At 55.7% G+C, this 110,954-nt stretch carries 119 protein-coding genes and 2 tRNA genes (2 of these 121 running past the window's edge); 58 read left to right on the forward strand and 63 right to left on the reverse strand.

Annotated elements, in window-relative coordinates; genetic code table 11:
* Positions 1–19, forward strand: the end of a protein-coding gene (locus ACXAGA_RS05695; RefSeq protein ID WP_475116552.1) for an outer membrane protein. Its footprint begins 656 nt before the window's first position; only the last 19 of its 675 coding nucleotides appear in the window; the start codon falls outside the window, past its left edge; the stop codon is at positions 17–19.
* Here ACXAGA_RS05695 and ACXAGA_RS05700 read toward each other — a convergent pair.
* From ACXAGA_RS05700 to dapF, 4 genes are read right to left on the reverse strand one after another with little or no spacing between them, the layout of a single operon-like run.
* Entirely contained in the window at positions 13–618 is a 606-nt protein-coding gene (locus ACXAGA_RS05700; protein ID WP_475116553.1) for a glutathione S-transferase, read from the reverse strand. The genes ACXAGA_RS05695 and ACXAGA_RS05700 overlap by 7 nt on opposite strands.
* A gap of 47 nt (positions 619–665) precedes the next feature.
* Positions 666–1,292 (reverse strand): glutathione S-transferase, encoded by a 627-nt coding sequence (locus ACXAGA_RS05705; protein WP_475116554.1) that lies wholly within the window; start codon positions 1,290–1,292, stop codon positions 666–668.
* Positions 1,289–2,542 (reverse strand): tRNA (N(6)-L-threonylcarbamoyladenosine(37)-C(2))-methylthiotransferase MtaB, encoded by a 1,254-nt coding sequence (gene mtaB, locus ACXAGA_RS05710; RefSeq protein ID WP_475116555.1) that lies wholly within the window; start codon positions 2,540–2,542, stop codon positions 1,289–1,291. Before mtaB ends, ACXAGA_RS05705 begins: the two co-directional genes overlap by 4 nt.
* Positions 2,539–3,351, reverse strand: coding sequence for a diaminopimelate epimerase (gene dapF / locus ACXAGA_RS05715; protein ID WP_475116556.1), 813 nt, complete (start codon positions 3,349–3,351; stop codon positions 2,539–2,541). The genes mtaB and dapF overlap by 4 nt, the downstream gene beginning before the upstream one ends.
* 99 nt (positions 3,352–3,450) lie before the next feature.
* Here dapF and ACXAGA_RS05720 point away from each other — a divergent pair.
* Positions 3,451–3,526: transfer RNA gene (locus ACXAGA_RS05720), tRNA-Lys, on the forward strand.
* Positions 3,527–3,578: 52 nt separating this feature from the next.
* Here the strand turns inward: ACXAGA_RS05720 and ACXAGA_RS05725 are convergent.
* The 5 genes from ACXAGA_RS05725 to ACXAGA_RS05745 all read right to left on the reverse strand — a co-directional run bounded on the left by ACXAGA_RS05725 (position 3,579) and on the right by ACXAGA_RS05745 (position 8,620).
* On the reverse strand, positions 3,579–4,310 hold the full coding sequence (locus ACXAGA_RS05725; protein WP_475116557.1) for a proteasome-type protease: 732 nt from the start codon (positions 4,308–4,310) through the stop codon (positions 3,579–3,581).
* An 11-nt stretch (positions 4,311–4,321) separates the two neighbouring features.
* Entirely contained in the window at positions 4,322–5,128 is an 807-nt protein-coding gene (locus tag ACXAGA_RS05730; protein ID WP_475116558.1) for a transglutaminase family protein, read from the reverse strand.
* Positions 5,125–6,069: an alpha-E domain-containing protein gene (locus ACXAGA_RS05735; RefSeq protein ID WP_475116559.1), complete on the reverse strand. Its 945-nt coding sequence runs from the start codon at positions 6,067–6,069 to the stop codon at positions 5,125–5,127. Before ACXAGA_RS05735 ends, ACXAGA_RS05730 begins: the two co-directional genes overlap by 4 nt.
* Positions 6,070–6,072: 3 nt before the next feature.
* The gene (locus ACXAGA_RS05740; RefSeq protein WP_475116560.1) at positions 6,073–7,500 is read right to left on the reverse strand and encodes a circularly permuted type 2 ATP-grasp protein; all 1,428 of its coding nucleotides are present in this window, start codon (positions 7,498–7,500) and stop codon (positions 6,073–6,075) included.
* A gap of 88 nt (positions 7,501–7,588) precedes the next feature.
* The gene (locus ACXAGA_RS05745) at positions 7,589–8,620 is read right to left on the reverse strand and encodes a LacI family DNA-binding transcriptional regulator (RefSeq protein ID WP_475116561.1); all 1,032 of its coding nucleotides are present in this window, start codon (positions 8,618–8,620) and stop codon (positions 7,589–7,591) included.
* A gap of 104 nt (positions 8,621–8,724) precedes the next feature.
* Between ACXAGA_RS05745 and ACXAGA_RS05750 the strand changes: the two genes are divergently transcribed.
* The 3 genes from ACXAGA_RS05750 to ACXAGA_RS05760 all read left to right on the forward strand — a co-directional run bounded on the left by ACXAGA_RS05750 (position 8,725) and on the right by ACXAGA_RS05760 (position 10,448).
* A tRNA-Arg gene (locus ACXAGA_RS05750) sits at positions 8,725–8,801 on the forward strand.
* Between the two features lie 182 nt (positions 8,802–8,983).
* Positions 8,984–10,204, forward strand: a complete 1,221-nt coding sequence (locus ACXAGA_RS05755; protein WP_475116562.1) for a tyrosine-type recombinase/integrase — start codon at positions 8,984–8,986, stop codon at positions 10,202–10,204.
* A gap of 67 nt (positions 10,205–10,271) precedes the next feature.
* On the forward strand, positions 10,272–10,448 hold the full coding sequence (locus tag ACXAGA_RS05760) for a helix-turn-helix transcriptional regulator (protein WP_475116563.1): 177 nt from the start codon (positions 10,272–10,274) through the stop codon (positions 10,446–10,448).
* 381 nt (positions 10,449–10,829) lie between these two features.
* Here ACXAGA_RS05760 and ACXAGA_RS05765 read toward each other — a convergent pair whose 3' ends face one another.
* Positions 10,830–11,324, reverse strand: coding sequence for a hypothetical protein (locus tag ACXAGA_RS05765; RefSeq protein WP_475116564.1), 495 nt, complete (start codon positions 11,322–11,324; stop codon positions 10,830–10,832).
* Between the two features lie 70 nt (positions 11,325–11,394).
* On the opposite strand from ACXAGA_RS05765, the gene ACXAGA_RS05770 reads away from it, so the two are divergent.
* Positions 11,395–11,646: a helix-turn-helix domain-containing protein gene (locus ACXAGA_RS05770; protein WP_475116565.1), complete on the forward strand. Its 252-nt coding sequence runs from the start codon at positions 11,395–11,397 to the stop codon at positions 11,644–11,646.
* On the opposite strand, the gene ACXAGA_RS05775 is transcribed toward ACXAGA_RS05770, so the two are convergent.
* The 4 genes from ACXAGA_RS05775 to ACXAGA_RS05790 all read right to left on the reverse strand — a co-directional run bounded on the left by ACXAGA_RS05775 (position 11,641) and on the right by ACXAGA_RS05790 (position 15,962).
* The gene (locus ACXAGA_RS05775; RefSeq protein WP_475116566.1) at positions 11,641–12,828 is read right to left on the reverse strand and encodes a relaxase/mobilization nuclease domain-containing protein; all 1,188 of its coding nucleotides are present in this window, start codon (positions 12,826–12,828) and stop codon (positions 11,641–11,643) included. The genes ACXAGA_RS05770 and ACXAGA_RS05775 overlap by 6 nt on opposite strands.
* A gap of 961 nt (positions 12,829–13,789) precedes the next feature.
* On the reverse strand, positions 13,790–14,191 hold the full coding sequence (locus ACXAGA_RS05780) for a c-type cytochrome (RefSeq protein WP_475116567.1): 402 nt from the start codon (positions 14,189–14,191) through the stop codon (positions 13,790–13,792).
* A 29-nt stretch (positions 14,192–14,220) separates the two neighbouring features.
* Positions 14,221–15,516 (reverse strand): multicopper oxidase family protein, encoded by a 1,296-nt coding sequence (locus tag ACXAGA_RS05785; protein WP_475116819.1) that lies wholly within the window; start codon positions 15,514–15,516, stop codon positions 14,221–14,223.
* Between the two features lie 8 nt (positions 15,517–15,524).
* On the reverse strand, positions 15,525–15,962 hold the full coding sequence (locus tag ACXAGA_RS05790) for a c-type cytochrome (protein ID WP_475116568.1): 438 nt from the start codon (positions 15,960–15,962) through the stop codon (positions 15,525–15,527).
* Between the two features lie 768 nt (positions 15,963–16,730).
* Between ACXAGA_RS05790 and ACXAGA_RS05795 the strand changes: the two genes are divergently transcribed.
* The 4 genes from ACXAGA_RS05795 to ACXAGA_RS05810 all read left to right on the forward strand — a co-directional run bounded on the left by ACXAGA_RS05795 (position 16,731) and on the right by ACXAGA_RS05810 (position 22,313).
* Positions 16,731–17,519 (forward strand): nuclease-related domain-containing protein, encoded by a 789-nt coding sequence (locus tag ACXAGA_RS05795; protein WP_475116569.1) that lies wholly within the window; start codon positions 16,731–16,733, stop codon positions 17,517–17,519.
* 627 nt (positions 17,520–18,146) lie between these two features.
* Entirely contained in the window at positions 18,147–18,809 is a 663-nt protein-coding gene (locus ACXAGA_RS05800; RefSeq protein ID WP_025054197.1) for a L,D-transpeptidase, read from the forward strand.
* 585 nt (positions 18,810–19,394) lie between these two features.
* On the forward strand, positions 19,395–21,737 hold the full coding sequence (locus ACXAGA_RS05805) for a heavy metal translocating P-type ATPase (RefSeq protein ID WP_025054195.1): 2,343 nt from the start codon (positions 19,395–19,397) through the stop codon (positions 21,735–21,737).
* Between the two features lie 66 nt (positions 21,738–21,803).
* On the forward strand, positions 21,804–22,313 hold the full coding sequence (locus ACXAGA_RS05810) for a L,D-transpeptidase family protein (RefSeq protein WP_037969026.1): 510 nt from the start codon (positions 21,804–21,806) through the stop codon (positions 22,311–22,313).
* Here ACXAGA_RS05810 and lspA (ACXAGA_RS05815) read toward each other — a convergent pair.
* The 9 genes from lspA (ACXAGA_RS05815) to ACXAGA_RS05855 all read right to left on the reverse strand — a co-directional run bounded on the left by lspA (ACXAGA_RS05815) (position 22,304) and on the right by ACXAGA_RS05855 (position 28,194).
* Positions 22,304–22,771 carry a signal peptidase II gene (gene lspA, locus ACXAGA_RS05815; protein ID WP_025054193.1) on the reverse strand — a complete coding sequence of 156 codons (468 nt, stop codon included), beginning with the start codon at positions 22,769–22,771 and terminating at the stop codon, positions 22,304–22,306. The genes ACXAGA_RS05810 and lspA (ACXAGA_RS05815) overlap by 10 nt on opposite strands.
* A 6-nt stretch (positions 22,772–22,777) precedes the next feature.
* Entirely contained in the window at positions 22,778–23,560 is a 783-nt protein-coding gene (locus tag ACXAGA_RS05820; protein ID WP_025054192.1) for a ZIP family metal transporter, read from the reverse strand.
* Positions 23,561–23,586: 26 nt separating this feature from the next.
* Entirely contained in the window at positions 23,587–24,036 is a 450-nt protein-coding gene (locus ACXAGA_RS05825) for a DUF411 domain-containing protein (protein WP_025054191.1), read from the reverse strand.
* A 3-nt stretch (positions 24,037–24,039) separates the two neighbouring features.
* Positions 24,040–25,155 carry a M23 family metallopeptidase gene (locus tag ACXAGA_RS05830; protein WP_231725199.1) on the reverse strand — a complete coding sequence of 372 codons (1,116 nt, stop codon included), beginning with the start codon at positions 25,153–25,155 and terminating at the stop codon, positions 24,040–24,042.
* 254 nt (positions 25,156–25,409) lie between these two features.
* Positions 25,410–26,033 carry an SCO family protein gene (locus ACXAGA_RS05835; RefSeq protein WP_025054189.1) on the reverse strand — a complete coding sequence of 208 codons (624 nt, stop codon included), beginning with the start codon at positions 26,031–26,033 and terminating at the stop codon, positions 25,410–25,412.
* Positions 26,033–26,494 (reverse strand): copper chaperone PCu(A)C, encoded by a 462-nt coding sequence (locus ACXAGA_RS05840; RefSeq protein WP_025054188.1) that lies wholly within the window; start codon positions 26,492–26,494, stop codon positions 26,033–26,035. The genes ACXAGA_RS05835 and ACXAGA_RS05840 overlap by 1 nt, the downstream gene beginning before the upstream one ends.
* A 25-nt stretch (positions 26,495–26,519) precedes the next feature.
* On the reverse strand, positions 26,520–27,179 hold the full coding sequence (locus ACXAGA_RS05845; RefSeq protein WP_025054187.1) for a DsbA family protein: 660 nt from the start codon (positions 27,177–27,179) through the stop codon (positions 26,520–26,522).
* Positions 27,176–27,601: a disulfide bond formation protein B gene (locus tag ACXAGA_RS05850; protein ID WP_025054186.1), complete on the reverse strand. Its 426-nt coding sequence runs from the start codon at positions 27,599–27,601 to the stop codon at positions 27,176–27,178. The genes ACXAGA_RS05845 and ACXAGA_RS05850 overlap by 4 nt, the downstream gene beginning before the upstream one ends.
* Before the next feature lie 2 nt (positions 27,602–27,603).
* Complete coding sequence (locus tag ACXAGA_RS05855; protein WP_037969025.1) at positions 27,604–28,194, reverse strand: SCO family protein; 591 nt, start codon at positions 28,192–28,194, stop codon at positions 27,604–27,606.
* A gap of 172 nt (positions 28,195–28,366) precedes the next feature.
* Here ACXAGA_RS05855 and ACXAGA_RS05860 point away from each other — a divergent pair, with 172 nt between their 5' ends.
* The 4 genes from ACXAGA_RS05860 (at position 28,367) to ACXAGA_RS05875 (ending at position 31,125) form a co-directional block, all read left to right on the forward strand.
* Positions 28,367–28,795, forward strand: a complete 429-nt coding sequence (locus tag ACXAGA_RS05860) for a MerR family transcriptional regulator (RefSeq protein WP_025054184.1) — start codon at positions 28,367–28,369, stop codon at positions 28,793–28,795.
* A 101-nt stretch (positions 28,796–28,896) separates the two neighbouring features.
* Positions 28,897–29,667 carry a transglutaminase-like domain-containing protein gene (locus ACXAGA_RS05865; protein ID WP_475116570.1) on the forward strand — a complete coding sequence of 257 codons (771 nt, stop codon included), beginning with the start codon at positions 28,897–28,899 and terminating at the stop codon, positions 29,665–29,667.
* Complete coding sequence (locus ACXAGA_RS05870; RefSeq protein ID WP_025054182.1) at positions 29,657–30,574, forward strand: cation diffusion facilitator family transporter; 918 nt, start codon at positions 29,657–29,659, stop codon at positions 30,572–30,574. The genes ACXAGA_RS05865 and ACXAGA_RS05870 overlap by 11 nt, the downstream gene beginning before the upstream one ends.
* A complete protein-coding gene (locus tag ACXAGA_RS05875) occupies positions 30,574–31,125 on the forward strand; it encodes a methyltransferase family protein (RefSeq protein ID WP_025054181.1) in 552 nt (183 codons plus the stop codon). The genes ACXAGA_RS05870 and ACXAGA_RS05875 overlap by 1 nt, the downstream gene beginning before the upstream one ends.
* A gap of 66 nt (positions 31,126–31,191) precedes the next feature.
* Here the strand turns inward: ACXAGA_RS05875 and ACXAGA_RS05880 are convergent, their stop codons facing one another.
* Entirely contained in the window at positions 31,192–31,416 is a 225-nt protein-coding gene (locus tag ACXAGA_RS05880; RefSeq protein WP_076400265.1) for a GDCCVxC domain-containing (seleno)protein, read from the reverse strand.
* Complete coding sequence (gene merF, locus ACXAGA_RS05885) at positions 31,392–31,733, reverse strand: mercury resistance system transport protein MerF (RefSeq protein ID WP_306345409.1); 342 nt, start codon at positions 31,731–31,733, stop codon at positions 31,392–31,394. Before merF ends, ACXAGA_RS05880 begins: the two co-directional genes overlap by 25 nt.
* Positions 31,734–32,026: 293 nt before the next feature.
* On the opposite strand from merF, the gene ACXAGA_RS05890 reads away from it, so the two are divergent.
* Positions 32,027–32,440: a MerR family transcriptional regulator gene (locus tag ACXAGA_RS05890; RefSeq protein WP_025054180.1), complete on the forward strand. Its 414-nt coding sequence runs from the start codon at positions 32,027–32,029 to the stop codon at positions 32,438–32,440.
* A 588-nt stretch (positions 32,441–33,028) separates the two neighbouring features.
* On the opposite strand, the gene ACXAGA_RS05895 is transcribed toward ACXAGA_RS05890, so the two are convergent.
* Positions 33,029–33,733, reverse strand: a complete 705-nt coding sequence (locus ACXAGA_RS05895) for a winged helix-turn-helix domain-containing protein (RefSeq protein WP_475116571.1) — start codon at positions 33,731–33,733, stop codon at positions 33,029–33,031.
* Positions 33,705–33,980, reverse strand: coding sequence for a hypothetical protein (locus ACXAGA_RS05900; RefSeq protein ID WP_475116572.1), 276 nt, complete (start codon positions 33,978–33,980; stop codon positions 33,705–33,707). The genes ACXAGA_RS05895 and ACXAGA_RS05900 overlap by 29 nt, the downstream gene beginning before the upstream one ends.
* A gap of 118 nt (positions 33,981–34,098) precedes the next feature.
* Here ACXAGA_RS05900 and ACXAGA_RS05905 point away from each other — a divergent pair, with 118 nt between their 5' ends.
* From ACXAGA_RS05905 to ACXAGA_RS05915, 3 genes are all read left to right on the forward strand, one after another.
* On the forward strand, positions 34,099–34,599 hold the full coding sequence (locus tag ACXAGA_RS05905; RefSeq protein WP_475116573.1) for a hypothetical protein: 501 nt from the start codon (positions 34,099–34,101) through the stop codon (positions 34,597–34,599).
* Between the two features lie 54 nt (positions 34,600–34,653).
* Positions 34,654–35,277 (forward strand): ribonuclease HII, encoded by a 624-nt coding sequence (locus ACXAGA_RS05910; protein ID WP_475116574.1) that lies wholly within the window; start codon positions 34,654–34,656, stop codon positions 35,275–35,277.
* A gap of 110 nt (positions 35,278–35,387) precedes the next feature.
* Positions 35,388–36,494, forward strand: coding sequence for a site-specific DNA-methyltransferase (locus tag ACXAGA_RS05915; RefSeq protein ID WP_205905959.1), 1,107 nt, complete (start codon positions 35,388–35,390; stop codon positions 36,492–36,494).
* A 94-nt stretch (positions 36,495–36,588) separates the two neighbouring features.
* Here ACXAGA_RS05915 and ACXAGA_RS05920 read toward each other — a convergent pair whose 3' ends face one another.
* Both ACXAGA_RS05920 and mutY read right to left on the reverse strand, forming a co-directional pair.
* Complete coding sequence (locus tag ACXAGA_RS05920; protein ID WP_475116575.1) at positions 36,589–37,722, reverse strand: alkane 1-monooxygenase; 1,134 nt, start codon at positions 37,720–37,722, stop codon at positions 36,589–36,591.
* A gap of 34 nt (positions 37,723–37,756) precedes the next feature.
* Positions 37,757–38,827 carry an A/G-specific adenine glycosylase gene (gene mutY / locus ACXAGA_RS05925; RefSeq protein WP_475116576.1) on the reverse strand — a complete coding sequence of 357 codons (1,071 nt, stop codon included), beginning with the start codon at positions 38,825–38,827 and terminating at the stop codon, positions 37,757–37,759.
* 67 nt (positions 38,828–38,894) lie between these two features.
* On the opposite strand from mutY, the gene ACXAGA_RS05930 reads away from it, so the two are divergent.
* The gene (locus ACXAGA_RS05930) at positions 38,895–39,407 is read left to right on the forward strand and encodes a DUF721 domain-containing protein (protein ID WP_475116577.1); all 513 of its coding nucleotides are present in this window, start codon (positions 38,895–38,897) and stop codon (positions 39,405–39,407) included.
* 9 nt (positions 39,408–39,416) lie between these two features.
* On the forward strand, positions 39,417–40,079 hold the full coding sequence (locus ACXAGA_RS05935; protein ID WP_475116578.1) for a DsbA family protein: 663 nt from the start codon (positions 39,417–39,419) through the stop codon (positions 40,077–40,079).
* Positions 40,080–40,110: 31 nt separating this feature from the next.
* Here the strand turns inward: ACXAGA_RS05935 and lpxK are convergent, their stop codons facing one another.
* From lpxK to ACXAGA_RS05950, 3 genes are read right to left on the reverse strand one after another with little or no spacing between them, the layout of a single operon-like run.
* Positions 40,111–41,088, reverse strand: coding sequence for a tetraacyldisaccharide 4'-kinase (gene lpxK / locus ACXAGA_RS05940; protein ID WP_475116579.1), 978 nt, complete (start codon positions 41,086–41,088; stop codon positions 40,111–40,113).
* An 11-nt stretch (positions 41,089–41,099) separates the two neighbouring features.
* Complete coding sequence (locus ACXAGA_RS05945) at positions 41,100–42,290, reverse strand: 3-deoxy-D-manno-octulosonic acid transferase (RefSeq protein WP_475116580.1); 1,191 nt, start codon at positions 42,288–42,290, stop codon at positions 41,100–41,102.
* A gap of 4 nt (positions 42,291–42,294) precedes the next feature.
* Positions 42,295–42,540, reverse strand: coding sequence for a DUF4170 domain-containing protein (locus ACXAGA_RS05950; protein ID WP_475116581.1), 246 nt, complete (start codon positions 42,538–42,540; stop codon positions 42,295–42,297).
* A 185-nt stretch (positions 42,541–42,725) separates the two neighbouring features.
* Between ACXAGA_RS05950 and ACXAGA_RS05955 the strand changes: the two genes are divergently transcribed.
* Positions 42,726–43,520: an HAD-IIB family hydrolase gene (locus ACXAGA_RS05955; RefSeq protein WP_475116582.1), complete on the forward strand. Its 795-nt coding sequence runs from the start codon at positions 42,726–42,728 to the stop codon at positions 43,518–43,520.
* Positions 43,521–43,522: 2 nt separating this feature from the next.
* A complete protein-coding gene (locus ACXAGA_RS05960) occupies positions 43,523–44,743 on the forward strand; it encodes a glycosyltransferase family protein (RefSeq protein ID WP_475116583.1) in 1,221 nt (406 codons plus the stop codon).
* Here the strand turns inward: ACXAGA_RS05960 and ACXAGA_RS05965 are convergent.
* The 3 genes from ACXAGA_RS05965 to ACXAGA_RS05975 all read right to left on the reverse strand — a co-directional run bounded on the left by ACXAGA_RS05965 (position 44,740) and on the right by ACXAGA_RS05975 (position 48,457).
* Positions 44,740–45,495, reverse strand: coding sequence for a 3'(2'),5'-bisphosphate nucleotidase CysQ (locus ACXAGA_RS05965; RefSeq protein ID WP_475116584.1), 756 nt, complete (start codon positions 45,493–45,495; stop codon positions 44,740–44,742). The genes ACXAGA_RS05960 and ACXAGA_RS05965 overlap by 4 nt on opposite strands.
* Entirely contained in the window at positions 45,488–46,834 is a 1,347-nt protein-coding gene (locus ACXAGA_RS05970) for a TldD/PmbA family protein (RefSeq protein WP_475116585.1), read from the reverse strand. The genes ACXAGA_RS05965 and ACXAGA_RS05970 overlap by 8 nt, the downstream gene beginning before the upstream one ends.
* Before the next feature lie 105 nt (positions 46,835–46,939).
* On the reverse strand, positions 46,940–48,457 hold the full coding sequence (locus ACXAGA_RS05975) for a DUF2125 domain-containing protein (protein WP_475116586.1): 1,518 nt from the start codon (positions 48,455–48,457) through the stop codon (positions 46,940–46,942).
* A 121-nt stretch (positions 48,458–48,578) separates the two neighbouring features.
* Here ACXAGA_RS05975 and ACXAGA_RS05980 point away from each other — a divergent pair, with 121 nt between their 5' ends.
* The 3 genes from ACXAGA_RS05980 to ACXAGA_RS05990 all read left to right on the forward strand — a co-directional run bounded on the left by ACXAGA_RS05980 (position 48,579) and on the right by ACXAGA_RS05990 (position 51,162).
* Positions 48,579–49,328, forward strand: coding sequence for an SDR family oxidoreductase (locus ACXAGA_RS05980; RefSeq protein ID WP_475116587.1), 750 nt, complete (start codon positions 48,579–48,581; stop codon positions 49,326–49,328).
* Positions 49,325–49,936 carry an enoyl-CoA hydratase/isomerase family protein gene (locus tag ACXAGA_RS05985; RefSeq protein WP_475116588.1) on the forward strand — a complete coding sequence of 204 codons (612 nt, stop codon included), beginning with the start codon at positions 49,325–49,327 and terminating at the stop codon, positions 49,934–49,936. The genes ACXAGA_RS05980 and ACXAGA_RS05985 overlap by 4 nt, the downstream gene beginning before the upstream one ends.
* Before the next feature lie 62 nt (positions 49,937–49,998).
* Positions 49,999–51,162 (forward strand): TIGR03862 family flavoprotein, encoded by a 1,164-nt coding sequence (locus tag ACXAGA_RS05990; RefSeq protein WP_475116589.1) that lies wholly within the window; start codon positions 49,999–50,001, stop codon positions 51,160–51,162.
* Here the strand turns inward: ACXAGA_RS05990 and ACXAGA_RS05995 are convergent.
* A complete protein-coding gene (locus tag ACXAGA_RS05995; RefSeq protein ID WP_475116590.1) occupies positions 51,135–51,785 on the reverse strand; it encodes a hypothetical protein in 651 nt (216 codons plus the stop codon). The genes ACXAGA_RS05990 and ACXAGA_RS05995 overlap by 28 nt on opposite strands.
* A 140-nt stretch (positions 51,786–51,925) precedes the next feature.
* On the opposite strand from ACXAGA_RS05995, the gene ACXAGA_RS06000 reads away from it, so the two are divergent.
* The 3 genes from ACXAGA_RS06000 to ACXAGA_RS06010 all read left to right on the forward strand — a co-directional run bounded on the left by ACXAGA_RS06000 (position 51,926) and on the right by ACXAGA_RS06010 (position 54,955).
* Positions 51,926–54,043 carry a YjbH domain-containing protein gene (locus ACXAGA_RS06000; protein WP_475116591.1) on the forward strand — a complete coding sequence of 706 codons (2,118 nt, stop codon included), beginning with the start codon at positions 51,926–51,928 and terminating at the stop codon, positions 54,041–54,043.
* Complete coding sequence (locus tag ACXAGA_RS06005) at positions 54,022–54,663, forward strand: YjbF family lipoprotein (RefSeq protein WP_475116592.1); 642 nt, start codon at positions 54,022–54,024, stop codon at positions 54,661–54,663. The genes ACXAGA_RS06000 and ACXAGA_RS06005 overlap by 22 nt, the downstream gene beginning before the upstream one ends.
* A gap of 91 nt (positions 54,664–54,754) precedes the next feature.
* Positions 54,755–54,955, forward strand: a complete 201-nt coding sequence (locus ACXAGA_RS06010; RefSeq protein WP_475116593.1) for a hypothetical protein — start codon at positions 54,755–54,757, stop codon at positions 54,953–54,955.
* Positions 54,956–55,014: 59 nt separating this feature from the next.
* Here ACXAGA_RS06010 and holA read toward each other — a convergent pair whose 3' ends face one another.
* The 5 genes from holA to ACXAGA_RS06035 form a co-directional block, all read right to left on the reverse strand.
* A complete protein-coding gene (gene holA, locus ACXAGA_RS06015) occupies positions 55,015–56,037 on the reverse strand; it encodes a DNA polymerase III subunit delta (protein WP_475116594.1) in 1,023 nt (340 codons plus the stop codon).
* A gap of 4 nt (positions 56,038–56,041) precedes the next feature.
* Positions 56,042–56,545, reverse strand: coding sequence for an LPS assembly lipoprotein LptE (lptE, locus tag ACXAGA_RS06020; protein ID WP_475116595.1), 504 nt, complete (start codon positions 56,543–56,545; stop codon positions 56,042–56,044).
* Positions 56,532–59,078, reverse strand: coding sequence for a leucine--tRNA ligase (leuS, locus tag ACXAGA_RS06025; protein WP_475116596.1), 2,547 nt, complete (start codon positions 59,076–59,078; stop codon positions 56,532–56,534). The genes lptE and leuS overlap by 14 nt, the downstream gene beginning before the upstream one ends.
* Positions 59,079–59,153: 75 nt before the next feature.
* The gene (locus ACXAGA_RS06030) at positions 59,154–59,591 is read right to left on the reverse strand and encodes a DUF3576 domain-containing protein (protein WP_475116597.1); all 438 of its coding nucleotides are present in this window, start codon (positions 59,589–59,591) and stop codon (positions 59,154–59,156) included.
* A 143-nt stretch (positions 59,592–59,734) separates the two neighbouring features.
* Positions 59,735–60,745, reverse strand: coding sequence for a porin (locus ACXAGA_RS06035; RefSeq protein ID WP_475116598.1), 1,011 nt, complete (start codon positions 60,743–60,745; stop codon positions 59,735–59,737).
* A 234-nt stretch (positions 60,746–60,979) separates the two neighbouring features.
* Between ACXAGA_RS06035 and ACXAGA_RS06040 the strand changes: the two genes are divergently transcribed.
* Positions 60,980–61,633, forward strand: a complete 654-nt coding sequence (locus tag ACXAGA_RS06040; RefSeq protein WP_475116820.1) for a YggS family pyridoxal phosphate-dependent enzyme — start codon at positions 60,980–60,982, stop codon at positions 61,631–61,633.
* On the opposite strand, the gene ACXAGA_RS06045 is transcribed toward ACXAGA_RS06040, so the two are convergent.
* Complete coding sequence (locus tag ACXAGA_RS06045; RefSeq protein WP_475116599.1) at positions 61,634–62,128, reverse strand: L,D-transpeptidase family protein; 495 nt, start codon at positions 62,126–62,128, stop codon at positions 61,634–61,636.
* Positions 62,128–63,201, reverse strand: coding sequence for a GTP cyclohydrolase II (gene ribA / locus ACXAGA_RS06050; RefSeq protein WP_475116600.1), 1,074 nt, complete (start codon positions 63,199–63,201; stop codon positions 62,128–62,130). Before ribA ends, ACXAGA_RS06045 begins: the two co-directional genes overlap by 1 nt.
* A gap of 162 nt (positions 63,202–63,363) precedes the next feature.
* On the opposite strand from ribA, the gene ACXAGA_RS06055 reads away from it, so the two are divergent.
* Positions 63,364–64,050 carry a response regulator transcription factor gene (locus tag ACXAGA_RS06055; protein WP_475116601.1) on the forward strand — a complete coding sequence of 229 codons (687 nt, stop codon included), beginning with the start codon at positions 63,364–63,366 and terminating at the stop codon, positions 64,048–64,050.
* Between the two features lie 122 nt (positions 64,051–64,172).
* On the opposite strand, the gene ACXAGA_RS06060 is transcribed toward ACXAGA_RS06055, so the two are convergent.
* Positions 64,173–65,096: a hypothetical protein gene (locus ACXAGA_RS06060; RefSeq protein WP_475116602.1), complete on the reverse strand. Its 924-nt coding sequence runs from the start codon at positions 65,094–65,096 to the stop codon at positions 64,173–64,175.
* A gap of 60 nt (positions 65,097–65,156) precedes the next feature.
* Between ACXAGA_RS06060 and xth the strand changes: the two genes are divergently transcribed.
* The 4 genes from xth (at position 65,157) to ACXAGA_RS06080 (ending at position 67,758) form a co-directional block, all read left to right on the forward strand.
* A complete protein-coding gene (gene xth, locus ACXAGA_RS06065; protein ID WP_475116603.1) occupies positions 65,157–65,945 on the forward strand; it encodes an exodeoxyribonuclease III in 789 nt (262 codons plus the stop codon).
* Positions 65,946–66,022: 77 nt separating this feature from the next.
* Positions 66,023–66,928, forward strand: a complete 906-nt coding sequence (trxA, locus tag ACXAGA_RS06070; RefSeq protein WP_475116604.1) for a thioredoxin — start codon at positions 66,023–66,025, stop codon at positions 66,926–66,928.
* Positions 66,929–66,955: 27 nt separating this feature from the next.
* A complete protein-coding gene (locus tag ACXAGA_RS06075; protein WP_475116605.1) occupies positions 66,956–67,582 on the forward strand; it encodes an LON peptidase substrate-binding domain-containing protein in 627 nt (208 codons plus the stop codon).
* Positions 67,579–67,758, forward strand: coding sequence for a Trm112 family protein (locus tag ACXAGA_RS06080; protein WP_086450887.1), 180 nt, complete (start codon positions 67,579–67,581; stop codon positions 67,756–67,758). Before ACXAGA_RS06075 ends, ACXAGA_RS06080 begins: the two co-directional genes overlap by 4 nt.
* A 1-nt stretch (position 67,759) precedes the next feature.
* Here the strand turns inward: ACXAGA_RS06080 and ACXAGA_RS06085 are convergent, their stop codons facing one another.
* Positions 67,760–69,016, reverse strand: coding sequence for a UbiH/UbiF/VisC/COQ6 family ubiquinone biosynthesis hydroxylase (locus ACXAGA_RS06085; RefSeq protein WP_475116606.1), 1,257 nt, complete (start codon positions 69,014–69,016; stop codon positions 67,760–67,762).
* Positions 69,017–69,056: 40 nt separating this feature from the next.
* Between ACXAGA_RS06085 and ACXAGA_RS06090 the strand changes: the two genes are divergently transcribed.
* The 4 genes from ACXAGA_RS06090 to ACXAGA_RS06105 all read left to right on the forward strand — a co-directional run bounded on the left by ACXAGA_RS06090 (position 69,057) and on the right by ACXAGA_RS06105 (position 75,356).
* Positions 69,057–70,382 carry an amidase gene (locus ACXAGA_RS06090; RefSeq protein ID WP_475116607.1) on the forward strand — a complete coding sequence of 442 codons (1,326 nt, stop codon included), beginning with the start codon at positions 69,057–69,059 and terminating at the stop codon, positions 70,380–70,382.
* Between the two features lie 121 nt (positions 70,383–70,503).
* Positions 70,504–71,682, forward strand: a complete 1,179-nt coding sequence (locus ACXAGA_RS06095) for an aminotransferase class I/II-fold pyridoxal phosphate-dependent enzyme (RefSeq protein WP_475116608.1) — start codon at positions 70,504–70,506, stop codon at positions 71,680–71,682.
* Between the two features lie 12 nt (positions 71,683–71,694).
* Positions 71,695–74,610 (forward strand): DNA translocase FtsK, encoded by a 2,916-nt coding sequence (locus ACXAGA_RS06100; RefSeq protein ID WP_475116609.1) that lies wholly within the window; start codon positions 71,695–71,697, stop codon positions 74,608–74,610.
* Between the two features lie 134 nt (positions 74,611–74,744).
* Positions 74,745–75,356, forward strand: a complete 612-nt coding sequence (locus tag ACXAGA_RS06105) for a LolA family protein (protein ID WP_475116610.1) — start codon at positions 74,745–74,747, stop codon at positions 75,354–75,356.
* A 38-nt stretch (positions 75,357–75,394) separates the two neighbouring features.
* On the opposite strand, the gene ACXAGA_RS06110 is transcribed toward ACXAGA_RS06105, so the two are convergent.
* A complete protein-coding gene (locus ACXAGA_RS06110; protein ID WP_475116611.1) occupies positions 75,395–75,988 on the reverse strand; it encodes a transglycosylase SLT domain-containing protein in 594 nt (197 codons plus the stop codon).
* A 190-nt stretch (positions 75,989–76,178) separates the two neighbouring features.
* Between ACXAGA_RS06110 and hspQ the strand changes: the two genes are divergently transcribed.
* The 3 genes from hspQ to ACXAGA_RS06125 all read left to right on the forward strand — a co-directional run bounded on the left by hspQ (position 76,179) and on the right by ACXAGA_RS06125 (position 77,829).
* On the forward strand, positions 76,179–76,505 hold the full coding sequence (gene hspQ / locus ACXAGA_RS06115; RefSeq protein WP_475116612.1) for a heat shock protein HspQ: 327 nt from the start codon (positions 76,179–76,181) through the stop codon (positions 76,503–76,505).
* Between the two features lie 184 nt (positions 76,506–76,689).
* Entirely contained in the window at positions 76,690–77,142 is a 453-nt protein-coding gene (locus ACXAGA_RS06120) for a GAF domain-containing protein (RefSeq protein WP_475116613.1), read from the forward strand.
* Between the two features lie 39 nt (positions 77,143–77,181).
* Complete coding sequence (locus tag ACXAGA_RS06125; RefSeq protein WP_475116614.1) at positions 77,182–77,829, forward strand: RluA family pseudouridine synthase; 648 nt, start codon at positions 77,182–77,184, stop codon at positions 77,827–77,829.
* Here ACXAGA_RS06125 and ACXAGA_RS06130 read toward each other — a convergent pair.
* Both ACXAGA_RS06130 and ACXAGA_RS06135 read right to left on the reverse strand, forming a co-directional pair.
* Positions 77,826–78,368, reverse strand: a complete 543-nt coding sequence (locus ACXAGA_RS06130) for a hypothetical protein (RefSeq protein WP_475116615.1) — start codon at positions 78,366–78,368, stop codon at positions 77,826–77,828. The genes ACXAGA_RS06125 and ACXAGA_RS06130 overlap by 4 nt on opposite strands.
* Positions 78,369–78,502: 134 nt before the next feature.
* Positions 78,503–79,936, reverse strand: a complete 1,434-nt coding sequence (locus tag ACXAGA_RS06135) for an aldehyde dehydrogenase family protein (protein ID WP_475116616.1) — start codon at positions 79,934–79,936, stop codon at positions 78,503–78,505.
* 135 nt (positions 79,937–80,071) lie between these two features.
* Here ACXAGA_RS06135 and ACXAGA_RS06140 point away from each other — a divergent pair, with 135 nt between their 5' ends.
* The 4 genes from ACXAGA_RS06140 to ACXAGA_RS06155 all read left to right on the forward strand — a co-directional run bounded on the left by ACXAGA_RS06140 (position 80,072) and on the right by ACXAGA_RS06155 (position 83,240).
* Entirely contained in the window at positions 80,072–80,725 is a 654-nt protein-coding gene (locus ACXAGA_RS06140; protein WP_475116617.1) for a peroxiredoxin, read from the forward strand.
* Between the two features lie 120 nt (positions 80,726–80,845).
* Complete coding sequence (locus ACXAGA_RS06145; RefSeq protein ID WP_086450876.1) at positions 80,846–81,295, forward strand: ATP-dependent zinc protease family protein; 450 nt, start codon at positions 80,846–80,848, stop codon at positions 81,293–81,295.
* Positions 81,292–82,197, forward strand: coding sequence for a 30S ribosomal protein S6--L-glutamate ligase (gene rimK, locus ACXAGA_RS06150; protein WP_475116618.1), 906 nt, complete (start codon positions 81,292–81,294; stop codon positions 82,195–82,197). The genes ACXAGA_RS06145 and rimK overlap by 4 nt, the downstream gene beginning before the upstream one ends.
* Entirely contained in the window at positions 82,197–83,240 is a 1,044-nt protein-coding gene (locus ACXAGA_RS06155) for a succinylglutamate desuccinylase/aspartoacylase family protein (RefSeq protein ID WP_475116619.1), read from the forward strand. Before rimK ends, ACXAGA_RS06155 begins: the two co-directional genes overlap by 1 nt.
* A gap of 2 nt (positions 83,241–83,242) precedes the next feature.
* Here the strand turns inward: ACXAGA_RS06155 and ACXAGA_RS06160 are convergent, their stop codons facing one another.
* From ACXAGA_RS06160 to ACXAGA_RS06200, 9 genes are all read right to left on the reverse strand, one after another.
* Complete coding sequence (locus tag ACXAGA_RS06160; protein WP_475116620.1) at positions 83,243–83,863, reverse strand: L,D-transpeptidase; 621 nt, start codon at positions 83,861–83,863, stop codon at positions 83,243–83,245.
* A gap of 96 nt (positions 83,864–83,959) precedes the next feature.
* Positions 83,960–85,117, reverse strand: a complete 1,158-nt coding sequence (locus ACXAGA_RS06165; protein WP_475116621.1) for a capsular polysaccharide export protein, LipB/KpsS family — start codon at positions 85,115–85,117, stop codon at positions 83,960–83,962.
* A gap of 5 nt (positions 85,118–85,122) precedes the next feature.
* Complete coding sequence (locus ACXAGA_RS06170) at positions 85,123–85,977, reverse strand: polysaccharide pyruvyl transferase family protein (RefSeq protein WP_475116622.1); 855 nt, start codon at positions 85,975–85,977, stop codon at positions 85,123–85,125.
* Positions 85,974–86,741 (reverse strand): glycosyltransferase family 25 protein, encoded by a 768-nt coding sequence (locus tag ACXAGA_RS06175; protein WP_475116623.1) that lies wholly within the window; start codon positions 86,739–86,741, stop codon positions 85,974–85,976. Before ACXAGA_RS06175 ends, ACXAGA_RS06170 begins: the two co-directional genes overlap by 4 nt.
* 70 nt (positions 86,742–86,811) lie before the next feature.
* Entirely contained in the window at positions 86,812–88,947 is a 2,136-nt protein-coding gene (gene pnp / locus ACXAGA_RS06180) for a polyribonucleotide nucleotidyltransferase (protein WP_475116624.1), read from the reverse strand.
* A 170-nt stretch (positions 88,948–89,117) separates the two neighbouring features.
* The gene (locus ACXAGA_RS06185; protein ID WP_475116625.1) at positions 89,118–90,707 is read right to left on the reverse strand and encodes a hypothetical protein; all 1,590 of its coding nucleotides are present in this window, start codon (positions 90,705–90,707) and stop codon (positions 89,118–89,120) included.
* Positions 90,708–90,867: 160 nt separating this feature from the next.
* The gene (gene rpsO, locus ACXAGA_RS06190) at positions 90,868–91,137 is read right to left on the reverse strand and encodes a 30S ribosomal protein S15 (protein ID WP_475116626.1); all 270 of its coding nucleotides are present in this window, start codon (positions 91,135–91,137) and stop codon (positions 90,868–90,870) included.
* 127 nt (positions 91,138–91,264) lie between these two features.
* The gene (locus ACXAGA_RS06195; RefSeq protein WP_475116627.1) at positions 91,265–92,017 is read right to left on the reverse strand and encodes a calcium-binding protein; all 753 of its coding nucleotides are present in this window, start codon (positions 92,015–92,017) and stop codon (positions 91,265–91,267) included.
* Between the two features lie 73 nt (positions 92,018–92,090).
* Positions 92,091–92,618, reverse strand: a complete 528-nt coding sequence (locus ACXAGA_RS06200; protein WP_475116628.1) for a DUF1643 domain-containing protein — start codon at positions 92,616–92,618, stop codon at positions 92,091–92,093.
* 95 nt (positions 92,619–92,713) lie between these two features.
* Between ACXAGA_RS06200 and ACXAGA_RS06205 the strand changes: the two genes are divergently transcribed.
* On the forward strand, positions 92,714–93,007 hold the full coding sequence (locus ACXAGA_RS06205) for a hypothetical protein (protein WP_475116629.1): 294 nt from the start codon (positions 92,714–92,716) through the stop codon (positions 93,005–93,007).
* Here the strand turns inward: ACXAGA_RS06205 and truB are convergent.
* The 3 genes from truB to rbfA are packed head-to-tail and all read right to left on the reverse strand — an operon-like array spanning position 92,988 to position 95,080.
* Complete coding sequence (truB, locus tag ACXAGA_RS06210; protein ID WP_475116630.1) at positions 92,988–93,902, reverse strand: tRNA pseudouridine(55) synthase TruB; 915 nt, start codon at positions 93,900–93,902, stop codon at positions 92,988–92,990. The two genes, ACXAGA_RS06205 and truB, sit on opposite strands and share 20 nt — an antisense overlap.
* A gap of 60 nt (positions 93,903–93,962) precedes the next feature.
* A complete protein-coding gene (locus tag ACXAGA_RS06215) occupies positions 93,963–94,670 on the reverse strand; it encodes a phosphodiester glycosidase family protein (RefSeq protein ID WP_475116821.1) in 708 nt (235 codons plus the stop codon).
* Positions 94,670–95,080 (reverse strand): 30S ribosome-binding factor RbfA, encoded by a 411-nt coding sequence (gene rbfA / locus ACXAGA_RS06220; protein WP_475116822.1) that lies wholly within the window; start codon positions 95,078–95,080, stop codon positions 94,670–94,672. The genes ACXAGA_RS06215 and rbfA overlap by 1 nt, the downstream gene beginning before the upstream one ends.
* A gap of 97 nt (positions 95,081–95,177) precedes the next feature.
* On the opposite strand from rbfA, the gene dapB reads away from it, so the two are divergent.
* A complete protein-coding gene (gene dapB, locus ACXAGA_RS06225) occupies positions 95,178–95,987 on the forward strand; it encodes a 4-hydroxy-tetrahydrodipicolinate reductase (protein ID WP_475116631.1) in 810 nt (269 codons plus the stop codon).
* 12 nt (positions 95,988–95,999) lie between these two features.
* Here dapB and ACXAGA_RS06230 read toward each other — a convergent pair whose 3' ends face one another.
* Complete coding sequence (locus ACXAGA_RS06230; protein WP_475116632.1) at positions 96,000–96,173, reverse strand: DUF1674 domain-containing protein; 174 nt, start codon at positions 96,171–96,173, stop codon at positions 96,000–96,002.
* 66 nt (positions 96,174–96,239) lie between these two features.
* On the opposite strand from ACXAGA_RS06230, the gene ACXAGA_RS06235 reads away from it, so the two are divergent.
* The 9 genes from ACXAGA_RS06235 to ACXAGA_RS06275 all read left to right on the forward strand — a co-directional run bounded on the left by ACXAGA_RS06235 (position 96,240) and on the right by ACXAGA_RS06275 (position 107,761).
* On the forward strand, positions 96,240–97,514 hold the full coding sequence (locus tag ACXAGA_RS06235; protein WP_475116633.1) for an RsmB/NOP family class I SAM-dependent RNA methyltransferase: 1,275 nt from the start codon (positions 96,240–96,242) through the stop codon (positions 97,512–97,514).
* 115 nt (positions 97,515–97,629) lie between these two features.
* Entirely contained in the window at positions 97,630–99,330 is a 1,701-nt protein-coding gene (locus tag ACXAGA_RS06240) for a heparinase II/III family protein (RefSeq protein WP_475116634.1), read from the forward strand.
* 21 nt (positions 99,331–99,351) lie between these two features.
* On the forward strand, positions 99,352–100,941 hold the full coding sequence (gene purH, locus ACXAGA_RS06245; RefSeq protein ID WP_475116635.1) for a bifunctional phosphoribosylaminoimidazolecarboxamide formyltransferase/IMP cyclohydrolase: 1,590 nt from the start codon (positions 99,352–99,354) through the stop codon (positions 100,939–100,941).
* A complete protein-coding gene (gene lspA / locus ACXAGA_RS06250; protein ID WP_475116636.1) occupies positions 100,941–101,447 on the forward strand; it encodes a signal peptidase II in 507 nt (168 codons plus the stop codon). Before purH ends, lspA (ACXAGA_RS06250) begins: the two co-directional genes overlap by 1 nt.
* A gap of 56 nt (positions 101,448–101,503) precedes the next feature.
* Positions 101,504–102,001, forward strand: a complete 498-nt coding sequence (locus tag ACXAGA_RS06255) for a DUF3035 domain-containing protein (RefSeq protein WP_475116637.1) — start codon at positions 101,504–101,506, stop codon at positions 101,999–102,001.
* Between the two features lie 77 nt (positions 102,002–102,078).
* Complete coding sequence (locus ACXAGA_RS06260; protein WP_475116638.1) at positions 102,079–103,407, forward strand: M16 family metallopeptidase; 1,329 nt, start codon at positions 102,079–102,081, stop codon at positions 103,405–103,407.
* Entirely contained in the window at positions 103,404–104,714 is a 1,311-nt protein-coding gene (locus ACXAGA_RS06265; RefSeq protein WP_475116639.1) for a M16 family metallopeptidase, read from the forward strand. The genes ACXAGA_RS06260 and ACXAGA_RS06265 overlap by 4 nt, the downstream gene beginning before the upstream one ends.
* A gap of 54 nt (positions 104,715–104,768) precedes the next feature.
* A complete protein-coding gene (gene mutL / locus ACXAGA_RS06270) occupies positions 104,769–106,619 on the forward strand; it encodes a DNA mismatch repair endonuclease MutL (protein ID WP_475116640.1) in 1,851 nt (616 codons plus the stop codon).
* Entirely contained in the window at positions 106,619–107,761 is a 1,143-nt protein-coding gene (locus tag ACXAGA_RS06275; protein ID WP_475116641.1) for a DNA recombination protein RmuC, read from the forward strand. The genes mutL and ACXAGA_RS06275 overlap by 1 nt, the downstream gene beginning before the upstream one ends.
* On the opposite strand, the gene ACXAGA_RS06280 is transcribed toward ACXAGA_RS06275, so the two are convergent.
* Positions 107,751–108,395 (reverse strand): ChrR family anti-sigma-E factor, encoded by a 645-nt coding sequence (locus ACXAGA_RS06280; protein ID WP_475116642.1) that lies wholly within the window; start codon positions 108,393–108,395, stop codon positions 107,751–107,753. The genes ACXAGA_RS06275 and ACXAGA_RS06280 overlap by 11 nt on opposite strands.
* A gap of 5 nt (positions 108,396–108,400) precedes the next feature.
* Positions 108,401–108,952 (reverse strand): sigma-70 family RNA polymerase sigma factor, encoded by a 552-nt coding sequence (locus ACXAGA_RS06285; protein ID WP_475116643.1) that lies wholly within the window; start codon positions 108,950–108,952, stop codon positions 108,401–108,403.
* 207 nt (positions 108,953–109,159) lie between these two features.
* Between ACXAGA_RS06285 and ACXAGA_RS06290 the strand changes: the two genes are divergently transcribed.
* Both ACXAGA_RS06290 and ACXAGA_RS06295 read left to right on the forward strand, forming a co-directional pair.
* On the forward strand, positions 109,160–110,458 hold the full coding sequence (locus ACXAGA_RS06290; RefSeq protein ID WP_475116644.1) for an NAD(P)/FAD-dependent oxidoreductase: 1,299 nt from the start codon (positions 109,160–109,162) through the stop codon (positions 110,456–110,458).
* Positions 110,455–110,954: the 5' portion of a DUF1365 domain-containing protein gene (locus ACXAGA_RS06295; RefSeq protein WP_475116645.1), read on the forward strand. 271 nt of this gene lie beyond the right edge of the window; 500 of the gene's 771 nt are visible here — the first part of the coding sequence; it begins with the start codon at positions 110,455–110,457; its stop codon lies off the right edge, out of view. Before ACXAGA_RS06290 ends, ACXAGA_RS06295 begins: the two co-directional genes overlap by 4 nt.

Raw genomic sequence — 110,954 nt, forward strand, 5'->3', positions numbered from 1 at the left:
TGTAACCTACTCTTACTGAGGCGGCACCGTATCGATCATCGACTGGCGCGCTGCGAATTTGGCGTGCCAGTCTGCCAATGCAGGGGCATTGGCGCGCCAGTCACGATCTGGCATCCGGAAATCCAGATAAGACAGCGCAACGCCCACGGCGATATGGCTCATGTCCAATGGGCCTGCCAGATGGGACATCCAGCGCGATTCGATATCCGCGACCGCGCGGTCGATTTTCTGGCGCTGCGCGTCGAACCACGTTTCATAGTGCAGTTCCTCTGGGCGCAGCTTTTGTTCGTAAACCACCGTCACGGCCGCATCCAGAATCGCATCGGCCTGCGATTCGAGCGTTTTGATTTCCCATTCGCGCGCCGCTGGGTACATGCCCAGATCCCAAGTTGCGTTCAGAAACTGAGTAATGACGCGGCTGTCATAGATCGCAGGGCCAGAATCGCGGACCAGCGCAGGGATTTTGCCGATCGGGTTCGCGGCAATGGCCTGCGAATCGGATGCCAATGGCGTGGTGGCCACCATTACCTGTTCGATAGCGTCGGTTTTGCCTGTTTCGTGCAGCAGTACGCGGACTTTGCGGACGAATGGCGACGTGGGTGATGCGATCAGTTTCATGGGGCCTCCCTAAGTTTAGAGGTACTATGGGCCGCCCACGTTTAGGTTCAAGGGAAATAGATCGGATCGTCGCCGTCGGCCCATGGCGCGTATTTCGTCATGATCGATTTGAACCGATCCGACGATTTGAACGCATCCAGCCAGCGGATCACATTCGGCAGGGGCTGCGCGTAAAACCATTCCTGATCCACATGCGCGAATTGGCGAACAAACGGCAGAATCGCGTAATCGGCCAATTTGGGCGCATCGCCAAACAGGAACGCGTGGTCACCGATGTGATCGTTCAGGCGGGTCAGAAAATCTATGGCTGTTTGTTTTTCGGCGTCCACGTCCACATCGTCGAACCGAATGGCGTATTTGTAGCGATCCAGCGCCTTTTTGAACGGACCGTCGCAGGTGGCGATCAGGTCATCGCCCACCGCGGGCATATCCAGCCAACCGTTTGGGTCGTTCTGCGCCAGCGCCCACCGCATCACGTCAAAGCTTTCGTCGATGACCTGCGTGCCTGTGTTCAGGCAAGGCACCGTCCCGCTGGGCGAGGTTTCCAAAAACGATTCGGGTTTGGCGCGCAGCACGATTTCACGCAGTTCAACGCGCACGCCCGATTCGGCGATGCCCAGACGGGCCCGCATGGCATAGGGGCAGCGGCGGAATGACCAAAGGATCGGGGTCATACCGTCAACTGCTGCCCGTTGATGCCGCGAATAACGGCGGTGACGATCTGCGATTCGGGTTGATCGGTGTCGAATGTGACTTCGGTAAATTGCGCGGTGCGGCCCATGCGCGGGTTTTCCATCAGGATGTGATGGGTTTTGCCGATTTGGGCAGATAGATGCGCGGCAACGGCCTCTTCTCCTTTGGCGCGCAGGCGGGCGGCGCGTTCTTTGATCGCTTTGCCGTTGACCTGCGGCATCCGCGCGGCGGGGGTGCCGGGGCGGACGGAGTAGGGGAACACGTGCAGCCACGTCAGGTGGCAATCATCGACCAGTTTTAGCGAATTTTCGAAATGCGCCTCGGTCTCAGTCGGGAAACCAGCGATGATATCCGCGCCGAATGTCATGTCGGGGCGCAGTTTGATCGCTTCCTCTGCAAAACGGATCGCATCGTCGCGCAGGTGGCGACGTTTCATGCGTTTCAGAATCAGGTCATCGCCGTGTTGCAGCGACAAATGCAGATGCGGCATCAATCGCGGTTCGGTCGCGATGGCCTGCATCAGGTTTTCATCCACCTCGATCGAATCGATGGAGCTGATCCGCAGGCGGGGCAGGTCGGGCACCAGTTTCAGGATGCGCATGACCAGATCGCCCAATTTCGGCTGTGCGGGCAGGTCCGCGCCCCATGATGTCAGGTCAACGCCTGTCAGGACGACTTCGTTATAGCCTTTGTCGACCAACCGTTTGATCTGATCTACCACAACGCCCGCAGGGACCGACCGCGAATTGCCGCGGCCAAAGGGGATGATGCAGAACGTGCAGCGGTGATCACAGCCGTTTTGTACCTGAACATAGGCGCGCGACCGTGTGCCGAACCCGTCAATCAGGTGTCCCGCCGTTTCGGTGACCGACATGATGTCATCAACTTGCACGGGTTCCGTGGTGCCGATCAGATTCGGCGCCATGCCCGCCCAAGTTTCCGGCTGCATTTTTTCGGTATTGCCGATGACCCGCGATACTTCGGGCATTGCGGCAAAGGTTTCTGGTTCGACCTGAGCGGCACAGCCCGTCACGATCAATGTCGCATCAGGGTTTTCGCGGCGCAGTTTGCGAATCTCTTGTTTCGCTTTGCGGACGGCCTCGGACGTGACGGCACAGGTGTTGACCACAACGGCGTTGTCGACGCCCGCTTGCGCGGCGAGCTCTTTCATCGCCTCGGTCTCGTACGCGTTCAGGCGGCAGCCAAGGGTGGAAAAGACAGGGGCCTTCATCGCCAGATTCCGTCAAATACGTGGGCCGTCGGGCCGGTCATCCAGACGCCATCGTCGCGCCAATCGATTTCCAGCGTGCCGCCGTCCAGATCAATGCGCACCTTGCGCCCCGTCAGACCGCGCCGCGCAGCCGCTACAGCCGTTGCACAGGATGACGACCCCGATGCCAGCGTTAGTCCCGCGCCGCGTTCCCAGACGCGCATACGCAGATGATCAGGCCCAATGACGGATGCGACCTGAACGTTGGTGCGTTCTGGGTACAGCGGGTGGTGTTCGATGGTCGGGCCAAAGGCGACGATATCGACGGCTTCGGCATCATCGACAAAGAACGTGCAATGCGGGTTGCCCATGCCGGTCGCCGTGGGCGCGCCATCAATCGGCAATTCCAGTGTATCCATTTCGGATGCCAGCGGAATTTCATCCCACTGCAGCTGCGGGTGACCCATATTGACCGACGTCAGGCCATTGCCCGCATCACGCGCGAACAATGTACCGCGTTCGGTGGTGATGGTCAGTTCGGTTTTGCCCGTGCGATCCATTTCCCAGCGGGCGATACAGCGCGTCGCGTTTCCGCAGGCGGCAGATTTCGACCCGTCCGAATTCCAGAAAATCAGATGCAGATCCGAATCTTTGCCCGTTTCGATGGTCGCCAATTGGTCATAACCGATTCCCATGTGGCGATCGGCCATAGCAATCGCCAAGCCATGATCGACAACCGATCCGGTCTCTCTTTCGTCGATAACGACGAAATCATTGCCTAACCCGTGCATTTTCATGAACGGCAGGCCGTTATCTGTGTGTGTACCCATACCCGCCATATAGGCCTCTGAAAAAAATTAATCCAGATATCGCATTTTGCGGTTGACCCCACCCGCAGGTATTCTTAGAAGCCGCCCCACAGACACAGTGGGCCGTTAGCTCAGTTGGTAGAGCAACTGACTTTTAATCAGTGGGTCGCAGGTTCGAATCCTGCACGGCTCACCACTGTCTGACTAAATAAGGGCGTCCTTCGGGACGCCCTTTTTGTTTGTTTTCCTTACAGTTCGATATCTGGCAGCTGATCAAAGGCCGATTTCAACGCATCGCCCCACCCGTCCGAGATCGCGCGATAGTGAACATTGTCCGCTTCGATCCGTTTTTTGATGCCTGATTCACAGGTATCGACGTCGTAGGTCATCAAATCCAGCGGCAGTCCGACCCCCAGATTCGCCTTGATCGTGGAATCAAAGCTGACCATCAGCAATTTTACGGCGGCTTCCCAGCTCATGTCGGGGTCATAGGCACGCACCAAAATCGGGCGGCCGTATTTTGTTTCACCGATTTGGAAAAACGGCGTGTCGTTGCTGGCTTCGATAAAGTTGCCTTCGGGATAGACCAAAAACAGGCGCGGTTCGCTGCCTTTGATCTGGCCGCCGACGATGATGGTCGCGTTGAAAGAGGAATCAGCGCGTTGTCCCGCATCGGCATTCAGCGCGATCACGCTGCGCAACGTGTCGCCAACGATGCGCGCGACCTGAAACATTGATGGCGCTTCTAGGATCGACGGGTTGCGATCGTCGGGCGCCTTGCTGCGTTCCTGCAGCATCGAAATCACCGCCTGAGTCGTCGCCAGATTTCCAGCGGTCATCAGCGTGATCATCCGTTCACCCGGAATTTCAAAGGTGAACATTTTATTGAACGTCGAAATATTATCGACGCCTGCGTTTGTCCGCGTGTCGGACATGAAAATCAGACCGCGGTTCAGCCGCATTCCCACACAATAGGTCATAGGATCGCCCGTTATTGTTGTACTTGCAATTGCACCGACAGTTCTTCGGACGCGGTGCCAAATCGAGTGCCTGATACAGGAGCCGCATCTGCATAGTCCATGCCAGTCGCAACGCGCACATAGCGCATGTCTGGCGAAATCCTGTTCGAGATGTCGAAACCGACCCAGCCCAGACCTTCGATGTGCGCCTCGGCCCAGGCGTGGGTGGCGTCCTGATGGGTGCGGTCGTCCATCATCAGATATCCTGACACATACCGCGCAGGCACGCCTGCATGGCGGCAGCAGGCGATGAACACATGCGCATGATCCTGACAGACGCCGTGACCGGCAGCGGCGGCATCTTCGGCGGTCCAGCCGACTTCGGATTTGCCGATTTCGTAGGTGATCGCGTTGTGAATGGACTGCGATAGGCTATGCGCCCAGTCAATCGTGCCAACGTCGCCCGTTGCGGACTTTGCGATTGCGCGGCATTTGGGGCCAGCGGTCGTTAGCGGCGTCACTTGTTCAAACAGCCACATGGGCGCAAACCCCGCATGAGGGCCGACTACGCCGTGCGTTTCGCTTAGGGCGACTTCGCCTTCGCAGGTGATCGTCAGTTGGGTGACATCTGTGTCAAAGCTGATCAATGCCACGTGGTTATGATGGTGATCGGTGTATTCGACTTCGGTTTTGCCGCCGTCGATTTTCACATCCCACCGCAGCACCCGCTGGCCCAAATTATCTTTGGGCCGCAGGCGCAGTTGCATCAGCCCATAGGGGACAGGTGCATCATAGGAATAGGTGGTTTGGTGATGGATATAGAGCTGCGAGGTATTCATTGGCTAAACCGATAGTCTGTCTGTACCTGCATGCTTAGGTCTGCATTGTCGCGCAGGAAATCCTGAATGAATTCATGCAAGCCGCTATCCAAAATGCCGTCGATATCACGCTGCATCGACCGCAGGGCCATCGCGTCCGCTATATCGTGGCAGGGCAGGCGGGTGCCGTAGTCCGACATCAGATACCCAAGGTTCGACCGAATTTTTTCGGTGCAGAACGCCAAACTGCGCGGCATGCGCCGATCCAGAATCAGGAATTGCGCGATTTCACGTGGGCGCGGGTCCTGACTATAGGCCATTTGAAACCCACCTTCGGCGGACACCGATTGCAGGATCGACTGCCACTGAACGTTGTCCAGATTGGTTCCGACCGACATCGCCGATGGCAAAAGGACGTAGTATTTCACGTCCAAAATCCGCGCCGTATTGTCAGCGCGTTCGCAGAACGTCCCGATGCGGGCAAAGTTGTAGATGTCATTGCGCAGCATCGTCCCGTGCAACGCGCCGCGCACATAGGCGCTGCGTTGGCGGATCAATTGCAAAATGAACGGCAGATCCTGATCGGCAACCTTGCGGGTAAGCGCCTGTTTCAGCGACATCCAGCATTCGTTCACGGCCTCCCACACCTCTCGGGTTAGGGCGGTGCGCACGGTTTTGGCGTTGTTACGCGCCGCTTCGATGACGGTCATGACGCTGGACGGGTTCTGCGGGTCGCGCAGCATCCAATCGATCGCGTTGTCGCGTGTCACGTCAGGGCCATAGGTGGCCACATAGCTGTCATAGACCGCAACCGTTTGCAGGACGCTAGCCCATTCTTCTTCGGTTGCGCTCGAACGGGTCAGAGCGATCCGCAGGCCAGCCTCGATTAGGCGGGCGGTGTTTTCGGATCGTTCAAGATAGCGGAACATCCAAAAGAGTCCGCCGGCAGTTTTTCCCAGCATGGCTTACTCCTCTAGAACCCAAGTGTCTTTGGTGCCGCCGCCTTGCGACGAATTCACGACGAGGCTGCCTTTTTTCAGGGCGACGCGGGTCAGGCCTCCGGGGGTGATGTCGATTTTGTCGGGGCTGACCAACACAAAGGGACGCAAATCCACGTGACGCGGCGCAAGGCCCGATTTCGTAAAGATTGGTACGGTCGACAGCGATAGCGTCGGCTGCGCGATGTAGTTCGACGGCTTGGCCATCAGTTTTTTGCGGAATGCGGCGATGTCTTTTTTCGTCGCGGTGGGCCCGATCAACATGCCGTAGCCGCCGGATCCGTGGACCTCTTTGACGACCAGATCATGCAGGTTATCCAACACATACTTCAGGCTTTCTGGATCGCTACAGCGCCACGTCGGCACGTTTTTCAGGATCGCCTTTTCGCCAGTGTAGAATTCAACGATATCAGGCATATAGCTGTAGATCGCTTTGTCATCGGCGATGCCTGTGCCGGGGGCGTTTGCGATGGTGATCCCGCCTGCCTTGTAGACGTCCATAATGCCCGGAACACCTAGCTGGCTATCTGGATTGAAATTCAGCGGATCAAGGAAATCATCGTCAACACGGCGGTACAGAACGTCGATGGGTTTGTACCCTTGGGTCGTGCGCATCGCGACGCGGCCATCCACCACGCGCAGATCGTGCCCTTCGACCAGTTCGACGCCCATTTTGTCGGCAAGGAAACTGTGTTCATAATAGGCCGAATTGTAAATACCGGGGGTCAAAACCGCGACTGTCGGTTTGTCGCCCACCATATTGGGCGCGCAAGCCGCCAGCGAACGGCGCAGCATTTTGGGATAGTTGGACACAGACTGAACGCGGTTCTGGGTGAACAGTTCGGGGAACATCCGCAACATGGTTTCGCGGTTTTCCAGCATGTAACTGACGCCCGAAGGGGTGCGTGCGTTATCCTCTAGCACGTAGAATTCATCTGGCCCTGTGCGGACCAAATCGATGCCCACGATATGCGTATACACCCCACCCGGAGGCGCCACCCCAACCATCTGCGGCAGGAACGCCGCGTTTTTGGCGATCATTTCGGCGGGCAGGCGGCCTGCCTTTACGATCTCTTGGCGGTGATAAATGTCGTATAGAAACGCGTTGATCGCGCGGACCCGTTGTTCGATCCCTTTGGCCAATCGCGTCCATTCGCGGCCTGAAATAATGCGGGGCACAATGTCAAAAGGAATGAGCCGTTCGGCCGCTTCGGCGCGGCCGTAAACGTTGAATGTAATGCCTGTCAGACGGAATAACTCTTCGGCTTCGCGTTGTTTTTTCCGTAGGCGGGCGGGGTTTTCAGATTGAAACCACTGGTCGAAATTCTGGTAGGGCTCGCGCAGCGTATCGCCCTGATGTCCATTCATTTCGTCAAAATAAAATGCGTCTTTCATAATGTGACTGTAGCAACGTCGTGCGAAGCTACAATCACAACCATCTATAATCGCGTAAAAACTGCACGGGTGCCCGAAAATTGGGCGTTTACTGGCGGTTCAACGTCTCGCCCGGTTGGAGTTTAGGGGTCAGTTCCACAACCAGACCTTCGTCGGTGTCCGGATTCGCAACGCGGTCGGCCAAAATTTGTGCAGCGCGCTGACCGATTTCGCGGCGGCACGCGTCCATGGACGCCAATTTGCGCGGCAGACCGTCCAGCAATTCCACACCGTTGAAACCAGCGATACCGATCTGACCAGGCACATCGTACCCCTTTTCCAACAGATACAGCAGGCCGCCCGCGCCGATCATGTCGTTCGAGTAATACAGGAAATCCAGATCAGGGGTACGTTCCAGCATTTTTTGGGTCAATTCGCGGCCTTTGGCCAATGCCGATCCGCCTGAATAAAATTCCTGATCCGCGATTTCGATGCCCGATTTCGCAAGTGTTTGGGTGAACCCTTCGAACCGTTTGCGGGCGCGGTGGTCCAGCGGCATTTTTGTGCCCAAGAACCCGATGCGACGATATCCGTTTTGCAGGATGGATTCCGCCATTTTGCGGCCCGCACGGCGGTGCGAAATACCCACGCAGGCGTCCACAGGTTCGCCATCAACGTCCATGATTTCAACGACGGGGCAACCCGCCTGACGCAGCATGGCACGCGACGCGTCCGAATGTTCCAGACCTGCGATGATGACACCAGACGGGCGCCAAGACAGCATTTCAAACAGAACTTTTTCTTCTTTTTCGGGCAGATAATCGGTCACGCCCACAACAGGCTGTAGGTCTGTGTTGGCCAATACCTCGGACACGCCGGACAGAACTTCGGGGAAAACCATGTTGCCCAAGCTGGGGATGATCACAGCCACCAGATTAACCCGCTGCGACGCCAAAGCGCCCGCGATTTTATTCGGAACATAGCCCAGCTGTTTCGCTGCATCCTGTACGCGTTTGCGGGTGGCTTCGCTGACATCGCCTTTGTTGCGCAAAACGCGGCTGACCGTCATTTCACTGACGCCGGACGCTTCGGATACATCACGCAAAGTCAGGGGGCGTTTGTTCGGCGTTCTCACGGGCATCGTCCTATAACTGTATCAATAGTATCATTTATCCACATATCGAGCCCGTGTCCAATCCGTTACAATTGACCACCCATAAAATCAAAGGCATGAACATGCACTGTGGCCCCGTGGCTCAACTGGATAGAGCAGCCCCCTCCTAAGGGGCAGGTTACAGGTTCGAATCCTGTCGGGGTCACCAAGAAAATTCTATAAAATTGCATATATTCAGTATATTAGGTTGCGACTTGAAAGATTGGGATGTTTCAATGTGTTTCGGGTTTGTGCCCTGATTTTCACTAAAATTGGGACCAAGTTTGGGACTAAATTTCTTGATGCAGAGATTCTGATTAGCTATCCTCGGTTGAAGATTGGGGAGTTAACATGTCAAAGTTCCGTGCTACGCAGATAAATTCATTGCCTCCGGGGAAACACCTTGATGGCGCGGGACTCTACATAAAAGTCGTTGAGGGAAAGAAGTCTACAACACGCACGTATTTCTTTAGATACATGCGAGGCGGTAAAGACACGATGATTAGCATTGGAAATGCTAAGTATATCGACCTAGCGTCCGCACGGCAGCAAGCGGCAAACTACAACGCGATGCTTGCTGCCGGAAAAGACCCGCGAGAAGAGCAAAAAGCAGAGAAAGCGGCTGAGCAGCGAACGATTAAAACCTTGCGTGACGCTGTCTACGATGCTGTGAAAGCGAAATCACTTGAGCTCAAGAATGACTACAGGGTGAAGCGGTGGACTAGCGAAATCGATAAGCATGCAGCTTCGATAATGGATACACCGATCGAAAAAATTACTCGTGAAGATTTACACGAAGTGTTGGCGGCCGTCTGGTACGACAAGCAAGAGACAGCAAAAAAGCTATTTAATAAGTTAAGATACGTCTTTGAAATTCAAGATGCAGCTGGCTTAAATGTCGATCCACTCGTTTTTATTCGGATTAAAAAGACCTTAGGAACGAACAAGAAACCTGCGGTTCATCACCCGTCATTAGAATATTCATTGGTTCCTGCGTTCTACAAACAAGTTCGATCTGACGTCGATGCAAATAAAAAGCGGCAAACTAGCACCTACTACGCGATCATGTTTACAATGTTGACAGGGCTTCGTGTTGGCTCAGTGCGTAACTTGCGTTTCGACATGATTAAGCGTCACGAAGATATCGATTACATTGAGATCCCCGTTGAACACGCAAAAGGCAGATTGGGTCAAACAAACGTAACTCGTCTTCCGTTAACGCGCCAAATGAAGTCACTGATTGATGAAATGCGTCATCATGAAAACAATAAACTTAATAAACTAAACCTCGTGTTTCCATCTCGCGTTTTTACCGTTTTAGATAGCGCTGCTTTAGCAAAAACGTTGTCCCGTAGCTATGCTGGAGACATAAAATTTACCAACCATGGCATGCGGACAAGTATGTCACTATACCTGGTTTATGAAGCAAAAGCACCTGATGCGCGTATCGTAAAGATGCTTCAACACGAACCGTATTCTCTATCTGATCGTGCATATCTTCGGAAGCATATAAATGAAATTAGAGAACAGCTTCCGTTTTATCAGAGTTGGAACGATTTTCTATCTGAATAGAGAGTCAATAAAATAATTGATTTTTAGAAAATATTATTTTATCATTTCTGTATTGAAAGTATTTATTATGACTAAATCAGAATTGGTAACTATTACTGAACTACTTGACCAACTAAAAATTTCAAGAACCACCCTTTGGCGGATGTCTAAAGATAAAAGGTTTCCGCGACCTGTTCGAATTAGAAGTTCTAAGAGATATAAGGTTGCAGAAATAGAGAATTTTCTAACAGAAACTCAAATGTGATACTAGGTTTCTAATTTTCATTTCTATATGAGCCGAGCTTTTTTACATAAATTCGGTGACTTGCAGACTTCCACATTCCCAGACGGACTTATCCTGCGTGTTCTGTGACAGTTACTCCAAAGGCGATTTGGCGGTTAAGCGCGGGGATAAGGACCTATCGTTTCGAGATTATTCCTCGTCGCTGAGCAAGTCTCGGGGCAAGCTGATCTTCATAGCAGATACCTGTAAGAGTCATATTGAGGCCGCCGCGTGATGTTCTTTTGTCAACATTGCCTAGAATAGTCAGTAGAGGTGAGGGCAAGGGGCCAAGACAGCGCCTTATGGGGCCCACACCTGCGACATGATCTAAGGACCGCAAATACGCGGCTTTGAGTGATCAGGCTAAGAACGCGCCTCGGCCATCTTTGAGTCCAAATGCTCAAGACGAGCAAATTTTGCAGCGATTACGCGCTCTAACTTTGATTTCCTCTGTTGCAGGCTAACGATACTCTTATCGCCTAGGATCTCGCTAACAGTTCTCGCACAGTCGTCCAGTATTTCTGCGGGTAAGTGCTCTGAAACGATGCGGCGCAAGTCTAGGACGTGGCCCTGAAGCATGGTGCGTTGCTCTTCTTGCTTGGCAAAATCGATGGTGAGTTGGAAAGCCTCTGCGATGCCCTTTTGACTTAGGATCTGTTCGGTACCGTTATCCTCAACAATGTAACCTAAGTCTGAATACATACGTTTTTGATCTTGAGTGAGGGTGACCGTAAAAGGCGATCCTTCCTCTAGCCGACATTGACCACTGGCGGGTTTCTGGATTTGCGTCCGTACTGAAGCGATCAGGGGTTCGATGTCCTCAAAAGACGTTAGCGATTGATGATTTTTGTAGTCCATAATTACTCCTGTTTTGGGAGTGTAATTGAATAGCTGTAAGCCCAAGTCTAGTCAAAAAATGAGGACTGACATGGCTGGCGCTTTGCACTTGGACGCGTATAGGCAGTTTGTTGAAGACCTCGTTAAAGCACGACACGAAGCTCAATTATCGCAAGCGAAACTTGCGACGATCTTGAGTAAACCTCCTTCATTCGTCGCAAAATACGAACTCTGCGAGCGCCGTCTTGATATGGTCGAAGCCCTGGTGATCCTTAAGGCACTCGATGTTGATGCGGATACTTTTGTGAAGCACATTCAAAAAAGTTTGCCGGCTCATCTATGAATTATCATTGGTGTCATCTGGGGGCTCTGGTTGCCAGAACCCAGTCCAATTGATGCTGTCGATCATAAGACGCTGTTTGGCGCGATAGAAACGTAGAAAAGACTGAGGATCGTCATTAGGGCTAAGATTCCGCATGCGGTCATGAGGCGCTTGCGGTCGCGTTTCAGTTTTTCCGCTTCGTGTTTCAACTCGCCGATTTCGTCTTTGTTTGTCTGGATTTTCTCCTTTGCGGCCCTGATGAATTTGTTCTTGCGGGCTATGACAGCCTGTTGATTTTCGGCTTGCTTTAACAGAGACTGCCGAAGCTGAATGTCGGCTTGGATCAACTTGCTGAGCCTCGCCATTTGCTGAGACAACGGCCTTTTCTTGGCTGAGAGCGGTTGCCTGCTTAAGTTTTTCAAGTTCTTTATCTTTGTCATATGTAATTCCTCTTTGAATGAAAGATTGCTTGGTGAATGCGTGACCGAGGGAGGATCCGCGAAAGACGTACCCCGCATACCTGAAGGAAAAACCGAGAATCTTGCCGGCCTTCCCAAAACGGGTTCGAGTTGCGATCCCCAGTTCAGCCAAAGCTTCGACAACATCTGAAATTGCCGTCGGGAGTGAGGTCAGTTCAGTCAGTGCGGTTTGGATGTAGCGCTTTGCGGACAGCTGCCCGCGCTCGGCCAGCGCGAGTTCGGCATGACTGGGCGCTGTGATATGCGACGCTTTTTCGCTCGGATCCAAGAGGTGTGAGGACGCGGTTCGCTTGAGTTTAAACCGCTTTTCGAGAGACCTAATGACGGCCTCGCTGCGGCGATAATCAAATTTATCAGACACTAAGCGGCGACTGATTAAAACACGGCTGGCAATGATATGGACATGAATCCCATGGCAGAATGCAGCAAAGCTTTCGTATCCCATCTTTTTGCACCACGCTCGAACGATCTTTCTCCAGATCTGATCGGGGATCGCGCGATCGTCAGGTGCTGCGGCAAGGACCACATGCGATAGCGGCTTTCGAATGTCTGGCCGCAACTGGGTAAGGGCGCGCAGGTGTCGGGCAATCTGACGGGGCGCTGTTCCAACGTTGCTTATGACGAGATCAGCTCTTGGACGAGGGGTGCCAGCCTTGTCGGTGTCCGCACTGAGATAGCTTACCAGCCTTTCAGGCGAAGTCGTTTTGTGAAGCGTACCGATCATGGTGCCGCCTGTCTGAGGAGGTCTATCCGTGCCTCCTCGAGAGCGGTCAAAACGCGACTTAAAGTGTCTAGGGTAGGGACCCAGCGAGGGTCGTTCTGGTTTGCGATTTTACGAATGAATACCGAAAGACTTTCGCAAAGGCTCCCCAATTCCTTCCATCGCTCCAGATTGGACGCGTTATTATTCGGGCGTTGACGTTCTTGAGCAGTAAAGGCGAGCGTCCTCAATGTCGTCGAAACTGGCCTGCCAGCAGCGCTTTGCGCAAGCGCCTTATATTCACGTTCAGTAAGCCGAACTGCAACCGTGCGCGTTTTATTATGTAACTGTTTTGGCCTGCCGCCTTTTGATTTTCTCATACCTTTTATTGCTCCCTTTCGGGAGCAAGTTGGTTGCAGAGGTTAAGAAAACGTTAAGCCTTAACAAAAATTATGGACCTGTTTTTGTTGAACAAAAACATTGCTTGCAGGGAGCGAATTTAAATCAAGGTTTCAGGCCAAGCGCGAAGAGATGTATCTTCAACAGGCCACCATAAAAGCGCCGACTAAGGAACCGCCAACTTTAACTCGAACAATCTTATTTACGCAGACAGCAATAACTTTGGGCCAGGGTGTATTGAGACATCCAAATTTGCCCAATTTGATGTGTCTGCGGTGGTCAGAGCGCTCGGGCGGACCGTGGTGAGTATGGGGGTCATAGGACGATCTACCGCTTCGCTACAGCAGCAACGTAGCTAGCAATTCAAATCTAAACGGCTGCTATGGAGGTCGATAGCCCCGTGCAGTAAGGGCGGTGAGCTGACATTCGCGGCACGTGCGAACATACCCTTGCCAGGATATGGAAGCGGACATTACCCAAGGATCCGCGAGCGGAACTGGCTTGACCTTTACAGAGGGCGTATTGCGGTCGTTCGCTGCACTCCGAACAAAGGTCTGCAATTAACCTCCCCTAGGCCCCATTAGGTTCACCTCCCCAAAGCATGCGTCCTTTGCGCTTGTGTTTGCTGCGCATGCTCTGGCCATGTCGATCGAATGTAGGCAATGATATCTAATATCTCTGGATTGCTGAGGGTTCCATCAAAGGCGGGCATCCCGCTCTTAAACCCCTCAATGCCACGAAGTGCTAAAGCCGCAGCGCCACCCAGTTTTGTGTATTCTAACAAAAGATTAGTATCGTGATGCCACGTATGCCCCGAAACATCATGAGGAGGTGCGGGAAAAACGCCGTCCACACCCGCTTGCCTCCAATCCGGCTGACCTTCCAGAGATGCCCCGTGGCAAGTCGCGCAATGCTGAATGTAAAGCGTATGTCCTGCTGCGATATTAGCTTCGTTGAACTCGTGATCAGCCCAAACAGGTCCAGCCATCAGAAGCCCATAGATCAATACCAATCCCCTCATGCGACATACACCCATGTTTTCATACCACCCACCGAGTGGCTCAGCATATGACAGTGCAGCATCCAACGACCTGGATTGTCGAACACACACAGAATGTCGCGCTGTTCACCAGCTTGGAGCAATGTCGTGTCACGAAGATCGCCCAGACTGCCATCGGGGTTTACTTCGTAGAAATGGTGACCATGCAAGTGAATGCCATGCGCAAAGCTGGTTTCGTTGACCAAGGTGATCTTCGCAGTTTCGCCGCGTTCAAAGCTGGCAAACGGCGCGGTCTGGAGGTCTGAAACGTCATTGAACGCCCAGATATTGTCACCCGCGTGACCGCGGCTCATTGCGCCCCCCTGCATAGTCAGAACCAATTCTCGGTTCACTTCATTAGGAGATGGGACGGCGTGCGGAGGTAAGGTCGGCACCTCAACCGTCCGTCGTGCAATTTCGCCTTCGGCAATCAATTCGCCCAAGACATAGTTATCAGGCTGCGAGGGCATGAAAATTTGAACGCGTCCTGTCACATCAGCGATGATGTCCGCACGCTGCGCAGGAGCCAAGATAAGGCCATCATAGGACCGCGGTGCCGCGAGCGGCATCCCGTCTAACGCTACGATCATCCCCTCCAGACCTGCGAAGCCGAGCGGGAAAATCCGATCGACGGAGGCGTTGATGAGCCTCAATCGCACGCGCTCCCCGATACGAAGGGCAACGTCAGGCAAGAAGGCTTTGGCGAAATTACCGAGCCGCCCAGCGTGGGCAACATCATGCATGTTTCCGTAATCGTCCATGAGCACACCATCTGGGTCAAAGCGCCAATCGCTGAGCATCGCGACGATATCATGGTCTACGTCGGGCCCGTCCATTTCGTCGATAACCAGCGGCCCCATTTGACCACGCGCAACCTGCTCATGAGAAAGGTAATGCGAGTGATACCAAAACGTGCCCGCATCCTTGGGGGTAAACTGGTAATCAAACGATGCGGCGGGATCGACGATCTCTTGGGTCAGAATTGGCACCCCATCCATAGCGTTTTCGAGACGCACGCCATGCCAATGAATGGCGGTGCCCTCTTCTAGATCGTTGACCAGTCGAACATTCACCGTATCCCCCAATCGGACCCTGATTTCAGGGCCAGGCACAAGGCCGTTAAAGCCTTGCAGTAAGCTTGTTGGATAGGTGTCGGCGGGTAGGATATTTGCTGCCACCTTTTGCGCTCGCAATTCGAACGGTCCAGCTGCAAAAGAGCGAAGAGGTAGGACAGCTGCGGCCGTTGTCGCCAAAAGGAACTCACGTCGTTTCATGGGAACCCTCAATTGATACCGTTGGCGCGCTGCAGTTCGCGGACATAGGCGACGATCGCATTCACATCGCTGGTCGTCACGCCCGCTTGTGGAGGCATGTTCCCGAACGGCCAATGATGCGCTTGGACCCCATTCTGAGCGGCCATCTGAAACGCCATATCGCCGTGATGATTGGGTTCATAAATGGGGTGGATCAACGGCGGCCCAAAGCCCATCTTGCCCGTCGCATTGCTGCCGTGACAGGTGGCACAAACCGCGTCATAGGCCGTTTTCCCGAGCTGCGCCTGTGATGACAATTGATCAGGTACCTCAATGTTGACAAGTGGTGCTCCCTCCAGAGGAAGCGCAGTTTCCGCTGTCGAGGGTGATGGCGGGTTGGGAATTGCTACATATGCAGCGACGGAAAGTGCTGCGATGGCAGCGCCTCCAATGAATAGTTTTTTCATGATGATGTCCTGAATTACCCTGCAGTGATGCAGGATTGAAAAGTCATGGAACCAGCTCGGTTCCGCTTAATTTCAGAAACTCACATACGTGGAGGTGGCAGGTCGGATATCAACCCTAAGCTTTGCCAAATCGGCGCTACCTGCGTTGGATGGGCAATTGCTATCGGCTCAGACGACCATGTCTCCACATTGGGAACCATCGCATTGAACGGGCCGCAGTGCCCTTTCGAACAGGCCATCCCGTGCTCCGCAGCGTCACCGATGTCATGCGAATGATCAGGACAGGCATCGCAATCACTCATCGCCATGCCATGCACTGAGTACGCCTGGGTCATGCTCGGCAAAACAAGCATAGCCGACGTCACGATCAGCAGAATGGGAAAGAAAAACCGCACAACCTGTCCTGTCAATTGGATCACCAAATAGGGCCACAATTATCAGACACGGTCAACGGGTCGTAGTATTGATCACAAAATTGGGAAATGTCACTAAACGTCCACGCACAGCTGTTCCATTGCAGACGCTGCGCGATGGACGAATGTCCGGTTTGGTGAAGCTGCCACGCGGAGGTCGGCCACGGGCTTAACGGCAGCTTTGGGCCGAACCTGATCGGGTGGTGAAGGTCGATCGATCATGGTGCCGCGAAGCTGAGGCCAGCCGGAAAGAGCCCAAGACGGACATGATTTGTCATACTTTGAACCAAGTTGTCGTGTAGAGTATAGGGCTGTGCTAGACGGTACCAATATTGAGGAAAGTCATGAGCTTGGGATGTTTAAATATTTGTTGAAATCTGCTGTTAGGTCGGCAATTCGCGCCGCCGAGCAGAGCTACAACACGCCTGAGCGAAAAGGCGCAAGAGGCGAGCGCCGCGTTCACAATGCGCTGTCCTCGGTTCTGAATGAAAGCGAGTATCGAGTTCTGTCAGATTTAATCCTGCCGCTCGCAGGCAGCACGACCCAACTTGATCATCTTGTGCTCTCGCGGTTTGGGATATTCGTGATCGAAACCAAGAACATGTCTGGTTGGATTTTTGGTAGTGCGGATCAACCGAAATGGACGCAAGTGCAGAAAGGTGGCAAACGCCGCAGCTTCCAAAATCCGCTACGGCAGAACCATGCTCACGTCAAAGCCGTCGAGAGCATCTTGGAAGTCGACCCAAAGTTCCTACACAACTTTGTTGTATTCACAGGTAGCGCCGAACCGAAATCCGACATGCCGCAAAACGTTGCTTGGGGGTTGCGTGACCTAGGCAAGCTGATCGGTGCGCGACGAAAGATCATCTTTTCGGACATCCAATTGAATGCTTTTGCCGCAAAGCTGCGAGGTCAGGCATTGGAGAACAATAGCGCTGTTCGCAGTCAGCACTTGCAGAACCTTGAGAAGAAATTAGCGGCGAAATCAATCAAACAATTTAACGGACCCTCCGCCCCCTTGAGCCAAGCCTCCTGCCCGAAATGTGGAGGTGAAATGGTAAAGCGCGCAAATCGAAAAACGGGTGATCCATTTTGGGGGTGTGTGAAGTTTCCAAAGTGTAGGGGCACACGAACCGTGGATTGATATCAAAGGGATTGCTTTTCACTGGTATCCAGCAGGCGGCAGGTTCATGCGACCAGCTGCTTTCCCATAATCACCGCCGATTGGAGTTGTGAATGAGGGTTTTGAAAACGGGCCATATGGCAGTATCGCGCCGTCGTCTGTTTCGGTCGGCACTTCGGACCATGGCTATCGCTAAATGCTGCGAGACGCATGGGCGACCACTTTGCTAGAGCTAAGTCCCTTCGATTACTAGCTTGGCCAATGCTAGTTTTGGGCCGTTCGTGTCGGTCGGATTGAGGCCGTTGGGCAGGATTGTGGTGACGCAGCGAAGGTCTGGATTGAGCCCAGAGTCCTAGATTCTGCACGCCACGCAAATGACCTGAATCCGCTGCACAAAGCTGTCGTTCGACCTTTTTCAGCCCCGATTTAAGGGGAAGCTCACGCCGCCGCCGAGTTTTCCCGAAAGCGGCCACTGCTTGCTGGCCTCCGTCGCGTGACAAAATGTTGTCAGTACGCAAATGCAAATACACGAATTTGTGTGAAGCGAAGATTCTTATTGAACCTCCAGTTGGTGTAGGTTGTACCTGTCTTATGGAGCATGCGGCACATAATACGCAAATTGACTATTAGGACGGAGACAAGTTCAACATGTTGACAAGACGCCATTTCATCGCAACCACGACTGCTCTTTTTTCAGCCCCGCTGGCGTCGCCCGCTTTCGCCAACACATGGCCATCTGCGTCGCAAAAGGCTACCTGGGACGCGCAAGTTACTCCAGAAAACTTCGTTCTTGAGACATCTAACCCATGGGATCTTGCACCGCGTTTCCTGCCGCAACGGGTCGAGGCGCGGGATGGGCTGGTGCCTGGCGATATCCACGTCGATGCTGTCGCAAGATACCTCTACCACATCGAAGAAGGTGGCACGGCGATGCGATACGGCGTCGCGATTGCGCGCGGCAATCTTTATGAACCGGGCACCTATACGGTGCGCCGTCTGGTTGAGTGGCCGCATTGGACACCCACCCAATCAATGATCGAGCGTGACCCTGTGAACGCCCAGTGGGCTGACGGCATGGAGCCAGGTCCGACAAATGCCCTCGGCTCCCGTGCGATTTACCTCTACGTGGGCCAGCGTGATACGTATCTACGTATTCATGGCACGCCTCACCCCAGATCGATTGGGGGCCGCGCGAGTTCAGGCTGTGTTCGGATGGTGATGGCGCATATCAATGCGCTTTATCCAAATGTCGAAATGGGTTCGACTGTATATCTTTACTCCGCTTCGGATAGCGTGCTCTCAACTAGCTGACAGTCAAAGCATCGTCGATCACAGCAAACGAATGAAAATGGCTCTGATGAATTTAGGGCCGTTTTCGTTGTTACGTCTCAGCGGGCTGTTGAATGCAAATGTGACGGCTATCAGAGGTCCTGAGTGGCAGAGGTGTTCTTTCAACCGGGCCATTGTGCATGTACCAAAAGCAATTGTCGTCGGGGCGCAGGAAGGCCGACATAATGTCCTGATTGGGCCCTGCAATTGCAATCACTTCCTCAGGTATAGAACGTGTCGGGCTTGCGGCTTCAGGCTCGGTCATGGTGACCGCGCAAGCGCTCACGAGCGGTATAAGTGTGAATACGGCTGCACTTCGCTTGATCATCTTTTGGCTCCATTTACCTGAATATTGTTGCTTCGCTGATATGATGAAAGCCATACGATATTCAAGCTTTCCCGCCGTCGGCCTCAAAACTTGCTCCGGCGCGATGTTCGAAGGTGACTATTTGAGGCAGGTTTTCGCGGTTCAAACGAAAATCGGACGCGTTGTCATTTTTCTTCTTGAAGCTCTAGTTGCTGTAGCTCGTATCCTAATCAAAATAGTCGCGAATCTGAGGATAACTCATGCCACACGATGCTGCTCATCATGATCACGATCATGCCGCTTCTTCGCCTGATACAGGCACAAGTTGCTACGGTGGTGATGCTGTTCCGCCAACGCAAGTCAGCGCCTCCGACGGGCGTAGTTTCCACGTCAGCGGTTTGGACTGCGCGGAAGAGGTCTCGATCCTCAACCGCGTCGTCGGACCAAAGGTCGGTGGAGCGGAGTACCTCGCCTTTGATGTTATCAACGCGCGCATGACGGTTCTGGATGGTGGGACGAACCCGTCGTCGAAACAGATTATTGATTTGGTTGCTTCAACAGGCATGACGGCTAAGCCGTGGGATGCCGAGGACGCCAGCGCCGATCAGGCTGCACATTTGAAGAAACAAAAGCAGTTTACGATGTTGAGCGGAGGCTTTTGGGCGGCGGGGTTCATTTACCACCTCGTTGAAACCGGGATTGGCGGGGCCATCGGCATCTTTGCCGGCCATGGGGAATCCGCGATGCCAATGGCGGAGGTTGCCTTGTTCGCTGGCGCAATTCTATTCGGTGTGTGGCTGGTGGCACCTAAAGCATGGTCGTCTGCGCGCCGGATCTCTCCTGATATGAACCTGTTGATGGTGGTTGCCGTTGCCGGTGCCATTGGGCTTGGAGAATTCTTTGAGGCCGCAACTGTTGCGTTTTTCTTCTCACTCTCGCTCTATCTTGAAAGCTGGAGCGTCGGGCGGGCACGCAATGCTGTCTCGGCGCTTCTCGACCTCGCGCCTGCGACGGCGCGGGTAATAAACGAGGATGGGTCTGAGACGGATATTCCCGCCGCGGCCGTCGCTGTCGGAACCAAGTTCATCGTGCGCGGTGGGGACCGCATTCCCCTGGACGGAGAAGTTGTCGGCGGGGCGGGAGCTGTCGATCAGGCGCCCATTACGGGTGAAAGCGCTTTGGTGCCAAAAGAGGCGGGCGACGATGTTTACGCGGGCACCATCAATGGTGAGGGCACGTTGACCGTACGGGCAACGATGGCCGCGTCTGACACGGTTCTGTCCAAGATCATTCGCATGGTTGGCGATGCACATTCGCGTCGCGCTGAGGTCGAACAATGGGTGACAAAGTTCGCCCGCATTTACACTCCAGTTGTGATGGTGTTTGCCATTTTCATTGCCTTAATCCCGCCACTTGTCGCGGGCGGCGACTGGGGCTTTTGGTTCTATAACGCGCTGGTTTTGCTGGTCATCGCCTGTCCATGTGCCTTGGTGATCTCGACCCCAGTGTCCATTGTTGCATCGCTTGCGGCATCCGCCCGAAATGGTGTGCTGATCAAAGGCGGGGCCTATGTCGAAGCCCCCGGGCGCACCACTGCGTTGGCAATGGACAAGACCGGTACGATCACCATGGGTGAGCCCGAGGTTGCGGCCATTTATCCGCTTGGTGGCACAACCGAAGCCGAATTGATGGCACGGGCCGTGGCCCTCGAAGCGCGTTCCTCACATCCTCTAGCACGGGCTATCCTTGGCCGTGCAGAGCGGGACGGAATAAAAATCGTCGCCGCCGAGGATACCCGAACCGTCCCTGGGCGCGGCCTTGAGGGTCAAATGGGCGGTCAGTCCATCTGGCTCGGCTCAGACCGGTTTGCCGAGGAAAAGGGTCTTGGCGGGAATATTCCGGCTGATCTGCGCAATCAGATCGAAGGCGCTGGAAGCACGCTTGTGGCGATCGGTGATGCAAACGGCGTCAACGGCGTTCTCGAACTGCGCGACCGGATCCGGCCAGATGCCAAGGGCATTGTCGCGCGTTTGCACGCACAAGGTGTCAAAAAGATCGTGATGCTGACCGGCGACAACGCGGCCACGGCAAGAGCAGTGGCTGCCGAGGTGGGCATAGATGAGGTGCGGGCCGAACTCCTTCCCGAGGATAAGGTCACGGCCATCGAAGAACTGGTGGCGCAATATACGACCGTCGCGATGATCGGGGACGGAGTGAACGACGCACCGGCAATGGCGCGTGCGCATTACGGCATAGCAATGGGCGCAGTTGGGTCGGATGCTGCGATTGAAACGGCAGACATTGCTTTGATGACGGACGATATTGGCAAACTTCCATGGCTGATCGGGCATTCGCGCAGGACCATGTCGATCATCAAACAGAACATCGGGCTGTCCCTTGCAACCAAGGCCGTCTTCGTCGTGGCGACTGCCTTCGGTATGGCATCCATGTGGGGCGCGATTGCGGCAGACGTCGGGGTCTCGCTTCTCGTTGTCGCCAACGCCTTGCGATTGATAGGAGCACGCGACGGCGACCAAGGACCGCGCAGCGGAGAGCAAGTTGGCGAGGAAATGGCAAAAGGCGCGCTGGCACACGGCCATTGATCGGTGAAAGGCAACGCTGTATCCGATAGGCACAACGAACCTCCAAAGAAGAGGCATAGGGCAGTGATGATAACAAGATTACCGAGACGGCTTTTCCTATCTGGTGCGGTGGCTACATTCTTGGCCGGATGCGCCAACAAATTCAGGTCGTACACTGGCCCTGATGTGACACGCCTGCGCCTCTACAAATCTCAACGACTGCTCGTTCTCGATGGCGCGCAGGGTGTGTTGCGCACTTTCCCGGTCGGGCTTGGTTTTGCCCCCGAAGGACACAAGCAATTCGAGGGCGACGGACGCACGCCCGAAGGAACCTACACCATCGATCGCCGAAATCCGGAGAGCCTGTTTCATCTCTCAATAGGCATTTCTTACCCCAATGCCGAAGACCGTGCTTTCGCGGCTGCTCAGAGCCGGTCTCCAGGGGGTGATATCTTTATCCACGGTGGCCCGAGGCGGGGCATTGATCCGACAAATAAGCAGGACTGGACCGCAGGATGTATTGCGGTCACCGATCGGCAGATTGAAGAGATTTATGCCATGGTGCGCGATGGAACGCCCATCGACATTTATGCCTGAAAACGTGCCCTCCGCAGCGGATACAACAAAAGTACCCCCACGCCACACACGACAAATACATCGGCAAGGTTGAAGGCCGGCCAATACAGGCCAGCGATGTGGAAGCTCAGAAAGTCGGTAACGGCTTGAAATCGGAAGCGATCTACGACGTTACCGAGTGCGCCGCCAATGATAGCACCAAGCGCGACAGCTTCGATGTGATTGTCGCTGCGAAAAAGCATCACGCCGAGAACAGTGCATATCACGAGCGCCAATGCCGACAGTCCCCACCAAGGCATGCCCCCGAACATCCCGAAGCTAACCCCATCATTTTGAACATACACAAGGTCGAAAATGGGTAAGATTTGAATGCCGGTGGCAAACGAGGATGCGTTGTCCATGACAAAGAACTTCGTGACTTGATCCACGAAAAGAGCGATCAACACTGTAGTCAGGCCGGGAAGGATGAATATCTTCATCGTTTTTTACCCGAGCCAGACGTCCAAAAACAGCATGATGACCAAGCCGATCGCAAGGCCGAGCGTGGCCTTGTTCTGATGACCGCTTCGGTGGGTTTCAGGAATGATCTCGTGACTGATAACGTAGAGCATCGCGCCTGCCGCAAACGCCAAACCCCAAGGGAGAAGCGGTTCCGAGATCGTGATGATCCCCGCACCCAAAAGTCCGCCAATGGGTTCAACCATGCCAGTTAATGCGGCGATCCCCCAAGCCCGGACTTTCGAATACCCTTCGCCGAGCAGTGACACCGCGACGGCCAGACCTTCGGGCGCATTCTGCAGCCCGATCCCGATGGCAAGCGGCATACCGCCTGACACACCGTCTGCGCCAAAGCCGACGCCCACCGCCAGCCCTTCGGGAAAGTTGTGGATCGTGATGGCGATGATGAACAACCACACCCTGCGGAGCGATGCTGCCTCAGGCCCTTCGCGACCTGTGCTGAAATGCTCATGCGGTAGTTTCTCGTTCATGAGTGCCACGGCACCCATCCCAAGAAGGATCGCAATACACACAATTGCGGCCGGTGCTGCCTCGTTCACATATCGCAATTCAGCCGCATCAAGAGCAGGAATAATCAGCGAAAAGAAGGATGCAGCAAGCATCACGCCCGCCGCGAAACCAAGTGACAGGTCTCGGGTAGCGCGAGACGGCACGCGACCAAAAAGCACGGGTATTGCGCCAATGGCCGTCATTGAGCCTGCGGCAAGACTACCCAGAAATCCGAGCATAATAGGGGAGAGAGTGTCCAAATTCAGATCTTTCGTTTCAAATGGCTTCAATCGCCAGAATAGCTTGAGAAGACTTCTGTCGACCCGTCGTTGTTGATGAGAAACACGTCGTAGGCCTCACGCCAGCGGCTCTGATCCATACCAGGTGAGCCAAGTGGCATGTCCGGCACCGCGAGGCCTATTGCGTCCGGCCTTTCGCTGAGTAACCTGCGAATATCATCTGCTGGCACGTGGCCCTCGATCACGTAGCCCTCTACCAGACCCGTGTGACAGGACACCATTCTTTGCGGAACGCCATTATCGAGTTTGAAGCGTACAAAAAGGCCCGCAAACATATCTTCACCTGTGGGTTCGAAGCCGTTTTCTTCGAGGTGTTTCATCCACGCTAGGCAGCAACCGCAACCATTCGTCTTAACGACTTCAATTGGGGTCGTTTGGGCAATCGATTGCCCAGCCAATGCGAGCGTGAGCAAGGCGGAGAGTGAGAGTTTTTTCATTATCTAAAGCCTTTCCGACATCGTTTGAGCGACATCCGAATCAAGTAATCCAGTAAACTGGGCCCGGCTCTCATGAAGACGTGCTACAATGTCTGGATTGGTTCCTTCTGCGTTTGCCGCTTCGGCAAGCCGTTCTTCCGACATTGGATCTGTGGGTCGGCCATCCACCCGCACTTCATAATGCAGATTTGGACCCGTCGCAGTTCCTGTCGCGCCAACGCGACCGATAGCCTCACCCGCTGTAACCCTATCTCCGACCGAAAGACCGTCGGGCACGAAACTCAGATGGGCATAGCGGGTCATAGTGTCCGAGCCATGCGCGATCTCGACCACGCGTCCATAGCCGCCGCGTCGGCCAACAAAGGAGATAGTTCCAGGTGCGGTGGCATAAACGGGCGTCCCATGCGGAGCTGCAAAATCGACCCCTGTATGCATGCGCACATCTCCATACACCGGATGTCTGCGGTTGCCATACACCGAACTCAACCGCGCTCCCTTCACAGGCTGCGCGAACACGCGCAACACTTCTCCATCGACAAAAATTGTCGCGTTTCCAGAGTTGTCGTCCGGCCACACGATCTCATAACGGGTTTCGTCGATGGTCAGCGCAGCGAAGGACAGGTGAGGTTGTCCGATAATTTGGTCGCTGAGCCTGGCTTCACGCCACATCAATTGCAACGGTTCGTCGCCTTTCAAATCACGCCGGAAGTCTACAGTCCCCCCCAACATCTCAGCCAAGTCTACGGCAAACCGAGCGGGAACATCTGCCGATGCAAGAGTTGCCGAAATCGAGTTTTGCACCGTCGTATCTGCCGCCCGCAGCACCAAATCAGGCTCAGGCAGTATTCTCCGAGTGGCGGTCTCATCTGTGAAAACCGCTTCGATTTGGACGCCTTCGTCAACAGACAATACGGCTCGTCTCAGCGATCCGGAAACGGAAGTTTCAATCTCGATGCCATATCCGGGTCTAAGCTTGCGCAGGTCATATTCTGCCGCCATGGCCAGAGCTACTTCGGCGCGATCACCAGCAGAAAGGCCCGCCGCAGACAGCAATGCATCTAAGGTTTCACCCGAGGACAAGGTGCCCGACCAGGATACCACTGGCGAGGCCGTTTCCAAAAATGCTCTGTCGTAAGCTAGGGGCTCCGGCGGTTCTGAGGACCAAATGACTTTGTCAGCTGCCGCAATCGTGCTCCAGGAGGGTGCCTCCGTTTGCAGCGACATAGATGGCTGTCGCAAGGGAACGGGCTGCCAATTCGACGCCACAGCAATTGCATCGGGTGCCCGGGACGTTCCCCAGTTGGTCTGGGATGCCAAGATTAGCGTTAGGACTAAAGTAGCGCCTAAGACACCAAAGGCAGGATACCTCAACTTCATGATGTTTCTTCTTCCATTGTCAGGACGCGGCGGATTTTTGGCACCGCGAATTCCCGTTGTTCATGGTAATCTATCGTGCCGGAAAACTGCCCCTCAGCATCAAAGAGAAAGACGCTTGCCGTATGGTTCATTGCATAGTCGCCGCCCTCCGTGGCGACTTTTTCATATCGTGCGCGGAAGCCCGCCGCTGCCCGTGCCGTCGTATCCAGCGTTCCGCTCCAGCCTTGGATGGCAGGGTGAAAATAGCTGATATAGTCGGCCATGGCGTCCACGGTATCGCGTTCTGGGTCTACCGTGATGAATACGACATTCAGGTCCGCAACCTCATCGCCAAGATCGTCGAGCCAACCAGAGATGTCCGACAATGTGGTGGGGCACACATCAGGGCAATATGTGAAGCCGAAAAACACCATTGATGGATTACCGATAAGTGACGCAGGTCCAACGGTTGCCCCGTCCTGGTTGGTCATCTGGAATTCCATTTGGGTAAGCGGCAAAGGTCGCTGAGCCACCGGCTCAGGCGCACCCGGCCCATCAACCTGCCACCAGCCGATGAACAGCGTTAGCGCAACAACGCCGCTCACGGCTGCGCCAAAAGTAAGGAGCGTGCGCCGGTTCATCAGCCCTCCGGCCCGCGGGCGGCAATGCCAAGAATAGGCACATCAACGTTCAGCGTCCCGCCATCAGCAAAGTTCAGTGTCAGCGGAAAGGTCTCCCCTTCGACCATCTTGGTTTGCAAGCGCATCAACATGGCATGCATGCCGCCCGGTTCCAGCGAAACACTTTCGCCCGGAAGAATGGTGATTTCACCGACAGGGCCCATGGAACTGACACCATTTAAATCAGTCGTGGTTTCGTGGATGTCCGGCATCATGGCCAATGGGGTTTCCAGCCCGACCAATGTCACCGGGTCAGAACCCGTGTTGCGCAGGATCATGTAAGCTGCGCCTGGGCGGTTGGTGCCGATAGAAGCGCGGGCCCATGCGTCTTCGACTACAATGTCGCCGGAATCCGCCACAGCAGAGGCGGGCAACCCAATTAAGAGGCTGAATGCGATGGCGATGTAGGCAGTTGATTTCATGGGTTTGTTCCTAATAGCCAATTGTTCAGGATTCATGCGCAGCGACTTCCGCAGCAACGAGGGCGCGCAACTCGTCGGCGCCGAAGGGATCAAGAGGTTTGCCGTTTACAAAGAAAGTGGGGGTGCCACGGATCTCCATCGTTTCAACGTCTGCGCGGTCCTGATTAAGGATTGCAACAGTTTGCGGCGCCCTCATTTGGTCTTGGGCCGCTTCAACGTCAAGGCCAGCCTGTTCCGCAATACTAAGGAGCAAACCCGGCGCAGGTTCACCGTGCGACGCCCAGCGTGGCTGTTGTTCTAGGATCGCTTCTTTGACCGGGATAAAGACACCCTGCATGCGTGCCGCTTCCATTACCCTGATCGCCTCTTCTGACGCCGGGCCATGAAACGGGGTGTATCGAAGAACGACGCGAACCTGATCGCCGTGCTCAGCCATGATGTCCTTTATGATCGGATAGAAAGCACGGCAGGCTTCGCAGGCGGGATCGAAAAATTCCACGATTGTGACGGGGGCGTCCTCGGGTCCCATGATGGGAGAATAGGGACGCATCAGCGCCTCTGTTTGCTCGGATTGAAGCGGTTCGACCACGGCAACTGGTGCAGTGCGGGATTGATTCCAGGCAGCGGCCGCAAATATTGCGAGACCTGCAGCTAATGCGACTAGAACGATTGATTTACTTTTCACGTGCGGGGCTCCTTCAGGGAGATTAACGAAAAGAGTGCGATCAGAGCGAAGGCTATGAGCGCCAAGAGCGGAATTGGGACGCCAAGGAATAACTGGTTATCGCCGGTACAAGACGGGCCAGTCTCGGTGCAGGGTTTGATGGGTTCCGGAAGGATGCCTGTGTAAAGTCCAAGATGCCAAAGCGCGATGGCGGCCCCGCCAATGGCGAGCGCAACGCCGTAGCGGCCGACCCGATGATCCTCCCACCAGAGACCGAGGCCAAGAACGATTACTAAGGGGAACATGAAAGCGCGCTGAAACCAGCACAGATTGCAAGGTGCCTGACCCAGAACCTCACCAATATAGAGCACTGCTAAGGAACTCCCCAAAGCCACGATCCAGGCGGCGGCAAGAGCCGAATCTTTTGCCATCACTCGGCTCATATCTACATCCTCGCCCTTAGATCGGAAACAATCTCTTCAGCTGATGTGCCATATGTCCAAGCCCCGACATATCCGCCTTGGGGATCAAATAGGAACAGCTGGGAGGAATGTCCCATCGTGTATCCATTGGGCGAAGCGGCTTCCTCGATCTTCTCAAAGTACACGCGGAAGGTTTCCGATGTTCGCTTGATCTGATCGGCCGTGCCGGTGAGGCCTACTATATCTGCCTCGAAAGCCGGAACGAACTCTGCCAGTTTTTCGGGCGTATCACGTTCGGGGTCAATCGAGATAAAGAGCGGCTGGACTTTGGCGGCATCGGAGCCGAGCGCATCCATGACAGCGGCAACCTCTGCCAAGGTCGTGGGGCACACATCGGGGCAATTCGCAAAGCCGAAGAAGACGAGCAACCAGCGCCCTGCGAAGTCTTCGTCCGTCTGCACTATGCCTCGGTGATCGGTCAGTTCGAAGTCAGCTTGGAACGCGGGCGCATCAGCGCGCTGTTCTTCTCTGATAGAAAACTGCAAAAAAATGGACCCAACAACCACGATCGCGGTAAGTCCCCAAAGCATTTTTTGTAACGTAGAAAATTTCATTGGTTGTATTGCGCCCGATTCCGCCCATTTTTAAAGCGGTCTAAATGTTCTAGTTGCTAGAGGTTCAAGTTGTTTTTCGGCATTGCGGCGGCGTGTCACGGATCTGTGATTAGGGTGCTGGCTTGCGGATGCCAATAGCTATAGCTACCAACGCTATAGATATGGAGGTCACATGCTGACAATTGGAAGTTTGGGAAAGAAGACCGGAACAAAAGTTCAGACTGTCCGGTATTACGAACAGATCGGCCTGATGCCCGAACCAGGTCGCACCGAAGGCGGGCAGCGGCGCTACGGGGATGCGGAAGTTGACCGCTTGTCCTTTATCCGGCACGCACGCCAGTTGGGGTTTCCCCTTGAAGCGATCCGCGAGCTTCTCGATCTCAGTGATAATCCCGACCGCTCTTGCCATGAGGCGGATTCCATCGCCCGGCGGCAACTCAAGCAGGTAGAACTAAAAATGGATCGGCTGAAAGCGCTGCGCACAGAATTAAAGCGCATGATCCACGAATGCAGCGGAGGCAATACAGCGGACTGCAAGGTTCTCGAGGTTTTGCGCGATCATTCTGAGTGCCTGACCGATCACAATGAAATAGGGGCTTAACCGTTTCCACGGCTCTCAAGCTACTAAAACGAAGAGAACACTTGAACCTAAAGTCACTGTAGCAATTACATCTATCTCAAAGGCGATTCGAGGAGATAAAAATGAGCGCTGGTGATCGGCTGTTGGCAGCAACCCCAATCCTAAACTTCAACCACCCGTCGATTACACAACTGATCGAGGACCGAGGGTGGAAAGCCCTTTCCCAACATGATCGGATCGGCGCCGTCTACGATTTTGTCCGCAATGAAATTGCCTTTGGGTACAACCGCGCAGACGATATCCCGGCGGCCGACGTCCTCGATGACGGTTTTGGTCAGTGCAATACCAAGGGCACGTTACTTATGGCCTTGTTGCGCGCGGTAGGTGTGCGGTGTCGCCTTCACGGGTTCACGATCCACAAAGAACTGCAACGGGGCGTTGTACCAGAGCTCGTTTATCCTCTTGCCCCCAATGAGATCGTCCACTCATGGGTTGAGGTGGAGACCGAGATGGGTTGGGCGAACCTCGAAGGGTTCATTCTGGATGAAGAGTTTCTATTGGCGCTCCAATCCGCAATTACCGATTCACCCAGCCTCTGCGGTTATGGGGCGGGAACCGATTGTCTGCAGGCTCCGCCGGTAGAATGGACAGGGGGCGATACCTACATCCAGGAGACAGGCATCGCTCAGGACTTTGGCACTTTCGACGCACCCGACGAGTTCTACGCCGCTCATCAGCAGTCGTTTAGCTTCGTAAAGGGCATATTGTATCGCCATATCATACGCCATTGGATGAATACCCGCGTGCGGCGGATCAGGTCCGGTAACGTGCCGCAAATACCTGGCTTGGCGTTGCCCAATCATAAGCACGAGGAGTCCCGTCATGCCTCATGATCACGGTCACGCGCATATTGATCCCGCTTCTGGCGACCGCCGTGTCTCTATCGCGATCTGGGCCAACGCGCTTCTGACGGTCGCGCAGATCGTCGGCGGGATCTTGTCGGGCAGCCTCGCGCTTATTGCAGATGCGCTCCACAATTTCTCAGACATGGCATCCTTGGTGATCGCTTTTGCAGCTCGGAAAATCGCAAGACGCCCTGCGGACGAGCGCATGACATTCGGCTATGGCCGGATCGAAGTTGTGGCTGCCTTGATCAACTACACCACCCTCATCCTCGTTGGCTTCTATCTCATCTACGAAGGCGGAATGCGTTTGATCGAACCGACCGAAGTGGCCGGTTGGACAGTAGTGATCCTTGGTTCGGTGGCGCTGGTCGTGGACACGTTGACAGCGCTGCTGACCTATTCGATGCAAAAGGGCAGCGTCAACATTCGGGCGCTCTTCCTGCATAACCTGTCTGACGCACTGGCTTCTGTTGCCGTAATTATCGGCGGCTCGCTCATCCTGCTCTATAACATGTGGTGGGTCGATCCGGCGATCACGATCGGCATCGCGCTCTACATCCTCTACCTTGCAGTTACCGAAATCGGTGGCCCTATTCGTATCCTGATGCTCGGAAGCCCACCCAACATCGACAATGATGCCGTTGTTGCTGCAATCAGCGACGTCGATGGTGTGCATGATGTCCACCATGTTCATCTGTGGCAGATGCAAGAGAATGAGGCGGCGCTAGATTGCCATGTCGTGACCGCTGATGGCGCATTCGGCGAAGGGATCAAAGCGGCAGTGAAAGCGCGCCTCGCCGAAGAGTTCGGCATCCGGCACTCCACTCTCGAATTGGAGGATCTGGGGAATGCACACGATGGAGCGCAGCTCTATGGGCATGAGGAGACCAGATAATGATAGAAGTCATCTTGATTTACTTAGGTCTGGGAATTGCTGCGCTGACACTTGCTTCGATCCTTTGGTCAATCGCTTTCCCCGAGCGTCGTATCTGGCCGCCCAAGCGCTACACGTCGATCACACCAATTCTGGTCTGGGTGCCAACGTTTTCGTTGTTTGGCATTCTGATCATGCTTGGCATCTTGGGCTGGGGTGATCTGGCGTTTCCCACCTGGCTGCGTTTCGGGGTCGGGATACCGCTCATTGTGTTCGGCAATGTTGTCGTCTGGTCTGAAGTCGCTCATTTCGGGGTTCCGCAAACGGGCGGCGCGAAAGGTACGCTGAGGACCGCTGGCATGTATCGTTACTCTCGCAATCCTCAGTACTTGGCCGATATCGCGATTGTTGGTGGATGGATGATACTTTCTGCAGCACCATCAACGCTCATTATTGGAACGGCTTCGATCTTGGTTTTGGTAGCTGCGCCATTCGCGGAAGAACCGTGGCTCAAGAAGCAATACGGGTCTGATTTTGAAGAGTATATGGCGTCAACCCGTCGTTTTATCTGAGCCGCCTCGCTAAGAGGCTTTTCGAAGGTTCGTTGACCCTTCAGCTGCGCGAGGCCTGAATCGCCCCTAGGCGCAGCAGGACTTACCTTCTTGAATCGGCGGACATGGAACAGTTGCGTAAGAACAATAGACGCAGCAATCCCCCTCGAGCGGTTTCAAGACTGACTGACATGACTTGCATTCATAGAACCATTGGCAAGCATCTGTCGGCATAGTCTCAGTTTCGACGTGTCCGCAATTTGGACAGGTGAGAGTAGATTGCAGCACTACTTTTGTTTCTTCTGTCGCCATAGCGCGTACCCCGTCAGAATTAGAAATCCTGCCAATATCGGCAGCAAAACGGCATCGTTGTAAACAACGCCAAGTAAGCCCGTCAGGCCAAGCGCTGTCAGTACGACCGGCAGTAACGGTGTGAAGCAACAGAGCGCGGCCAAGATCGTGCCACCCACTCCTAGGGCCAATAGTTTGTTCTTCATTGTGTCGATCTCCACAAATCCCACATAAAACGCTGTGCGGATGCTTCCCACATGGGCGAAGATAGCGCGACCAGAAAGGCGATGGACGCGACTGTAGTCCAGACGATTGTGGACCGCCTGCGCGTTGCACATGGCCTGCGCCGAAGCACCCGATACCATGCCCAAACGAGGGCAATCGCGACTCCGACAAGAATGAAGTCCCGGTAAGCGACGAATGGCCCAAGCATGGTGAGCCATGAACCACCTAGGCCCAGTATCGAAAGGCCGATAGGCAAAACACAGCACGACGCCGAAAACAGCGCCAGAAGTGCTGCGAAGGGCATCACAAGCCTGGAAGCAACGCCAGAGTTCGCCACCGGTTGTTGATTTGCATTCAAATCCATTTTGCTTTTCTACTTCCTGTAGTGACTACAGGAGCAAGCAGAATGTTCACCATCGGCAAAGCGTCGGAACAAAGCGGCGTGAACATCGAAACGATCCGCTACTATGAACGAGAGGGGATTGTTCCGAAGCCGGGGCGATCAGCAGGTGGACGTCGGCTGTACTCGTCCGCTGAGATTGCCAAACTCAGGTTCGTGCGCCGCTGTCGCGATTTGGGCTTTCCGATCTCAATCATACAGACTTTTCTATCGCTCACTGCACAAAAGGGCCGATCCTGTGGTGAAGCGAAGACCATGGCTGAGGACCATTTGGGTGAAATAAACGCGAAGATAGAGAACCTCACTCGCCTCAGAGAAGCGCTCTTGAGCCTTTCCAAGAATTGCGACGATGGAACCGCAGCCTGTCCAATGCTGGACGCTCTGATGAAGGATGGTTTTGGCGACGGGCTACGCGAGTAATGCAGCCGTAAGTTTTTGCTTCGCAAACCGCAACTCTGTCCTGCAACTCAATCATCTGAAGGTGAATTTCGCTAAAATTTGCTCGAACGGCTGCTCTTGCTAGTTTGACGCGATGCATACACCGGATCAATCTCAAACCGACTTCATCGGCGGGTGTCGCGATGCACCGAAACCGGCCGTCGATTCAAAATTACGCAAGGTCGGCTAGGTCCGCACTGCCGACCTTTGGCAAACAAAAATGCTGCACAATGTGTCGAAGGTCTGCTTCGGGGAAGCCGCATCGCAGCGCTTGGACATCTGGCCAACGGCGGCTTTGGGCCGCAAGGGAACGTTTAATTGAAAATGTCACTGGCGTATCCGTTGTGAAACGTCATCTCGACTATCGTTCCGATAGGCCAGCGCGTGGTTGATACTCATTCTCAAGTGTGTCTAATCACCATAGTGTGGGTCTATCTTATTATTGGGACCTATTATGTGACTAATTATGAAATGATTATATAAAAATTAATAAAATCAATAATATATAACTTAATGCCAGCCCCCTCCTAAGGGGCAGGTTGCAGGTTCGAATCCTGCCGGGGTCACCAATCACACCATTCGAATAACGTCTTTGTCGATCGCCAACATGTACCCGCGGCGAGCGATGTTTTTGACCAATAGTTCGCTGACCATCTGGTTGCCCAGCGTATCACGCAGGCGTTTGATGCGGGTGGCGCCGGCGGCTTCGTCGCAGTCGGACGCATCGCGGCCTGATATCATACCTTCGATTTCGGCGCCGGATAGGACCTCGTCGTCCATGCGGGCTTCGGCCAGGATCGACAGGGTTTCGGTCGCGGCGGCGGTCAGTTTGAATTCGAAATTGTTCAGGTAGACCGTGTTCTGGTCGCGCGAAATCAGCAGGCTGTTGACCTCAATCCCTTTGCGTTCGATTTGGCCCATGCGGCGGTTCATTTGCACCAGCATCACCAAAAACGCTACGGCGGCGATCAACATGGCGGTCGCGAAAATCAGCAGGACGTAGATCACGAACCGATAGCTTTCGAACGTATCAGAAAACGCGGTGCCCGACTGCGCCAGAATTTCCAGCAGCTTGATTTCGGCCTGATTGGTCAGGTCATCGTTTTCCACAAAGATCTGTTCGACGCGGGCATTGAACGCGTTTGCATCGGGCAGGTTGGCAAACAGAACGATCGCCGCAATTGCCAAAATCAGAACGATCGCGGCGATGCCAGCGACCACCACTTTGTTACCTGTCGCGCGCGTTTCAGAAGCGGAGATAGAATTCGCCTGCACTGTCCTGTTTATCCTCTAATCCGTTTTCGTCGAAAACGCTCATGACTGTCAGCAATACCCATCCGCCATTTTCAAGGCGGGTGGCAAGTTCGTTTTCGGCGTTTTCAGCGGTGCAGGCACCATTGATTTCGGCCACGCCATAGTGAAGGCGCAGGGGATCGTCCTGTTTCGCCTTGTAATCGGCGTAGCAGGCGGCATTGGCTGCCGATGCCCCAAGGGTGAAAAGTGCAAATGCGATGTGTTTCATGGTGCTATCAGATCATCACGAGGGGCGTCGTTATTCAATAACCGATGTCATGATATCGCGTGACGCGGCCGTTTCGATCAACGGTTGGGATAGTTTCATAAACGATAGGACCTAACCCATGTTCAAACATCTCACTCACCTTGGTTGCGCGGCGGCGATTGCATTGGCCGCGACCTCTACACCTGCCGTGGCGCAGGACCGCAATAACGAAGCCGTCGGAAATGCGATTATTGGCCTGACGTTTCTGGCGTTGGTTGGGGCGGCCATTGCGAACAGCGACGATGATCGCCCAACGGGTCAGTCAAATACGCAGCCCGATCAAAACAGGCCAAATCTGTGGGGGCAAGCGCGCGAAGGCGTTCAGACGCGCAACAATGGCAGGCTAGATCGCGGGTGGCACGCAGATCGTTTGGCCCCTTTGCCGGATGAATGCCTGTCTGCGCGCCTGATTAATCGGCAGGCACGGCTGGTGTACGGACAAACGTGCCTAAATAGGAATTACAGCGATGTCGCCCAGTTGCGCAATCAGTGCCGCGTGACATTCGATACGCAGCGCGGGCTGCGGCAGGGATATGACGCGGACTGTTTGGCCAATGATCCGCGCATTCGCCGCAATTGATGCGGTGTGGGGCAAAGGTTGGACATGGCCTTTGTCCCGTTCTAATGCTGGCACATGACCAAAACTGTTCCCGATTTTTCCTATGAACTGTCCGCGCAATCGCGCGGATTTACCCGTATCGCTGGCGTGGACGAGGTTGGCCGCGGCCCGCTATGCGGCCCCGTGACCGCCGCAGCCGTGATTCTGGACCCGACGAAAATTCCCGAAGGCCTGAACGATTCAAAACAGCTGACCGCGCGCAAACGGGCCGCATTGATGGAACAAATTCTGGACGCCGCCGAAATTTCCATCGCCCACGCCACGGTAGAAGAGATTGACGACATCAATATTTATCACGCATCGCATCTGGCCATGGTGCGCGCGGTGGCAGGTTTATCGATCCCGCCGGACTATGTTTTGATCGACGGAAATCGCGTTCCCAAAGACCTGACCATAGAATCGGAACCCGTGGTCAAAGGCGACGCCAAATCAGTGTCCATCGCGGCCGCATCTATCGCTGCGAAATTGTGTCGTGATGAGATAATGGTGGACTTAGCGCAACAGTATCCCGGCTATGGTTGGGAAAAGAATGCGGGCTATGGAACGGCGCAACACCTTGAAGCGCTTAAACTTTTGGGCGTTACCCCACATCATCGGCGGAGTTTTAAACCGATACACAACATCTTGTATCAAGAGTGAAATATAACCTTCTGATTCAAAAAACATTTTGACACTGGGGGCCTGCTGACTCATTTTAGGCATCAACCAATAGAGCGGAAAAATCCGCCGGTTACATGAGGCAGTAAAAAATGATCCGAGAGCAGGAGCAGGGCGCGAACGCGCTCCCCCTGAACAATATTCTCGCGGGTGATTGCATTGAAATTATGAACTCGTTGCCTGCGGGCAGCGTGGACCTGATTTTTGCAGACCCGCCGTATAATCTTCAGCTTCGTGGCGATTTGCATCGCCCCGACAATTCCAAAGTTGACGCCGTTGATAACGACTGGGACCAGTTTTCGTCGTTCAAGGCATATGACGATTTTACCCGCGAATGGATGGCTGCGGCCCGCCGTTTGCTAAAGCCGAATGGCGCAATCTGGGTGATCGGCAGTTACCACAACGTGTTCCGTATGGGCGCAGAATTGCAGAACCAAGGTTTCTGGATTCTGAACGATGTTGTGTGGCGCAAATCGAACCCGATGCCGAATTTCCGCGGTAAACGTCTGACGAATGCGCATGAAACGCTGATCTGGGCGTCCAAACAGGAAGCCAGCAAATACACCTTTAACTACGAGGCGCTAAAGGCGCTGAACGAAGGTGTGCAGATGCGTTCCGACTGGGTTCTGCCGATCTGTACCGGCCACGAACGTCTAAAAGATGAAGCCGGCGACAAAGCGCACCCAACCCAAAAACCTGAATCGCTGCTGCACCGTGTTTTGCTGGGCACCACCAACCCTGGTGATGTGATCCTTGATCCGTTCTTTGGTACGGGCACCACGGGCGCTGTTGCGAAAATGCTGGGCCGTGAATTCATCGGTATCGAACGCGAAGAGGCATACCGCAAGGTCGCCAAGAAACGCATCGACGCCGTGCGCAAATTCGACAAAGAGGCGCTGCAAGTGTCCCAGTCGAAACGCGCCGAACCACGTGTTGCATTCGGTGTTCTGGTCGAACGCGGATTGCTGCGCCCGGGCGAAGAGCTGGTCAGCATCAACGGTCGTCACACGGCCAAGGTACGTGCCGATGGGTCCATCGTTGGCCGCGACATGAAAGGATCGATCCATCAGGTCGGTGCTCACATGGAAGGCGCGCCAAGCTGTAATGGCTGGACCTACTGGCATTTCAAACGCGACGGGCAAACCGTTCCCATCGATCTGCTACGTCAGCAGATCCGTGCGGAAATGCGCGAACAATAAGCGGATATTTTCAGTTACCGCCAGAGCCTCCGACCTCTCTTCGGTCGAAGAAGGCTCATACCTCCCCGCCGTTCATTCGGCGGGGCTTTTTGATTCAGCGGGGCAGCGGATTGGTGCCGGCCTTATAGGCGGACCAGTCGGTGATATGCGGGTAATGTTGGCGACGCCACGCGCGGACCTTTGGGTTCATCCAGCGGCGCCATAAGGGCGGCACCATCGCGCCCATCGCCATCATTGGATACCCAAACGGCAATTGCGGCGCCTGCGTTTCATCGTAGGTTTGCAGCAGCGGGAAACGGCGGTCAGGTTTGTAATGGTGATCCGAATGGCGCTGTAGGTTGATCAGCAGCCAGTTGGTCGCCGTGTGCGATGCGTTCCACGAATGATGCGGTTTGACGTGTTCGTATTTCCCGTCCCCCAGATGTTCGCGGGTCAGGCCATAGTGTTCCACGTAATCGGTCAATTCCAGCGCCCAAACAGCAATCGCTGCCTGCACGATGAACAGCCCGATCCCCGCCCAACCGCCAATCGCAGCGGCAATCGCAAACATGATGATCGTCAGCGCAGCATAGCGCCAAAACGGGTTGGTTTTATGCCACCACGGCAATTTGCGGCGGGCCAGTAGTTTCTGTTCGGCCTTGAACGCAGAAATGGGGCAGTCGATCAGAACGCGGGCAAAGAACCGATAGAACCCTTCGTTATAGCGGGCGGTTACCGCGTCTTTGGGCGTGCCGACATAGATGTGGTGCACCAGTAAATGTTCCGTGCGGAAATGCGAATAGATCACCATGGATAGCAGCAGGTCGCCCAGCCACCGTTCAAAACGGTTCCTTTGGTGCAGCAATTCATGGGCATAAACGATGCCGATGGTGCCCGACAAAATGCCGACGTCCGCCATCACCCCGACCTTTTCCCAGCCCGACAGGTGTGTTGCGCGGGTGACGTAGAACAACAGGCCAAAGATCAGCACAAATTGAACTGGCACCCAAATCTGAGTGATCAGGCGATACCAAAACAACTGATCGGTCGGCGTTTCGGGATCAGGGTTGTCGGTATTCAGCCCCGCAATGCCATCAATAAACGTGAACGCATGCCACGCCAGCAGCGGCGTCAGCGCAATTGTCCAACCGCCGTAGATGGCGGCGATAATCGGCAGCGGAACCAAGGCCAAAGACAGCCAAAATGGCATCGCGTTGCGAAACAGTCCCATTGATTTTGTGTCAGTCATAGCGCGGCCTTTGGTGTTTTGCGTTAGGCTAGACCTATGACTGGTCGGGATCAATGTGGCGTAGTGGATCGGCCGCAAGGTCATACACTTTGCGCATCACGGTCGGCAGGGACGACGGGCTGAAATCGGCAGCAGGCACGAAGGATCCCGCGCTGGGCGCGGCATCCATCGGGACGCGGGCAATCAGAACTGTCAGCGTCAGGTGAAAATGCGTGAACGTATGCCGCGCGGTGGCGTTTAGGGTTTGCCAACCGGCGTCCAGCGGCGGGTTCGTAGCGGGCGCGTCGGACCAATCCGATCCCGGCCAGCCCAACATGCCGCCCAATAACCCTTTGTCTGGGCGGGTTTCCAATAGCCAAGCGCCATCATCGCGGCGGGCCACATAAGCGAATCCCATCCGTTCGGGTTTGGGTTTCTTTGGCGTTTTCTTTGGCAATTCGGGCGCAGTTCCTGCTGCGCGGGCCGCACAAGGGTCGCGCCATGGGCAAATACCGCAGGCAGGATTGCGCGGTGTGCAGATGGTTGCGCCTAGGTCCATGACGGCCTGAGCATAATCGCCGGGGCGGTCGTTGGGCGTCAGCGCACGGGCGTATTCCGTCAGAACGGGTTTCGCCGCAGGTAACGGTGTATGTTCGTCATAGAGGCGCGACATCACACGTTCGACGTTTCCGTCCACGACGACTTCGGGCAGGTTATAGGCGATCGATGACACGGCCCCCGCCGTATAGGGCCCAACGCCCGGTAATTTCAGTAGGCCAGCGTGGGTATCGGGAAAGGCTCCGCCGCATTCATCCACCACGAAACGCGCGCATTTCAATAGGTTACGTGCCCGCGCGTAGTATCCCAGCCCCGCCCATTCGGCCATGACATCGGCATCATCCGCCGTCGCCAGATCGGCGACCGTCGGCCAGCGTGCGGTGAATCGGTTGAAATAATCGCGCACGGCGGCAACGGTGGTTTGCTGCAGCATGATTTCCGACATCCATACGCGATATGGGTCGGGCTTTACCCCTGCTTTACGGTCGGCAGGCGATACACGCCATGGCATCACACGGGCATTGGCGTCATACCAATCCAGCAGATCGTTGATTAACCTGTCACGCAAACTTTAAGTCCTGTAATGTCGGTTTCACTGGCGCGGTCCGCACGGGTCATTACAATAGAGCATGATTATGAAACAGCCACGCCCAAAAGGATCCACTCGCGGTTTTTCACGCGCTTCGAACCTGATGCAGACCCGCATTCGTCAGGCCAGCGAAAGCCGTGGATTTGCGGTGTCGCGTCTGTTGACCCATTGGGAAGACGTCGTTGGCCAGCAGGTTGCCCAAACCGCGCGGCCTGTGAACGTGTCCTACGGGCGCGGCGGCATGGGCGCGACGCTGACGTTGCTGACCACAGGGTCCATGGCCCCCATTGTTGAAATGCAAAAAGAACAAATCCTGCAAAAGGTGAACGCCTGCTACGGATACCGCGCGATTTCGCGGGTCAAAGTTACGCAGACCGCCCCCACAGGTTTTGCCGAGGGCCAAGTGGCATTCAAAGCCGCCCCCAAAAAACAGAAACCCGAACCATCGCAGCAAGTCGTGGCACAGGCCCGCGCAGCCAGCGAAAACATCAAAGACGAAGGTTTGCGCCGCATGATCGAAATGATGGCGACAAACGTTCTGAATAAACCGAAAAGTTAAGAGGCTTTTATGAAACGACGTCTATTTCTGGGCACCGCGGGTGCGGCACTGATCTCCAGCGGCATGCTGAACGGCGCGCTGGCGCAGGACGCTACGGAAACCGAATCTGTTGTGGCAGATATGGTGCTGGGCGATGAAAACGCGCCAGTAACGATCATCGAATATGCGTCCTACACCTGCCCACACTGCGCGAATTTCCACGCGAACCAGTTCAAACAGATCAAAGCGAACTACATCGACACGGGCAAAGTGCGTTTCATCTACCGCGAGGTGTATTTCGACCGCTACGGTCTGTGGGCATCGATGATTGCCCGTTGTGGCGGTGATATGCGTTTCTTTGGCATCACGTCGATGTTCTATGAACGCCAAAGCGAATGGGCACAGGGCGAACCAGCACAGATCGCTGCGAACCTGCGCAACATCGGTAAAGTCGCTGGTATCGACGATGAATCGCTGGACGCCTGCATGCAAAACGGCGCTTTGGCCGAAGAGCTGATCGCGTGGTACGAAACCAACCGCGAAGAAGACAGCATCGAAGGCACGCCGTCGTTCATCATTCAGGGCGAAAAATATTCGAACATGTCTTATGACGATTTCGCCGCGGTTCTGGACGAAAAACTGGAAGAAGCCGGTTACGTCGAAGAAGCGCCAGCCGAAGAAACAGCACAATAATTCCAAAGGGGCGGTCCAATGGGCCGCCCTTTTACTTTGGTTCGATCCCTGCGTTCAGAAGCGCGGAGTTCAGAACATCAGGCTGGTCGATTTCCAGACGCACAGGCACGGTCAGCACCTTTGGCCTGAATGCGTCCGGCAGGCGCACCGCGTCTTTTTCCGTTGTCACCAATTGCGCGCCTTTCAATGCGGCTTCGGTTTCTAGGCGCAGCATCAGTTGCGGGGTCAGCGGCTGGTGATCCTCTAACGCTTCGCCGTGGATCAACACGGCCCCCATCGACCGCAAAGTGGCAAAGAATTTTTCGGGGTTCCCGATGCCCGCAAAGGCCAAAACGGGCATGCCCTCCCACGGCATACCTGTGGGCAGTGGGGCCAATCGGCCCGTGATTTGCGGAACGTCGCCTGTGTTCAGCGGCGCGCCACCATCCCCGATTTTCAAAACCAGATCGGCACGTTTCAGGCCAGCGGCCACGGTTTCGCGCAAAGGCCCAGCAGGCAGAACGCGTTCGTTGCCAAACCCGCGCATAGCATCCACGACGACGATATTCAGGTCCTTTTGCACAGACGGATTTTGAAACCCGTCGTCCAGCAGGATGATTGTTGCGCCTGCCTCTTGGGCGGATTGCACGCCAGCGGCGCGGTCTTTGGCGATCCATGTGGGGCAAAAGGCGGCCAACAACAGGGGTTCGTCGCCCACCTGATCGGCCTTGTGCACGCGTTCATTGACTTGGGTCGGGCCTGTCAGGCTGCCGCCGTATCCACGGCTCACAATGTGCGGCTGGTGGCCATTGGCGATCAAATACTGCGCCATGAAAATAGCCGTCGGCGTTTTGCCCGTGCCGCCGACGTTGATATTGCCGATACAGATGACCGGCACGTTCGCTTTGAACCCTGTCTTTTTGACCCGTGCTGCGGTCGCGGCCCCATATAACCACCCCAGCGGCGCAAGAAGCCGGGCCCTTAAACCGGGGCGATCAGGTGCGTTAAACCAAAAGGACGGGGCGGGCATGGCGCGGCTTTCTATTGTGTGATTTCGTCAATCAGATCGGCGACGCGGTTTGTAACCTCGGCGCCCGAAGATGTCACCGCCCAGGCCGCATGGGCAAATTTCGCGGCGCGGTCAGGGGAAAGCAGAGCCTCGATCGCGGTGGCAAGATCGTTGGGGTTGCGAATGGCGTAAGCGCCGCCCGCCGCGTCCAGTTTGTCATAGGAACGGCTGTAGGGGGCCGTCATGGGGCCGTGCACCACCACGGATCCCAGCGATGCTGCTTCGAATGGATGGCGGCTACTGCGCGTCAGCGTTCCGCCAAAATAGGTGATCGGGGCCACGCGATACCACATGCCCAATTCGCCGGACATATCCGCCACTATTGCGCGGGTTGTTTCGGTCGGATCAGTGTCGCTGCGCTGTATTGTTTCAATACCCGCCGCAGACAGGGTTTGCGCGATCGCGGGCGCGTCGGATTCATTGCGGGGCACAACAATTAACAGCAACCGATGCGATCGTTTGCAGGCGTTTTTATGTGCCGCGATCACCGTTTTGATTTCGGGTAAAACGGCATCCACCGCCATCCAAACAGGGCGCGTGTCTAAGGTGTCGATGACATCGCGATATTCGGCGTCGTTATATGGCAAAAGGGGGCTGTCTTCTTCGAAGGATCCGATGGTTTTCGATTCCGTTGCGCCCCATTTGGCAAATTTCGTCATACTGGCTACGTCTGTGGCGAAAACGGCATCAAATCTGGAAACCAACGCGCGGCGCATGCCCCAAAACCAACGTTTGTTAGGTGGTTCGATATCGTTGCTGTTTGCACATATCAAATAGCGTTTTGGGACCAATTTATCGGTCGCCGTTAGGATCAATGGATCAATTGCACCGCCGACCCAGATCAAGGCATTGGGCTGAAAATGGCGGGCAAAGGATTTGATATCCTGCGGGGTTCGACCCGGTCCGGATAATGTGATGATCGTGCCATCAGAATTGGTACTGTCGGGTTGGCCCGAACCTGTCAGGACGTAAGACACATCATCGCGGGTTTCATTCGATTGCCGAATGATCGCGCGCGCATTTTCATAGTCACCAATGTCGCGGCAATGAAACCAGATGACGGGGCCATCCGGCCGTTCGGGCCAACTTTTGGCATCAATAATGCCCGACCCGCCCGGACGGGTCGTGACATACAGTCCCAATGCCAATGAACGCCGTTTCAACGGTTTAGATGTCCAATGCGTCCGTGATGGATGCCTCTATGCCTTCTTCGCGTAGGCGATGCAGATGCGCGATAAAGTAACGGGTGTGGGCGTCATCAACAGTTTTTTGTGCTGCTGCTTTCCATGCGTCATAAGCGGCTTGGTAGTTTGGGAAAATACCAACGATATCGATGTTATCTACGTCTTTGAATTTGGTGGTGCTTGGGTCGATCAGCTCTCCGCCGAAAACCAGATGCAGACGATTGGCCATGGTAAAACTCCTATCAGCAATTGGCGCCACACTAGCCATCGCGGGGTGCGGGTCAACTGACATCTAATTGAAACATTTTGCACATAATTTAGGCATATGCTTTTGTGCTGTGCGAAAAATGCCGTGGTTGGCTTGCCTTCGCTGGCCAATATGCCAAATCTTGAGTCGAAGAAGAAAGGACCACCTTGCCACGCATCGTTGTGTTCACAGATCTAGACGGAACGCTTCTGGATCACGAAACGTACTCTTGGGCGCCAGCACAGCCGGCGCTGGATTTGGCGAAAGCAAACGACATACCTGTTGTTCTGGCCAGTTCCAAAACCGCTGCAGAGATTGCTGATATTCGCACGGCAATGGGATTTGATCATGTCCCCGCCATCGTTGAAAATGGCGCTGGGGTTTTGCCGCCCTTTGCTGCCGCAGGCGATGATCGCAGTGCCCACGACAAAATTATTGCGATCCTGAATGATCTTCCTGCCGATTTGCGGGACGGGTTTGAAGGGTTCACCGATTGGGGCGCAGGCGGGGTCGCGCGCGAAACAGGTTTACCGCTGGAACAGGCGATCAAAGCCCATGCGCGACAGTTTTCGGAACCCGGGTTGTGGCGCGGTCCTTCGGATCGCGAAGACGCATTTATTCAGGCATTGCTGACCCGCGGTGTTCATGCGCGGCGCGGCGGTCGGTATCTGACATTGTCATTCGGTGCGACCAAAGCCGATCGTGTTTCGGAGATTATCGACAGCTATGCGCCTTGTCGGTCAATCGCGCTGGGCGATGCGCCAAATGATGTTGAAATGCTGGAAACAGCCGATTTCGGTGTGATCATTTCGAATGCTCACGCCAAACCTTTGCCGCCTCTGCATGCCGAGGCGACGGGCAAAATTATTCGATCCACTCAAGATGGGCCAACAGGATGGAACCAAGCGGTCACGCAATTTGTTTCACAGTATAGCCCTGTACACACAAACAAGGAGGCCTAAGTTTGGCCGATTTTCACCAAAGCGGAAGCATCGCAACCTTGCACAACCTGCGCACCACCTCGACCGAGGCGATGACGCGAGAGTTAGAAATTTTTGGCGCGACCCGCAAAATCAATTTGATCCTACCGTCCTTGTTTTCTGAACTCGAAGGCGATGCGCTGCCCAATATTCTGACCGAACTGAACAAGGTGCCGTATCTGAACAAAATCGTCATCGGTTTGGATCGCGCCACCGAAGATGAATACAAATATGCCCGTGAATTTTTCAGTCGTTTGAATATCAATCACGATATTCTGTGGAACGATGGCCCGCGATTGATGGCGATTGATGAACGGCTAAAGGCGTTGAGCCTATCGCCGAATGAACCGGGCAAAGGCCGCAATGTTTGGTTCTGCATCGGTTACACCTTGGCCCAGGCCGAGGCCGCAGCCGTTGCCGTGCATGACTGTGATGTCGTCACCTATGACGCGGATATGTTGGCGCGTTTGGTCTACCCTGTTGCGAACCCTGCGTTCCCCTATCAGATGTCCAAAGGTTTCTACCCCCGTGTGGCGGACGGCAAACTGAACGGCCGTGTCAGCCGCCTGCTCGTATCGCCTTTGCTGTTGGCCCTGAAAAAGGTGGTCGGCGCCCGCGATTATTTGGAATTCCTATCGTCGTTCCGTTATCCGCTGGCGGGCGAATTTGCGATGCGCACAGGCATTTTGCCTGACATGCGCATCCCGTCTGATTGGGGTTTGGAAATCGGCCTTTTGTCCGAAGCATGGCGTAACCTATCCCCCCAAGCCGTCTGTCAGGTCGAAATTTCCGACCGCTATGACCACAAACATCAGGATCTATCGCCCGAGGATGCCTCTAAGGGTCTGAGCCGTATGTCCGTTGATATTTGCAAAGCGCTGTATCGCAAAATGGCCGCCGATGGTCAGGTCCTAAGCGAAGAGGTGTTCCGTTCGATCAAGGCGACATATTACCGAATGGCGCTGGATTTGATCGATACCTATTACAACGACGCGAAAATGAACGGCCTGTCCGTTGATCGCCACGCCGAAGAATCTGCCGTCGAACTGTTTGCCGCAAATATCATGCAAGCTGGGGCTGTCTTTTTGGAAAACCCGATGGAAACGCCGTTCATTCCAAACTGGAGCCGTGTCAACGCGGCCGATCCAACAATCCTGACGGATATGGTCAAAGCCGTGGCTGACGATAACGCGCAGTACGGTTAAATCAGTCGGTTCATGATGTCGGCGTGGGCCTTTGGGGTCGCGCCGATCACACCGTTTAGCTGCGGCATGGTGTTATTAAATGCCAGCGTCGTCCCTGTGCGGTCCGAAACGATTCCACCCGCACGTTCGATGATCAAACTACCAGCGGCGATATCCCATTCCCAACTGGGGCGTAGGGTCACCATTGCGTCATAGCGGCCTTCGGCGACCAAACACATGCGATAGGCCAACGATGACCTAAAATGTCGTTTTAGGTTCGGGGGTGTGTCAGCTTTCCAATGGACCTCATCCATCGTTGGGCGCGTGGCCAGAACTGTTTCGCTGGTCTGGCTGATAGCAATATCACGACCATTCAAAACAGCAGTCGTTTTGTGGGATGCCGCGTATAGGCTGTCGCGCATCGGCAAATAAATCGCCGCCGCCGATGGAACGCCGTTCGATACCACAGCGATGGAAATGGCCCAGTCTTTGGACCCTTCGATAAAGGCGCGTGTGCCGTCAATCGGGTCCACGACGAACTGGTGTGTCGTCTTTAACCGTGCATCAGTGTCGGCGGTTTCTTCGGATAGCCAGCCATAGTCGGGACGTGCAGTCCGCAACATGTCGTTGAGCATTTTATCAACGGCCAGATCGGCTTCGGTTACGGGGCCTTGCCCCGGCTTTTCCCAAACCATTGGATCAGCGTTGAAAAAGCGGGTGGCGATTGCCCCCGCTTTGCGTGCTGCATTGATGATGAGGTCTAGGTCAGTCACCGGCAAGGGTCAGACCCTCGACCAGCAAAGACGGAACAACGCGCGACAAATGCATGCGCGCATCATTCGCCGGCGTGATGTTCATCAGGATATCGATCAGATTCCCCGCGATGGTGACTTCGTTCACGGGATGGGTGATTTCGCCGTTTTCGACCCAAAATCCCGATGCCCCGCGCGAATAATCGCCTGTGTTCGGATTGATCGTGGATCCGATAAAGCCCGTGACCAATAGGCCCGTACCCATATCTTTGATCAGGTCGGCACGAGATTTGTCGCCTTGGGTTAGGGCCATGTTTGTGGCCGATGGCGACGGCGGGGACGATGTGCCGCGCGCAGCATGTGCGTTGCTGGTCAGTCCCAGTTTTCGGGCGGTCGCCAAATCCAGAATCCAATCGTTTAGAACGCCATTTTCGACAATGGCCTGTTCGCGTGTTGGCAGGCCTTCGGCATCAAACAGACGCGATCCCGCAGCACGCGGGCGATGCGGGTTTTCGATCAACGACAGGCCCGAAGGCATGATTTGCTTGCCCTTTAGGTCGCGCGCCCACGACGATCCACGCGCAATCGCGGCGCCGTTTATGGCCGACAGCAGATGCGCAATCAAAGACGATGAAATACGTTCATCTAACAGGATCGGATAGGCACCCGTTTTCGGGCGGCGCGGCGATAGTTTTTCAACGGCGCGTTCACCAGCGGTCCGACCGATGTCTTCGGCGCTGCGCATGTCGGACAGGAAAATACGACCATCAAAATCGTAATCGCGTTCCATTCCCGAACCAGAGCCCGCCAGTGCGCCGACAGAAATGCCGCGATCTGTGCGTTCATAGCCCGCCGAAAATCCGTTGGTTGCGGCAAAATGAACGCGGCGGTGGCCGTAACCGGCGGACGCAGAAATGACCTGTTCGACACCGTTGACCGCCAAGGCTGCAGCTTCGGCGCGGCACGCGTCGTCTTGTAACGATTCAGGGGTCGGTTCGTCCGATGGATCAAACAGTTCCAAACGGCGGCTGTCGATGTCCGTTGCCAATTGATCGGGATCGGCCAGGCCCGCATGGGGGTCTTCGGGGGCGACTGTTGCCATGGCCACGGCCCGTTCAGCGATCATATCCAATGCTTCGGGGCGGGTGTCGGATGATGAAATGCACGCCTGACGGTTGCCGACAAAAACGCGTAGACCGATATCGACGCCTTCGGACCGTTCGGCCTGTTCCAACGCGCCGCCGCGGACCTCGATATTGATCGAAGTACCGTCTACGGCAATGGCATCGGCACCGTCAGCGCCTGCACGTTTCGCAGCAGCAAGGATATCTTGGGTCAGGTCGTTCAGCGTCTTAGTCATGGTATGTCCTTTGGGATCCATAATGACGTAGACTGCGGGGGGCGGTCCTGCAAGAGCCGCATAGAAAAACGCCCGACGATCGTGTGATCATCGGGCGCTGATGTGTTAGCGAATACGCTGGCCGTTCAATAGGATTTGGGCATCGTCAGTGATTTCCAAGTTTGTTTCTACCTGATCATCGCCGGTTGCTTTGGTGAACATCCCCATCATCATACGGGCGCCCATAATCGCGTCCTGCACTGGCAAGCCCGACGATTCCAGATCAGACATCAGCGCGTTGATGCCGTTACCTTGGATCGTTGCGCTGCCCGTCGGGCGTGGCATGCCGTCAAATGTGATCATATCAGAGTTGTCAAAGGTAAACGCACCAGTCCCTGTTATCTGGGCACCGCCAAAGGCGATCAAAAGGTTATTGAGGTTCAGCGACAAAAGTTCGGCGAACGCGTCCATGTCGTTCATCTGCATCATGAATTCGTATTGATCTGGATCGATCGCATCGAAAAACAGATTCATTTGACCGCTTAGGTCCACCTGCAGTGTGATTGGATCATGCGGTATTGCATTGGCCGGATCGGCCATTGCCCAGATGGTGTCGCCAATTCGGATGTTTTCCAAGTTGAGACCCATTTCGTAATCTTGGGCTTCTTCGGAACGTGCCAGTGGCATCAACATATTGAACCCATAGGCGTCTGCTGTGACGGCAATGTCCATCGGCATCATATCCGTGACAACGCGCGTTTCATGGCCAGTGGTTTCCAGTGCGACATCGATCCGGGTTGCATCAACGGCAAAATCTGTAGCGCCAGATTGGCTGTTGGTCTTGACCGTTAGATTGGTGTCTGGGCTCTCGATTTGGATAAAGTTATCTGCGGCGCCCCATGATGCGCTAAAGGCGCTGGTCAGACCGTTTTGTAGGGCCAATTCCGCCGGACCTTCGATCGCGGCAGTCGGGGTGTAGGTGCTGCCTTTTGCGGACAAGTCGGTCATATTGCCCGCTAGACCAACCGTCCCGCCATCAGTCGGTTCAATGGACATGTTGTAATTTAGCGCACCCATGGTCAGATCATAATCCAATGACTGACCTTGATCATCATTGCTGCTGGTCGAGGTGCCTTCGACACCGACCAAGTTCATACGCAGCTTGAAAGATTCCGGCTGGTCGCCGTCTATAGCGAAATCCATGTCGATAAGGTATCGATCTACTAAAGCGTCATATGTGATCGTGTTTTCGTCGCCCGAAGCGGTGATATCTGCCCCAGTGAGCGTGAGATCGGCGGTGATGTCCATTGCATCTGCGTCCAGATCGCTGGTGATCGTGAACGACATTTTTTCTGGAACTGTGATATCAACCGTTCCATCAGCGTTTTCAGTAAAGACCACATCGCCTAGGTCGCTATTAATGTTCAACCCGTCCTGATTATTAACATAGGACAGCCCAGAAACAGTCAGAACACCATTGTCATAGGTTTCGCCTTGCGTCGCGATTTGGATTGTTGAACTGCGTTCGATCTGGGATTGCCAGTCCTGCCAAACCTGTTCGGCGGTCACATCCGCAAATGCTGCTGGCGCAGTCAAAATTGCTGTGGTGCAAACGGCACTTTTAAAAATTGCGGAACGTTGCATAGTCTTTCCTTTAAATAACCTAAACTTTGATTGCCGTTACGAAAGTGACGCGCGTGGTCGGCAGTGTCGCGTAAAAGGTAATCATGCAAACCAATTGTTCAAAGAGTTAAAAGGCAAAATCATGCAAATGGACGGGAAAACCATTCTGATCACGGGGGCAAGCCGCGGAATTGGGGCTGCTGCTGCGCGGGAATTTGCCAATCAGGGCGCAAACGTGGCTTTGATCGCGCGCAGCGAAGATGACATTGCCAAATTAGCAGGTGAAATTGGTCCCAACGCTTTGGCGATCCCATGTGATGTGGCCCGTTACTGGGAATTTGAACAGGCCGTTGCGGCGACTGTGTCGGCATTTGGCGGGTTGGATGTGTTGGTCAATAACGCAGGCATCATTGCCCCCATGGCAAAGATCGCCGACACGGACCCAGATGCATGGGGCCATGTGATCGATGTAAACCTAAAAGGCGTTTATAACGGCGTTCGCGCGGCATTGCCGATCATGTTGGAACGCGGTTCTGGATCGATTTTCAACATTTCGTCGGGTGCGGCCCATGATCCGTATGAACCTTGGTCCGCCTATTGTTCCTCCAAAGCGGGCGTTTACATGCTGACCCGACAGGTCGATTTGGAATACCGCGCCAAGGGCATTCGCTGCATGGGCCTGTCGCCTGGGACGGTCGCAACGCAAATGCAGCGCGACATTAAATCGTCTGGGTTGGGCCGTGTTGCACAATTGGAATGGACCGATCACATCCCACCCGAATGGCCCGCGCGCACTTTGGTCTGGATGTGCGGCGAAGAGGCCGATGGCCATTTGGGCGCGGATGTCCGACTAAGGGACGAAACAATCCGAAAGGCTGTGGGGTTAATATGATCCACGTAGACAAAAACGACGATGTTTGGACGGTGACGATCGATCGTGCGGACAAGGCAAACGCCTTGACCGAAGACATGTTGGAAGAACTGACCGACATCGCAATCGCTGCGCGGGATATCAAAGTGTTTATCCTGACGGGCGCGGGCCGCGTGTTTAGTGCGGGTGCTGATCTGGATCAGGCGGCCAAAGGGTTGGCTGTTTCAGACCAATGGGAAAAACTGTCCTCTGCCATTGCGGATATCAAAGGCCTGACCGTTGCCGCGTTGAACGGGACGGTCGCAGGTGGCGCATTTGGGATGGTGCTGGCCTGTGACGTGCGGTTGTCCGTTGGGGCCGCGAAATTCTTTTATCCCGTGATGCGTCTGGGGTTCTTGCCGCAACCATCTGATGTGCGGCGAATGGTTGGTTTGGTCGGTCCGTCACGGGCGAAATTGGTGCTGATGGGCGGTCAGAAAATTCTGGCGGACGAAGCGTTGTCAATCGGGCTAATCGATCGGATTGTCGAAGACGATGATGTGTTGGGCGCTGCGTTTTTGTTGGCCCAAGACGCGCAGTTGGCAAAGCAAAGCCACGTCGCCGCCATCAAAACGATGATCCATTCGTAACGCCATTGGAACCAGCGTTGTGGAATGATAGGTCTGCTGCCTAAACAACAGGTAGGGCCGACATGGCAAAAGCGATTGTAATCGGTGCGGGTCCGGCGGGGCTTATGGCGGCAGATGTTTTATCTGCTGCTGGTATCGACGTGACAATCGCCGATGCTATGCCATCGCCTGCCCGTAAATTTCTGATGGCTGGTAAATCGGGCCTGAATATCACCAAAGTGAAGCCCGATTTTATGGCGGCCTATGGATCGCCAGCGGACGCAATGAAAAACGCACTGGACGAATTCGGTCCAGAACAGGTGATCGACTGGGCCCAAGGTTTGGGACAGCAGACCTTTACCGGATCGACAGGTCGCGTTTTTCCAACCGTGATGAAAGCATCGCCGCTATTGCGCAACTGGTTGGGCCGATTGGATGATCGCGGCGTTGTGTTGCATCGGCGTTGGCGGTGGGTCGGGTGGGACCACGGCGCGGCCATGTTCGACACTCCGTCTGGGCGCGAAAGCCTGCAATACGATGTGGCGATTTTGGCGACAGGCGGGGCCAGCTGGTCACGCCTAGGGTCTGACGGGCAATGGGTGGAAACTATCTCTGCTCCTGTGGCGCCGTTCAAACCCGCTAATATGGGGTTCGACGTGCATTGGACCCAGCATATGCACAGCCATTTCGGCACCCCCGTCAAAGGCGTAGAACTGCATGCCGGCGAACACCGCACCCGAGGCGAATTTGTCGTGTCAAAGCGCGGTATCGAAGGCGGCGGTATTTATGAAATGTCCGCTTTTGTGCGCGATGGCGCGCCTTTGGTTGTGGATCTTGTGCCTGACCTGTCTGTTGCAGAGGTCCGCAATCGTTTGGCAAAGCGCGGTAAAAATTCCTTGGCGAATTTTTTGCGTAAATCGTTGCGGTTGGACCCGATCAAAATCGCATTGTTGCAAGAATTCGGGCGGCCATTTCCCGATGATCTCGCGGGTTTGATCAAGGCTCTGCCGATCCGCCACGCGGGGCCGCGCCCATTGGACGAAGCAATATCGGTTGCGGGTGGGGTGCGATTTGACGGTCTGAATGACCGTTTGATGCTGCGTGATCGGCCTGGCGTCTTTTGCGCCGGAGAAATGCTGGATTGGGAAGCGCCAACCGGCGGGTATTTGATCACTGGCTGTTTGGCGACAGGCAGATATGCCGCCAATGCCGCTATCGATTACGTCAGCGGATCGGGTGCTTTGTAGCAGTATGCGGAAATGTCATTGATGTAGCGGGTTGCGATCAGTTCAATGGTTTCCGCAGACATCGGGGCCATAGGTTCTGGTTCCCTAATCAGGCTGGGGATATCGGGCGGACAGGGTAGTTTTAATTGCGCCAAAACAGGGGGTAGGTCGGTTTCCAGACGCTCTGTTGGGATGACGTCCGTCGTCAGGTTCCCACACCACGTTTCACAAGGCATAGCAGCCATTTTGCGCCAGTGCTGAGATACTGTGCCGTCTTTTTGGCTGTGTTTCATGCTCAACTGATGCACCCATTCGTCAAAGCTGGGCGTTCTTAGGCCAAGAAACGTTTTCAACCGCCAGACAGGATCGTGCCGTTTGATGCGTGTGTGGAGCGCCGAAAGCCGAACATAAGGGTTCGACGTGCAGGTAATGCGCCGATAGCTGGAAAAATCCCATCCTAGGTTTTCAAAGGCTTTTTTTACCGCCGCAGGAGGCATGTGCCGATAAAACGGATGTTCAGGGGTGCGCCGATGGATTTGTTCAATCGGTTCTTCGTTCCAAGTTTCCAGATAGTTGTGCAAACTACCCGCATTGGTCAGGGGTTGATGAAAAAAGATAAACCGATGTCGGTGCGAAATGATCATACGTCTCTCGTTGTCGGTATGGGGCCAACCATGAATTGCATCAATGCCACTTAGGGTTGTTTTTTGCTAGTCCTAGTTTGTCATCTTTTGCTTTTATGTTGAACGATTGATAAATCGGTCCCGATCGCAAAGGGGCAAATATGCGAAAAAATTTCATCAAATCGGTTTGTGTGCCGGTCTCATTGGCTGCAATTGGTTTTGGCGCGCCGGTTCACGCGGACGACATCAGTTCGCGATATTCGTTGTTTGGCAATATTGGCCTGATCGAAATGCCGACGGCACAATCGGCGGCAGATGCTGATTTAGCTGTGAGCTATTCTGGCTTTTCGATGCAGCAGCGGACGTCAATCGCGTTTCAGATTACACCGCGTCTGTCTGGCACGTTCAGGTACACGCGGTTTCCGAATTACCGTGGCCCGAACACCGATGAAACATACGATCGGAGTTTCGATTTCCGGTACCGTATTCTAGACGAAGCCACTTGGCGTCCTTCGTTCGCAATCGGTTTGCGGGATTTCGCGGGCACAGGGTTGCTGACGTCGGAATATGTTGTTGCGACCAAATCGGTGACCGACAATCTGCGCGTAACTGCTGGTTTGGGCTGGGGGCGTTTGGGGTCGTATAACGGGTTCACTAACCCCTTGGGCGCATTGGACGAAGCGTTTGAAACGCGTCCCAAAAATGATGCTGGCAACGGTGGCCTGCCATCGGCAAACCAGTATTTCCGCGGCGATGCGGCATTTTTCGGGGGCGTCGAATGGCAAATCAATCCGCAATGGACCGCCGTCGCGGAATATTCGTCAGATGCCTACGCGCGCGAGGTTGCCAACGGCAGCTTTGACCACAAATCTCCGTTCAATTTTGGTGTGACGTATCAGCCGAACGTCAATTACCAGATCAGCGCCTATTCGCTGTACGGCGGGGAAATCGGTTTAGGGTTTACCAGCGTTCTAAATCCAACCCGCCCGCCTATTGCGGGCGGCGAAGATCGTGCGCCTGTGCCCGTCGCGGTCAGGGCTGCCGATGCTGCGGCTGCCGCGACTTGGGCACCGGATACTCAGACTCAGGCTGCGGTGGGGGCAGGGCTGTCTCAGGTTCTGGATGCCGAAGGTATTAGCCTGAATGGCATATCGGTTGATGGCGACACTGTCCGCTTGCGATATACCAACAACAGATATCGCAGCGAAGCGCAGGCGATGGGGCGCATCGCGCGTATCCTGACAAATGCGATGCCACCCTCGGTAGAGTTCTTCGCTCTTGAACCTATGCAGCGGGGCATCCCGCTGTCGCAGGTAACAGTGTCGCGTTCGGACGTTGAAACGTTGGAAAACCGCGTTGGTAGCGCGCAGGACATCTATAGCCGGGCGTCTTTCGATTACCCCGGCGACGATCTGATACCTGTTCCGGCGAATGATCCTGCGTTCGTCTGGGGCATTATGCCTTATGCAACGGTCGCGCTGTTCGATTCCAGCAACCCTGCCGCTTTTGACATCGGAGTCGAGGCCAGCATGCGGTACCGCATTCAGCCGAACATCGTTCTATCAGGATCGATGAGCAAATCACTGTATGATGATGACATCATTGAAGAGACAATTCGCGACTCTTCTCTTCCTCCTGTTCGCGGAAATGCTGCGTTGTATCGGACCGAAGGTGACGGGGGCATCGATCGGTTGACTTTGGCGTGGTACGGGCGTCCATCCGATCGGCTGTATTCACGTCTGACCTTTGGTTACATCGAAGAAATGCACGCAGGTCTGTCGACCGAATTGTTGTGGAAACCGATCGATAGCCGTTGGGCCTTTGGGGCAGAACTGAATTACACCGCGCAACGTGATTTCGACATGCTGTTTGGCGTGCAGGACTATGACGTTATGTCTGGTCACCTATCCGCCTATTGGCAAAGCCCTAGCGATTTCCACGTTCAAATTGATGCAGGTCGCTATTTGGCAGGGGACTGGGGTGCAACATTGTCTGTAAACCGTGAATTTTCAAATGGTTGGCGTATCGGTGCCTATGCGACGATGACAGATGTGCCGTTTGACGATTTCGGTGAAGGGTCGTTTGACAAAGGCATCATGCTGACCATCCCGACAGACTGGGCCATCGGCAAACCTAGTCGCAATACAGTGGACATGCGCCTGAATTCCCTGACCCGCGACGGTGGTGCGCGATTGAATGTGGATGGTCGTTTGTACGATTCCATCCGTAATGGGCACCTTGCGGATTATGACCAATCATGGGGACGTTTCTGGCGATGAAATACCAATATCTTTTCTTGGCGATTGCATTGGTCGCTTGTGGGCCAAAGGCCGAAAATACCGGCATTGCGCGCGCGATCGAACTGGCCTTGTCAGGCCGCGCTGCCGAACCAGAACAGGTGGATACCCAAGCCTGGCTGAACGGCTCCGAAGGCATATTGATGGCTCTGCCATCGACGGGTTGGGGCGGGTTGCTAAAACGTATCGGACAGAACGGTGACCGTGTGACATGGGCGGGTATGGATGAACGTTCCGTGACAACGCAGGCGGGTATCGTTGTGGCCACGCGCGGCATGGGATTCGATCTGTATGCGGCTGACGTGGATGGCACGGTTGCGGCTCTGGCCGGTGGACCAACGCAATACCAGCGTCGTTTCGAACTGCTCGAAGGGGATGATGATATCGCGCGCGCCGAATTGTCCTGTACATTCGAACGCGTAGGGCCGGAATCAGTCACTTTGGCGACTGGGCAGTATGATGCAATCCGCTACAAAGAGGTCTGTCTGAACGATTTGATCGGCTTTGAAAACGCGTATTGGTTGCAAGAAGGTGGGAAAATCATCCAATCACAGCAATGGATTTCGCCAAATTTGACACACCTGACTACGCAATCGTATTGATTGCAGTTGTCACAAAGAAGTTCTTGATAAACGTGCGGATATTAGCTACGCCCGTGCACAGACAAGCCTTCTATTTTTTTGGAGTAGTACCATGCGTAAAATCGTTCTAGCATCCGTAGTTGCAATCGCAGCAGCATCCGCAGCAAACGCTGGCGGCGTTGCCCCAGTTGTAACCACCCCAGCAGCACCAACCGTAGTTGCTCCAGCACCAGCTGGTTCGAACGGTGGCCTGTGGCTGGCTCTGGGCGCTCTGGCAGTTGTTGCAGCAGTTGCAGCTTCTTCCGACTCCTAAGTTTCACTAACTTAGTTCGAGATTTGCTAAAGGCGGGCCTAGGCCCGCCTTTAGTCATTTTAGCGCTTTGCCATCATTGCCAGTCGGACCAACGCACGTTCCATTAGCGCCTGCTGCGGCGCGCGCGATGTCGACCGCAACGTCAGGTCAGTGGTCAACAGTTCCGACAATGCCCGTTCCAATTTATCCCGCCCCCAAGCCGAAGCTTGGCGGACAATTGCATCGCGGCGAGGCCCAAAAACAGGCGGGCGCAACCGCCCCACACCAGCCGCTGGGCCGCCCGGATCGCTGGCTGCAGCGTGCAGCGTCCTAAAGTGACGGTTCGCCCCTATACACAGCGTCGTCGGGTTCACACCTTGGGCATATAGGCGGCGCAGCAGGGGCGCGATGCTTTGCGCTTGTCCATTCGCAACGACCTTTAACAGATCGTCTAGGCCTGCCTCTGCGGATTGCGGACGGCAGGCATCAACGTCTTCGACGGAAACTGGTGACGCGTCGTTCAGTTTGTACAGGCCCAGCTTTTCAATGGTCTGGCGAAAATCACCTGGGTCCAGCATCCGTGACAACCCAAGGATCGCCTCCATCGCGTCGCGGCTCACGTCCGATACGCCTGATTTGGCTAAAGTCGCTTCGATTTCGTCACGTCCGGGTGGGTCGTCATAGATGCCTACGCAATATGTGGCTGGGTGGCCTTCGAATAACTTGCGTAGTTTGGATTTGGCCGTCAGCTGGTTGGCTGTGACGATAATTTGCGCATCGCCGTCACGCCAATCAGATAGCGCGGCTTCGAAGGTGGCGAACAATCCATCGGTGGCATCTTCAACGAAGGCAACGCGCGGACCAGGGAAAAAACCCTGCGCTTTGATGGCATCGTTCAACAACGCGCCGTCTTTGCGTAATTCGCCGCCCGACATGCGCGTCAGCCGCATCTCTGCTTCGCCTTGGGGACCAACCAGCGCGTCAATCACCTCTTTTCGGCGAAGCGCAACGCGCATGGCGTCCGCGCCGAAAATCAGCAGACCAGCTTTGTGCGGGTCCGGTTTGCGAAAATAGGCGGCAGCATCACGTGCGTTTAACTTCATAGCGCTAGTTGCCCGCCGTTCGCGTCAAAATCTGGGCAACGATCAAATCCGCGAGGCTGTAAGATAGGCGTTCATAGGCGTCCTGCTGTGCGGCGTTAATCGCAACAACGCTGCCCAAGCTGGAATACCCTTCAAAGCTTTTGACGGATCCCGTCACGATGACCGCGCCCGCAGTGTCGACCAACGAATAGTCAGCAGCGCCGGTTACGGTTGCCCGCACGGTCGTATCATTTGACGCAATCGCCACTGGTTTTTCCGACGTCTCAATTCGGACCGTCAGTAGATTTGGGGCCTGAGTATCAGGTGTCCCCAAACGTTCCACCAATCGTTGGCGCAGGTGGTAACCTTCGGCGGATTGATCGACGTTATAGGAAACCGAACCAGTTAGGTCATTTGCCGATCCATGGGGGCCATAGACCGGCACAAATCCACAGCCCGTGATACCAACCAGACCCACAGTAAACACGATGTGGCGGGCAAAACGGGCTATTGGATTAGACGACGACATTGATGATACGGCCTGGAACAACGATCAGTTTCTTAGGCTGGCCACCGTCCAGCGCTTTGACCACAGCTTCGTGTGCAAGGGCGAGTTTTTCAACCTCTTCCTTGGACATATCGGCTGGTACGTTGATTTCTGCACGGCGTTTGCCGTTGATCTGGATCGGCAGAGTCACCTCGTCTTCGACCAGCATGGATTCATCAACCACAGGCCAAGCTGCGTTGATAATCAAGCCTTCGGCGCCCAGCAGAGTCCAGATTTCTTCGGACAGGTGCGGGGTCATTGGCGACATCAGTTGGGCCAGAACGCGGGCTGCTTCTTTTTTGGCTTTGCCGCCTGCTTTGGATTTTTGCAGGGTGCTGGTGAAACCATACAGTTTCGCAATCGCCGCGTTGAAACCAAAGCTGTCCACGCCGCCTGTTACGTCCTGAATGGCCTTGTGCATTGCTTTCAGCAGAGCTTTGTCTTCGTTGGTTTCGCCGTCGTCCATTTGCGCGATGTCAGCGCAGATGCGGTAAACGCGGGCCAGATGTTTGGCGGCCGCTTCGGCGCCCGATGCGGTCCATTCAACGTCACGTTCGGGCGGGCTGTCGGACAGAACGAACCAACGCGCGGTATCTGCGCCGAATGCCGAAATGATGTTCAGCGGGTCAACCACGTTGTTTTTCGATTTCGACATTTTGGCCGAAGGGATGATTTCCACCTCGGTGCCGTCTTTCAGGAACCCTTTGCCGTCGCGCAGGTCGACTTCCTCTGGGTAGTGATACACAGGGCGGCCGGTTTCTGGGTTTTTGGTCTGATAAATCGCGTGTGTGACCATGCCTTGGGTGAACAGGGCATTGAACGGTTCGCGCGCGGTATCAGGAAGGTGACCCGTGACGTTCATCGCGCGGGCAAAGAAACGTGAATACAACAGGTGCAAAATCGCGTGTTCGATGCCGCCGATGTATTGGTCGACGTTCATCCAGTAATCGGCATCCGCACGATTGGTTGGCGTGTCAGCACGGGGCGACGTAAAGCGCGCGTAGTACCACGACGAATCCACGAATGTGTCCATCGTATCGGTTTCGCGTTTCGCAGGCGCACCACATTTCGGACACGCGCAATCACGCCATGTCGGGTGGCGGTCCAGCGGGTTGCCAGGCACGTCAAATGTGACGTCATCAGGCAGCTGCACAGGCAGGTTTTCTTTTTTCTCTGGTACGACGCCGCAGTCTTCGCAGTGGACGACAGGGATCGGGCAGCCCCAGTAACGCTGACGGGACAGACCCCAGTCGCGCAGGCGGAATTTCGTGACGCCTTTGCCCCAGCCTTCGGATTCGGCTTTGTCGATGGCGGCATCAACGCCTGCATCGCCAGTCTGCACTGCGTCGCCCGAAAAACCGCGGACATAGCGGACTTTTTCGGATTTCAGCGGCACGTAAGCTTCGGTCAGGTCGGTCGTTTCCGCGTCTGGCGCCGTGAACACAGCGTTGATCGGCAGGTCGTATTTCGTTGCGAAATCGAAATCGCGCTGGTCGTGGGCAGGGCAGCCGAAAATCGCGCCGGTGCCGTAGTCCATCAGAATAAAGTTCGCGATCCAGACAGGCAGTTCCCACGACGGATCCAGCGGGTGTTTCACGCGGATGCCGGTATCCATGCCCAGCTTTTCGGCCTTTTCCAACGCCTCGGCTGTGGTGCCACCTTTGCGGCATTCGGCGATGAATTCGGCAGCGGCTGGGTTGTTCAGCTCCAGCTCTTTCGCGATGGGGTGGTCGGGGGAAATGCCCACGAACGACGCGCCCATCAGCGTATCAGGGCGGGTGGTGTAAACGGTGATCGGATCGGCGCCGTCACGTTCAAACCCGAATTCCAGACCACGCGATTTGCCGATCCAGTTCGACTGCATCAGTTTTACCTTGGCCGGCCAATCGTCCAGATTGTCGATGGATTCCAGCAGATCGTCGGCCATGTCCGAGATTTTAAAGAACCACTGGGTCAATTCGCGGCGTTCAACGTCCGCGCCCGACCGCCAGCCTTTGCCGTCGATAACCTGTTCGTTTGCCAGAACGGTCATATCGACAGGGTCCCAGTTCACGACCGCGTTTTTGCGGTACACCAGACCCGCGTCCAGCATGTCGATAAACAGCGACTGCTGCTGGCCATAGTATTCAGGATCACAGGTCGCGAATTCGCGGCTCCAGTCGATGGACAGGCCCAGAGGTTTCATCTGGCCGCGCATGTCCGCGATGTTTTTATAGGTCCAGTCTTTGGGGTGGCCGCCCGATGCCATCGCGGCGTTTTCCGCAGGCATACCAAAGGCGTCCCAGCCCATTGGGTGCAGCACGTTATGGCCTGTCGACATTTTATAGCGCGCAACCACGTCGCCCATGGTGTAGTTCCGCACGTGCCCCATGTGGATACGACCCGACGGATAGGGGAACATTTCCAGCACGTAGTATTTCGGTTTGGATTCGTCACGGGTGGCGGTGAAGACACCGGCCTTTTCCCATTCGGATTGCCATTTCTGTTCGATGTCAGCAGCAGAGTATTGGGACATGTTTTGGACCTTTGGGACATGGAAACGCCGGGCGACTGGGCCCGGCGTGGTCATAATGCGTTTTGCGGGCGGATTCTATAGGTCGCGGTCTTGAATCCGCAGCTGTCTGGCGCGGCCCAGAATGGAATCTTCGATTGCGGTCAGGGTTGCCGCACTGACGGGGCCAGCGGATGTGAACAGCGAAACGTTCAGCGAACGAGCATCCAGCGCTGGGTCAGATACATGCACGGTTCCGCGATACGCGCGTCCGCCACCGGGGGGCGTGCCGTAGCCAAAGACAATGACGCCTGTAAACGGGTCAACCGATTCAATCGGCAGGAACGACAGAACATCCAAGGATGCGTTCCAAAGGTAGCGGTTTACAGCAACGGATTCAGCGCCGGCGGCGCGGACGGGCTGCGTGACAGCATTTTCGGCGCTTCGGCCGCCGAACAGCGACCCAGAGCAGGCCGTAAGTGCGATCAAGGCGACACCAGCAATGGTCAAGCGGGTGGTTTTGATAAAGGCGTTCAAGTCATTACCCTTTCGGTCAGTGCCCTAGGGCCTGTTTCCCGAAATGTGTAAACAACGCAGGCATCTGTCACAAGAGGCAACACCGCCAAAAGCAAAGAGCGGCCCAAAAGGACCGCTCTCGCTTAATCAGATCTTAGATCAGATTAGAAGTCGAACGACAGTTCAACGGTAGCGCCTTCTTGGAAGTCGCCGTCACCGTATTCGTCGTCGTCGTTGACTGCGTCGGTGTCAACATAGGAAACCAGCAGTTCTGCGCCGCCGCCCAGGTCGTAGGTACCTGCAACGTAGGTGGTGTCGCCGCCGTCAACCAGACCAGCTGCCAGCTCGATGCCGTTGCCCAGGTCGTATTCAGCTTCCAGACCGTAGTCTTCGGATTCGTCGGTGTATACGGTCAGAGCCAGAGCGCCTTCAGCGTATGCAACTTCGATGTCCCAGTTGTCTTCGCCAGCGTCTTCCATGACGTAGGAAGCGGTCGCGGTTACTGGGCCGAATGGGTATGCAACTTCTACGCCGATCGACGAGTCGTCTGCGGTGTTGTCCATTGCGTAGCCGAATGCAACGTCTGCACCAGCGAACGAGGTAGCTGCCGAAATACCGAAGATTTCGTTGAAGGTGTCTTCTTCTTGGTAAGCAACCGACAGGTCAACCGAACCCAGAGTGGTGGTTGCGCCGATCGACAGATCGGTCAGTTCGTCGCGTGCTGCTGCGTCAACGATGTACGACACTGCTGCGTCTACGCCGCCGAATGCAACGGTTGCCTTCAGAACGGTTTCACCGTCTTGCTCTGCAAAGCCGTCGTCGTCCATGGAGCCTACGCCAGCCCATGCGTCAACTGCTGCGAATTCGGTGTCGCCGTATACCAGCGATGCGGTTTCCGAAGCGATGGTCAGGGTAACGCCACCGAAGTCACCGGAGTCTGCGTCCAGTTCATCGATGTCAGCCGAAGCCGAAACGGTCAGGCCGTTGTCCAGTTCTGCGGACAGAGCTACGTCTACTTCGATGTCTGCGTAGAAACCGTACTCGTTGTCGTCGGTTGCCAGAGTCTGGTCAGTGTCGTTGTAGCCCAGAGTAGCCGAGCCGGAGAAGGATACTTCAGCAGCTGCTGCGCCACCGAAAGCTACGATCGAAGCCGAAGCCAAAAGAATTTTTTTCATAGGATTACCCTCGTGTTTTGCATTCCCGAGAATGCCAGTGTGTCTAGCATTGATGGTGTATTTGCGCCCAAAGCCGCTGTCACTCAAGACAAATGGCGACAGGTTGGCGTCTCAATCAGAAAAATGATGCACGAAGGACACACCACGTTTTCGGGGGCTTTGTAGATGACACAGGTGGTCGAGTGGCCTATTTCTGCGCAGAACCCCAATTTTCAAAGATGAATGGAGCAGATCATGGGCCTGTCCGAGATCAAAGCGAAGGTCGCAAAAGCGGAAAAAGAACATGGTCGCGCAGCGGGGTCTGTGACCCTGATTGCGGTGTCCAAAGTGCAGCCAAACGAAAAAGTCGAGGCCGTTCTGGAGCAGGGCCACCGAGTCTTTGGTGAGAACAAAGTCCAAGAAGCCCAAGGCAAATGGCCGATGTTTCGCGAAAAATACGATGGAATCGATCTGCACCTGATCGGGCCGTTGCAAACCAACAAAACCCGCGCGGCGATGGAATTGGCGGACAGCATTCATACGCTGGATCGCCCAAAGCTGGCTCAGGCTATGGCGCGGATTGCGCAAGAGATTGGAAAATGCCCTGATCTGTTTGTGCAGGTGAACACAGGCGACGAGGACCAGAAGGCAGGCGTGTTGCCGGCCGATGTTGATACCTTTGTTACGGAATGCCGTGCGCTGGATCTGCCGGTTAAGGGACTGATGTGCATCCCGCCAGTGGACGAAGAGGCATCGATGCATTTTGCGCTGCTGCGCAAATTTGCAGAACGGAACGGGCTGGATGGTCTGTCTATGGGGATGAGCGCCGATTTCGAAAAGGCGATTGCCTTTGGCGCGACTCATGTCCGCGTTGGGTCTGCGATTTTTGGCGAACGCGACTACGGCTGATTACAAAACGATCAGGCGCGTTTCATAACGGATGCGCGCCGCGATCCACCGCAGGTCTTTGGGGCGCAATCCGATGCAGCCTGCCGTCGGATACCCAGGGCGCCGCATTTGGTGGATAAAAATGGCCGACCCACGGTTTTTCACCGCATAGGGCCAATTCCAGTCCGTGATGATCACGATATTATATAGTGGGTCCGCGCGGCGCAGCGTTTCGTGGCTGTGCGGATAGGGTGCGCGCACCATTGTATTATAGTCTTCGTGGGTTGGATCGTCCGACCAAAGATCGTCTTTGGCAATCGGCAGCGCCCAGTCGGCGGGGCGGGCCACGCGATCAGGGCGGTAAAGCATCCCAACGATCCGATGCGTCCCGCGCGGGGTGGCACCATCGCCTTCGCGTTTGTCTGCAGTCACACCGCCGCGCCCGATGGTGCAGGGAAACCGGCGGCCCATGAACCGCAAATTACCCCGTGAGACCACCATATCGAACGCGTGCATTATAATAGGTGTCCCGACTTTTTGGCCTTGGTGGCCAAATAGTGGTGGTTAAATCGGTTCTCGCCGACCTTCAGCGCGACGCGTTCGGCGACGTTGATCCCGCTTTCTTGCATGCGGGCGACTTTGTTGGGGTTGTTGGTCAGCAGGCGCACGGACGCGAAGCCCAGTTTGCGCAGAATTTCCGCGCCGATCCGAAAATCGCGTTCGTCGTCTTCGAATCCCAGGCGGTGGTTTGCCTCGACCGTGTCAAAGCCCTGATCCTGAAGCGAATAGGCGCGCATTTTGTTGGTCAGGCCAATGCCGCGGCCTTCTTGGTTTAAATACAGCAGGACGCCGTGGCCTTCGGCGCCCATTTGGGCCAACGCGCCGCGCAGCTGCGGGCCGCAGTCGCATTTCAGGCTGCCCAGAACGTCGCCCGTAAAGCAGGCGGAATGCAGGCGCGCCAAAACGGGCTGGGTGCGGTCAGGTTTGCCGATCTCGATGGCGTAATGTTCTTCGGCACCGTCTTCGGGGCGGAAGATATGCAAGCGGCCAGCCTCTGACACTTCGATAGGCAAACGCGCAGCAACGATAGGATGCTGGGGCGACATGGTTTGATCCAGCGCAGCATCGGCAGGCACCATCGTCAGGTTATGCGTCAGGGCAAAGGCCTGTGCATTATCCAGCGGCACAACAATCGCGGCAGGTAGTAGGCGCGCGGCCTTGGTTAGGGCGATTGCGGCGCGGTGCAACGTTGCGTCACCGCCACGTTCAGACCGCAGGGGACCTTTCATCGGGGCGTTCAGGTCATCCGCTGGATCGGCAACGGCGCGAATCCAATTCAGGTCAACATCATGTGGCAGCGCAACGCGGGCCAGATCCGAATCGTAGGGCACGACATGCAGGGTTTTGGCGCGGTGCGATGTGATCACCAGCGTCACGCCTGTCAGATCGTCCAGCTGGTTCAGGCGGTCCTGATCCAGCGTTTCAACGGCAAACATCAATGCGCCGCCGTCTAAAACAACGGGCACACCCATCCGCAAATCAGCGCGGGCGCGGGCGATGCGTTCGACAATGTTGGGTCCAAATCCCATGGGGCTGCCTTTTGTAGTTGGGTAGTAATTAGGATGAATTGTTAGGAATTGAAACATTCCATGCAATTTTGACACGTCCGCGTGATTTAATGACGGAAACCTTGCCGTGGTGCGTATCAGGTCACAGATGATCAAGTAGACGTGAAGGAGGCCGATACACACATGGCACAGCTTAAACGCATACTACTGGTAGATGACGACGAAGACCTGCGCGAAGCGTTGGGTGAACAGTTAATCATGACCGAAGAGTTCGACGTGTTCGAAGCCGGTAACGGTCATGATGGCCTGATCCGCGCAAAAGAAGGCATCTATGACCTGGTCATTCTGGACGTAGGCCTGCCTGACACCGATGGACGTGAATTGTGCAAGGTGATGCGCAAACAAGGCATCAAATGTCCTATTTTGATGCTGACGGGTCATGATACGGATAGCGATACGATTTTGGGTCTGGATGCAGGCGCAAATGACTATGTGACCAAACCGTTCAAGTTCCCTGTTTTACTGGCGCGCATTCGTGCGCAGCTGCGGACGCATGAACAATCCGAAGACGCAATTTTCCAAATCGGGCCGTATACATTCCAACCGGCACAGAAATTGCTAGTCACAGAGGACGAAAAGAAGGTACGGTTGACTGAGAAGGAAACCAATATCCTCAAATTTTTGTACCGATCGACTGATCACGTGGTACCGCGCGATGTCTTGTTACACGAAGTTTGGGGCTACAATGCCGGTGTGACGACCCACACGTTGGAAACTCACATCTACCGACTGCGCCAAAAGGTGGAACCTGATCCGTCCAATGCGCGTTTGTTGGTGACAGAAAGCGGCGGTTACCGATTGGTGGTATGACCTACGGGTTAAACAATCCAAACGCACTGTCGTTAAGATTGAACAGTTCCCCTGGTGGCGGGGTCAAGTCACCATCCTCCCTGTTGGACTTGCCCCCGCTGAATTTGCGGGGGCTTTTTTTGTCAGAGCCCCAAAGTGATGTCGGCGCAGACGGCTTCGACAATTTCGGCACCTGATTCACGCAGTGCGGCGATTTCTTGAAAATAGGATATGCCGTTTGGCATGATATCCGCGACCGGCGCGATAACATCATCAGGTGTCAGGCCGGATTCCGTTAGCATATCGGCCATGTAAGGACGTTCGAAAACTGTCGCCATTGCAGCATGGAAATCACCAGTTTTTGCCGTTTCGCCTGTGATCATGCCTAAAGCAAAGGTGCGGGCGCGGAAGGGGAGCTGTTTTTCGCGCGCGGCATCCAATTCGGCCTCGGTCATCAATTCATGTGGAGACAGCGACACATAAGCGTCGGCCATTTCGGCCTTGTACTGGAAATAGGATAACGCATTTTGCAGGCGATCATGACCGCCGTTCGCTTCGATTTGGGATAGTTGTCGAATGTCGCAGCCGTCCAAAGATTGGACTGACACGTCCAGCGACATAATCAGACCGCGCAAACCCAATGCGGCATCGCGCGACATCGGGTGGATGCGATCATCGCTCAGATCGGCGGTTTGCATGAAATTCACTAGCGGTTCAACATACAGCAGATCATCCAGCGTATCGATATTTAAAAGTGCATTGCTGGTGCTGATCATATCGTCGCGTGTGCGCGTCGCGACGATCCCGTCATCGGTCAAAGTTAACTGCAATCCTGGCCAAATCCCAGTACACATGTCTGTCGTGTGACAGGTGTAAGAGTCCGGAGAGAAGAACGCGAGAAAGGTGGCATCTATTTCGTTCCCATGCACATCAATATGGACATAGCGCGGCGTGGCGGCAACGGGATCAAATATCCCCGAAGAGATTATATAGGTACCGTCCGGCAATGCAGTGGCGTTGGTTGCGCCAGCTAAACACAATGCGAAAGCCAAAGGGATTCTGTTCATAACAACTCTTTTGTCAAAATGTCTAAGTTGATAGGAGTAGCGCAAATATCGGAGCTATTCATGACTTTTTCTCTTGCGACTTGGAATATCAACTCTGTCCGCCTTCGCGAAGCGCTGGTGTCCCGCTTGCTGACCGAAGACACTCCAGACGTTCTGTGTCTGCAAGAATGCAAAAGCCCCGTGGAAAAAATCCCGTTCGATGCGTTCAAGGCGCTGGGCTATGAATACATGGTTGCGCGCGGCCAAAAGGGGTACAATGGCGTAGCGATCCTGTCGAAAATCCCGATGGAAGAAACCGACAGTCAGGATTTCGCGTCCCTAAACCACGCCCGTCACATCGCGGGCCGTTTGGCAAATGGCGTGACGGTCCACAATTTCTATATCCCTGCGGGCGGCGATGAACCGAACCGCGAAAAGAACGAAAAGTTCGGTCAGAAATTGGATTACCTGACCCAGATGCGGGATTATTTCCACGCGACCAAACCTGAAAAAACGGTGATCGTGGGTGATTTCAACATTGCGCCCCGCGAAGACGATGTTTGGGATCACAAAAAACTGCTCAAGGTGGTTAGCCACACCCCGATCGAGGTTGAGCATCTGGCGCAGGTTCAGGAATCGGCCAATTGGGTGGATATCACACGTCAGGACATCCCTGATGGTCGCCTGTATTCGTGGTGGTCCTATCGCGCCAAAGATTGGGATGCCGCAGACAAAGGCCGCCGTTTGGATCACATCTGGTCCACGCCTGATATTTCCAACGCCGCCCATTCCAGCCGTATCCGCCGCGAGGTCCGCGGTTGGGAACAGCCCAGCGACCACGCGCCGGTTTTCGCGACATTCGATTTATAACGAACCTTCGGGGCGGAGGTTGTCATTGCGTGCCGTCCTCCTCATATAAAAGACAACAAATTTAATCGGAGGGCGAGATGCTCGAACTAGGTGGACAGCCGCAGGCCGCAGCGGACGATCTGATCAAAGACACGACCGACCAGACCTTTATGCAAGACGTCGTCGAGATGTCGAAAGAGGTACCTGTCATCGTGGATTTCTGGGCGCCGTGGTGTGGCCCATGCAAAACCCTGATGCCTCAGCTAGAGGCAGCCGTCCGCGAAGCAGGCGGCAAGGTCAAAATGGTCAAAGTCAACGTAGACGAAAACCAGATGATCGCGGGGCAGCTGCGCGTTCAATCCGTGCCGACCGTTTATGCGTTCTGGCAGGGTCAGCCTGTTGACGGGTTTCAGGGCGCCGTATCGCCCAGCCAACTGTCCGAATTCGTGAACAAACTGACCGCTATGGGCGGCGCCGAAGGCCTAGAGGCTGCGCTGGAAGAAGCTGAAAACATTCTGGCCGAAGGCGACGCAGAAAGCGCTGCGGAAATCTTCTCGGCGGTGATTGGCGAAGAACCTGAAAACGCCGCGGCGTTTGGCGGTTTGGCCCGCGCAACGCTGGCCATGGGCAAAGTGGACGAAGCAGAAGCCGTGCTGAACGGCGCGCCTGCGAAAATTTCGAATGCCGCCCCTATCGAAGCCGCCTTTGCGCAAATCGCGTTGGCCCGTCAGGCCGAAAAGGCAGGCCCGGTTGCTGAATTGCAGGCCAAAGTGGATGCCGACCCGTCCGATATGCAGGCGCGTCTGGATCTGGCGCAGGCCATGCACGCCGCCGGCGATGTCGAAGGCGCGGTCGACGGTTTGCTGGCCATGTTCAAAATGGATCGCGAATGGAATGAAGGCGCGGCCAAGGCGCAATTGTTCCAGATTTTCGATGCGCTGAAACCAAATGACCCTGTTGTATTGAATGGACGCCGTAAATTGTCGTCCATGATATTTGCCTAACATAAGGGGCGACCTACCTTGCGGATAATGAGGAACATTGCCGACTTACCGCAGACGATACCTGTCTTTCCTTTGCCCGGCGCACTGATGCTGCCTCGGGCAAAGTTGCCGCTGCATATCTTTGAACCACGCTATCTGGCGATGATCGAAGACGTGATGAAAACGCCGCATCGGATGATTGGTATGATCCAGCCCAATGGCACCCGCGGCCTGCATAAGATCGGCTGCGCGGGCCGTTTGACTGCGTTTTCAGAAACAGATGACGGGCGGTATATGATTACCCTAACTGGGGTGTCGCGTTACCGTTTGGGGGCCGAAGTCGAAGGGTTCACTCCCTATCGTCGTTTCGACGTGTCGTTCGACGGGTTTGACCGTGATTTGGGCGATGATGAACACGACAAGGCGATGGATCGCCCTGAATTGCTCAAACTGCTTGGTCGATATTTCGAAGACCGCGGCCTGTCCACCGATTGGGATGGTCTGCGCGAAGCCGATGATGAACTATTGATCAATTCGCTGTCGATGCTATGCCCGTTTGAACCCGAGGACCGCCAAGCGTTGTTAGAAGCGCCGACCCTGTCCGAACGGCGCGAAACGCTGATTACATTGATGACCTATGCCCTGCACGGGGGCGGAGACGAGAACCTGCAATGACCGACATGCTGTTTGATCCAAAGATGGTAGAGGCACTGGTGTGCCCACAAACCCAATCCCGCCTGACCTATGATGCCGAAAAACAGGAACTGATTTCAGAAGCTGCGAAATTGGCGTTCCCGATCCGCAACGGCATTCCCGTGATGTTGGTGGACGAGGCGCGCCAGATCGACTGATCTAGCGCATCAAACTGGGCAGGTCGCCGGTTAGGCCAGCGGCCTCTCGGATGAAATTACGGCGCAGTTTCGGCATCGCATTCACAGCGCCCATGCCCAGATCGCGGGTTGTGCGCAGCAGCGGATTATCGTTCGAAAACAGTTTGTTAAACGTATCGGTCGCCATAGCTAATGTGGCTGTGTCGAACCGGCGCCACTGTTGGTAGTTTTTTAGAACCAACGCTCCGCCGATATCTTGGCCCGTGTGACGCGCATCGCGCAGAACGTCGGCCAGCGCCGCGATATCGCGCAGACCCGCGTTCAATCCCTGACCCGCAATCGGGTGCATGCCGTGCGCCGCATCGCCGATCAATGCGATACGATCCGCGATAAACGAATTCGCCAGCGTCAGCCCCAGCGGATAGGTGAACCGTTTCCCCGCCAGTTTGATCGGCCCTAGGAAACTGCCAAAGGCGGGCTTTAGCTCTTCGATAAATTCGTCGTCCGACATGGCCGCGCATTGGGCGGCGCGGGCGTCGGTTTCGCTCCAAACGATGGACGATTTATTGCCCTTTAGCGGCAGGATCGCCAGCGGTCCGTGCGGCATGAAAAACTGATGCGCAACGCCGTTGTGGGGCAGTTCATGTTCGACGGCGCAGACAATAGCGGTTTGTCCGTATCCCCAGCCTGTGCGTTTAATGCCCGCACGTTCGGCGGTGCCTGATTTGCGGCCATCCGCGCCAACCAGCAACGATGCCGTTAACACTTTGCCGGATGCCAGCGTGACCGACGCGGCGCTGTCGTTCGTTTCTTGCGCGACCACGGTGTCGGGGGCGTAAACGGTTATACGGTCCGATGCCTCCATCGCGTCGATCAGGGCGGGGCGCAGGTGGCGGTCTTCGACCATGTAGCCCATGGGGCCTTCTTCGATTTCGGCGTGGTCGAAATGCATCATCCACGGCGCGGGGCCTTGGCCCGCGTGGCCGTCCGTGACCTTGATTTCCAGCATCGGCTGCGCGGTGTCAGCCAGCGCGCCCCACAGGCCGATGTTGCGCAGCAATCGCACCGAAGACAGCGCCAGCGCATAGGACCGCCCGTCAAAATCGGGGTCCGTGTGCACAGCGATCGGCACAGCGTCGATCACGCCAACAGTCAGGCCAACATGGGCCGCAGCAAGGGCAAGCGCGGGGCCATTCAGGCCGCCGCCAACGATCAGGATATCGTGGTCATGGGTCATAGGGGAAATATGGTCGGATTGGCGGGATTGTCCATGCGACATCGGCGGTCTAGCCTATGGTTTCTGACGAAAGGACCAGATGATGCAAGATTGGCGATGGATGACGGCAGCCGAATTGGGGTGCGGGATCGAAACGGGTGCGATTGATCCTGTTGATCTGACGCGGGTCTATCTGGATGCCATCGACGGTCATGAATTCGCGGATCGCATCTATGCCCGCGTCACCGCCGACCGCGCCATGGCAGAAGCCCAAGCCGCAAGCGCGCGGGCAAAGGCGGGCAAACGTCTGTCGCCGCTGGATGGCGTTCCGATCAGTTGGAAGGATCTGTTTGATAGCGCAGGCACCCCGACCGAAGCAGGTACAGCCTATTTGGCGGGCCGCACGCCTGAACATGACGCGGATGTTTTGGCGGAGGCAACGTCGTCGGGGCTGGTGTGTTTGGGCAAAACGCATATGACCGAAATCGCCTTTAGCGGGTTGGGCGTGAACCCCGTGACACAAACGCCCCCGAACGTTCATGATCACAGCGCGGCCCCCGGTGGGTCGTCGTCGGGGGCTGCGGCTTCGGTCGCGTTTGGGCTGGCGGCGGCTGGGATCGGGTCGGATACGGGCGGGTCAGTGCGCGTGCCATCAGCGTGGAACAATCTGGTCGGGTTCAAAACGACCCATGGGCGGCTGTCGCTGGGCGGCGTGGTGCCGTTGTGCAAGACGTTTGATACCGTCGGGCCGCTGTGCCGTTCCGTCGAAGATGCGGCATTAATCACCGCTGTTCTAGCAGGGCAGGGGGGGCAGGTTATTGAAAAGGATATCAAAAACCTGCGCTTTGCCGTGCTGGACACCATCGCGATGGAGGACGTCCGCCCCGACCAGCGCCGCGCATTCGATGGGGCGGTCGATACGTTGCGTGCCGCAGGCGCGGCGATCGAACATATCGAATTCGACCCCATGCATTACGCATTCGAACTGGCGGGGATGCTGTACACCGTCGATGCCTATGCCGAATGGCAGTACATCATCGAATCTGATCCTGACAAAATGTACCACCAGATCCTGAAACGCATTCGCCCCGGTGCGGATTTCAGCGCGGTGGATTATCTGCGCGGTTGGGACACGCTGTGGAATATACGCGCCGCCTATGCCGAAGAAACGGCAGAATTTGACGCGGTTATTATGCCGTCATCGCCCATTGGTGCGCCAAATGTGGAACGGCTGCTGACCGACAATGATTATTTCGTGTCCGAAAACCTGCTGGCGCTGCGCAATACGCGGGTTGCGAACCTGATGGGCGGCTGTTCGATCACGCTGCCGACACAGACGCCAATGGGTGGAGTTATGCTGAATGCGGGCGCGGATCAGGATGAAACTTTGCTGCAAATTGCGCTGGCGGTGGAAACGGCGCTGGCTTAAATGCCACATGAAATTCACCTAAGACCATCAGTATAGCCCTGTTTTTCTGGACAGCCCGCGATTGTGCGGGTTATCAAAGGGGAAAGCGGGACGCTAATGATCTCGCAACTTTGAGGCAGTAATGATCTATCCGGAGCGGTTCTCGAACCTTGCGGACTACGCATTCCCGCGTTTGCGGGCTCTACTCGACCACCATGATGCGGGGGGCGAACCGATCGCGTTGACGATTGGCGAACCGCAACATCCATTCCCTGCGTGGGTTGGCGAAGAGATGGCCGCGAATATCGGCGGCTTTGCGAAATATCCGCTAAATGACGGCGAACCCGCGCTGCTAGAGGCGATTTCGGGCTGGATCAAACGTCGCTATGGCGTGGACTATGGCACCGACCAGATCATGGCGTTGAATGGCACCCGCGAAGGTCTGTATAACGCCGCAATGGCGCTGTGCCCTGAAACGAAAAACGGTCAGCGTCCTGTGATCCTGACGCCGAACCCGTTCTATCAGGTCTATATGATCGCAACGATTTCGGTTGGCGCGGAATCCGTGTTCGTACCGGCCACGGCTAAAACAGGGTTCTTGCCTGATTATCATAGCCTGCCTGCCGATATTCTGGATCGCACCACGATTGCCTATATCTGTTCGCCGTCCAACCCGCAGGGCGCGGTGGCGTCGCGCGACTATTGGCGCGATCTGATCGCATTGGCTGAAAAACATGATTTCCGCATCTTTGCGGACGAATGTTATTCCGAAATTTACCGCGATGACGCCCCAGCGGGCGCGTTGGAAATGGCGGTTGAAATGGGCGCTGATCCTGAACGGGTCACGATTTTCCATTCGCTATCGAAACGTTCTAACCTGCCTGGCCTACGGTCCGGGTTTGTTGCAGGCGGCGTTGAAACGATCCGCCGTATCCGCCAGCTGCGCGCCTATTCGGGTGCGCCGCTGCCTTTGCCGATCCAGCGCGTATCGACCCGTGTTTGGAACGACGAAGAACACGTGATCGAAAACCGCAGACTGTATAACGAAAAATACGAAGTTGCGCGTGAAATTCTGGGCGACGTGCCTGGCTTTGAAATTCCCGAAGGCGGGTTTTTCCTATGGTTGCCTGTGCCAGACGGCGAAAAGGCGACCCTGAAACTGTGGCAGGAAACCGGCGTGCGTGTATTGCCCGGCGAATACCTAAGCCGCGATGTGAACAACGAAAACCCCGGCAAGGGGTACATTCGGGTGGCCATGGTCGCCCCGATTGAGCAGATGCGCAAAGGGCTCTCCCTTATTCGCGCATGCCTTTACGATTAAAGGGACGGTAGTATGGCCTCTTATTCGACACGACAACGCGATCCATTGTTTGACAGCACCACGCAGGCGGTGATTGAAAAACGCGGCAAGGAATTGTTGGGCCTAGGCCTGATTGCCTTGGGTTTGATCGTGGGAATGATGGTCTGGTCCTATTCCCCAGAAGACCCCAGTTGGATGTTCGCAACCGACGCGCCCGTGAATAATTGGCTGGGCCGTTTGGGCGCGTCGATTTCCGCGCCGCTGATGTTGGTTGTCGGCAAAGCGTCGTGGTGGTTTGCGCTGTTACCTATGGTTTGGGGCGCACGGCTGACGCTGCATTACGGGGCTGAACGTGCCTTTGGTCGTTTGATTTTCTTTCCGATCCCTGTCCTGATTTCATCGGTCTATTTCGCGACGTTTTCCGCATCTCCCGAATGGTCGCATTCGTTTGGGTATGGCGGGATGTTGGGCGATACGCTGTTGTCGATGATGCTGGCGCCGTTGGTCAGCCAATCGTTGATCTGGGTAAAAATCATGGCGCTGATCACCGGCGCGCTGACCCTATGGCTGGGTGCGTTCATTCTGGGCTTTACCCGTCCAGAGGTGAAAACCGGCTGGCGTTTCTTTATCTACGGTCTGATCGTTGTGTATGCGGCGATCCTGAAATTGCTGGGCCGCGGCGCTGATATGTCCGTGCGCGCAGCTCAAGCGGGATACGCAAACGTGCAGGCCCGCCGCGAAACATCGGCCGCGCAGCGCGATGATTTCGATTATGTCCCTGATGATGCTGAACGCGCACGCGTGGCTAATGTGGTGCGCAGCGCGCCTGTCACCGCTGAACCGTTCCCTGCAATGCCGCCGATGCCCGAAATGCATGCCCCCGCAGCCGAGGCTCCGCGCCGTGGGTTCATGCCGAAAATGTTCGCACGCCAACCTGCGCCTGATCTGGAACCCGAATTGGTGATGAACGAACCGCCGATGACTGCGGGCGACCAATCGCCTGACGATGACCGCATCAAGGCGCGCATTTCCGATGTGATCCGCAATCGTAGCGCAGCGCCCGTTGTGGCCGCGCCCGTGCCGCCCATTTCGCGCGAAAACGATCAGGTGCGGATTGAACCGACCCTGACCGCTGGCCGTGGTCCGCGCCCGTTGGTGGCAAATGAACCGCAGATGGTTGCACCTGCGCCGCTGCCAACTCCTACGCCAATGCCGCAATCCAACTGGGACGAAGACGCCGTTCTGGATGGCGACGAAGACAACATTTTCGCGGATATTTCCGAAAACGAAGTCGCGCCGCTGCCGACTGCGGCACCTGTGATCCCGACGCCCGAACCGCGCCGCGTGGTTCAGCACAATCTGAAACGCCCTGTTGTCCCATCAAAACAGGCCCGCGCCGAGGCGCAGCCTTCGTTGAAATTCGACGACAATTCGCCTGAATTCCAATGCCCGCCGCTGAACCTGCTGATGGATCCGGCTGAGGTCGAACGCCACGTTCTGTCCGATGAAGCGTTGGAAGAAAACGCACGGATGCTGGAAACCGTTCTGGATGATTACGGCATCAAAGGCGAAATCGTATCGGTCCGTCCGGGCCCTGTTGTCACCATGTACGAATTGGAACCGGCCCCCGGTCTAAAAGCCAGCCGTGTGATCGGTCTGGCTGACGATATCGCGCGTTCGATGTCTGCGCTGTCCGCACGTGTATCGACCGTTCCGGGCCGCAGCGTGATCGGTATCGAATTGCCGAACGATAACCGCGAAATGGTGTCGTTCCGCGAAATTCTGTCCAGCCGCGATTATGGCGACGGCAACCACCGTTTGCCGCTGGCTTTGGGCAAAGATATCGGCGGCGAACCGATTGTCGCCAACCTTGCCAAGATGCCTCACCTATTGATCGCGGGTACCACGGGTTCGGGTAAATCGGTGGCGATCAACACGATGATCCTGTCGCTGCTGTACAAACTGACGCCAGACGAATGCCGCCTGATCATGATCGACCCCAAAATGTTGGAACTGTCGGTCTATGACGGCATCCCGCATCTGCTGTCGCCCGTTGTGACCGACCCGAAAAAGGCGGTCGTCGCCCTGAAATGGGTCGTCGGCGAAATGGAAGAGCGCTATCGCAAAATGTCCAAAATGGGCGTCCGTAACATCGAAGGTTACAACGGCCGCGTTCGTGACGCGCTTGCGCGTGGCGAAATGTTCGAACGCACCGTTCAGACCGGATTTGACGAAGATAACGGCGATCCGATTTTCGAAACCGAAGAGATCAAACCAGAAACCATGCCGTTCATCGTCGTTATCGTCGACGAAATGGCTGACCTGATGATGGTTGCCGGTAAAGAGATCGAAGCCTGCATTCAGCGTCTGGCGCAGATGGCGCGTGCGTCGGGTATCCACCTGATCATGGCGACCCAGCGTCCGTCCGTGGACGTGATCACCGGCACGATCAAGGCGAACTTCCCCACCCGTATTTCGTTCCAAGTGACGTCGAAAATCGACAGCCGCACGATTCTGGGTGAACAGGGCGCTGAACAGCTGCTGGGCATGGGTGACATGCTGTATATGGCTGGCGGCGGACGTATCACCCGTATCCACGGCCCATTCGTGTCCGATGAAGAAGTCGAAGAGATCGTGACCTACCTCAAGGCGTATGGCCCGCCCGAATATGTCGGCGGCGTCGTCGAAGGCCCACCTGAAGACAAAGAAGCCAACATCGACGCAGTTCTGGGTCTGGGTGGCAACACCAACGGCGAAGACGCGCTGTACGATCAGGCCGTTGCCATCGTGATCAAAGACCGCAAATGTTCGACGTCCTATATCCAGCGCAAACTGGCAATCGGCTATAACAAAGCGGCCCGTTTGGTCGAACAGATGGAGGACGAAGGCGTCGTGTCATCGGCCAACCATGTGGGCAAACGCGAAATTCTGGTGCCCGAACAGCACTAATTATTTCAGGCGCGGCGGAACAATCGCCGCGCCTTTTTCATTACATATCAGTGGCGTGTTATCGCTTATCAATTGGAAATTCGTCCAACTGATCCCATCTGATTGGGGTAACACCCGTAACTGAAAGACAGGCTATGAATACTTTACGGCGAATTTTACTGGCGGCACCTTTTGCTTTGGCAGCGTTGGGTGGTCATGCTTTGCGGGCCGAAGAATTGTCGCTTTCTCAGGTGTCGAATTACCTAAACGGTCTGCAAACGGCCCAAGGCGAATTCACGCAGATTGCAAGCGATGGCACCATATCGACGGGCACGATTTACATCAAACGCCCCGGCCGTATCCGTTTTGAATACAACCCGCCCGAAGAATCCATGGTGATCGCAGGTGGCGGGTCGCTGGCGATTTTCGATCCGCGGTCCAATACGGGCGCTGAACGCTATCCACTGTCGGAAACGCCGCTAAAGATCATTTTGCAGGACAACGTGAACCTGTCGAATGAACGCATGGTGGTTGCGCATACCTATGACGGCACATCGACGACCGTCACAGCGCAAGACCCTGATCACCCCGAATATGGCAATATTCGTCTGGTGTTTACGGATGAACCTGCGCTGCGTCAGTGGATCATCACGGATAACACCGGCAGCGAAACCACGGTCATTCTGGGTGATATGACAGTTGGTGGAAACGTCCCGAACCGTCTATTCAATATCATCGCCGAAGAACGGGCATGGGCTGAACGCTAATAAAAAACGCCGCATCGGGTTGATGCGGCGTTTGTTTTTTACAGGCGGCGCGCTGCGCGGCAGTTGCGCAACTGAGATTCGTACATCACCGCGCGGTCGGTGATTTCGCCTGCGATACGGACCAGCCACGATTTGCTGCGGTATGTTCCGCGTGTGAAACCTGTGCGGCCTTCGTGATACGCCAGATATTGGTTGCGGACATCGTTTAGCGGGATGCCAATTTCATTGGTTGTTTGGGTCATGTACCAGCCCATGAAATCGGTCGCGTCGCGGATATCGTCGCGTCGCGATCCAACGCCGCCTTCGGACTGTTGATATTCACGCCAAGTGCCGTCCAGCGCCTGACTATACCCAAACGCCGACGATTGGCGGCCAATAGGGATCACGCCCAACGCATATTGATGCGGGGTGCGGGCATTCGAAATGAATTTACTTTCCTGATAGATCATCGCCATCAGGACATGGGGTTCGACGCCCCATTTACGTTCGGCGGCGCGGAACGCACCGACATAGTTCGATCGCTCTGTCAGAATCGCGCAAGCATTATCCAGGTTCCGCGGTGCCGAACCTTCGCGTTCACCACAGCTGCCTAGTACCAACACCATTCCAAGGGCGAGAAAGAATCTGCTCATCTGCCTCTCGCTTTCTTTATTTTGTCGTGAGTGTAGCTGATTTCGTGCCTTTTTAAACCGTCTTGATGTCAATCGGCGGATATCTACACGGAAATTCAACGACCGCCCGATTTGCTGTCCACAGACTGTTTCCAATGATCACGCGGTGTTTCATGGACAATCGTTCGGCGCGGTGGTTAATGTGAAAACTATGTTAAAGACGCGTGCAAAATATCAGTTGGGTCAGGTTGTGTGCCACCGAAAACACCCGTTTCGCGGTGTGGTTTTCGACGTCGATCCAGAATTCGCGAACACCGAAGATTGGTATCAATCCATCCCCGAAGATGTCCGCCCGCGCAAAGATCAGCCTTATTATCACCTGCTGGCCGAAAATTCAGAAAGCTTTTACGTGGCGTATGTGTCCGAACAGAACCTGATTGCCGACTATTCAGGCGAACCTGTTGAACATCCTGATGTAGAAGAATTTTTTGGACCGTTTCATGATGGTCAGTACGAGCTTCAGGTGCAAATGAACTAAAGTACCCCGGTGTTGCGAAACTGGGTGGGGGCTTATTTACGCAACACCGAGGGAAGCTTAACTTTAGCTACTTCTTCACTATCGTTTAAACGCGGTGCGAATTCATTGGCGAAAAAGGGCAGAATGATATCCCTTTCGCATATGCGATTCGCATCTAGAACATGCAGAATGCCGGATGGACCCTATGGTGAACTATTCAGAGTTGTTTCAGACGATCGATGCCCTGACTGCGGGTGAAACGGACGAAGTTGCGTTGATGGCGACAGTCGCCTGCGAAGTGCATCATGCGGATGATCGTTTCGATTGGACTGGCTTTTATCGCGTGACCGCCCCCGAAGTTCTAAAGATCGGCCCGTATCAGGGTGGGCATGGCTGTTTGGTGATCCCGTTTTCGCGCGGTGTCTGTGGCGCGGCGGCTCGGACGAAACAGGTTCAGTTGGTGGATGATGTACACGCATTCGCTGATCATATTGCCTGTTCATCGTCGACGTTGTCCGAAATCGTTTTGCCCGTTTTTAATGGCGCGGGTGACGTCATTGGCGTGTTCGATATCGATAGCGACCGTTCTGCCGCATTCACGCAAGATGATGCAGATGGGTTGACCGCAATCCTGACCCATGTGTTCGGGCGTTTGTAATCCTCTTGCGTCCTGCGGATGGTGATGCGAAACGGGCCTATGTCTGCTGATTATAACCCGCCTAACGATCCTTTGGTTGTCCTGCATGAAGACCACGAAATTCTGGTGGTTGATAAACCGTCGGGGCTGTTATCCGTACCTGGGCGGGGTGAACATCTGGCGGATTGCCTCATTGCCCGTGTGCAAGCTGCGTTTCCAACGGCGCTGCTGGTCCATAGGTTGGACCGCGATACGTCTGGCGTGATGGTGTTTGGGTTGACGCCGAACGCTCAGAAAAAATTGGGTCAGCAGTTCGAAGCCCGCAAAACCAAAAAAACCTATGTTGCGCGGGTATGGGGACGGGTCGAACAAAAGACCGGCACGATTGATCTGCCACTGATTGTTGATTGGCCGAACCGCCCATTGCAGATGGTCGATCATGAAAACGGCAAACCGGCGGTTACGGATTATCGCGTTGTGAAATCATCAGATACGGAATCGCGGGTGCGGCTATTTCCGAAAACGGGGCGGTCGCATCAGTTGCGGGTACATATGCGCGAATTGGGGCATGCCATTTTGGGCGACCCGTTTTACGCGACGGGGCCCGCGCGCGATTTTCCGCGTCTTATGCTGCATTCCGAAACCCTACAGCTGCAGCACCCAGACACGGGCAAAGGCATGAAATTCACGGCCAAGGCGCCGTTCTAGGCCATAAAGGCCTGAGCCGCAGTATAGCTAAAATGTTCGTCGCCGTCGGTTTCGGGCACGCGCAAAAATACTCGCGCATCTTTGGTTCGGTAATTCTGGGCCAAGAATTCCAGTTCCGCCAATTGGTGCGCAGTTGCTGGGGCATTCGAACACAGCAAAATACGGTTGGATTCTAATGATCCCTGAACGCTGCGCGGTTCGCAGTTGATAGGGTCAAACAGCATGATGTCTTTGAATGTATGTGGTGCGTATTCCATCAGCTCTGACAGGGCATCAGCCGCGCGGGCGCGTCCCATTGCGACCAAACGTATCGCGCTGCGCGCCGCCATTTCGGATTCCAGCCAATGCAAAAACGCAGTCTTATTTTCGCGCACCCAATCAGGGTCGATCGCGATCGCAAGGATATGAAAATCGGTCAGCAATCTTTCGGCAAAGCCTGACGCGGTGTCCACATCGTCTGCGTTTTCGACCATCGCCAAAACCAACGGTAGTCCAGTCAGGCCTTCGGTGATTTCAATTTTCTTGGCGGGAATGGTCATTAAAGACGGTCCAAATGATTGGCGTATACTTTTGTACGGTAAGTTGGATTAAATTAACACCGGTGGCTATGCCACCGGTGCTAATATGTGAACCAGATAGTCTAGTTACAACCCCTGGGGTAATTGACGCAGCGTTAGTTCCATCCGGCAATCGTTTTGGTTTCCAAGAACTCTTCGATCCCCCAAACGCCGCCTTCGCGGGCGCGGCCGGACGCTTTGACGCCGCCGAATGGTGCGCCAGCGGCGCGGCTGCGACCGTTCATTTCCACCATGCCCGATTTCAGCTGACGGGACAGACGGTGACGGCGGTCGCGGTCAGCCGACTGCACATAGTTGGTCAGGCCATAGATCGTGTCGTTGGCGATCTGAACGGCTTCTTCTTCGGTGTCGAAGGGGATGATCGACAGAACAGGGCCAAAGATTTCTTGCTTTTCGATCGTCATGCCCGGTTTTACATCCGCGAAAACGGTTGGGCGCACGTAGAACCCTTTGTTCATGCCTTCGGGTAGGCCCAGACCGCCAGCCACCAGCGTTGCGCCTTCGTCGATACCCGCCTGAATCATGCCCTGAATCTGGTCCCACTGGCGTTTGTTAACGACGGGGCCGATGTGGCGTCCTGATTGGTCAGCCGGACCGACGGTTGTATTTTCCGCGACGTCTTTGGCGATTTCGATTGCTTGGTCGTAATAGCTGCGTTCGACCAGCATACGGGTCGGCGCGTTGCACGATTGACCAGAGTTATAGAAACAATGGCGCGCGCCGCGCGCGACGGCTTTTTCATCGGCGTCTGCAAACACAAGGTTCGCGCCTTTGCCGCCCAATTCCAGCGTTACGCGTTTCATGGTTTCGGCGGCGGTTTTCGAAATCGCGCGGCCTGCGCGGGTCGAACCGGTAAAGCTGATCATTTGCACGTCTTCATGCGCAGACAGCTGCGTGCCAACGCCCATGCCGTCACCGTTCACTAGATTGAACACACCCGCAGGGATGCCCGCATCGTGGATGAATTCTGCGAACAGCATCGACGACAGCGGGGATTCTTCGGATGGTTTCAGGACGATGGTACAGCCAGCCAGCAGGGCAGGGATCACCTTGAGCGTGACCTGATTCATCGGCCAGTTCCATGGCGTGATCAGACCGACGACGCCGATGGGCTCCATCGCGATTTGCGTGTCGGTCACGTCATCGCGCAGCGGGCGGATCCATTCGATTTCATCAAACGCGTTCAGGAAATTTCCCAGATGCCATGGGATGCATTCGGCCTGATCGTCGCGCGACATGTCGATGGGGGCACCCATTTCGATGCTGATCGCTTGGGCCATTTCTTCTTTGCGCTGGTTGTATTGGTCCAGAATTTTGGCAACCAGCGCTTTGCGTTCTGCGGGGGGCGTCGCGGCCCACGCTGGACCTGCGGCAGCGGCCGCGGCGACAGCGGCATCCGTATCTGCCTGATCGCCCAGCGAAATCACCGCACAGGGTTCTTCGTTCGATGGGTTGATCACAAAACAATCGCGCGGGGCGGCGGGGCTAACCCATTCACCGTTGATGTAAAATTCGCGTTTCTCGATCATCTCATCTACTCCCTGATAATTTGATCATATTTGGGCCGCACCATATCAATGTGCGGCAAAAGCGCAAGCGAGCTAGCGGTTACGTGACGTACATCTTATATGTGCTGCGAACATTTGAAAAAAAAGGAGGCCAACATGGCTTTGCGTATTAATGATGTCATCCCGAATCTGACTGTCACCACCGATCAGGGCGAATTTGCGCTGCATGACTGGATCGGCGACAGCTGGGCAATTCTGTTTTCGCACCCCAAAGATTTCACGCCAGTTTGCACCACCGAATTCGGCGCAGTGGCTCAGCTGGCGGACGAATGGGAAAAACGCGGCACCAAAGTCATGGGCATTTCCGTTGACGGTGTAGAAGAGCACAAGCAGTGGAAAGGCGACATTGAAAAATTCGCGGGCGCAACTGCTGGTTTCCCGATCATCGCAGACACTGATTTGGCAGTCGCCAAAGCATTCGACATGCTACCAGCCGAAGCATACCTGCCTGATGGCCGTACCCCTGCTGACACCGCGACCGTGCGTTCGGTGTTCATCGTATCGCCAGACAAAAAACTGCAGCTGACCATGACCTACCCAATGTCGGTTGGCCGTAACTTTGCCGAAGTTCTGCGCGCTCTGGACGGCCTGCAGGCGACCTTTGGTAACCCGATCGCAACCCCTGCGAACTGGGAACTGGGTCAGGACGTGATCGTTGCGCTGTCGCTGAACGACGACCAAGCCAAAGAAAAATTCGGCGATCTGGATATCAAACTGCCGTATCTGCGGACCGCAAAACACAAGGCATAAGCCGCACCAATCCTGTCAAAGCCCCGCCATCGCGCGGGGCTTTTTCGTTTGCCGATAATTTTTATAGACACAGATTTGGCATTGCCCTAACGGGGCCATGAAACTGTGAAAGTTGTGCCAATGGCAACGAATCCTCCTATGATCATCGGATGGCGTGAAACCGTCGGTTTGCCCGAACTGGGTATCACTGCGGCTGTGGCCAAGGTCGATACAGGCGCGCGCACGTCGGCGATCCATGCCACGCGGATCAAAGTGTTTGATCGCGATGGGCGCAAATGGGTGCGGTTCCACGTGCCGCACGCGCGACTGGAAAAAGGTCTGGAATGCGAAGCCCCATTGGTTGACGCACGTGAGATCAAAAATACCTCAGGGGTTCCGCAGGAACGTCTGGTCATTGAAACCCTGCTGACATTGGGCGGGCGGAAATGGCGGGTCGAAGTCTCATTGGCGAACCGCGCCAATATGACTTTCCCAATGATCCTAGGCCGGACAGCGATCCGGCGTCGAAATATTTTAGTTGATGCAGGCCGGTCCCATTTGGCCGACGGCACACGAAAGGAACGCAAATGAAAATCGCAATGCTGGCCCAGAACGCGTCCCTGTATTCGCATCAGCGCATGAAAGAAGCCGCCGAAGCGCGGGGCCACGAATTCGACATCATCAAAACGCTGCGCTGCTATATGAACATCGCCAGCCGCCGCCCCGAGGTGTATTACAACGGTGACAAACTGCCGATGTATGACGCAGTGATCCCGCGTATCGGCGCGTCCGTCACATTCTATGGTCTGGCCGTTTTGCGTCAGTTCGAAATGATGGGTGTGTATCCCCTGAACGAATCCGTGGCGATTGGCCGTAGCCGCGACAAACTGCGGTCGATGCAGTTGATGGCGCGCGACGGCATTGGCCTGCCTGTCACCACCTTTGCCCATGATCCGAAAATCACGGACGAGGTGATCAAACTGGCGGGCGGCGCCCCTGTGGTGGTCAAACTGCTAGAGGGCACCCAAGGCATCGGTGTGGTTCTGGCCGATACCGAACGGTCCGCCAAATCCGTGGTCGAAGCGTTCCGCGGCGCGGATGTGAACATCATGGTCCAAGAGTTCATCAAAGAAGCAGGCAGCAGCGACATCCGCGCATTCGTTGTCGGCGGCAAAGTTGTGGCTGCGATGGAACGCAAAGGCGCCGAAGGCGAATTCCGTTCGAACCTGCACCGCGGCGGGTCGGCTAAGTCGATCAAGATTTCCCCCGAAGAACGCGCAACCGCCATTCGTGCGGCCAAATGCATGGGTCTGAATGTCTGCGGCGTGGACATGCTGCGCGCGAACCACGGCCCTGTGGTGATGGAGGTGAACTCTTCGCCAGGGTTGGAAGGCGTGGAAAACGCGACAGGCGTCGACATCGCGACCAAGATCATCGAATTCATCGAAAAGAACGCGGTCGCCGGCAAAACCCGCACCAAAGGCAAAGGCTAATGGGCGTTCGCGCGCCGTTTGAATTGGGTGGCGAACGCATTGCGGCAGGTACCCGCGCAACCGTCGATCTACCCGTCAGCGTTCTGTCGGACCACACCCCGGTAAACCTGTCGGCGCAGGTCGTGCACGGCAAAAAAGACGGGCCGGTGATGTTCGTGTCTGCCGCGATTCACGGCGACGAAGTGATTGGCGTTGAAATCGTGCGCCGATTGCTGCGCCTGCCCCAAATGGATCGCCTGCACGGGACGCTGATCGCGGTGCCTATCGTGAACACGTTCGGTTTTTTGAACCAATCGCGGTATCTGCCTGACCGCCGTGATTTGAACCGCTGTTTTCCGGGGTCATCATCGGGGTCTTTGGCCGCGCGTTTGGCCAACCTATTCATGACCGAGGTCGTCAGCCGTAGCGATTTCGGGATCGACCTGCACTCTGCCGCGATCCAGCGGACGAACCTGCCACAAATCCGCGTAAATTCGGGTAATGACCGCATGATGCACATGGCCAAGGTGTTCGGCGCGCCCGTCATCATCCCGTCGAAACTGCGCGAAGGGTCGCTGCGTCAGGCCGCGGCTGAACACGGCTGCGATATGCTGTTGTTTGAGGCGGGCGAAGGTCTGCGGTTTGACGAATACGCCGCCCGCACGGGCGTTATGGGTATTCTGCGGGTGATGCGCGAATTGGGCATGATCGCATCGCGCGGTGTGACCAAACCCAAAGCAACGCCTATCCAAACCAAATCGTCGACGTGGCTGCGGGCGCCTGCAGGCGGGTTGATCCGCATGTTCAAACAGGCCGGCGACACCGTGTCTGAAGGCGATCTGTTGGGCATCGTATCGGATCCATTCGGCGAACATGACACCGAAGTCACCGCAGAGGTGTCCGGCATCATCATCGGACGCACAAACCTGCCCATCGTGAACGAAGGCGACGCGCTATTTCACGTCGCAATCCTGCTGAAACCGCAAACGGCGGCAGACACGATGGAAACATTGGCTGAACAGTTAGAAGATCAGCCGCTGTTCGACGAAGACGAAATTATCTAACCTCAGTAGGCGTGGATTTTCGTGCCGATCGGCACGCGGTCATACAGGTCGATCACATGGCTGTTGTACATGCGGAAACAGCCATTTGACGACGCGCTGCCGATGCTGCGCGGGTTTGTGGTGCCATGAACGCGGATCGCGGTGTCGCGGCCGTTTTCATAGACATACAGCGCCCGTGCGCCCAGCGGGTTGGTTGGGCCGCCTGGCATGCCTTCGGCGTATTGTTCGTATTTTTCAGGCTCGCGTTCGATCATGTCAGGCGTTGGCGTCCAGCTGGGCCATTCGACTTTGCGGCTGATGATGCCGGTGCCGAAATAGGCCAAACCTTCGGACCCGATCGCACAGCCATAGCGGATCGCGTATCCGGGGGCGACGGTGAAATACAGGTGTTTGGTCTGTGGTAGAATATGAATTTCGCCCACGGGTAGGTTGGCGTTCACTTCGACCAATTTCGCCCAATAGGCTTCGGGAATGTTATAACGGCCTTCAGTGTTGCCCGGTAGCGATGCGATTAGCTCGGCTTTCCAATCTTCGACGACCGGAGCAGTTGGTTCTGTTGCTGCGAATGCCGGCGCTGCGGTTGCGGCGGCTGCGGTGACCAGAAAATGTCGACGACTGAACATTGCTAACCTCTTAAATCTATCTTCCACGGTACATTAACGTGTGGGGCCCGCACAAGTTTCACACGATTATGTGAAACCTGACGTTGCACGCGTTTACTAAATTAATTCCAGAATGGCATCACGCCGCTTATCGCGTTCTTCGACGCTTTTCACGGTGAATTTTCCGGATTTGACGTCGTCTTCGTAGGGATAATATTCGGCGTCTAGGTAATTCATAAATGCGTTGCGCAGGTCCGCGTCAAAATCCAACGCTGTTGGGTCCGACAACAGCTGTTGCAGATCGTCCTGTGACGCAGCCCGATGGGTCAGGCCTGCCATGTCGTAAAACGCTTGGCCCAATACGATGACCGGTTTGTCATAGAAAAACGATTGCAGCCCGACCGACGAATTCACATTCAAAACCGCGCGGCTGGATGCGACCTGTGCAAAGGTGTCCGTCGTGTTGTCGATGCGGAATTTGTCAGACCGCAGCCCGTCCAGCAGGTCCGAGAACGCGATTTTTGCGCTTGGGTGTTCTTTGATCCGCAGGTGCCAGCCGTCGGGCAACGATTGTGCCGCGGTGTGCAGTTCGTGGATCATCTGTTCAACGGATTTGATCCAGTCGCCATAGATCGTGATCTGACTGTCGCCCGGGACTTGCAGTGGACAAAAGATATAGTTTTCGCGGGTCAGATCCGATGCGGCGGCCCCTTGCCCAACATCTGTGCGATTGGATTGGCGGGCCATTAGGTCTGCACCTTGCTGGCGCCATGTGTCCTGCGCGATCCCCGACTGCGCCGCCCAAGCGCGATAAAACTGCGGATCGCGGGGAATGCTGGACCCGTAATTCACGCCCTTGGTATCGATAGAGACGCGTTTCGGCAGGGGGGCCTCTTCGAAATAGAACACCGTATGCCCGCAGTGTTCGGCGGCATCGGCCAATAGCATTCTGTTGCCTTTGGTCCCGTTCCACACCACGAACAACGCGCGTTTATGCTGGCGGAAAAAATGATGCGCCCAGCGGGACTGGCCGATCAAAAACTGACGTTTCACAAAGGCCCCAAACCCGTTTTTCGACGGTTTGGTTGCCGATTGCACGGCCAAGCCGATCACGGCCTTGGGGGCGGATTGCCCGAACAGACGATACCCTACCAATTTCACGCCGATATACCGCGCGTAATCGCTGACAAAACCCGAAAAAATATGGTTGCGACGCTGTTTTCCGGATGCATCAAGGATCGGCAAAGCAGGCAGCGAAGAGAAATTCATGTCCATGGAATTTAGCGCCAAAAGAATTTGAAACCACGATCAAGAGATGCCTCAATCTTAGCTTTGTCATAGTCGCTGTGGAACGTGACTGTGTCAAAATGTGGCTGAATAGACGTTTCGTAAATCGCTCGAATTTTGAAATAGTCGTTTGCGTATAAATTCACCTTTCGACCAAGAAGTGTCGCCGCAATTGCGACGTGCAGACGATTAGTGTGAATTTCTTCGTACCTAGAAATCGCGCGAACGAAGCCTTTGATAGGGGTTTCTGTTTTCCCCTTGCGCGAGATATCAACGTTGCCGCGAGGCGGCGTAATGCCTGCCGGATTTTCGGCGTCTACACGCATGAATGCGCCGATCCCTCGGGTCGGATTTGGTGCATCGAGTTCTAGGAAAAATGCCATGTCGTCGCAAAACTTGGCCGACGGCACTTTTTCAGCACTTTCAAAAACGTCCCTCGTGAAAAACTGCGTGTTAGGTGAAAAATCAAAATCGGCAGGGTCTGACGCGTAAGATGCTGGCAACTGAATTGTTGCGCTTGCTAGGTGTGAAATCCGCGCGACTCGTTCAATGAGATTGAAATGCGGTGTATAACCTCCACCACCGTTTAGGATGATGATAGGATCATTGTGGTTCAGCCTTTTCTTTGCCTGTTCCCAAAGTTGATGATCTTGGTCCAATTTTTTGGCTCTAAGCTTAACAAAAGGAATGCCATAGCTTTGCAAAAATGACTCGGCTCCCTCTCGGATCAAAGCATCCCCCCAGTTGCCTGGATTGGTTACAAATACAGCGGGTCGGCCTTGGCGAATGGAATTGATTTCATTCGCAAGGTTATCAAAGTGAACAGAGATTGCGTTTGGGCGTTTCATTTCGAAATCAGCTTTTGAAAATGCGTTTGGTTTTTGTAGGCATAGAAATAGTTCTGCGCCTGCCTGCGGAATTCGATCCAGTGATAGCGTAGTCCGCGCACGGGGCGATCCCGTGTTTGGGCGGCGGGGACGTCGATTTCGCTTTGGGCGCCGGATGGCAATGTCAGCGCGGGTGACAGGGCGAACCCATGGCCGCGTTTCGTGAAAAAACGGCGAAAGAAATGATCGACGGGGCCATAAACTTGGCCTTCGGTCGCGGCAAAAGCGGCGGCCCCTTTGCGTGACCACAGCAGGCCTGTCGTCGTAACAGGGAAATAGTGGGCGGCTTGAACGGTCAGACCATGCACGGCGCCGGTGTCCGTTGCGATTTTATGGGCAGGGCGACCCAGATTGACGATTTCCCAGACGGGATCGACCGCATTCAGGTGATCAATCAGATCCGACACGACAGCGCCACCGTTGGTCGGCATCGTCATGTCGTCTTCTAAAACCAGCGCGTAGTCCGCATCGCTGGCCAGCAGCCGCTGCGCGCATTGCAGGTGGCTCATGTAGCAACCGATTTCACCGCCCGTCATAGGACGGCTGAAAAACCCGATAGCGGCGCGGTTGTCATAGAACGGATAATCTGTGGGCGCTTTGCCACGGGCGTCAAAGGCAGGGAAGCGTTCAAAATCAATACCAGCGGCATCCAATGCGACCCTAGCCGCAACCAGCCTGTCGTCACTGCCATCCAGATTGATCAAAAGCGTGATGAATTGTGCCATTGTCCTGCCCTGAAAATAGATGAGGCCCCAGCGTTTCCGCTGAGGCCGATATCGTCAAGAGCGCAAGAGATTACTCTTCTGCAGCTTCTTCTTTTTTGGCTTCTTCGCCGGTTTCCTGATCGACGACTTTCATCGACAGGCGTACCTTACCGCGGTCATCAAAGCCCAGCAGTTTAACCCAAACTTCCTGACCTTCTTTCAGAACGTCCGAAGGGTGGTTCAGGCGGCGGTTTTCGATCTGGGATACGTGGACCAGACCGTCGCGTTTGCCAAAGAAGTTCACAAAAGCACCGAAGTCGACCAGTTTGACGACTTTGCCTTTGTAGATTTTGCCTTCTTCTGGCTCTGCCACGATCGAATAGATCATGTCGTATGCCTTTTGGATCGCGTCACCGTTCGACGATGCGATTTTGATCACGCCGTCGTCGTTGATGTCGACTTTAGCACCCGAGGTTTCGACGATCTCGCGGATCACTTTACCGCCCGAACCGATCACTTCGCGGATTTTATCCGTTGGGATCTGCATGGTTTCGATGCGTGGTGCGTGAACCGAGAATTCGTTCGCGGACGTCAGGGATTTGGACATTTCGCTTAGGATGTGCAGACGGCCAGCGCGTGCCTGCTCCAGTGCTTTTTCCATGATCTCTGCGGTGATGCCCTGAACCTTGATGTCCATCTGCAGCGACGTGATGCCGTTTTCGGTACCCGCCACTTTGAAGTCCATGTCGCCCAAGTGATCTTCGTCGCCCAGAATGTCGGTCAGAACAGCGTAGGAACCGTCGTCTTCCAGAACCAGACCCATCGCAACGCCAGCAACTGGTGCTTTCAGCGGAACGCCAGCGTCCATCATGGACAGCGAACCACCACAAACCGATGCCATCGAGGACGAACCGTTGGATTCGGTGATCTCGGACACGACGCGGATGGTGTATGGGAAATCGGTCGGTGCCGGCAGAACTGCCTGCAGCGCACGCCAAGCCAGTTTACCGTGGCCGATTTCACGGCGACCAGGGGAACCAACGCGGCCAACTTCGCCCACCGAATATGGAGGGAAGTTATAGTGCAGCAAGAAGTTCGAACGGAAGTTGCCGTGCAGCGCGTCGATGATCTGTTCGTCGTCGCCGGTGCCCAAAGTGGTCACAACCAGACCTTGGGTTTCGCCACGGGTGAACAAGGCCGAACCGTGGGTACGTGGCAGTAGGCCGGTTTCGCAAACGATGTCACGAACTTCGTCCAGTGCACGACCGTCGATACGCTTGCCTTCTTTAACAACCGAACCGCGCAGAACGTTGGATTCCAGCTTTTTCAGGGCCGAACCCAGATTTGCGTCTTCCAGTTGCTCTTCGGTCAGGGTCGCTTTGACGGCTTCTTTGGCAGCAGCCACAGCAGCAACGCGTTCCTGTTTGTCGGTGATTGCATAGGCTGCGCGCATCTGGTCTTCGCCAGCTGCTTTGACAACGTTGTACAGGTCCGAATAGTCAGGCGATGCGAATTCGAACGGCTCTTTTGCCGACGATTCTGCCAGATCGATGATCAGGTCGATCACAGGCTGGATCTGCTGGTGAGCGAAGTTTACGGCGCCCAGCATCTCTGCTTCGCTCAGCTCGTAGGCTTCGGATTCAACCATCATCACAGCGTCTTTGGTACCAGCGACAACCAGATCCAGACGCTGGTCTGGGTTGTTGCGCAGGTTGTCCATGTCGTCGACTTGTGGGTTCAGAACGTATTCGCCGTCTTCATAACCAACGCGAGCGCCAGCGATTGGGCCCATGAACGGAACGCCGGAAATGGTCAGTGCAGCCGATGCTGCGATCATCGCGACGATGTCAGGGTCGTTGACCAGATCGTGGGACAGAACGGTGCACATCACCAGAACTTCGTTTTTGAAGCCAGGTGCGAACAGCGGACGGATCGGACGGTCGATCAGACGTGCGGTCAGGGTTTCTTTTTCGGTTGGGCGTGCTTCACGCTTGAAGAAACCGCCTGGGATTTTACCCGCAGCGTAGTATTTCTCTTGGTAGTGAACAGTCAGCGGGAAGAAGTCCTGACCCGGTTTCTGTTCTTTAGCAAAGGTCACGTTGGCCATGACCGAGGTTTCGCCCAAGGTGGCGATAACGGTGCCGTCGGCCTGACGGGCAACTTTGCCGGTTTCCAGTGTCAGCGTTTCTTCGCCCCACTGGATTGATTTTTTCACTTCTTTGAACATCAGCGTATCCTAGTTGGGAGCACTCCCGCCCCTGCGGGTCTCCCGTTTGCATGGTGGCCCCATTGCCACCGACCCCTGTATCGTAACTCGAGCGCCGGGGTCCGGGCGCAACGTCTCAGATGCGATGCGCATACATGAAAATCGCCCCCAATGAAAGCGTTCTGTTTAAATCAGGATGCGCAGTCTTGGGTGGTGAGGGTGACGGTCTGGGGCAGGGTTGGCGCGAACCGGTTCAGCGCATCGCGCAGGTCTGTTTCAAAGGCGGCGTCGACCAAATAGATCGATACATCACCGATGAATTCCAGATCCGATGCAGGCGTCGATAATGTGCCGATGCGGCACCATTCTGGGGGTAGGTTTCCGAAATACCATTGGTCGTAAACCATGGCGTAAACAACGCCGTGTTCGCGGGTCAGGTCTGCAATCCATTCGGGTTGATGGCCTACCTCGGCTCGTAGTTTGCGCACCTGTTCAGATCCCAGTCCCCAAAGGTCCAGAACATAGGTGTCATTGTCATAGCTGATCCAACCCAGATCGTTTACGGCGACGATTTCGGGGAAATATTCGGTTGCGAAACGGTGCATCTGGAACTGTTGCCCGTACACCCAATGCGCGGCGGCAGGCGTGTTTTTCGTCACAGAGATATATGGTTTCGCCGTCAGAACACCCAGCGCAATCAGAATGGCGGGCGCAATGCGAACAACACGGGGCGCGGTCAGCATCGGGCGGAAAACGATCAGGATGGCGGTGATTTGAAAGGCTAGAACGTAGACTTCGTACCGGCCAAACCATCCCCAACGCCCCGCCACAATATGCGCGGCCCCCGCCAGCGCCGCCGCAATGGCGACGGGCCACATGGCGCGCGTGGATTGCAGTACGGCGCCCAGTAGCAGCACAGCCGAAAAGACAGCGACGAAAGTTGCCTGACGATAGGTTAATGCCAGCGCAAGGTTGTCGATAATGCCCTGCACCATCGACGCCATATTGCTGTCAGCCGCCGCAGCCGAGGCAGAGGATTTCACCATCACCGAACTTGGCAATGGCGGCAGGCCCAGCGATGTCATGGCTGCGATATAAACAGCGATGAACGCCACAATCACGCCGCCTGTCACAATCGCGCGGGTCCAATATCCGGATAGGGCAACCATCAACAGCGCTGCGCCTGATAGGGCCAGACCTTCGAACCGTAGCAGCGGACACAGGATGATCCCTGCGATCAACATCCAGTTCGGGGCCTGTTTCGTTGATACCATATCGGCGAGCCCGATGATGACCATCACGCTGGCCAGTACGTGCAGGCTGTGTTCCATCCCTGTCAGCGGCAGCGCGATTGCGCTGAACGTCAACATCAGCGCGATCAGTGCCAAAAAACGCAGAGGCGATAGCGTGTGATCCGTTTCCGTCGCCGTGGCATCGAACAGACGGCCCGCCAGCAGCCAAATCGCTGCGCACATGGCGACGATATTGATGACCAGCGGCGCATAGGTGCCCAATTGCGCGCCCAATCCCAGCGCCAATAGAAACGGGTACAGCATAGACGAAGACGGAGACGCGGTTTCGCCCGGATTGATCCCGTAATGACCGCGCAGCAGGTTTTCCGCCAAAGACAGGTGAATATACGGATCATCCAACGAATAGACCAACATCCCGTCGTTTTTCGATAGGATCACAGCAACCATGATCACCAATCCGATCACTGTCATTGCCACTGCTGCCCGCTGAAACACGATGCGGTTCGTCGAATAAGATACCGAAGTCATTAATACGCCTGTTAATCAATACGCTTGCGGGTTGTGGCCCCGCGTTGAAATTTACTCCAGATGGAATCGGTCGCAGTTCTACGGATAAATAAGGCCTAAATGTGAAAAACGCCCGCTTGGTCGAACCAAGCGGGCGTTAAAAACATCATTCGACGCTAAATTAGCGGCGGATGCCCAGACGCTGGATCAGCGACTGATAACGGGCTTCGTCTTTGCCTTTGACGTAGTCCAGCAGCTTACGACGCTGAGCAACCATCATCAGCAGGCCACGACGGCCGTGGTTGTCTTTTTTGTGGGACTTGAAGTGCTCGGTCAAAGTCGCGATACGCGACGACAGGATTGCAATCTGAACTTCTGGCGAACCGGTGTCGCCTTCTTTGGTTGCGAATTCTTTGATCAGACGAGCTTTTTCTTCTGCAGTGATCGACATCGGGGTCTCCTTTAAGGTTAAGGGTTATGGCGCGTGCCGGGATGTCGTCCAGCAAGGCCCGTGGAGTATCTGCAAGCAGATTGGTGGCGCATAGGCGATTCTGGCCAAGAAATAAAGGAAAAACCGTTCAGTCGCTGGTGAATTGCACGCGCGATACGTCAAATTCGGTTAGGCCGTGCAGCTGGGCAATTGCGCGCCCGTCCGCATATAGGATCAGACCGTCATCCGTGATTTCGGTTGTCAGCGTGGGTTCCGTCCCGTTGGTCGCAATAGACAACGTGTCCGCATCGGTCAGGTCATCAATATCAACCACCCCATCGTTCGAGATGATAAATTCGTCTGCGCCCGTGCCGCCGTTCAGGTTGTCATTCGCCCCGCCATATAAAATGTCATCCCCCGCGCCGCCATTGACGTAATCGCGATCATCGTCATCGCCCCCCGTCAGCGTGTCGTTACCCGACCCGCCGTGTAAAACATCTGCGCCCGTGCCGCCGTGCAGGGTGTCATCGCCCAAGGATCCAAGCAAAGAATCGTCACCGCTGCCACCCCAGATGTCATCATCGCCCGCACCGCCGTTCAGTGTATCATCGCCTGCGCCGCCGTATACCGCATCAAATCCAGCGCTGCCTTTGACGGTGTCCTGTCCGTCATCACCGAAAACAGTGTCATCACCCAACCCGCCGATGACTTCGTCGTTGCCCAACCCGCCCGAGACGACATCGTCACCGTCTAGGCCGTCCAGATAATCATCGCCGCCGTTGCCTGATAGGTCGTCATCCGTTTCGGTACCTAGTGCGATATCGTCGTCTTCGGTGGTGGGATCAGGCAGTAGAACCGCGCCGATCATCGCAACACTGACAAGGCCAAGCAGGAAAAACATCGCATCATCCACCAAAGGTACGTTTGCCTAATCACAAACGCCGATCAGCCGATGAAAACAACAATTTCCGTGTTTATTGGTTAACAGGCCAAAGCTCTGGCTGGCGGTCATATCCGATATACAGCGGGTGTTTGGGATGCCCTGCTTTGGTCAGGCCCAGCGAATATAACGGTTTGCCTGTGGCCCGTAACAGCGTTTCGACAGCGCGGCCGCGGTCCAAATGGTCGCCATGTGCGCCCCATGCGCAAATGATCTGATCGTTATCGCCGATCCAATCGGTCGCGGAATCGCGGATGGCCGTGTCATTATGCGGCCCGACCGGATCTGCGGCGGCGCGCATATGTTTGGGGTCGGTATCGCGCCACGCAAATATGTTGGTCACACGAAACGCCCCGAATCCCAAGGCCCGCGCCCGACGTTCGCACCGTTCGACCGTCGGGTCGTTTTGCACCTCTGTGGCGGTGGATGGGTTGAGCATCACAAACAGCGCACGTGGCAAAGTTGCGTCCCATTCACGCGTAAGCAGATAGCGGTATTTTTCGCAATCCGAATAGGTTGCAACGGACGCTGCATCGCCTTTTTGATGTCTTTTTTCGATCATTGTTCGACATAAATTAACCAAATTCATACGCAATATGATTGTCCAACCGCAGAAATAAAAGCGGCTTAGGTTAATAAACCCCTGAGGTAGAGCTAATGGACTGGGCAAGTATACTGACGTTTGCGACAGTTGGTGTCGGACTAGCAGTGGATTTTTCGTCTAACGATACTGACGTAGAAGATTACGCTGACAATAGCGCGGAACTAGACGACTTCATGGCGCCTGAACTGGCCGTGGATACCGATCCGCTGATCGATACCGACGATTTCAGCTATGCTATCGCAGAATTCAGCCCAGAGGTTGACCCCGATACGGCTGTACTGCCCTGGGGCGACGATGAAATCGACGCTCTGTACGAAGATTCCCAGTTTACGCTGACTGCGGTTTAACGAACACGCGGCTGGGGTGCAGCTCTCCGGCTTTGAACGTGCCGACCGCGACCGCTTCGCCGTCATAGCTGGCCCAAACCTCTTCGCCATATTCGACGTCATGAGCGATCACGACAGCCGCGTTGCCGTTGCGCAATTTGGTCAGGCTTTCGGGTGGGCATTTCACCTCTTGCAGATCAACCAAACCGTCCTCTAGGGGCCGCAAAAGAGTGTCTATTTCAGGCGTTTTTGCCAAAGCGTCGATCTGTTCCAGCGTCACTGCGTTTTCCACCGTGAACGATCCAGACCAGATGCGGCGCAGCCATTCGACGTGGCCATAGCAGCCCAAAGTTTCCCCCAGATCGCGCGCGATGGACCGGACATATCCGCCTTTGCCGCAGGTCATTTCCAACAGCACATGGTCGGCGTCAGGGCGGTCCGTCATCAACAATTCTTCGACCCACAACGGACGCGCGGCGATTTCAAACTCTTCGTCATCGCGGGCCAGTTTGTAGGCGCGTTCGCCATCGATTTTCACAGCGGAAAATTTCGGCGGCACCTGCATGATGTCACCCAGAAACCCGCCCAGCACCGATTTGATGTCATCGTCGGTGGGGCGGTGGTCGGACGAACGGATCACTTCGCCTTCGGCGTCATCGGTGTTCGTGGCGGCGCCCAACGTGACCGAAAATTCATACGCCTTTAGCGCATCGGTGATGTAGGGGATGGTTTTGGTCGCCTCGCCCAATGCCACGGCCAGAACACCGGTTGCATCAGGGTCCAACGTGCCAGCGTGGCCCGCCTTCTTGGCGTTGAACGCCCAGCGCACTTTGTTCACGACAGAGGTGGATGTGATGCCGGCGGGTTTGTCGATGATCAACCAACCCGAAATATCGCGTCCTTTACGTTTGCCCATGTCGTCCTCCGATTACGTGCAGGGCGGCCTGCTATCGCCGTTAGGCGGGTCGGTCAATCGTTATTCGGGCGCGATCACGCCAACCATCGGCCCCATGCGTGGCCCGCCGTCGCGGCGGCCCAACTGTGGCGCGAACAGGCGCGATACTTTGCCATCGAAATACAGCGCGTTTGAAACGCCCAGTTCATCGCGGAAAAAGCTACCGAAATCCCAAAAATTGATGGGACGGTTGGAAATCGCGAAATAGACGGTTTCGCCGTCGTCCGACACGCCAACGCCGTTTCGGATGTAGCGCGAAGTGCTGCCTTCGATGAACCTAGGATGCAGGTCCCCATCAATCACCAACATCGGCCCCGATTGGGTCGCATAATCGCAGTCGGGTGGATTGTCGCGATAGGCCAGCGTTTCAATGACAGCGGCGAATGTGTCGCCGATGCAAAACACGCCGTTTGGCACCATGCCGAAATTGCCAGGCCCTGGGTTCGGGACCAGATACATCGTTTCAACGCCGTTTTCCAAATGCAGGCCCACAGGCGCGCGGTCATCGTGGTACATGCCCGCGTTCATCGCGAACTGCAGTTCACCATAGGCGTCTTGGATCGGGTAAAAGCTGCCCAACAGATTGCCGTTCGGATCTGTGTGGAATAGCCTCAAATCTTCGGTCGTGGCGTCAACGGTGCACAGGGTGATATTGCCGCGGTCTTCGCAGGTGACCGCCCCCGCGGCCGATGCCAGCATCAGGCTGGCCGCTAGGATGACGGATCGGATCACTCTTCTTCGTCGCCGTGATCTAGATCCTGCTGGACGTGTTCATCCGCCAGCATACGGCGGGTGTCGTCCATGCGGTCGAACGTGCGGTCCAATTCGAATTTCAGCTTTGGCGCATATTTCAACGTGATGCCGCGCGTCAGCAGGTGGCGCAGTTCCGCAGAGTTGCGACGCAGGGCAATCAGGCATTCATCCTGTTTGTCGCCGCCCAATGGCAGAACATAGGCGGTTGCGTTTTTCAGATCGGGGGAACAGCGGACTTCGCCCACGGTGATGGACATACGCGCCAGATCGGGGTCGTGCACATCGCCACGTTGCAGAACTTCGGACAGGGCGCGGCGCAACAGTTCGCCAACACGCAGCTGTCGTTGAGAGGGGCCAGAGCCAGTATTAAATCGGTTGTTTGCCATAAACCCCATCTACGCCACCTGTTGTCCCTTGCCAAGGCGCGGTTTGATGGGCAAGCAGGGACCCACGCAGAAGTGACGACAGTAAAAGGACGATAAAATGACCGATTTGCCGGGTGTAGTGATCACTGGATGTTCTGGCCGCATGGGGCAGATGCTGATCAAAACCGTTTTGGAATCGGGCAAGATGCGTCTGGCTGGCGTTCTGGAACGTTCGGGCCATGACTGGATCGGACGCGATGTTGGCGCTGCGATGGGCGGCGCGGATCTGGGCGTGATCGTGTCGGACGATGTGGCGGCAACCTTTGCCAATGCCTCTGCTGTTATTGATTTTACGGCCCCTGCGGCGACTGTGGCCTTTGCGGCTGCTGCGGCGGATGCGGGCATTGCGCATATCATCGGCACCACGGGATTTGATGACGACCATCTGGCCGCGATTGCCGAATCCGCGAAACGCACCGTGATCGTGCGTGCGGGGAACATGTCGCTGGGTGTGAACCTGCTGACCGTTTTGGCGGAAAAAGTCGCTGCAGCGCTGGACGAAGATTTCGATATCGAAGTCATCGAGGCGCACCACAATAAAAAAGTCGACGCGCCATCCGGTACGGCCCTGATGCTGGGCGAAGCGGCCGCAAAAGGCCGCGGCGTTGATCTAAAGGACGTGCGCGATTCGGGCCGCGACGGCATCACCGGCGCCCGCAAAAAAGGCGACATTGGTTTTGCTGTGATCCGTGGCGGCGATATCGTGGGGGAACATGACGTGCTGTTTGCTGCTGCGGGCGAACGTATCACCCTACGCCACGTTGCAACCGACCGCGCTGTTTTTGCGCGCGGCGCGGTCAAAGCTGCCCAGTGGGCCGCGGACAAAGCCCCTGGTGAATATTCGATGATCGACGTTCTGGGGCTGTAATCGCCCCAAACGTTAGAAATCGATCGCGATTCCTTTTTTCTCCCAATCGCCATAGCGGACGGCTTCGGGGCCGTCGCGACCACCCAATTCGGTGGGCAGGTCCATGGGTTTGGCGGCTTTGCGGCGCTCTTCGGCTTCGGCCAATGCGCGCTGGGCGGCGGGGGGCAGGTCTTTGCGGTCTGTCATAGGCTTTCCTTGTCCCTTGTGTGGCTCTGATATAGTCGGAGTTATCCCAAGGGCCAAGAGGACGCCATGACACAAACCGGACTAGCTGCACGCCGCACGGCACATTCCCTGCTGAATTCTGTGACCGAAGACCAGCGGCTACTGTCCGAAGTCATGCCAGCCAAACTATCCCGCCTAGAGGCAGAGGACCGCGCCCGCGTTCAGCGGATTGTCACGGGCACCCTGCGGGCGATGGATCGTTTGGACCGCGTTTTGAAACCCCATTTGCGCAAACGTCCTGCGGGTCCTGTGCAAAATGCCCTGCGTTTGGGCGCGTACGAGATTTGCGAAGGCGGGGCAGGGCACGGCGTTGTGAACGCCTATGTCGAAATCGTGGGCCGCGATAAAAACAATGCGAAACTAAAGGGGCTGGTCAACGCCGTTCTACGCAAAGTCGCAGACGAAGGCGCGCCGAACTGGGGCAAAATGCCCGTTCCGCAAATGCCCAAATGGATTCGCAATCCGCTGATTGATGCGTGGGGAAACAAGGCGATCGCGGGGATTGAAAACGCGCATTTCGCGGGCGCTGCGATTGATATCACGGTGAAATCTGATGCGGCGGGCTGGGCCGAAAAACTGGGCGGCACGGTGTTGCCCACAGGGTCGGTCCGTTTGCCTGCGGGCGTGCAAGTGTCCGCGCTAGACGGGTTCGCGACAGGCGATTGGTGGGTGCAGGATGCCTCGGCGGCTTTGGCCGCGCGTGCGTTGGCCGCGCGGGCGGGCGAAAAGGTGCTGGATCTATGCGCCGCACCAGGCGGTAAAACCATGCAATTGGCAGCAGCGGGCGCGGACGTCACCGCAGTCGATATTTCCGCAGGCCGGATGGAACGTTTGTCCGAAAACCTGACCCGCACAGGGCTAAAGGCAAATGTGGTTGTGGCCGACGCGCTGGACCTAACCGAAGGCGGCTATGATGCGATCCTGCTGGATGCGCCCTGTTCCGCCACGGGCACGATCCGCCGCCACCCCGATTTGCCCCACGCCAAAGACGGCAGCGAATTTGGCGAATTGTTCGAAATTCAGATCCAGATCATGGATCACGCGCTGACCTTGTTGAAACCAGGCGGGCGTTTGGTGTTCTGTACCTGTAGCCTGCTGCCGGACGAAGGCGAGGTTCAGATCGACGACCTGCTGGACCGTCACCCTGATCTGACCATCAACACCGATGCGATCCGCGCGATTGACGGAATCGACCCCGATTGGATCACCGAAGAAGGCGGCCTGCGCCTGCGCCCCGACTATTGGCGCGATCTGGGCGGCATGGATGGGTTCTATTTCGCCGTCGTGACAAAGCCTGCGTGACATAAACGGGGTTGGCGGTTAACATCCCGCCAACAACAATGCGGACACCGCAGACCCCGAGGCAGAAATAGCAAGGTTTCCCACCATGATGTGGCGTGGAAAAGGCACCCGAATCATGAATCGCGTGAATGCGCGATTGGCGGCGCGCGCGCGACCGCCCAAAGGGCTCGTGTCTCAGCCAGAGCCGCGATCGATTGGTTTGTTCGCCCGTGGGCGGCAGCTATCGGCGGGGAATTTCCTATTCGCGGGTCAATTGGTCGAAGCCCCCGACGCCTCTATTTGGGACATCGCGCCCGATCAATCGGAAACAGCGCGTCATATTCAGGGCTGCGCTTGGCTGGATGATTTGGCGGCTGTCGGCGATCACAAGGCCCGCACCAAAGCCCAAGACTGGGTCTATGGCTGGATCGACCGTTATGGCGGCGGCAAAGGGCCAGGTTGGACGCCTGATTTAACGGGCCGCCGTTTGATCCGTTGGATCAACCACGCATTTTTCCTGATGCGGGGGCGCGAACGGGCCGATACGGAACGGTTTTTGATTTCACTGGCGCGTCAGTCCGTGTTTTTGTCACGCCGTTGGAAATCAGCCCGCCCCGGGCTTGCGCGGTTCGAGGCGTTGTCGGGCATGGTCTATGCTGGTTTGTCGCTAGAAGGCATGCAGCAACACGTCGATGCAGCGCTATCGGCCCTGACAAAAGACTGCCAAACCCAGATCAACGCCGAAGGCGGGGTTCCGACCCGCAATCCCGAAGAGCTATTGGAAGTTCTGACTCTTTTATCGTGGGTCGCCAAAGCTTTGGCCGAAGCGGGCCGCGATGTGCCTGTGCCGATCCGAGCAGCGATTGACCGTATCGCACCAACCTTGCGGGCCTTGCGCCACGCGGATGGGGGGCTTGCCCGTTTTCATGGTGGTGGACGCGGCATCGATGGGCGTCTGGATTATGCGTTGGTGGAATCGGGCAACAAAGAACAACCCAATAACCTGCGGCACATGGGGTACGCCCGTTTGGCCGCGGGCAGAACGACGTTGATTGCCGATGCGGCTGCCCCGCCCAGCGGCAAAGCCAGTTACGAGGCGCACGCATCCACCTGCGCGATCGAGGTGACATCGGGGCGCCGCCCAATGATCGTCAGTGCGGGCGCGGGCGGCGATTTCGGGCCTGAATGGAAAAGTTATGGCCGCGCAACAGCCAGCCATTCGACATTATCGATCGAAGGGTATTCATCATCCCGATTCGGATCATCCAACCGTCATCAAGGCGACGATGAATTGTTGCTGGACGTGCCCGATTACGTTCTGGCGCAGCAAAGCACGGTGAACAACGCGACCCGTTTGGAAATGGCGCACAACGGGTATTTGTCGACCCACGGGTTGACCCATGCGCGGACGCTGGACCTATCGCTGGATGGCCGTACCATTAGCGGCGAAGACGTGCTGACGACCCTGAGCAGCGGCGATGAAAAACGGTTTGATCAGGCCCGCCAGCGCGAACCAGAAGGGATTCCCTATTCCGTGCGGTTCCACCTGCATCCTGATGTCGTTGCATCGCTGGATCTGGGTGGAACAGCGGTGTCACTTACACTCAAAAGCGGAGAGATCTGGGTCATGCGGCACGATGGAAGCGCCGAAATGCGGCTGGAAACGTCCGTTTACCTAGAAAAAGGTCGGTTAAAACCCCGTTCTACGCAACAAGTGGTTTTATCCTCCCGCGCAATGTCCTATGCGACGCGCGTCCGTTGGACTCTGGCCAAGGCGCACGAAACACCCAATGCCGTGCGTGATTTCGGTACAGACGACCCAACGATCACGGATTGATATCAAACCCAAGAGGCCCCGATGACCGACCTGTACCCGCTGCGCCGCGCGCTTTTGTCTGTATCCGATAAGACCGGATTGATTGAACTGGGGCAGGCTTTGGCCGCACGCGGTGTTGAACTGCTGTCCACCGGCGGTTCCGCCAAAACGCTGCGCGATGCGGGTCTGGACGTCAAAGACGTGTCCGAAGTCACCGGTTTCCCAGAAATGATGGACGGCCGTGTGAAAACATTGCACCCCAAAGTGCACGGCGGTCTGTTGGCGCTGCGCGACAATGACGATCACGTTGCAGCCATGGACGAACACGGCATCGGCGCCATCGACCTGCTGGTCGTAAACCTGTACCCGTTCGAAGCCGCACTGGCTCGCGGTGCGGATTACGCCGAAATGATCGAAAACATCGACATCGGCGGCCCTGCAATGATCCGTGCGTCGGCGAAAAACCACGGTTTCACCACCACCATCGTTGACGTCGAAGATTACGACGCGCTGCTGGCTGAACTGTCGGCGAACGACGGTCAGACCACTTACGCGTTCCGTCAGAAAATGGCGCAGATCGCATATGCGCGCACCGGTGCTTATGACGCGGCTGTATCCACTTGGATGGCCGATGCGATTGGCGAAACCGCACCGCGCCGCCGCGTATTCGCAGGTGAGATCAAACAGACCCTGCGTTACGGCGAAAACAGCCACCAGCAGGCGGCGTTTTACACCGATGGTTCCGCACGTCCGGGCGTTGCGACTGCGGTTCAGCTGCAGGGCAAAGAACTGTCCTACAACAACATCAACGACACCGATGCGGCGTTCGAACTGGTTGCAGAATTCGACCCAGCCGATAGCCCAGCCGTTGCAATCATCAAGCACGCAAACCCATGCGGCGTCGCAACCGGCGCGACCTTGGTTGAGGCATACCAGCAAGCATTCGATTGCGACCGCACATCGGCCTTTGGTGGTATCGTTGCTCTGAACCAACCGCTGGACGCTGCAACCGCGACCAAAATCGTCGAAATCTTTACCGAAGTCGTGATCGCACCTGGTGCGTCCGATGAAGCAAAAGAAATCTTTGCAGCCAAGAAAAACCTGCGTCTGTTGCTGACCGACGGCCTGCCAGCGTCCCGCGCTGCGCTGACCGCGTTCAAACAGGTGTCGGGCGGCATGCTGGTTCAGGACAAAGACGTCGGCTACGTCGGTCTGGACGATCTGAAAGTCGTCACTGAAAAAGCCCCGACCGAAGACCAGATGCGCGACCTGCTGTTCGCATGGAAAGTGGCCAAGCACGTCAAATCCAACGCGATCGTCTACGTCAAAGACAGCGCAACCGTTGGTGTTGGCGCAGGTCAGATGTCCCGTCTGGACAGCGCAAACGTCGCCGCATCCAAAGCGGAACGCATGGCCAAAGAACTGGGTCTGCCAGACAGCCTTGCCAAAGGATCGGCTGTGGCTTCGGACGCGTTTTTCCCATTTGCTGACGGCCTGCTAGAGGCAGCAGCGGCTGGCGCGACCTGTGTGATTCAGCCAGGTGGTTCGATGCGCGACCAAGAGGTCATCGACGCAGCTAACGAAAACGGACTGGCCATGGTGTTCACCGGCATGCGCCACTTCCGTCACTAATGGCGTATATTTCTAAAAATATTGGTTTCAGAACCCTGTTTTGGGCGGGGTTCTGGATCTTTCTTCTGGATCAGGCCACGAAATTCGTGGTCGTCCAGATGCTGGGCCTACGTCATGTTCAACGGATCGAGGTCCTGCCTCCGTTCCTTGAATTCCGTATGGCATGGAACGAAGGCGTCAATTTCGGCCTGTTTTCGGGTTTGGACATGCGCTGGCTTCTGATTGCAGTGGCCTTTGGCATCTGCGGTTTTGTTCTATGGTGGCTGCGCCGCGAAGGTGGCAGCAAGATCGTTTATATTTCTGCGGGCATCCTGATTGGCGGCGCGTTGGGAAATATTGTCGACCGTATTTTGTACGGTGCAGTGGCCGATTTCCTGAATATGTCATGTTGTGGGTTCGAAAACCCCTATGCGTTTAACGTGGCCGATGTCGCGATTTTTGTCGGCGCTTTGGGGTTGGTTTTCTTTACCGAAGACAAAAAGAAAAAAGCCCACAAAAACAAGTGACGTGACGAGCCGTTAAAGCTGCGTTAAAACCCAAGGCACTTGAACGGAGGATATCCATGCGCGGATTTTTCATTGCTCTGCCTGCTGTGTTGGCTTTGGTGGCTTGCTCGGGTGGTGAGCGGACACTGCACAATTCGCGCGCGTTGGGGGATTCTCCTGACGAATTTCGGGTCAGCCCTTCGAAAATGTTGGAAATACCGGACGCTATGGCGTTTCTGCCAGCGCCGACACCGGGCGGCGTGAACCGTGCCGATGCGACGCCATTGGTGGATGCGATTGCGGCGCTGGGTGGAACCTATGGCGCGGGCGTGGCTGGTGATGCTGCCCTGATGGCCGAAGTATCGCGTTATGGCTATGACCCCGAAGTGCGGGCCGATTTAGCCGCAACAGACGCGGATTTCCGCCGACGCAAAACGGGCCTGTCGTGGTTCCGCATTTTCCGCAATGACCGCTATTTCGCGGCCTATCGCGGTCAGGCATTGGATGCATATGCCGAATTGGAACGGTTCCGCGCCGCTGGCGTCGACGTTCCATCGGCACCGCCTGCTAACTAACGGTAACATCTGCGTTTCCTACGGTTGTCGTGGCTGTGACTTGGGGTACAGTTACGACCAGTTAACCGGAGGACCGAATGTTCCGCAAAATTGCGATTGCTTTGTCCCTGTTCGCCGCGCCCGCGCTGGCTCAGGATGTTACGACATACACATTGGACAACGGCATGGATGTCGTCGTGATCGAAGATCACCGCGCCCCCGTTGTCACCCATATGGTCTGGTATCGCAGCGGTTCTGCCGATGAACCCGTCGGCCAATCGGGCGTTGCGCATTTTTTGGAACATCTGCTGTTCAAAGCGACCGAAAACATGGAATCGGGCGAATTGTCTGACACCGTGGCGGCCAACGGCGGGTCCGACAACGCATTCACCAGTTACGATTACACCGCCTATTTCCAACGCGTCGCCGCCGACCGTCTGCCCCTAATGATGCAGATGGAGGCAGACCGGATGAACAATCTGATCCTGACCCCTGGTGATATCGAAACCGAACGTCAGGTGATTTTGGAAGAGCGCAATATGCGCACCGACAATTCCCCATCCGCGCTGGCGCGTGAACAGCTGCGGGCGGTTCAATATATGAACCACCGCTACGGCGTGCCGATCATTGGCTGGCGTCACGAAATGGAAACGCTGGATATGGATGACGCACTGTCGTTCTATGATCTGTATTACAGCCCGAATAACGCCATTCTGGTCGTCGCGGGCGATGTGGACCCTGCCCAAGTCCGTGCCCTAGCTGATGAATATTACGGTGTCATCCCCGCCGAAGAAAACTTGCCAGACCGCATCCGTTCGCAAGAACCGCCCCAAACCGCCGCGCGTCGTCTGACCTATATCGATGAACGCGTGTCGCAGCCATATTTGGTGCGCAGCTATCTGGCGCCCGAACGTGACAGCGGCGCACAGGAAACCGCTGCGGCGCTGGTGTATCTGGCCGAACTATTGGGCGGATCGCCGTTTTCGTCCGATCTGGGCATCGCGCTGCAATTCGACTCTAATACGGCGGTTTACACGGGCGCGGGATATTCGGGCATGTCGCTGGATGACACCACGTTCAGCATCAGTATTGCTCCTGCCGCAGATGTTTCGCTATCCGAAGCCGAGGCCGCAATGGATCAGGTTCTGACCGATTTTATGGCCAGTGATATTGATCCCGAACGGATCAACGCGATCCGCACTCAGCTGCGTGCATCCGAAATCTATGCGCGTGACAACGTGGACGGTTTGGCAAATCGCTATGGCGCGGCCCTGTCCCAAGGGTTGACTGTGCAGGACGTGCAGGATTGGCCGACCATTTTGGAAAACGTCACCGCCGAAGATATCAAAGCTGCCGCCGAACTGGTTCTGGATGATCGTAAATCCGTCACCATGTGGGTCGCCGCATCGCAGGAGGCTGCACAATGAAACGCATTCTGACCGCAATCGCATTCATCCTATCAGGCGCAACCGCGCAGGCCGAGGTTCAGATTCAGGAATTGACCACTGACGCAGGTATCGACGTTTGGCTGGTCGAGGAACATTCGATCCCATTCATTGCTGTCGAAATGCTGTTCGAAGGCGGCACTTCGTTAGATGTGGACGGTAAACGCGGGGCGACGAACCTGATGATGGCCCTGATCGAAGAAGGATCAGGCGACATGGACGCCCGCACGTTCCAACGCGAACGCGAAGCGCTGGCCGCATCATTCGGGTTCAGCGCCTATGACGACAGCGTGTCGGTGTCCGCGAAATTCCTGACCGAAAATCGTGATCAGGCGGTCGCGTTACTGGCGCAGGCCCTGAACGCCCCCCGTTTTGATCAGGACGCAATCGACCGCGTCCGCGCGCAGGTTCTGACCAATATCGCGTCCGATGAAAAGAATCCGAACCGCATCGCAGGAAATGCGTTTTACGCCGCTGCCTTTGGCGATCACCCCTATGGATCGAACAGCGATGGCACGGTCGAAACCGTTAATGCCCTCACCCAACAGGATCTGTTCGAAGCGCACCAAAACGCATTCGCCCTGTCGCGTTTGTCGGTATCTGTTGTCGGCGACATCACCCCAGACGAGGTTGGCCCGATGATCGACAGTCTGGTTGCAGGTCTGCCGGCAGACGGCCCTGCATTGCCAAAACGCGTTGAATTCGGGCTGACGGGGGGCGTTACTGTGATCGATTACGACACGCCTCAATCCGTTGCGCTGTTCGGTCAGGCGGGGATCAAACGCGACGACGAAGATTTCTTTGCGGCCTACATCCTGAATACCATTTTGGGCGGCAACGGCCCACAGTCTATCCTGATGGAAGAAGTCCGCGAAAAACGTGGCCTTACCTATGGCATCGGCAGCTATCTGGTGCCCAAAGATCACGCCGAAATGTGGTTAGGGTCGGTTGCGTCTGCGAACGAAGTGATGGCCGAAACCATTGATGTCGTCACAAATCAATGGGCCCGCGTCGCAACCGTGGGCGTCAGCCAAGAGGAACTGGACGCCGCGAAAACCTATCTGACGGGTGAATATCCGCTGCGGTTCGACAGCAATCAGGCGATCGCAGACATCATGGTCGGGATGCAAGTCGAAGGCCTGCCCGTCGACTATATCTTGAACCGAAACGATTATATCAATTCGGTCACGCTAGAGGATGTGAACCGCGTCGCAGGCGAAATTTTGGACCCAGACGCGCTGCATTTCGTGGTGGTTGGTCAGCCCGAGGGGCTGGAAACTTCGGAATAATGTTCACGAAATTCCCCTGTTAGAATCGTGTGGGGTCGTGCTATCCCTTGTGGCATGGCCCTGACGACCCCCAACATACCCGAAAATCGCCCCGTAATTCGCCAATTGGACGAAGCCGCGATTAACCGCATCGCAGCGGGCGAGGTTGTTGAACGTCCTGCCTCTGCCGTGAAAGAGCTGGTTGAAAATTCTATCGACGCCGGCGCGACCCGTATCGAAATCGTCGTGGCTGATGGTGGCAAGACGATGATCCGCGTCACCGACGACGGTTGGGGCATTGCGGCCGATGAATTGCCGCTGGCGTTGTCGCGCCACGCCACGTCGAAAATTGACGGGTCGGACCTGCTGGATATCCATTCGTTCGGGTTTCGTGGCGAAGCATTGCCGTCACTGGGCGCTGTGGGGCGTCTGACGATCACGTCGCGCCGTGCGGGCTATGATGCCGCAGAAATCCGCGTGTCAGGCGGTAAAATCGAACCGGTGAAACCTGCGGCCCTGTCTGCGGGGACGGTCGTGGAACTGCGCGATCTGTTTTTCGCGACACCCGCGCGTTTGAAATTCCTACGGACCGACCGTGCCGAAATGCAGGCGATCACCGATGTGATCAAACGTCTGGCGATGGCCGAACCCTATGTCAGCTTTGCGCTGTTCGATGCGTCCAATGGCAACCGCCGTGAAATATTCAGCGCCAACGCCGAACAGGGCGAAATGTTTGATGCGTTGAACGGACGTTTGGCGACCATTCTGGGCCGTGAATTTGCCGATAACGCGCTGCCGATTGATGCCGAACGCGATGGGTTTCACCTGACGGGCTATGCCGCGCTGCCGACCTATTCGCGCGGGTCGGCTGTTGCGCAGTTTCTGTTCGTAAATGGCCGCCCTGTGCGGGACAAACTGCTGATCGGCGCGCTGCGCGGGGCCTATATGGATTTCCTATCGCGCGACCGTCACCCTGCCGCGGCGCTGTTCATCGACTGTGATCCGAACCTAGTTGACGTCAACGTGCACCCCGCCAAATCCGAGGTCCGTTTCCGCGAACCGGGCATTGTGCGCGGTCTGATCGTATCGGGCCTACGTCATGCGTTGGCGAATGCGGGGCACCGTGCATCGACGACCGTGGCGTCAGATACCTTGGGCGCGTTCCGCCCTGAACAACGCCCAGCCGCGCCGATCTATCAGATGGACCGCCCGTCGATGGGTGCGAAATCCATGACCTATCAGATGCAGGCCCCCACGCCGCAGCCATCGATGGGATTTGCCGAAATGTCTGCGCCCTCGGCGCGGTTCGAAGAGGTGACAGAAACAGAGTCTAAACCAGCGGAATCGCTGCCTTTGGGGGCGGCGCGGGCGCAGGTGCATGAAAACTATATCATCGCCCAAACCGAAACGGGTTTGGTCATTGTGGATGGTCACGCCGCGCACGAACGGCTGGTCTATGAAAAGCTGAAAAAACAGATGGCGGAAAACGGGGTCGCGGCGCAGGCGTTGCTGATCCCTGAAATAATCGAAATGTCGCCCGGTGATGCGGCCCGCCTGATGGAAATCGCCGATGATCTGTCGCAGCTGGGTCTGACCATCGAACCCTTTGGCGGCGGCGCAATCTGCGTGCGCGAAACCCCTGCCATTCTGGGCGAGGTGAACGCCAAAGATATGATGATGGATATTTTGGACGAACTGGCCGATCTGGGTGACAGCCACACCGTCAAATCACGGATCGAGGCGATTCTGTCCCGCGTTGCCTGTCACGGATCGATCCGCACGGGCCGCCGTATGCGCGCCGAAGAAATGAACGCCTTGCTGCGCGAAATGGAGGCAACGCCCCATTCCGGCCAATGCAACCACGGTCGCCCGACCTATGTTGAACTGCGGTTGCAGGACATCGAACGTTTGTTCGGGCGCAGCTGATGACGCTGGACTTGTCTGATCCTGTGACGTTGCTGGCTTTGGTCGGGTTGGCCTTGGGCGCGTTGGTGTTGATCCTGCTGGTGATGGTCGTGCGCCGCGCGGGGCAATCGGCCCACATGGCGCAGATCGTGGCGTCGCAGTTGGGCGGGGTGACGCAGCGCGTACAGATGTTGTCGGATGGCCAGCAACAGCTATATGGCGGCCTGACATCGGTATCCGAAGCGCAGGCCCAATCGCAGGCGCATCTGCTGAAACTGATGGAGGCCCGCCTGCAACAGGTCACCGAGATGACCAACCGCAACCTAACGCAAAGTGCAAAGGTCACCGCCGCGTCATTGGGTGAATTGCAGCAACGCCTGAAAACCATCGACAAGGCGCAGGATAACATCACCAAACTGTCGGGCGATGTGCTGAGCCTTCAGGACATTTTGTCGAACAAACAGACCCGCGGCGCGTTCGGGGAAATCCAGCTGCACGACATCGTCAGCAAGGCGCTGCCGTCGGACAGTTACACGCTGCAACAGACTCTAAGTAACGGGAAAAGGGCCGATTGTCTGATCCACCTGCCCAATCCGCCCGGGCCAATCGTCATCGACAGTAAATTCCCGCTAGAGGCCTATGAGGCGCTGCGCCGCGCCACGACAGATGCCGAAGTTAACGATGCCGCCCGCATGATGCGTGTCGCCGTGCGGACGCACATCCGCGCCATTGCCGAAAAATACATCATCGAAGGCGAAACCGCAGACGGCGCGTTGATGTTCCTGCCTTCCGAAGCAGTCTATGCCGAACTGCACGCCAATTTTGGTGAACTGGTCCGCGAAGGGTTCAATGCTCGCGTCTGGATCGTTTCACCAACGACCTGCATGGCGACGCTGAACACGATGCGCGCGATCCTGAAAGACGCCCGTATGCGCGAACAGGCGGGGGCCATCCGCAAAGAATTGTCGCTGCTATATTCAGACGTGGACCGTTTGGGCACGCGGGTCGAAAATCTGGATCGGCATTTCAATCAGGCTGCCAAAGACCTGTCGGAAATTAAAATCAGCGCAGACAAAGCGGGCCGCAGGGCCCGCCGTCTGGATAATTTCGATTTCGAAGAATTGGCCCCCGAAACAGAGCCGCCCCTGCCGATTAAATCCTGACGAATTTCTGCGCGATGCGCGGCAGGAATGAATTGAATTTCAACGGCGCATCGGTGGCGGCCAAACAAATGCAATCTTCGCCTTCGGCGGCAATGGGCGTGTGATCCAGATCTTCGTTCGCAACCTCGACATCGCCTACGCCGAAATGGTCGGTGTGATCGGCAAATGCGCCCTGCAAGACCAGCGTCAGTTCGGTCCCGTTGTGCCCATGATCCGGCACGGCGGCTCCTGCGGGGATGCGCAGCAGGCGCACGGTTTCCTGACCTTGGGTCGATAGGATCATCTGTTTGACGCCGCCGCCGACAGGACGCCAGCGCACGGATTCTTTATCTCCGCCGACATAGTCGCGCAGTGGGGTCGGGAAAATGCCGGTGGTGCGTGCGGTCGGTTTCGGTTCGGGATTGGAATTCGCGATCAGGGCCATCGTCGACGCCAGCGCATCGTCGGACATCGCTGCGCTTCCCGCGTCCATCATGATTTCGCCGCCCACGGCCTCGAATTCGGCCAAACGGGCACGGCATTCATTGCATAGCGATACATGGGTCGCGACAACAAGGCTGAACGCTTCGGGCAGGGTGCCTGCAGCATAGCCCATCAGCAATTGGTCGGTCAGGTGGTGTTTAATGGTCGTCATGTTCTTCACCCCATCGAATGACGCAAGCGATCCAGCGCCAATCGGATACGAGATTTAATAGTGCCCAGCGGGAGGCCAGTTTGTTCAGCGATTTCTGAATGGCTCAGGTCGCCAAAATAGGCACGTTCGATCAGTACTCTTTGTTTTTCGGGCAAAGCCGCGATGGCCTGTCCCAGTTTTTCGGTTTCTTGGCTTAGGGCGATGACGTCCTCTTGGTCGGGTTCGGCATCGGGGCCCCAAGGCAAATCTTCGGGTTCGGGGCGTCGGGCGCGGCGGATCATGTCGATCTGCCGGTTCCGCGCAATTGTAAATATCCACGTCGCTGCGCTGGCACGCGACGGGTCGAATAGCGCCGCTTTGCGCCAGACGGTGGCCATCACCTCTTGGGCGCATTCTTCGGCCATGTCGTCTGCGGCACCACTGCGGATTAGAAACCCTTTGATCCGTGGCGCGAAATGCGCAAACAGGCGTGCGAACGCGGCCTGATCTTTATTGTCACGGATCGCAAAGATTTCTTCGATCCATGCAATGCGCTGCGGTGTGTCTGTCTGTGGCACGCGCGACGGCTTTCTTTTGGTTCGTACGTTATAGGTCTGCCCCTGACCATAATGATCAGCGGGGACGGGTCCATCCTGAATTTGGGTTTCTGACTGCACAAACATACGGAATATACGGGGCACTATCCAAATCGGATTAAAAATAAGTAATATTTAATCCAGAGGGCGGGTTCATGCGTAACCAGTTCGATATATTGGAGAAACTGTATGCCGTTCGAACCCCGTTTTGCTAACCCGCGTAAAATCGCTGTCATTGGCGGTGGTATCACCGGCATGGGTGCGGCGTACAAACTAAGCGCCACAGACCACGTCACATTGTTCGAGGCAGAGCCAAGGATCGGCGGACATGCCCGCACCCGTATGGCTGGACCAAATGGTGACCAGTCTGTGGATACGGGTTTTATCGTGTTCAATTACGCGAACTACCCGCATCTGACAGCATTGTTTGATGAACTGAATGTGCCTGTGGTCAAATCCGACATGAGCTTTGCCGCGTCAATAAACGGCGGTGCATTTGAATATGGCCTGCGGACTTTATCGGCCCTGTTTGCCCAGCCGAAACACGCGATCAGTCCAAAGTTTCTGCGGATGGTGCGTGATATTTTCAAATTCAATTCTGACGCGTTGGAATTGTCGCGCCGCAACCCACACATGACAATTGGTGAACTGCTGGCGGCGTTGGGGACATCGGATTGGTTCCGTGAACGGTATCTATTGCCGTTGTCGGGCGCGATTTGGTCTACGCCTTTGGAAAAGATCATGGACTTTCCTGCCTATGCCATGATGCAGTTTTTCGAAAACCACGCGCTGCTTAGCCATAAAGGGCAGCATCAGTGGTACACCGTCGATGGCGGGTCCATTTCCTATGTGTCACGTTTGCAGGCAGCGCTGGAACAGGCTGATGTGACCCTTCGGCTGTCCAGCCCGATTGATGCAGTGCGCCGCAATAGTGCGGGCGCTATGGTCAAAACAGCGGGGGCAGAGTGGGAACAATTCGACGAAGTGATCTTTGCGACGCATTCGGATGACACGCTGCGCATGATTGATGATGCCGAACCGTATGAACGCAGCGCATTGTCCAAAGTCGCTTATCAGCCCAATAAAATCGTCCTGCATTCTGATGAATCAATCATGCCGAAACGCCGCGCGGTTTGGAGCTCGTGGAACTACACCGAAACGAACGGGCGCTTGGATGGTCCGATCGACCTCACGTATTGGATGAATTCGTTGCAGCCGTGGCTGACCCGCGACAATTTCTTTGTCACGCTGAATACCAATCGCACTATTCGACCCGAATTGATTTGGGACGAGGTCACATTGCGCCACCCTGTGTATGATCTTGCCGCGCTAGAGGCGCAAAAAGAGGTCGCCATGTTCAACGGACGCAAAAACACGTGGTTCTGCGGCGCTTGGATGAAAAATGGTTTCCACGAAGACGGCCTATCCAGCGCCTTGGATGTCGTGAATGGGCTGCTGGCCGAAAAAATGAACATTGCAGCCCAATGACACCAGTAGAGCACATATCAGGCGAAACATTTCATGGCAGGCGGGGCGCAATCCGTAACGCGTTTCGATACTCTGTCGACTATGTGATGCTGGATCTGGAATCCGATGACAGTGGGCCGATTGGTTTTGGTAAAAACCGATTTGGCCTGTGGTCTGTGCGCGACCGCGATTGCGGCGGCCCGCCAGGTGAAGGCCGCGGTGCCGCATGGGCGCGCGAGGTTTTAAACCGGTATCAGCTGGGCTGCGATGGAAAGATTATTTTCCTCACTCAGCCTCGGGTCGCGGGCTATGTGTTCAATCCGGTCAGTTTTTGGCTGTGCCACGATGTGTCAGGCCAGCTGCGCGTTGTTATCGCCGAAGTCACCAATACCTTTGGCGACCGCCACTGCTATATTTGTCATAACCCCGACATGGAACCGATTTCCCGTGACCGTTGGATCACTGCGCAAAAGGTGATGCATGTATCGCCGTTTCAGCCGCTAGAGGGCGAATACAA

It is taken from the genome of Marivivens sp. ABH4_498, from assembly GCF_056160585.1.

What these genes read in the sequence shown, in the direction of transcription:
- ACXAGA_RS05700 (WP_475116553.1), bottom strand. Translation starts at nt 618, where the DNA reads ATGAAACTGATCGCATCACCCACGTCGCCATTCGTCCGCAAAGTCCGC.
- ACXAGA_RS05705 (WP_475116554.1), bottom strand. Translation starts at nt 1,292, where the DNA reads ATGACCCCGATCCTTTGGTCATTCCGCCGCTGCCCCTATGCCATGCGG.
- mtaB (WP_475116555.1), bottom strand. Translation starts at nt 2,542, where the DNA reads ATGAAGGCCCCTGTCTTTTCCACCCTTGGCTGCCGCCTGAACGCGTAC.
- dapF (WP_475116556.1), bottom strand. Translation starts at nt 3,351, where the DNA reads ATGGGTACACACACAGATAACGGCCTGCCGTTCATGAAAATGCACGGG.
- ACXAGA_RS05725 (WP_475116557.1), bottom strand. Translation starts at nt 4,310, where the DNA reads ATGACCTATTGTGTGGGAATGCGGCTGAACCGCGGTCTGATTTTCATG.
- ACXAGA_RS05730 (WP_475116558.1), bottom strand. Translation starts at nt 5,128, where the DNA reads ATGAATACCTCGCAGCTCTATATCCATCACCAAACCACCTATTCCTAT.
- ACXAGA_RS05735 (WP_475116559.1), bottom strand. Translation starts at nt 6,069, where the DNA reads ATGCTGGGAAAAACTGCCGGCGGACTCTTTTGGATGTTCCGCTATCTT.
- ACXAGA_RS05740 (WP_475116560.1), bottom strand. Translation starts at nt 7,500, where the DNA reads ATGAAAGACGCATTTTATTTTGACGAAATGAATGGACATCAGGGCGAT.
- ACXAGA_RS05745 (WP_475116561.1), bottom strand. Translation starts at nt 8,620, where the DNA reads ATGCCCGTGAGAACGCCGAACAAACGCCCCCTGACTTTGCGTGATGTA.
- ACXAGA_RS05755 (WP_475116562.1), top strand. Translation starts at nt 8,984, where the DNA reads ATGTCAAAGTTCCGTGCTACGCAGATAAATTCATTGCCTCCGGGGAAA.
- ACXAGA_RS05760 (WP_475116563.1), top strand. Translation starts at nt 10,272, where the DNA reads ATGACTAAATCAGAATTGGTAACTATTACTGAACTACTTGACCAACTA.
- ACXAGA_RS05765 (WP_475116564.1), bottom strand. Translation starts at nt 11,324, where the DNA reads ATGGACTACAAAAATCATCAATCGCTAACGTCTTTTGAGGACATCGAA.
- ACXAGA_RS05770 (WP_475116565.1), top strand. Translation starts at nt 11,395, where the DNA reads ATGGCTGGCGCTTTGCACTTGGACGCGTATAGGCAGTTTGTTGAAGAC.
- ACXAGA_RS05775 (WP_475116566.1), bottom strand. Translation starts at nt 12,828, where the DNA reads ATGATCGGTACGCTTCACAAAACGACTTCGCCTGAAAGGCTGGTAAGC.
- ACXAGA_RS05780 (WP_475116567.1), bottom strand. Translation starts at nt 14,191, where the DNA reads ATGGCTGGACCTGTTTGGGCTGATCACGAGTTCAACGAAGCTAATATC.
- ACXAGA_RS05785 (WP_475116819.1), bottom strand. Translation starts at nt 15,516, where the DNA reads ATGAAACGACGTGAGTTCCTTTTGGCGACAACGGCCGCAGCTGTCCTA.
- ACXAGA_RS05790 (WP_475116568.1), bottom strand. Translation starts at nt 15,962, where the DNA reads ATGAAAAAACTATTCATTGGAGGCGCTGCCATCGCAGCACTTTCCGTC.
- ACXAGA_RS05795 (WP_475116569.1), top strand. Translation starts at nt 16,731, where the DNA reads ATGTTTAAATATTTGTTGAAATCTGCTGTTAGGTCGGCAATTCGCGCC.
- ACXAGA_RS05800 (WP_025054197.1), top strand. Translation starts at nt 18,147, where the DNA reads ATGTTGACAAGACGCCATTTCATCGCAACCACGACTGCTCTTTTTTCA.
- ACXAGA_RS05805 (WP_025054195.1), top strand. Translation starts at nt 19,395, where the DNA reads ATGCCACACGATGCTGCTCATCATGATCACGATCATGCCGCTTCTTCG.
- ACXAGA_RS05810 (WP_037969026.1), top strand. Translation starts at nt 21,804, where the DNA reads ATGATAACAAGATTACCGAGACGGCTTTTCCTATCTGGTGCGGTGGCT.
- lspA (WP_025054193.1), bottom strand. Translation starts at nt 22,771, where the DNA reads ATGAAGATATTCATCCTTCCCGGCCTGACTACAGTGTTGATCGCTCTT.
- ACXAGA_RS05825 (WP_025054191.1), bottom strand. Translation starts at nt 24,036, where the DNA reads ATGAAAAAACTCTCACTCTCCGCCTTGCTCACGCTCGCATTGGCTGGG.
- ACXAGA_RS05835 (WP_025054189.1), bottom strand. Translation starts at nt 26,033, where the DNA reads ATGAACCGGCGCACGCTCCTTACTTTTGGCGCAGCCGTGAGCGGCGTT.
- ACXAGA_RS05840 (WP_025054188.1), bottom strand. Translation starts at nt 26,494, where the DNA reads ATGAAATCAACTGCCTACATCGCCATCGCATTCAGCCTCTTAATTGGG.
- ACXAGA_RS05850 (WP_025054186.1), bottom strand. Translation starts at nt 27,601, where the DNA reads ATGAGCCGAGTGATGGCAAAAGATTCGGCTCTTGCCGCCGCCTGGATC.
- ACXAGA_RS05855 (WP_037969025.1), bottom strand. Translation starts at nt 28,194, where the DNA reads ATGAAATTTTCTACGTTACAAAAAATGCTTTGGGGACTTACCGCGATC.
- ACXAGA_RS05860 (WP_025054184.1), top strand. Translation starts at nt 28,367, where the DNA reads ATGCTGACAATTGGAAGTTTGGGAAAGAAGACCGGAACAAAAGTTCAG.
- ACXAGA_RS05865 (WP_475116570.1), top strand. Translation starts at nt 28,897, where the DNA reads ATGAGCGCTGGTGATCGGCTGTTGGCAGCAACCCCAATCCTAAACTTC.
- ACXAGA_RS05870 (WP_025054182.1), top strand. Translation starts at nt 29,657, where the DNA reads ATGCCTCATGATCACGGTCACGCGCATATTGATCCCGCTTCTGGCGAC.
- ACXAGA_RS05875 (WP_025054181.1), top strand. Translation starts at nt 30,574, where the DNA reads ATGATAGAAGTCATCTTGATTTACTTAGGTCTGGGAATTGCTGCGCTG.
- ACXAGA_RS05880 (WP_076400265.1), bottom strand. Translation starts at nt 31,416, where the DNA reads ATGGCGACAGAAGAAACAAAAGTAGTGCTGCAATCTACTCTCACCTGT.
- merF (WP_306345409.1), bottom strand. Translation starts at nt 31,733, where the DNA reads ATGTGCAACGCGCAGGCGGTCCACAATCGTCTGGACTACAGTCGCGTC.
- ACXAGA_RS05890 (WP_025054180.1), top strand. Translation starts at nt 32,027, where the DNA reads ATGTTCACCATCGGCAAAGCGTCGGAACAAAGCGGCGTGAACATCGAA.
- ACXAGA_RS05900 (WP_475116572.1), bottom strand. Translation starts at nt 33,980, where the DNA reads ATGAAACACATCGCATTTGCACTTTTCACCCTTGGGGCATCGGCAGCC.
- ACXAGA_RS05905 (WP_475116573.1), top strand. Translation starts at nt 34,099, where the DNA reads ATGTTCAAACATCTCACTCACCTTGGTTGCGCGGCGGCGATTGCATTG.
- ACXAGA_RS05910 (WP_475116574.1), top strand. Translation starts at nt 34,654, where the DNA reads ATGACCAAAACTGTTCCCGATTTTTCCTATGAACTGTCCGCGCAATCG.
- ACXAGA_RS05915 (WP_205905959.1), top strand. Translation starts at nt 35,388, where the DNA reads ATGATCCGAGAGCAGGAGCAGGGCGCGAACGCGCTCCCCCTGAACAAT.
- ACXAGA_RS05920 (WP_475116575.1), bottom strand. Translation starts at nt 37,722, where the DNA reads ATGACTGACACAAAATCAATGGGACTGTTTCGCAACGCGATGCCATTT.
- ACXAGA_RS05930 (WP_475116577.1), top strand. Translation starts at nt 38,895, where the DNA reads ATGAAACAGCCACGCCCAAAAGGATCCACTCGCGGTTTTTCACGCGCT.
- ACXAGA_RS05935 (WP_475116578.1), top strand. Translation starts at nt 39,417, where the DNA reads ATGAAACGACGTCTATTTCTGGGCACCGCGGGTGCGGCACTGATCTCC.
- lpxK (WP_475116579.1), bottom strand. Translation starts at nt 41,088, where the DNA reads ATGCCCGCCCCGTCCTTTTGGTTTAACGCACCTGATCGCCCCGGTTTA.
- ACXAGA_RS05950 (WP_475116581.1), bottom strand. Translation starts at nt 42,540, where the DNA reads ATGGCCAATCGTCTGCATCTGGTTTTCGGCGGAGAGCTGATCGACCCA.
- ACXAGA_RS05970 (WP_475116585.1), bottom strand. Translation starts at nt 46,834, where the DNA reads ATGACTAAGACGCTGAACGACCTGACCCAAGATATCCTTGCTGCTGCG.
- ACXAGA_RS05975 (WP_475116586.1), bottom strand. Translation starts at nt 48,457, where the DNA reads ATGCAACGTTCCGCAATTTTTAAAAGTGCCGTTTGCACCACAGCAATT.
- ACXAGA_RS05980 (WP_475116587.1), top strand. Translation starts at nt 48,579, where the DNA reads ATGCAAATGGACGGGAAAACCATTCTGATCACGGGGGCAAGCCGCGGA.
- ACXAGA_RS05985 (WP_475116588.1), top strand. Translation starts at nt 49,325, where the DNA reads ATGATCCACGTAGACAAAAACGACGATGTTTGGACGGTGACGATCGAT.
- ACXAGA_RS05990 (WP_475116589.1), top strand. Translation starts at nt 49,999, where the DNA reads ATGGCAAAAGCGATTGTAATCGGTGCGGGTCCGGCGGGGCTTATGGCG.
- ACXAGA_RS05995 (WP_475116590.1), bottom strand. Translation starts at nt 51,785, where the DNA reads ATGATCATTTCGCACCGACATCGGTTTATCTTTTTTCATCAACCCCTG.
- ACXAGA_RS06000 (WP_475116591.1), top strand. Translation starts at nt 51,926, where the DNA reads ATGCGAAAAAATTTCATCAAATCGGTTTGTGTGCCGGTCTCATTGGCT.
- ACXAGA_RS06005 (WP_475116592.1), top strand. Translation starts at nt 54,022, where the DNA reads ATGGGGACGTTTCTGGCGATGAAATACCAATATCTTTTCTTGGCGATT.
- ACXAGA_RS06010 (WP_475116593.1), top strand. Translation starts at nt 54,755, where the DNA reads ATGCGTAAAATCGTTCTAGCATCCGTAGTTGCAATCGCAGCAGCATCC.
- holA (WP_475116594.1), bottom strand. Translation starts at nt 56,037, where the DNA reads ATGAAGTTAAACGCACGTGATGCTGCCGCCTATTTTCGCAAACCGGAC.
- lptE (WP_475116595.1), bottom strand. Translation starts at nt 56,545, where the DNA reads ATGTCGTCGTCTAATCCAATAGCCCGTTTTGCCCGCCACATCGTGTTT.
- leuS (WP_475116596.1), bottom strand. Translation starts at nt 59,078, where the DNA reads ATGTCCCAATACTCTGCTGCTGACATCGAACAGAAATGGCAATCCGAA.
- ACXAGA_RS06035 (WP_475116598.1), bottom strand. Translation starts at nt 60,745, where the DNA reads ATGAAAAAAATTCTTTTGGCTTCGGCTTCGATCGTAGCTTTCGGTGGC.
- ACXAGA_RS06040 (WP_475116820.1), top strand. Translation starts at nt 60,980, where the DNA reads ATGGGCCTGTCCGAGATCAAAGCGAAGGTCGCAAAAGCGGAAAAAGAA.
- ACXAGA_RS06045 (WP_475116599.1), bottom strand. Translation starts at nt 62,128, where the DNA reads ATGCACGCGTTCGATATGGTGGTCTCACGGGGTAATTTGCGGTTCATG.
- ribA (WP_475116600.1), bottom strand. Translation starts at nt 63,201, where the DNA reads ATGGGATTTGGACCCAACATTGTCGAACGCATCGCCCGCGCCCGCGCT.
- ACXAGA_RS06055 (WP_475116601.1), top strand. Translation starts at nt 63,364, where the DNA reads ATGGCACAGCTTAAACGCATACTACTGGTAGATGACGACGAAGACCTG.
- ACXAGA_RS06060 (WP_475116602.1), bottom strand. Translation starts at nt 65,096, where the DNA reads ATGAACAGAATCCCTTTGGCTTTCGCATTGTGTTTAGCTGGCGCAACC.
- xth (WP_475116603.1), top strand. Translation starts at nt 65,157, where the DNA reads ATGACTTTTTCTCTTGCGACTTGGAATATCAACTCTGTCCGCCTTCGC.
- trxA (WP_475116604.1), top strand. Translation starts at nt 66,023, where the DNA reads ATGCTCGAACTAGGTGGACAGCCGCAGGCCGCAGCGGACGATCTGATC.
- ACXAGA_RS06075 (WP_475116605.1), top strand. Translation starts at nt 66,956, where the DNA reads ATGAGGAACATTGCCGACTTACCGCAGACGATACCTGTCTTTCCTTTG.
- ACXAGA_RS06080 (WP_086450887.1), top strand. Translation starts at nt 67,579, where the DNA reads ATGACCGACATGCTGTTTGATCCAAAGATGGTAGAGGCACTGGTGTGC.
- ACXAGA_RS06085 (WP_475116606.1), bottom strand. Translation starts at nt 69,016, where the DNA reads ATGTCGCATGGACAATCCCGCCAATCCGACCATATTTCCCCTATGACC.
- ACXAGA_RS06090 (WP_475116607.1), top strand. Translation starts at nt 69,057, where the DNA reads ATGCAAGATTGGCGATGGATGACGGCAGCCGAATTGGGGTGCGGGATC.
- ACXAGA_RS06095 (WP_475116608.1), top strand. Translation starts at nt 70,504, where the DNA reads ATGATCTATCCGGAGCGGTTCTCGAACCTTGCGGACTACGCATTCCCG.
- ACXAGA_RS06100 (WP_475116609.1), top strand. Translation starts at nt 71,695, where the DNA reads ATGGCCTCTTATTCGACACGACAACGCGATCCATTGTTTGACAGCACC.
- ACXAGA_RS06105 (WP_475116610.1), top strand. Translation starts at nt 74,745, where the DNA reads ATGAATACTTTACGGCGAATTTTACTGGCGGCACCTTTTGCTTTGGCA.
- ACXAGA_RS06110 (WP_475116611.1), bottom strand. Translation starts at nt 75,988, where the DNA reads ATGAGCAGATTCTTTCTCGCCCTTGGAATGGTGTTGGTACTAGGCAGC.
- hspQ (WP_475116612.1), top strand. Translation starts at nt 76,179, where the DNA reads ATGTTAAAGACGCGTGCAAAATATCAGTTGGGTCAGGTTGTGTGCCAC.
- ACXAGA_RS06120 (WP_475116613.1), top strand. Translation starts at nt 76,690, where the DNA reads ATGGTGAACTATTCAGAGTTGTTTCAGACGATCGATGCCCTGACTGCG.
- ACXAGA_RS06125 (WP_475116614.1), top strand. Translation starts at nt 77,182, where the DNA reads ATGTCTGCTGATTATAACCCGCCTAACGATCCTTTGGTTGTCCTGCAT.
- ACXAGA_RS06130 (WP_475116615.1), bottom strand. Translation starts at nt 78,368, where the DNA reads ATGACCATTCCCGCCAAGAAAATTGAAATCACCGAAGGCCTGACTGGA.
- ACXAGA_RS06135 (WP_475116616.1), bottom strand. Translation starts at nt 79,936, where the DNA reads ATGATCGAGAAACGCGAATTTTACATCAACGGTGAATGGGTTAGCCCC.
- ACXAGA_RS06140 (WP_475116617.1), top strand. Translation starts at nt 80,072, where the DNA reads ATGGCTTTGCGTATTAATGATGTCATCCCGAATCTGACTGTCACCACC.
- ACXAGA_RS06145 (WP_086450876.1), top strand. Translation starts at nt 80,846, where the DNA reads ATGGCAACGAATCCTCCTATGATCATCGGATGGCGTGAAACCGTCGGT.
- rimK (WP_475116618.1), top strand. Translation starts at nt 81,292, where the DNA reads ATGAAAATCGCAATGCTGGCCCAGAACGCGTCCCTGTATTCGCATCAG.
- ACXAGA_RS06155 (WP_475116619.1), top strand. Translation starts at nt 82,197, where the DNA reads ATGGGCGTTCGCGCGCCGTTTGAATTGGGTGGCGAACGCATTGCGGCA.
- ACXAGA_RS06160 (WP_475116620.1), bottom strand. Translation starts at nt 83,863, where the DNA reads ATGTTCAGTCGTCGACATTTTCTGGTCACCGCAGCCGCCGCAACCGCA.
- ACXAGA_RS06165 (WP_475116621.1), bottom strand. Translation starts at nt 85,117, where the DNA reads ATGGACATGAATTTCTCTTCGCTGCCTGCTTTGCCGATCCTTGATGCA.
- ACXAGA_RS06170 (WP_475116622.1), bottom strand. Translation starts at nt 85,977, where the DNA reads ATGAAACGCCCAAACGCAATCTCTGTTCACTTTGATAACCTTGCGAAT.
- ACXAGA_RS06175 (WP_475116623.1), bottom strand. Translation starts at nt 86,741, where the DNA reads ATGGCACAATTCATCACGCTTTTGATCAATCTGGATGGCAGTGACGAC.
- pnp (WP_475116624.1), bottom strand. Translation starts at nt 88,947, where the DNA reads ATGTTCAAAGAAGTGAAAAAATCAATCCAGTGGGGCGAAGAAACGCTG.
- ACXAGA_RS06185 (WP_475116625.1), bottom strand. Translation starts at nt 90,707, where the DNA reads ATGACTTCGGTATCTTATTCGACGAACCGCATCGTGTTTCAGCGGGCA.
- rpsO (WP_475116626.1), bottom strand. Translation starts at nt 91,137, where the DNA reads ATGTCGATCACTGCAGAAGAAAAAGCTCGTCTGATCAAAGAATTCGCA.
- ACXAGA_RS06195 (WP_475116627.1), bottom strand. Translation starts at nt 92,017, where the DNA reads ATGTTTTTCCTGCTTGGCCTTGTCAGTGTTGCGATGATCGGCGCGGTT.
- ACXAGA_RS06200 (WP_475116628.1), bottom strand. Translation starts at nt 92,618, where the DNA reads ATGATCGAAAAAAGACATCAAAAAGGCGATGCAGCGTCCGTTGCAACC.
- ACXAGA_RS06205 (WP_475116629.1), top strand. Translation starts at nt 92,714, where the DNA reads ATGGACTGGGCAAGTATACTGACGTTTGCGACAGTTGGTGTCGGACTA.
- truB (WP_475116630.1), bottom strand. Translation starts at nt 93,902, where the DNA reads ATGGGCAAACGTAAAGGACGCGATATTTCGGGTTGGTTGATCATCGAC.
- rbfA (WP_475116822.1), bottom strand. Translation starts at nt 95,080, where the DNA reads ATGGCAAACAACCGATTTAATACTGGCTCTGGCCCCTCTCAACGACAG.
- dapB (WP_475116631.1), top strand. Translation starts at nt 95,178, where the DNA reads ATGACCGATTTGCCGGGTGTAGTGATCACTGGATGTTCTGGCCGCATG.
- ACXAGA_RS06230 (WP_475116632.1), bottom strand. Translation starts at nt 96,173, where the DNA reads ATGACAGACCGCAAAGACCTGCCCCCCGCCGCCCAGCGCGCATTGGCC.
- ACXAGA_RS06235 (WP_475116633.1), top strand. Translation starts at nt 96,240, where the DNA reads ATGACACAAACCGGACTAGCTGCACGCCGCACGGCACATTCCCTGCTG.
- ACXAGA_RS06240 (WP_475116634.1), top strand. Translation starts at nt 97,630, where the DNA reads ATGAATCGCGTGAATGCGCGATTGGCGGCGCGCGCGCGACCGCCCAAA.
- purH (WP_475116635.1), top strand. Translation starts at nt 99,352, where the DNA reads ATGACCGACCTGTACCCGCTGCGCCGCGCGCTTTTGTCTGTATCCGAT.
- lspA (WP_475116636.1), top strand. Translation starts at nt 100,941, where the DNA reads ATGGCGTATATTTCTAAAAATATTGGTTTCAGAACCCTGTTTTGGGCG.
- ACXAGA_RS06255 (WP_475116637.1), top strand. Translation starts at nt 101,504, where the DNA reads ATGCGCGGATTTTTCATTGCTCTGCCTGCTGTGTTGGCTTTGGTGGCT.
- ACXAGA_RS06260 (WP_475116638.1), top strand. Translation starts at nt 102,079, where the DNA reads ATGTTCCGCAAAATTGCGATTGCTTTGTCCCTGTTCGCCGCGCCCGCG.
- ACXAGA_RS06265 (WP_475116639.1), top strand. Translation starts at nt 103,404, where the DNA reads ATGAAACGCATTCTGACCGCAATCGCATTCATCCTATCAGGCGCAACC.
- mutL (WP_475116640.1), top strand. Translation starts at nt 104,769, where the DNA reads ATGGCCCTGACGACCCCCAACATACCCGAAAATCGCCCCGTAATTCGC.
- ACXAGA_RS06275 (WP_475116641.1), top strand. Translation starts at nt 106,619, where the DNA reads ATGACGCTGGACTTGTCTGATCCTGTGACGTTGCTGGCTTTGGTCGGG.
- ACXAGA_RS06280 (WP_475116642.1), bottom strand. Translation starts at nt 108,395, where the DNA reads ATGACGACCATTAAACACCACCTGACCGACCAATTGCTGATGGGCTAT.
- ACXAGA_RS06290 (WP_475116644.1), top strand. Translation starts at nt 109,160, where the DNA reads ATGCCGTTCGAACCCCGTTTTGCTAACCCGCGTAAAATCGCTGTCATT.